Genomic DNA, 115,343 nt, shown 5'->3' with positions numbered 1-115,343 from the left:
GGTTTGCGATGACGGAATATCTCGACCGGCGGGTGGGGGGATTCTCGAAGGGAATGCGGCAGAAAACGGTGATCGCCCGTTCGTTGATCCACCAGCCCGAGGTGGTGCTGCTGGACGAGCCCACTTCGGGGCTAGACATCACCTCCGCTGCTGCGATTCGGCAGCTGATCCGGGATTTTCAGAAAGAGGGCCGGACCGTGATTTTCTCCAGCCACATTTCGGGCGAAGTGGAGCGGCTGTGCGACCGCGTGTTGATTTTGCGCCGGGGTGGGCTGGAATTCGCTGGATCTATCGCCGAATTGTACCGTCGCACGGGGACGGAAGATCTGGATGCGGCTTTCGTCCGGGCGGCTGAAGGGGGGCTTGGTCGATGATCGGCGTGATCCTGCGAAAAGAGCTGCTCGATCTGTTCCGGGACCGCAAGACATGGATGGCCGCGGTGATTCTCCCCATCGTCCTGTGGCCGGCGCTGATCCTTTTGATGGTGAATCTTCAGGTCCAATCGGAGAATCAGGCCCGGCAGAACGTCCCCATCGCGATCCAGGGGCATCAGAGCCGGGTGGAGGAGGCCCTGTGGGCGGATGGCCACATCCAGATTGTGCAGCCTGCAGATCCTCTCGGGGCGTTGCGGGCCGGGGATGTGCGGGCGATTGTGCGGATCGACGATCAGTTTGACAACAAAATCGCCCACCGGCAAACGGCGACGGTGACGGTGGTGTATAACGCTTCGAACTCGAATTCCCAGGCGGCCTACGATCTGGTCAACCAGCGGCTTCAGGCTCTCAGGAAGCACCTGGAAGCGGAGCGGTTGTGGAGTTTGGGGTTGACCGAGCAGGCGGTGACACCCTTGGCGATCACCGGTGAGGACGCTTCGACTCAGGGACAGAAGGCCGGAAGTTTGCTGGGGTTTATCATCCCCCTCATGCTCATTCTGTCGACGGCCACCGGGGCGATGCCGGCGGCCACCGATTTTATGGCGGGGGAAAAAGAGCGGGGAACGTTGGAGGCGCTTCTCACCACGCCGGCGTCCGCCCGGTCGATTCTGCTGGGGAAAATGGCGGCCACGGCGGTGATGGGGGCATTTTCCGGGGTGATTTCGGTGGTCGTGATGATGGTGACGTTCTCCCGGCTTCCCGCCGCTGCGGGAGCGGCTGCGGGAACGGCGGGGGAGTTTGCCCGGTCGATTCTCACCGTGCTGACCCCGGGATTGGCGGTGGTGATGCTGATGATGATTCTGCTGGTGGCCCTGCTTTTTGCCGCGCTGATGTTGACGGTGAGTTCGTATGCCAAATCTTTTAAAGAGTCCCAGACTTATATGACGCCCTTTGTGCTCGTGGCGGCGGTGGCGGGGTATATGGTGATGTTTGCCGCGCCGGATGCATTGCCTGGCTGGTATTTTGTTGTGCCCTTCGTGAATGTGGCGGCTCTCATGAAGGAGTTGCTGTACGGGATTATGAACGCCGGGCACGCCGCTCTGGTGATCGGGAGCCTGGCGGTGTACACCGCCGGGGCGGTGGCCTTGTCGGCAGCGGCCTTCGGCCGGGAATCGTTGGTGGTGCGGGGGTGAGCCCGGGGTGGGGCCAGTGGGCCCGCCCCGGCCTCTTGTGGTGCGGCTCGGGAAGATCCAATCTTCGACACACGGCCATGGTATAATGGGCTCCGAACCGTCGATGATTCGAGGAGAGGGTGGTATGCCTGAGGGTACGCGATTCCGAAATACGGCTCTGGAGAGCCTCGTTCTCGGATTGATCTTATTGGCTGCCCTGGTGGTCCGGGCGTACTACATTCATACGGTGCCACAACCGCCCCTGTTTACCGATGCGAAGAATTATGACGAGACGGCGCTCCGCCTGCTTCATACCGGGGTCTTCAGTTACTGGGGGAATGGCCCCGATGCCTACGTCACCCCCGGATATCCGTTGTTTTTGGCCTTGGTGTACACGATCGCCGATTGGATCGGCGGGAATCGGCTCATGGATGCCCGGTATGCCCAGGCCCTGTTGTCGGTGGTCACGCTCCTTTGGATGTACCTGACTGTGCGCCGGCTCCAGGGGAGGGTGGCCGCTTTGCTCGCCGTCGTGCTCGGCGCGGTATATGTCAGCATGATTTGGGCGCCGGCGGCCATTCTCACCGAGACATTGTTCAACTTCTTTTTCGTTCTCTACCTGTACGTATTTTTGATCGCCATGCAGAAAGACGATTGGCGGTGGAGCGGCCTTGGCGGCGCCGTCCTCGGGTTGACGGCGCTGGTGCGGCCGACGCCGGCTCCCCTTGTGGTTCTGCTGCCGCTTTTGTATCATGGGCTGGTGGAGCGGAGGAGGCACATGTGGCGCCATCTCGGCGTTGCACTGGTGGCCTTTGCCATGGTGATGGCGCCGTGGTGGCTGAGAAATTTGCATACGTTTGGCCATCTGATCCTGTTCGCCACCGAGAGCGGCGATCCGATGTTCGCCGGCACCGATCCGTATTTTCGATTGGGGGACAAGCTGTACCAGACCGTCCCTCCCGGGGCGGATTTGACCCAGATGGCCAAGCAGCGCATCGTGGAGGGATTCACCCACGAACCCGTCTTGTACCTCCAATGGTTTACAACAGGAAAATGGTGGTATCTCTTTCGTCGACCCTGGGGATGGAATGAAAGTGAGGCGCTGATTACCGGGCATTTTTGGGAAGGCATGGATTCGCTGCACCTGCCCATCGTTTACGCCGGGTGGGCTTCGGTACTGCTCACGCCCTGGTGGCGGAACTTGCGGGTTCTTTCGTTCGTCCTGCTTATTCTCACCGGGATCCAACTGCTTTTTTTGCCCTTGGCCCGTTACGCGTTTCCCATGATGCCCATTCTAATCATGATGGCCTCGGTGGCGGTGATTCGCCTGCTCGGGCTCGTTTTTCGCCTTCGACGGCGGGGGGAAAAGGGTGACGTGCAAGATGCCGAAAGTCTTGGTGATTATCCCAGCTTATAACGAGGAAAAAACGGTTGGCCAGGTGGTCCGCCGGGCACTCGGTGCCCTGGAAGGCGTGGATGTGCTGGTGGTGGACGACGGTTCTCGGGATGCCACGGCGGATGTGGCGAGGAGGGCCGGGGCCCGGGTGTTGCGCTTGCCCTTTAACCTGGGGATCGGGGGGGCCATGCAGACGGGGTATCGCTACGCTTGGCGCCACGGCTACGACGTCGCGGTTCAGGTGGACGCCGACGGTCAGCACAACCCGGAAGACTTGCCGCAATTGCTCCGGGAGCTGTGGAGGGGGCGGGCGGATCTGATCGTCGGATCCCGGTATGTGGAGGAAACGGGGTATCGTTCCTCCCGGGCCCGGCGGGCGGGGATGATCGTGCTGGCCCGTCTGGTGAGCGGCATTCTCCATCAGGCGGTTTATGACACCACCAGCGGGTATCGGGTGGTGAACCGGGAGGGGATTCGCCTCTTTGCCGAGCAGTATCCCGCCGATTATCCGGAAGTGGAGGCCTTGGTACTGGCCCATTATCACGGGCTTTGTATCCGGGAAGTGGCGGTGAAGATGGAGGAGCGGAAAGCGGGGCGGTCTTCCATCACGCCGCTCCGGTCGGCCTATTATATGATCAAAGTGATTCTCGCCCTCATGATGAACGTTCTCCGCCGGCCCCGCCTGTCCCGGGAAAATCACGGTTGATCGAGGGGGCTGCGGGGATGGATGTCTATCAATTGGCCATTTTGTTTTCCGTCGGGTTTATCTTGATTGTGCTGGATTTGGTCCGTCGCCGGCGACTGAAGGAGAAATATTCGCTCCTTTGGATTTTTGTCGGGCTGTTGATGCTCGTGCTCTCGACCTTTCGATCCGCCATCGAACATATGGCGGCGTTTTTCCACGTGTATTACGCGCCTTCACTGTTATTCTTGGTCGGCCTCGTGTTTTGTTTTTCCCTGATCCTTCATGTGACGGTGGTTTTGTCCCGGCTGGAGGACCGGGTGGTGCGCCTGGCCCAGGAGGCGGCCATCCTGAGGGAGGAAATTGAACAGAAAGCCGTTGCCGAACGGGGGAACAAAGGGTGATCTACCTGCTGTTACTCTTCAATATCGTTTTATTGGTGGCCGGGCAGGTGTGTTTTAAAATCGGCCTGGGCCAGGTGGGCGGCCTTCATTTGAACAATGTGGCGGAGACGTTTTTCTCCCCCTGGATCCTCCTCGGTTTACTTCTCTATGTGGCGGCCACGGTGGCCTGGTTCGCCGTCCTCTCCCGGTTGTCCCTGAGCATCGCCTATCCCCTCCAGAGTTTGTCCTATGTCCTCGGGGTCCTGGCGGCGGCGTGGATTTTTCACGAGGCCGTGTCGCCGGTTCGCTGGCTCGGGGTGTTGGTGATTCTCGTGGGCGTGGCTCTGATCGCTCAGTCGTAGGGGGCAGGGCCCCGTGCGGCCCTGCGCCTCAGCCTCAGGTCTCCAGGGCCGCCCGCAGAAGATCCAGGGCTGCCTGGAGGTCGGTCAACTGCAGGAATCCCAGGCTTCCCCGGGTCTTGTAAACGGGGATGTCGATGCCGCCCACGAGAAGCCCGGATTCGCTCATCGCCAGGATTCCTCCGTCGGACGTGGCCTCGGGTGTGACGCCCGCTTGGTGGGGAATCCCCCGGGTTTCGGCCAGGTCCCACAGGCGCTGTTTCATCTCCGGCCGCACCACCAAAGACCGGTCCATGGCCCGGATCACCGGACCACCGCCGACCCGGAGGCCGCCCTTTGAGCTTCCTGGCGCCGCGTTGACGGCGGCCGTGCCGATGTCCAGAGCCCAGTCGAAAGCTTCCTCAAAGGCTGCGAGCCGCCCGGCCCGGGCTCCCACCGAGCGCTGGGCGCTGAACAGCAGGGTCACATCGTAGCGACCGCCCGCGAGCTGGTCCGCCAAAGCCGCGAGGACGATGGTTCCGGCCCGCCACGGAAGATTTGCGCCTACGGCGATCTCCCCGAGGATCTCTACCCGGGGGTCGATCACCCCCGGTTCACCAATGCCCACCGTTCCGGAAATGGGCACGACGAACAACGAGTGCCAATCGACGGCCTCGCCCTCGCCCTTGACCTCGGCGTCCACCAAGCCCGTGGCTCCGCTTTGAAAGCGGATTTTTTGGCCGGGCAGGTCCCGGGGCTGAATCGGCCCGATGGGTGCGATGCGCACCCGGCCATCGCCGTCGACGTGGGTGGCCAGGATGCCCGGTTGATCGAGGCCGGCGACGAGAAGGACCCGGCCTTTGGCCCCCGGGGTCCAAGTCCGGGCCAGGACATTGCCAAAAGGGTCCGTTTCACAGCGGTCGAGTTTTCCTCCCACCGCGCCCGTGACCCAGCGGCGAATCCCTTCTTCGAATCCGGCGGGGCCAAAGGCAGATGACGCTTCGGCGGTCATGCGGTTCCAGTCGGTCATGGTTCTTTCTCTCCTTCCTCCTCGGCGGCGGTGTTGTTTCCCTCTCGGCCCTCTCCAGAGGTCTGAGGGGGTTCTGGGCCCGGGCGGCCCGGGTGCGGGGGTACACCTGGGGACGGCCCGTTGCCCGGTGCAACCGGCGGATAAACCCGGTTTGCGAGTCGCAGCCCATCCAGCCGGTCCGGGTGGTTTTCCAGATCCCGAAGCAGGGCCTCGGTCAGGGCGATGGTGTTGGCGTAATCCGACAGGTCCACAATCTGCGCCGGACTGTGGATGTAGCGCACCGGCACCGAGATGGCTCCGGTGGGGATGCCCCGGCGGGTCAGGTGGATCGCTCCGGCGTCATTGGCCCCGGCCCCCGAGCGTCGCCACTGGTACGGGATTCCCCGGGCGTCGGCTACTTCCGCCATCCACCGGATGAGAGATTGGGGAGGGATGGTGGCGCGGTCGAGGAGGCTGATGGCCGGCCCTCGTCCCTGGACGGTTACGCTGTCCTCGTCCCGGGCGTCGGGAACATCAAAACAAAGGGTGCCTTCGATCACGAAGGCGAGGTCGGGATTGACGCGATAAGCGGCGGGGCCGGCCCCCCGCAGGCCAATTTCCTCCTGGACGGTGAAGACAAAGGTGGTCGGAAGCTGAAAAGACCGTTTCGCCAGTTCGGCGAGGACCGCACACCCCACCCGGTCATCGAAGGCTTTGCCTTTGGCTTTGCCCTGCCCGATCTGTTCGTACTCTGTGGCGAATACCGCGTAGTCGCCGATGTGCACCCGGCCCGATGCTTGATCGGCGTCCTTGGCGCCGATGTCGATGTACAGATCCTCAATGGCGATGGGTCGTTTGCGTTCTTCGGGTTTTTGCAAATGCACGGCCTTGGAGCCGATCACCCCCGGGAGGCCGGCGGGGCCCACCCGAACGGCTTTGGACACCAGCACCCGCTCGTCGATACCGCCGATGGCCCGGAATCGAAGGGTGCCCTCGTCATCGATGCGGACGATCATCAGGGCGACTTCGTCCATGTGGGCGGCCAACATCACCCGGGGACCTCCCTGTTCGGGACCGGTTTCCACGAATAAATTTCCCAGGGCATCGGTGTACATCCGCCGGGCGTGGGGGCGCAGCTCTTCGATGAGAACGTGTCTCACTTGGTCTTCAAACCCCGAGGGTCCCGGCGTTTCGCTCAAACGTCGAAGAAACACGAAAATCCCTCCACAACATCGCGGTTCAGGCCCTTCAGCCATCCCGCCAAGAGTTGTCCCGTACGGCGGATGTCTTGATACTGCACCGTCTCCACCGAGGTATGCATGTATCGGATCGGGATCCCCAGGGCGGCGGTGGGTATCCCTTCCCGGCACAGCTGCATCACTCGGGCGTCGGTCCCCGTGGCCCCCTGAGCGACGAGAATTTGATGGGGCAAGCCCGCGGCCTGGGTCGCGGCGGTGAGGGACCGGAACAGGGCCGGGTGGATGTTGGGGCCAAATTGAATCGCCGGGCCGTCCCCCATGCCCATCGTGCGCTCCGTCGACACCCCCGGGGACCGGGCGTGGCACACATCCACCGCCACAGCCAGATCCGGCCGGATCTGATAAGCCGCCGTCGCTGCCCCCCGAACTCCGACTTCTTCCTGCACCGTGGCGGCAAAAACCACGTCAACTTGGAGCGGATGAGAAGACAACTGGGCGATGCATTCGAAGACGGCCGCCACCGAGGCTCGATTGTCCACAGATTTTGCGGCGATGCGGTCGTCCAGAAGCCGCTGGGGGTGGCGGCGGATCGTCACCGGGTCCCCGGGCCGGACCCACTCCCGCACCTCCGATTCCGGCAGCCCGAGGTCGATGAACAGCCGATCTATGCCCGCCGCTTCTTTGCGCTCCTCGGGGGTGCTGAGGTGGGGTGGTTTGCTGCCGATGACTCCCGGAAAGGGCCGGCGCCCGTGAACCGTCACCTCGGCGGAGGGCAAGGTCCGCGGGTCCACGCCCCCGACGGGGACGAAGCGGAGGAAGCCCCCAGCTTCGATGTGCGAGACCATGAGGCCGATTTCATCCATGTGGGCGGTGATGAGGACGGTGGGGGGCCCGCCATCGCCGGCAGATGAGGCGGGCCGCCGGGCGAGGAGATTTCCCAGGGCATCTCGCTGCACGGTGAGTCCCGCCGCACTGAACCGCTCGCTGATCCACTCCGCGACGACGTCTTCGTGGCCGGAGGGACCATCGAGGGCCAGCAGCTGCAGAAAAGACTCGATTCCTTGCCAGTTTTTCACGTGCCTGTCCCTCCTTCCGGCATTGGCGTCCCTTCCGGTGGCGATTCTTCTCCATGTGGCGTCCCGGCGGACGACGGAGCCCCGTTCCGGCCCTTGGCGGCGGCCGGTTCGATGCAGCGCGGGTCGTCTACGCCGGCCGAGTTGACCAGGCGGGACACCTCATAGGCCTCGAAATCCTCGCCGGGCGGCCGGCGAAGCTGCCGGAGGAGGGCTTCGGGATCCTTGAGGCCGGGATCCAGCCACGGCTGTTCCAACTCCCGGGGGACGATGACGGGCATGCGGTCGTGGATGGACGCCAGAGAGGGCGCGGCGGCGGTGGTGAGAATCGTACAGGTGTGCAAGATTTTGCCCTCTGTGCCTTTCCAGGTTTCCCATAGGCCGGCAAACGCAAACACTTCCCGGGAGCGAAGGGTGCAGCGCATGGGGATTTTGCCGCCGGCCGTGGATTTCCATTCATAAAATCCGTCGGCGGGGATGAGGCAGCGGCGGTGGCGGATGGCTTCGCGAAAAGCGGGCTTGGTTGCGGCAGTCTCGATCCGGGCGTTGATCATCCGGTTCCCGATGGAGGGGTCTTTCGCCCAAGGGGGCACGAGCCCCCAGCGGAGATATCCGCCCCGGCGGACGCGTCCGTCGGAGATGATCGCCAGCACCGGCTGGGACGGGGCGATGTTATACCGGGGGGTGTACGTAAAATCTCCGGCGGTTTGGAAGCCGAACCGCTCGAACACCACTTGAAAATCGACGGTCAGGGTGTATCGTCCGCACATGAGGGTCACCTCGCTACGACCCATGATAGCAGGTTTGGGGGATGGCTGCATGCGGGGCTCACCCGTTCATCGGCGGCGGTCGCGTCACCGCCCTGACCCCGGAACCCGTCATGTCCGGGCAGGTCCGGAGGTTGCGGTGTCAGCGGGGGTGCTGAAGGACATTTTGATCCGGCTGCCGAATCTGTAAAGTAAGCTGTAAAAACCGACCCAGCTCCTCCGGGCGGTGCTGAGACAAACGGATTTCTTTATTTACTCAATGGCAGGAATGAATGAGGTGGGGGAGATCTTCCCGGGAAGAGTCGATTTTTTGCGTTTTCTCACCGATGTCCATTTTGCCTACCAACCCATCGTCCGGATGACCGACCATCGGAAGATAGGCTGCGAACTCCTCGTGCGCGGTCCCCTCGTAAAGGCACTGCGGGATCCGGAACACCTCTTTGCTCATGCACATACGCTGGATATTCTGCTGGAAACCGATTACTTGATCTTTCTCCAGGCCATGGCCCACCGTCCCCGCCGGGACCGCGCTTTCATCAACATCCTCGCACCGACGGTGGAGCGATTCGCCCTTCGCATTTATGAAGAGTTCGAGGATCTTGATCTGGACTACCTCGTTCTGGAACTGACCAACCGCCTGCCGCCCTCGGGGTGGACCGAGCTTGCCGAGATTTTTGAACCGCTGCGGGCCCGGGGTCTGTCTTTGGCTTTGGACGATGTGGGAGTAAGGCCGGCTGACATGGAAGCGGCCGCCCTTCTCCAACCGGATTTTATGAAAATTGACGTATCGTGCGTGGAACGTGTTGGGGCGGGTGAAGCCGGGCGCCACAAAGTGGAGCGCATCTGCCGGATGGCCGAGCGGATCGGGGCCCAGGTTGTGGCCAAGGGCGTGGAAACCGAGGAGCACGCCCGGATCCTGGCGGACCTGGGCGTGAGTCTGGGCCAGGGGTTTTTGTTTGGTAAACCGGAGGAACGGCGCATTGTGTATTATTGAGCGGGGGCCGGTTCGGGCGCTCCATGGAATGAAGGCCGGACACATCCCCGGGAGGACTCGGGGTTTGCCACCGCCAAGGCTTGCTGCAGCCATGGGAATGCGAGAAAAAAGAGGGTTACCCTGGATTTGGGTTTCCCTCTGGCCCTTTCCTCTCACGGCCCGAACGCTTCCGGATTACCTGCGGGTTGGATCGGGAACGGCCATGGCGTCTCGGCAACTGCGCGGCTGTCCCACGGGGCGTGGGAGTACAGCGTCAGTGTGAGCTGGAGTCTCGCCGGGCCGGATCCCGCTCCGACCGCGCCGCCTCCGGACCGAGTCCCCCCCTGGCCAAAATCGAGAGTATACTCGGTGATCCACACCAAACGGGGCATGGCCGTCAGCTCGTTCAGAAATGCCAGCAGGTTGGACCCTGTCCCCTCGGCGTCGACCGCGAGGGTCAGACTGTGGACGCCGGGCAGGGCGGCGGGCGGATTCCCCTCTTTTCCCTTGGTGGCCCCGGCATTTCCCTCCGCAGGAGCGGCCTGCCCCGACGCATTCCCCGAAGTCGTTCCTTTTGCCGCTGAACCTGTGGTGCTTCCGGCGGTCGATCCACTGGGCGTCGAAGGCACACCCGACGGCTGGGTGTTACCGTTTGGAGTTGACGCCGGGCGGTTTGCCGTATTTCCCGAGGCGGATGGAACGGAGGCGCTTCCAGAACCGTTGTTGCCAGAGGGTTGAAATCCCCCCGGATCTGGGGTGGGCGGGTTTGGGGTCACGCTGGTGATATGGACCCCCCAAGTCTTGGCTGCGTTGGTGAGATCGGCAAAAAAGCGCGCCATGTCCCAATTGGTCGGAATCTCCCGGGCGGGCAAAGACAGATCCGGGGCCGGCACGGGCCGGGCAACTTTTTGTTGCAACGCCTGCATCTGATCTTGCGCGTCCTTGAGACGGGCGGCCGCGGTCCGGGCCTCCCGGGTGGCGGAAAACGAGATATAGCCGAGAACCCCAAAGGTCACCAACAGGGCCGCGGAGATTACAATGAGCCAGCGATGAAAGGGATTAAGGGCTTGAAACTTTCTGGTGAATGTCATCGTTCTCCTCCTACCGTCCCAAGGTGACGCTAAAATCAAGAATGTACACCGCTAGTTGCGGTATTGTTTGGCCCGGAACCGACCCGGCCCCCTGAGTGTTCGCCCCATCCCCGGGTTGTGCGGCTCCGGAATCCTGCGGTTCAGGGAGAGGGCCCTCCGAAGCCTTGGCCACCCCGGGGCTCCAGGGCAGAAGGGAGGCCAGCCGCGCCAACCAAGTTTGGGGCGGGTCGCCCGAAGTCGGAAGGCTCGGAACAAAGCTTGTGGACCCGGGAGTGGGCCGCGATCCGCCTGATGATGGGACCGCTGGGGTTGGCCCTCCCGTGGGCGGTGTGGTGGACGGAACTCCCCCGGTCGGCATCGGCGGCACCGTTATCCCGACGGCCGCCGTCTGGCGAGCGACCGATTTGACCGTGACCGTAGCCACTTGAGCGTCGTTCTGGAGCGCCCGCAGATAGGTGGCCACCGATTCCAGATCAGGCAGTGATGCCTTTACCTCGTAGTTCGCTCCTCCCGTGTACTGCACGCTCAACAGTTCACTGCGGCCGGGCAGCAGGCTGGAGAGGAGATGTACCTCGGATTGAAAATCCGGTCGGGACGCGGCCCATTTTTGCAGGGCGTCGATCTGCCGGGTCAGCGTTTCCCTGCGCTGCTGTTCGGCCGCTTGGCGCTGCAGGGCGGGAAGGCGCGCCTCCAAATCCCGGTAACCGGCCTCGGTAGTCCTGGTTTGGACGACGGAACTGATCCACGTTCCGGCGGCCCAGAGATTGGCGATGGCCAACAGGCCGGCGGTTCCGGTGAGGACGGCCGTCCAAAGCGGGTGAACCGGCTCGGGTTTCGGTAAGAGATCAATCTTCATCCGGCACCATCCCCCTCAAGGCCGCCCCGAGGGCCGGCAGGTCGACGGGATTCCCGCTGGAATCCCGGGGTGTTTCTAACACTTCGACGGGCAGCGCCAGATGGGTGGACAGGCCCGCCGAAATTGCTTCGGCGTGGGGCACGTACCCCGCCAGCCACAGCCGGGTGACAGCGAGATCCTCCTGGCGCAAAGTGTACTGCAAAAACGAAAACAGTCGGTCAATCTGATACTGCAGATCGGCGGCGAAGGCGCTCAAGTTCGCTCCGGGCCGGCCCATGGCCATCCACGTGCCGGGGGCGGCAAGGCCGGTCCGCGCCGGGGCCGGTTCGATTCCAGAGCCTGTCGCCGATCCCGTCTCCCGCGCCCCGGGCTCGGCCTCCGGGTTCATGCTGCCTTCCTGCACCCCTGTCCCTCGGGTCTCGGCCGCAGCCCCGGCGGTGCCCACGGCCACTTCGGCTTGGGTCGGGGCCCCGGCGGCAGCGAATGTCGCCAGATCCGGCTGTCCCGGCACTCCCGATCCGCCCTGGAGTTCTTCGATCTCGGCGGGGCTGTATTCCAGGGGGTTGAGGTCCAACCAGCGGCTCAACAGCAACTGCCCTTTCACATAGAAATGCACGTCCACGGCGTCAGGGCCAAAATGCACCAGAAGCGTCCCCTGGTTGACAGTCTTTCCGAGGTTGCGCAGGACCCGCAAACTGGCCAGTCCCTTCACTTCGACAGCCCCCAAGGGAGTCTTCATCCGCCGGAAAACCTGTTCTAGTCGGTGCACCAATTCTCCGGGCGCCGCCGCCAACAGGACCGGCACGCCCTCCTCTAGGCTTTCATGGCCGTCGGGGTTCGGGAAACCCGGGGGATAATAGTCAAAATCAAACACCGGATCTGCGAAAGGCAGGTGGAGCTCATGGGAAAGTTGGAACTGGATCAGATTCCGCGCCTGCTTTCGACCGGTCCGGGGCAGCGTCACCGTGCGGAGCACCACCGCCGATGTCGGCAGGCACAGGGTTGGTCGGCCCGTCGCCAGGCCGGCATCCGTCAGCCGGCTGCGAAACAGATCGGTAAAGGCTATAATGTCCTTCACCCACCCGTTCTCGTACACTTGCGCCGGGAACGGGATGAGCACATGACCCACCACCGGAAACGGCCCTCGCCCGTCCACCCGGACCACCTCGACGACATGTTCGTGAAAACTCACCCCGACCCCCGAAGGGCCCATCAAAGAAAACCGCATCGGAATCCTCTCTTCTCTATGGAATGAGCCTTCTTATCTGGTTATTTGTCTCGTGAAACCGTCCGCCGTTAACCCGGGCCGACGCGACCCTCCCCTACCTTTACTCGGTGTGACGCTCCACGATCACCGGTTGGGGGATGTAGAGCTCCGGCCGCCGGCTTGGGTCGAAGTCGGCCATGAGGTCTGTGTCCTGGTAGTTGATCTTGATAGCGTTCAGGAAATGGAATTTGATTTGTTTCGCGGCGACACCGCCGTGTAATCCCATGAAAGCGCCACCGAACGTCACAGTTCCGTTGGGTGCGTAGATGTAACCGGTCACGCGATCCGGAGGAATGACATTCTGTAGAAGCCGCAGAATCCATTGCAATATGTACGAAATCTGGCTCAAGAGATCAATATCGATATGGATCCCCAAAAGGCCTAAAACGACGGACAGAATCCCATTGAGGATGTCTTCAATGATACGAAGTAACCAACCGATTATCTTGGAAAGATCACCCAGGACATTCTTCAAGACGTTGGGGATTTGATCCACGCCGATTAATACGTCCTTTTTGGCGACATAAATGGTGCGCTGAGCACTGTCCCCTTGTAAACCGATCAGATGAAGGTTGCCCTCCGAGATTATCGTTTTGGCACGCGGATTCCCGATCACGAACAGGTCAAGATTGGGATCTGTAAAATAAACGGTATCGGAAGCGATCCAAATGGGCCGCCACGACAGCAACTTCAAAATGGCTTGAACCCAGTCGAGGCCCGAAAGATCGGCCAAGAAACTTGGGAGATACACCGACCATGGGCCGATGCTCAGAAGAATACCGCGGATCTGCGCGTTGATCGTTTGTACATCCCCTGCTGCTCTTTTCTTCAGGCTCGCCACCATCTGCTCGTAAGTCGGATAAGCCAGTGGTGCCTCTAGCCGCGTAACTGGAACCCGGGAAGGGACATTTTGGAGATCCTGCCGGCCCTGAATCGGCGAGTTCGGACCCAATTCCACGGCCAAGGAGTTGGTCTGCAGTATCGGTGGAAGGGCCCGGCTATTACCCCAGCGAATGTCTGAGTTTGAATAGATACGTCCGTTGATGGTCAAATCCGGGTACAGGTTGACGAGATCCCGATCAAATTGAATTCCCCATCCGTCTTTCGACAACGCCGCCAATGCGTACCCAAAGAGCCCGCCCAAAAACTGCAAATCCACCGTGGCCACGATGGTCTTGCTGACATGGTCCGCGATCCCGGTAGACCGCACCTGGATCAGATGGGGATACGGCGGCACCTGGTTCGCCGACACCGGTTGCCCGTCCTCCCGCATATAGGTGGCCGTGACGGAGACACCCGGCTCGTTGACGGCATGCCGGTCGATCCAACCGCCGAGACTTCCCGGGTCATACGGGAAATCCGAGGACCTGTCGGCCGCCTGTTGCAATGCCGCCATGAATCGTTCGAGACCCGCCTCGGCCAGGCTGTAGGCCTGCTGCTGTCGTGCGGTGAGGCCGGTCTGCCGGGATTCGGCCAGCACCATCGTGCTCACCGCGGCGAGCAAGGTGAGCAGGATGACTGCCACCAACAGCACTGCCACCAAGGTAAACCCCGCCTGTTGGCGGCTCGTCCGCTGCCGGGTGTTTCGTTCTCCGATGCGTTTTGCAACCATGGCGACTCACCTCACGATCCATTGCAGCCGGGGCAAAGCGTGTGACCAAAGTCGAACTGTCCTGATTCCGGGTGCGCTGAACGGAATCCCTCGAACCCACCGATTGATCGCTGCGGGGTCGTACCGACTCGCAGACCGCGACCGTGTTCCGACCCGGACCGCTCCGATTACTCCGTGTGCCTTTCAATAACCACCGGCCGGGGGACGTACCACGGGATTTTTTGATCCAAGCCGTCCGTACTTTGTTGCAAGGAAGCCGACAGCCATCCCAAACCCAGAAAATGTATAGAGTCAAATACAATACGTTGCCCGATGATGGCCCCGATCAGCTGAAAAGAATGATCTCCACGGGCCGTCACAGTGCCGTTTGGTGCAAAGATATAACCAGGAATGATGCCCCCGGGGACCAACTTCGGCAGTCGAATGTCATTTCCATGGTGCAGAAGGTCCAGCAGACTCTGGATGAAGACATCGAAGGCAACCCCCAGGCTCTCCAAAAAGTCTGTGTCGAGTAGAACGTCCTTTTTTGCCACGTATAACGGCGGCGACGTCCCGTCGATAAACGCGTACACCGTGAGCTCCCCGTTCACCACCACCGTCTTGTGGGAAGGATTCCCGAGTACGATCACATCGGCATCGGGATCACTGAACATGAGAACCGGTTTACCCGGGTCGATGGGCGATATCTGGACGGACCCTCCGGTTTGGCAGAGATCCCACCACCCGCCCCACAGATCTTGAAACAAATAATGCGTTCCGCTGGATGCAAAGGTTTGGATGTTCCCGTTCCCATTTCCAGTCTGAAGGGCTGTCACTACGTCATCGAAGGATGGTAGGGCGAGCGGCGTGGTGAGCTTGCGAACCGTTATGCGATTGGGAAACCATCGTTCCGTACCCTTCAACGGCGAGTCCGGCCCAAGATCCAGGGTGCCGTTTTGGATCGTCAGAGCCGAAGGGATTTTCTGATTCGAATTGGTAACGGCCAGATCGGCATCCGTATAAATGGATCCGTACAGACTCAGCGACATATTTGCATCGAACTGAATCCCCGTGCCCGTTTGTGCCGTGGCAGCCAGCACATATCGAAAAATGTTACCGAGGTACTGAAGGTCCACGGTGGCGACGATGGTTTTCTGAACCCCTTGCGCGGTCCCGGTTGACCGGACCCGAATCAAGTGCGGGTACGGCGGGGTGGTCGACATAACGACCGCTCCGTTCTCGTCGACGTACACGGCTTGTACAGTAACCCCGGGGCCCTGAATCCCCCGAGCTTGAACCCACCCCGCCAGTGTCCCTGAATCATACGGGAACTGGCTCAGATCCCCCTGAGCAGCCGTCTGCAGGGCTGCCATAAACCGCTCAAGTCCCGTCTCGGCCAGGTTGTACGCCTGTTGCTGGCGCGCTGTGAGTCCGGTCTGCTTTGATTCGGCCAGCACGAGGGTGCTCACTGCGGAGAGAAGCGTGAGCAGAATCACCGCCACCAGGAGTACCGCCACCAGGGTAAACCCATCGTGTCGACGCTGGCCCGGGTGTTTGCCGTTTCCGTGCTTGCCGCGTTTCGGTCCCATGTAGCTGTAGCGCACGGTGACTCACCTCACTGCCCGGGAGACGACGGGATTCGGGGCAGGACGGAGATGGAATCTCTAAACGTTTGTTTCCCTTGGCCCGCGCTCATGGTGATCGTGAACACCCGGCCGTTCGCTCCCGGAGCTTGGGACACCTGAAACTGGGTAATCGGCTGAAACGTGTAGGTTGCCGTTCCACTGCCGGTGGCCTTTACTACCGTTACCGTCAGCGTTTGCACCCCATCCCATGCGGCCGTCATCCTGTCCCCCGAGCCCTGGGTAGCGGTAAGTGAACGGCCGTCCTGGGTGCGACTGACATCGCGGCTGTCCCGAATAAACCCGAGGATCACCGTCTCCGCATTGCGCACCGTCTGTTGCAGATGTCCCTGGATCTCGATCGCCCGTTCAGTCGTCGTTGCGTACTGGCGAACCGCGAACATGACACTGAGGACCAGCAGAGCAACCACGATGGCTGCGGTGATCTCGACCAACGTGAAACCCTCGCGTCCTCGAATCCTACTGACTTGCCCGTGATTTGGCATGGTCGTACTTCCCGAAAAATGACGTGATCTGATAGGTCTGCAACTGTCCCCGGCTTTGCCACGTGGTGGTCACCGTGATCTCCCACCCTGGCGGGCCACTTTGCGCGTACCCGTACGTGACTGTGGTGTTCATATTGGGGGATGCGGCGAAACCATTCGATGCCAAGTCGCCGGGCTGGACCTGCTTGGATTGGGCGGAGGTGTCCAACTTGCCCTGGGCATACTGGTCCATCAGCCACGCCCGGGTGGCCTCTATGGCTCGTTCCGACTGGGAAACGGCCTGGCTTCGGGTTCCGTCCTGCCGAACCCCCACATAAGCTGTCGTAAAATACCCCATGATTCCGACAAGCAGCGCCGCGGCGATGGCGAGCGAGGCCAAGGCTTCCACGAGCGAGAATCCCAGGTCTCGTTCCGACGGTTGGTTGAAACACCGAGATCGTTTCACCGTCATCGCCCCCGATTTCACAAAAACAGGCCGAAGTATGCTTTCATCAAAGTATCGCCGTACAGCCACGACAACAATGCCCCTCCGGCCAAAAACGGGCCGAATGGAATCCGGCGTTGCTCCCCGAGGCGATCCATTCGTTGCAAGACCAGTCCAACCGCAAGACCCGCGAGCGAGGCCGCGAACAAAGTCAGGACTGTGCCTGTGAGGCCGCTGAACGCCCCCAGGCCAACCATGAGCTTCACATCCCCGAGCCCCATGCCTTCTTTGCCGAAGAGAAGCGGACTCAACCAGTAGAGAGCAAAAAGCATCCCCGCCCCCAGGGCTGCCCCGCCCAGATACCACCACCACGGTTCCGGTCCCATCCACAGTCTGGCTCCGATCACCATGATCGCCAACGGATAAGTCAGTTCATCAGGGAGAATCTGCCACTCCAGATCAATGGCCGACAATGCGATCAAAAAGCTTATGACCACCAGCCCCAACGCCGTCTCCAGCGACCAACCGTACCGCCACGCGGCCAACCCCCATAACCCACCGGTCAAGGCTTCGACCAGCGGATATCGCAGGGAAACCGGCGCCCCGCAGTCCCGGCACCGCCCCCGCAGCCACACCCAACTCACCACCGGGATCAGATCCCGTGGGCGAATCCGGGCACCGCAGCGGGGACAGCGGGACGGCGGAAACATCACCGACTCCCCCCGGGGAAACCGGTAGGCCACCACGTTGAGAAAGGAGCCGACAATAAGGCCCAGAATCGTAACGACTACGGCTAGCCAATCTCCCCGCGCTTCCATGCCTCGTATTATGGGACGAGTGAATGTTCATTACTGCGTCGATGACTACGGTAGCACATTGGACAAAGTGAGACTATCGCCCGGTTTTGGGCCACTTATGGTAACGTTTTTGTCGGTTGTTGAGATCGAATAGGCATCAGTTTTCGTTGAATCCCAAGGATCAACTGGAGCTTTTGCCAGATATCCGTTAGTCACGAGGTCACCAACGTCCGTTGGAGCCGCACCTTTGTCCATAATGTAGCGCTGTGTCGCATCCGCAATGGTTCGCACATTTGCTTTGTCCGTGTTCACCCTAGCATTCTCAATCTGATTATTCACCACCACAAACCCCACGCCTGCCACGATAGCCAGAATCACGACCACCGCCAGCATTTCGATGAGGGTGAACCCGGCTTGACGCCGTCGCCGGATGGCCTGCGGCCGAGCCGGCTCCTTCTCTTCACGACGCACCGGTGCGATGTCCTGTGTCACCATGTGCTTCTCCTCCTCCCTTACCCCAAAAATGATTGTGAGATGAACCCGCCCTTCGGGATCGCACCTCGGGCGGGGCGCATGTTCTCATTCCGGTCGGACACGGGGCTCTTTGTCTGTCCCCGCTCCGCAGCTGTCCCGCCGCGGACCTCCGGGTGCCGCCGAATGTCCGTCCAGCCACCCCGTGACTCCATCCCGCTCCTGCACTCTACGAACCGACAAAATTCATCATCTGGAACATGGGCAGATAAACCGAAAGAATGATGAGTCCCACAATCACGGCCAAAAAAAGAATCATCATCGGTTCGAGTAAGGCCCCCAGCCGGGCCGCCATCTCCTGCACATCCGTCTCGTAAAAATCCGCCAGTTTATCCAACAGATCGTCCAATGTCCCGGTCTCTTCGCCCACGGCGATCATCTGCACCACCATCGGCGGGAACAGCCGGGGATACCGGCCGAGCACCTCAGCCACCGTCCGGCCGGACCGCAACCCTTCCTGGGCTTCGGTCAGCGCCTCTTGGTAAAGGACATTGCCCATCACCTTTTTTGCCAAATCCAACGCGTCCAAGATCGGCACCGCCGCCCGCACCAGGGTGGCGAAGGTGCGGCTGAACTGGGCCACGGCGTGCTTGCGGTTCAACCGGCCAAACACGGGCACCGCCAACGAGATTCGCCCCAGCCACCGCCTCCCGGCCGGAGTCCGCGCCCCGGCGATCCCGCCGCTCACCACCGCCGCCACCAGAGCCAGGGCCAGGTACCATCGCTCGGTCAGAAACCGGCTGAGCCCCAGAGTGATCCGGGTGGGCAAGGGCAGGGCCACCCCTTGCTGGGCGAAGGTTTGGGCGAAGGTCGGGATCACCGAGGTCAGCAGGAACACCGATACCCCCAGGGCGATCACCAACACTACCGTCGGATACGTCATCGCAGACATGATTTTCTGCGAGGTGGCCCGCTCCCGTTCGTAAAATTGAGCCGCCCGCTCCAGCATCAGGTCGAGCTGCCCGGAGAATTCTCCGGCGCCCACCATATTGATGAACAGGGGCGGAAATACCGCCTGGTGATTGGCGAACGCTTGCCGCAGGGCCGTGCCCTGGCGCACCTCCTCAGCCACCGCTTCGAGCGTTCGTTTCAATGTCCGGCTCTCGCTCTGGGCCGCCAGGATCTCCACCGACCGGGCCGCCGGGACACCGGCTCGCACCAAGGTGGCGAACTGGCGGCAGAACACCGCCAACGCCTGCACCTTGACCCGTCCTTCACCAAGACGCAGACCAAAGAACGCCGGCCGGTCACCTTTTGCGGCCCGTTCCGTCCCCGCCGGGCTCCGGACCTCCGGATCGGGGACCGCCCGGCTTCGGGGCGTCCCCGATCGCACGGCCTGTTCCGGACCCCGCCCACCAAGGCCCAGAGTCCGTGCCCGGCCCTCCGCCGCCGGGTCGATCCGCATGGGGAAGAGCCCCTGCCGTCGGAGATCGGCGGTGGCCGCCGCCGCATCCGCGGCCTCGATCTGCCCGCGCACCGCTTTTCCCGCTCGGTTGACCGCTTGGTACCGGAACAGCGCCATGCTCTTCCCCTCCCCCTTCATTGCAGGTAATAGGTTATCGCATTCTTTGGACCGTGAAATGAGCAAAACATAACATTTCACCATGCTTTTCGCCCGGCCGAATGTACCGGTTCAATCGGCCTCAGGCTGTCCAATCCGCCGGGATGCGCGGCCCGCCGGACGCCGCTGCTTCCCGGGGACGCAGCCACCCGGATGCCGCCGCTTCACGCACGCGGTCCACCGCTCCCACGGCATGCGTCCGGCCTGCCCCCGCTCCCTCTAGCCCTCATCCACAATCACCTGTAGCACTTCCTGGACCGTGGTCAGCCCCTTCACCGCTTTTTCCAATCCGTCCTGCATCAGCGGCACAAAGCCCTGCTGCTCGGCCGCCCGGCGGTACTCCGCCGCGGGCCGGCGGTCGGCGATCAGGGCGCGCACCTCCTCATTCACCGGCAACAGCTCGTGAACCGCCATCCGCCCCCGGTAGCCGGTGCGGTGACACGCCGTACATCCCCGCCCACGCTGGAGCGTCTCCACCGAAAACCCGTGGTCCGCCAGGAGCTCCGCCTCATCCGCCGCAGGCCGGTACGCTTCCCGGCATTCCGGGCAAATCCGCCGCACTAGCCGCTGGGCCACGACCCCCCGCAAGGTCGACGCGATCAGATAGGGCTCGACCCCCATATCGATCAGACGGGTGATACTCCCCGGCGCATCGTTGGTGTGCAACGTGGAAAGCACCAGGTGGCCGGTCAAGGCCGCCCGCACCGCGATTTCCGCCGTCTCTTCATCCCGGATCTCCCCAACCATGATGATGTTCGGGTCCTCCCGCAGAATTGAGCGCAATCCCACGGCGAAAGTGAGCCCCACCGTCTGGTTGACCTGCACCTGATTGACCCCGTCGATCTGGTACTCCACCGGATCCTCCACCGTGATGATGTTTTGCGATTCGGTGTTCAACTGGTGAAGGGCGGCGTACAACGTCGAGGTTTTGCCGCTTCCGGTGGGGCCCGTCACCAGGACGATCCCGTGGGGGGCTTGGATCATCGAGAGAAACGCCTCCCGGTTCCGCTCGGCAAATCCCAGATCCTCGATCCGGTTCACCGCATTGCGGACATCCAGCAGCCGCAGCACGATTTTCTCCCCAAAAATCGTCGGCAGGGTCGCCACCCGCACGTCCACGGGCCGCCCCCGCACCTTCAATTGGATGCGGCCGTCCTGGGGCAGCCGGTGTTCCGCGATGTTGAGATTGGCCATGATTTTCACCCGGGCGGTGAGCACCGGCTGAAGATGTTTCGGCAGCCGCATCTGGGTGTGCAGGACGCCGTCGATGCGAAAGCGCACCACCATCGCCTGCTGTTGCGGATCAAAATGGATGTCGCTGGCCCGCCCGTCCGCCGCTTGTTCGATCAATTGGTTGACCAGCCGCACGATGGGCGCATCCTCGGCCCGAACCTGCTCTTCGTCGATCTGCTCGGGCCGGACGTCCTTGAGGACCTCGGTCACCGATTGCTTCAGGCCGTAATACTGCTCCAACGCCCGATCCACGTCGTCGCGGGTGGCGATGACCGGGTCCACGTGCAGCCCGGTGGTCATCCGAATGTCGTCGATGGCAAAATAGTCCAACGGGTCCACCATGGCCACGGTCAGGCGGTTGCCCGACCGCTTCAGGGGAATGACCTTGTACCGCCGGGCCAACGTTTCGGGCACCAGCTCCAACGCCGCCGGATCCGCCTGAAACCGGTCTAGGTCCACATGGGGAATGCCCAGTTGGAACTCCATCACTTCGATCAATTGGTCCTCGGTGAGCACCCCGCTCTGGGTGAGCACCTCTCCCAGCCGGCGGCCGGTGATTTTCTGATCCTTGAGGGCTTGTTCGAGTTGCTCGGGAGTGATCAGGCCTGCTTCGATGAGCAGGTCCCCCAGTCGTTTCCGCGTCACGGGCGGTACCCCTCTTCCGCATACATGGGTCAATAGGTTTCGCGCCCGAGACTAGTGCGGCCGGTCATCGGCCGTTTACCCAATCCCGTCAAGGCGAAAGTGGCTGCCCGAAGGCGCGAAACTTGGATTATTAAACCGTATTCGCTCCGGGGATTCGGAAATCCTTCACGTCCGCTTTCCTTTAGGCAAATTTTCAAGATCCGGCCATATCGTTATAGAGAAGTCCTTTTTTCGCAGGGGAGAGAAGCGGTCGGTTCCGGTCCAAGATCCGTACCGGGGTGTATGGGGGGAGAATATCATGAGGGGACCGGCGCCGGAGGAGGATGGGAACACCGGAACATCGACAGCCTCGGTGGAAGCGGGGAAGGCGATCCATCCTCTTCCGGGACCTGTTTTTCTGCGCCGGTGGCTCACTTGACTCGAAAGAAGAGCCACTCGGTCCATCCATAGAGACTCAACAAACTGATGATCAGTCCGATGGGTATGACAAATGAGGTAATTTTCAGATATTCACCCCACGACACGGCAATGCCGTTTTTCTTCAAAATGAACATCCAGATTAGAGTTGCCAGTGTTCCCATCGGCGTGATCAGTGCCCCGACGTCGCTGCCGATAATGTTGGCCAGGTACGCGATCTGGAGGGTGTGGGTGTCCAATCCCATTTGTGTCAGGGCCAATGTCCCGATCATAACGGACGGCAAGTTATTGCACACATTTGACAATAAAGTTAAAAAACCTCCCATGACCAAACTGGCAGACAGATGATTCGAGGCCACCGGGCTGAGCAAATGTTCGACGATGATCATCACCAAGCCGGAATTGCGGAGGCCGTACACGATGACGTACATCGTGAAAGCAAACACCAGAATGTGCCAAGGGGTTTTCTTAATGATGTCCAATGCCCCGATTTTTTTGCGATACCATCTGACGGCGATCAAGAGCAAGGCTCCGACGATGGCAATCCATTCAATGGGAATTCCCAAACCTGAAAACAGAAAAAATCCCGCTCTGACGAAGATGACAATCGTAATGCAGATCCGGAACATCCACCAGTCGACCGGTTCACCGGCCTGTAGTTCGAGCTGATGAGGAGGATCCGGTGGCTGGACGGGATGATGGTGTTTCGGTTTTCGAGGGGGCGGCGGGGGCGGGGTGGGGTCGGGAGCAATTGAGATTTTATTTGGAATCTCTTTTCTGAAATACAGGTAAAGAAGCAGCGCGATCACCGCGATGCCGATCATGGAGGGGACGAACATCATGGCGGCATAGGTGTTCAAATCCAGACCTACAATTTTCAACGCGATCAGATTGGCCAGATTGCTGACGCCAATCGGTGCACTGGCGGCGGTGGCAACCAGTGCACCGGACAACAGATAGGGCATCTTCTGCTCTCGTTTGAGATGCAGAAGTGTCGTTATTTGTATGATGATGGGCGTGGTGATCAGAATACTGCCGTCGTTGTTAAAGAACATGGTCATCAAGAAACAGAGAAGATTGACATACCAGTACAACAGAACCCCCGAACCTCTCGCCCTCTCGACCAGGTTGAAAGCCACCCAGCGAAAAAAACCAATGCTTTGCAGGACAATCGACATGACAATCGTGGAGAGGATGGTGATCGAAGCTCCGTTGACAATCCCCAATATCCGGGTGATGTCTGTGAACGGAACCACACCCAGCAGAGAGATGAACACCGCTCCGACCGTTGTGGGGATTGCCTCGTTGATCCCATGGGGCCTCCACATAACGAACAGGACTGTCAGCAAGAATATCAAAAGGGTGAAGACTGCCGTCATGTCAAGCATCCGGATTCGCCTCATAACCATAAGAAACTGGAGCATCCATTTCCTGAGGCCTGATTGGTTCGGGTTGACGCGCAATGTTTGGCGGTTTCATCAGCCAATAGAGGATGCAGCCGGCCAGCACAATCACTATGGCGAACACCATCGAATCCTCCTCTCCTCCCTGGAATCAAACAGGCTTGTCATGGACCGGCTTTTTCTGAGGCGAGGAGAAGGGCTTCAAGCTTTTCAGCACCCTGTCGTCCTTTTTGCGGGCCTTCTTTTTTTGCCGTGAACCTTTGGCCTTAATGGGGGGAGTTTTTCTTCCTCAATGCTCTTGATATGATGGATTTGATAGAATATAAACGGCGGTTTGTCCTCCAACCTGGGGTGCTTTCTGTCGACGGGTTCCACGACCACATAATTCGACCGGATAGCCACCAGTTTACCTAAAATAGACTCCGGTCCTTTATTGATGCGCACCACTTTCCCAATCAACGAATGGAGAATGTGCAGGAGGCTTGGCGCGGAAATCTGGTGTTCCACTTGAATTGGTCCCCTTTCGTGTTTCGTTGCCCGTGATAGTGCATGAATACGCAGGTTGAACCGAGGTTGTACCACGCATTTGCCTTAATTTTGACAAGTTCCGCTGGTGTGGACGGGAGAATACAACAGTCGGCGGGTTGACAATCCCATTTGGGCGGGCCATGCTCGCAGCGATATGTTCACGGTGTGTTCGCAGAAAAGGAAGGGGGAACGAAACTTTCTTGAGGGCCGTGGGGATACGATGCTCGTGGTATTGAGGGCATGAGCGGGATGATTCCTGTGAACAGGTGGTGTTTCCGGTTCATTCCCCCAGCCGCCGGTGCAGGATCTCGATGGTGCGCCTGGCCGTCTCCAGGGCCAAATGCCGCATCTCGTCGGTCCCCGGCATCATGGCCGCCCGGGCTTCATCAAGGTGTTCACTGCAGGAAAGCAAAGTATGAATGAAGGTTTCTTCATCGGCGGCCTGGGTGGAACCGGCGCAAGGAATGCCGACCCGCCGGGAAAACCGCTCGATCTTCTGGTCATAAGAAAAAGCCACGGCGGGCACGGACAGGAGCGCCGCGAGAATGAGGGAGTGCAGGCGCATCCCCACCACCATATCGGCGGCTTTGATCACGTTGAGGATATCGAAAACCGTCAGGGGCGTCTCGATCACCGTGGAGCCGTGGCCCAAGCACCGGGCGATCTCTCTCGAAGGCCGGAGGTCCTTGGGGTGTTGCATGGGGAGAAACACCACGTGCCATCCCTTTTCGATGAGCCGCTTCAGCCCTTCGGCAAAGATCCTTTTATACGGAACTTTGGCGGTTGGCCACTCCCGCACGGAAACCACCGCCACCCGGGAGGTCGGCACCCGGTGTCGCTCCAGAATCGCCCGGCCCATCTCCGCGTCCACCAGGCTTGTATCGATGGCCATGGCCGGGTCGGCGGTCACCAAAAGGGGCGGCCGGGTGACGCCGGTACGCAGAAAATCGTCCCGGGATCCTTCATCCCGGACGGTGATCAGGTCGATATCGTTGAGGGTTCGCCGGATGAGCCATTTTGAGAGGGGGCGACGAACCGGGCCGAATCCCTGGGCGTAAAAAACGACCGGTTTGTCCAGCCATTTGGCCATCTGGACCACGCCGAGATAATAGAGAATACTTCGGGGGCTGGTCACGTCCTGCAGGAGGCCGCCCCCGCCCATGACCAGCATATCGGCCTTTTTGAGTTGCCGGATAATCGTCCACGGGTTCCACCGGTCGTAAGCCGGGATCCGAAACAGGGCCCGGGTGTGGCGGGGCTGATTGGAGAGCACCCGGCAGTGCACCGTCGGGTCATAGCGGCGCAGGGAGGTGATGATGCCGTGAAGGACGGCGTCATCACCGGCATTATGAAACCCGTAGTACCCGGCAATCAAAATGGTCGCCACAATCATGACCCTTCCTTCGAATTGTCCAATAAACAAGGACAAGTATACCAGCAATAGGTATCCGTGCAAAGGTTAGAGATAAGCTTTGGGCCGGCGGTCTTTGAGCACCGTCATCTTTTGCCGCACGTCCGCCACAATGCTTAAATCGAGATCCGCATACACAATCCCCGGCTTGGTCCCAGCCTCGGTCACCACCCGGCCCCAGGGGTCCACCGCCAGGGACCCGCCGGTGAACCGATCCCGGTCATTGCGCCCGACGATGTTCACGCCGATCACGAAGGCCTGATTCTCGATGGCCCGGGCGATGAGGAGAGTCCGCCAGTGATCGGCTCGCTGAACCGGCCACTCCGCGGGAAGGAAGAGGACCTCAGCGCCCTCCAGCACGTGGGCCCGGGCCAACTCGGGAAAGCGAAGATCGTAGCAAATCATCACCCCGGCCCGGGTCGAGTCCGGCGTGCCCGTTTCCCCCAAGGCGAAGGTGGCCCGGGTCTCCCCGGGGACCAGATAGCGGTCCTCGTCCATCAAGCCGATGAGGTGGATTTTGCGATAGAGGTTGACCAGCGTTCCGTCCGGCGCAAAGGTCAGCGCCGTATTCGACACCCCATCGGCGAATTCTATAGGAAACGATCCGCCGACCAGCCAAATCCCGTATTGCCGGGCCCACCGGCCGAGCAAGGTCGCTGTTTCACCGTCGATCTCCTCGGTGTGTTCGGAAAGATGGGCAAAATCATACCCGCACGTCCACATTTCCGGCAGGACGACGACATCGGCCCGGCGTCCCGCCGACTCCCGGACCATCGCTTCGGCCCGGGACCGGTTTCCGGCGCGGTCGCCTTGAACCACTTCCATTTGACAGAGCGCTACTCGCATGGTTACCCCTCGCTTCCTCCGTTCTGTTTCCATGATAACGATTCTTCGCCCGCTCTTCCACACGGGTGCGGGGTTTCAGATCGATCTCCCCCACAGCGCGAGGTTTCCGGTTTTGAGCGTCTGGCGGTCGCCTCAGTTCTCGCCGATGGTCGCGGTCGTCTGGCTTGCGGTATGATAGGAAGTGAAACGGCAGTTCGGCCAAAAGGCAGCGGAAAGGCGGAAGCGGCGCGTGTTCGATCGGTTTTGGGATGCCATTGATGCGGTGTATAGGTCGTACAACCGGGCCTCCTGGGCCCGAGCGGGTTTTCCCGGGGACAATAGCCGGGCGCCGGCGCCCGGGCGCTGGACTGGACCGGATGCCGAGCGGCGCCGGCCGGACTTGACGCGGAGGTTGTTGGATCGGCTGGGAGGGCCGGATCGCGGCACTCCGTCCGTCGTGGTGGCGGGCAGTAAGGGCAAGGGCTCCACGGCGCGGATGATTGCCGGCATTCTTCAGGCCCACGGTTTCCGAGTGGGGCTATTCACGGGTCCTCACCTCCTTCACCCGATGGAGCGGATCTCCATCAACGGAGTCCCCCTTCCCGAGGAAGATTTTGTCCACTGGATGGACGAGATTGACCCATTGGTCCAGGAGGTTGTCCAAGGAATTCGGCCCGACGAGTACATCGCCCCGGTGGGGATCTACCTGGCTGTGGCGCTGTGCGCTTTTCGGAAGGCGGGAACAGACATCGACGTACTCGAATGCGGTCGGGGGGCCCGGTTTGACGATGTGGCCCAGGTCCGCGCCCGGTGGGCGGCGGTGACCCCGGTGATGGAGGAACATTTGAAAGAACTCGGGCCGACCTTGGCGGATGTGGCCTGGCATAAAGCGGGGGCGATCCGGTCGGGCATGATGGCGGCTTTTGCCGGGCGCCAAGACCCTGAAGTTGCGGCACTGCTTCGCGGTGAAGCGAAAGCCCGGGGCGTGCCCCTTCGGATATTGGGGCAGGATTTTTTCGTGGAAGAGGTTCATCTCACTTCGAAGGGGTTGTGGGCGGCGCTCACAACCCCGGGGGGACGTCGAGTTGAAACCACCCTTCAAGCGGTGGGCGCGTTTCAGGCGGATAACGCGGCCCTCGCCGCAGCGGTGGCGGAGGGGATTCTGCAGGACCAAAGCCGGCGCGGCCGCAGGGGAGCGCTCTGGTCGGAGGTTCTGGCGGCAGAGGGCTTGCGGAAGGTGGTGCACCCCGGTCGGTGCCAGATCCTCTCCCGGAATCCTATGATCCTGGTGGACGGGGCGGTGACGGCCGCCAGCGCGGCCCAGATTCGGAAGTTGATTGAACGGTGGGGCAGCCGGGTGATCACCATCGCGGCGGTGCCATCGGACAAGGATTATCCGGGGGTGTACCGGGAGCTGGCGCCGGTGAGCGATGGCCTGGTTCTCACCCGGGCGGGCAACGGGTATTTCACGTATCCCCGGGAAGGGGCGGCGGTGGCCAGGAATTGGTACGCCCGGGTGGAAACGGCGCAGGATTTGGGGGAAGCGTGGCGAGTGGCGGAGAGGTGGTTGACGCAGAGCGGAAAGTGGCCGGCCAGAGCCGGGGTGGGCAGGCTGGCCGGGGGTGCCGGGGAGGCCGGGAGTGCGGGAGAGGCCGGGGTTGCTGGGCAGGCCGGGGCTGCTGGAGAACTCGGCGTGGCCAGGCATGCCGGGGAGCCCAGGGTTGGCACGCGTGCCCCGACGGCCGTCGGGCCACATTCGCTGGAGATAGAGCCCCCGGTTGAATGGGTGCTATCGGGTGAGAAGGGACACGAGGGTGAACGGGGGATCCTTTTAGTGGGAGCGCAGCCCTTTGTGGCGGAGGTGTTGTCGTTCTTGACAGGACGCTCACAACATGGTTCTATGATAAATGATTCGTACGCGAATGATAGCCCTGGCGGGGGAGGACCTGGGGATGCGAGATGAGCAAATCAGTGAACTGATCGATTTGATGCGGCGCACCATGCGGGAATTCAAACAGCGGGTGCATCAGGAGCTCCGGGAGTACGACCTCACGGTTCCGCAGATGTGGGTTCTGCGAACTCTTCACAAGGAAGGCACCCATTCCTTGGCGGAACTCAGCCGCCGGGTGGGCATGTCCACCAGTACAGCCAGCGGGATCGTTGATCGCCTGGTCCGCATGGGCCTGGTGAATCGGGTCCGGGACGAGCACGACCGGCGGGTGGTCTGGGTGAGCCTGAGTGAACAGGGCCGGGATTTGGTCGCAAAGGTCCCGGTTTTGCACATGGATTATTTTCGGACATTGTTGGAAAAAATGCCGTCGGAGGAAGCAGAGGGGCTGATTCGCCATCTCAAAACGTTGTTGACGATTATCGAGGAATCCCAAAAGGACGGACTCCGTTAAATTCATCGTATGCAAAGGATTTTGCACGTGGGGCAGACTAACGAGCGGAGATTCGGATGTGGGGAAGGAGTCCGACCGCCGATGAGACGACTCGTGCTGCTCAACCTGATCCTTTGGCTGGCTGTGGCCGCTGCGGCGGGGGCAGCCGGCTTCTTTTTCTGGGACAAAGCGCAATACATCCGCACGAATCAGGCCCAGGTGGGGGCGGACCTGGTGGTTATCAGCGCTCCGGAGGTGGGCAGGCTGACCCAGTGGTCGGCAAAGACAGGTGACCGGATTTCCGCAGGAGCGGTGCTGGGGACCCTCCAGCCCCTGGCCTCTATCCCGTCTTCGATGGCGGGGGCGGGATCCGCGTCGGGGGCGGGGGCCCCGTCGGGATCCGGGTCTGCCGGAATTGCCCCGGGAGCGGGTCAGGGGGCTGCAGGCAGGACGGCTGGGACAGCGCCGACGGCGCCGGCTGCCCCCGGCGGAAGAGCAACCGCCTTCGGGGCCGTGTCCGGCGCCTCGGCGGCTCGTGCGAACGCCACTTCGTCACCGGCCCTACAGGCCCTCGCCTCTCAAGTTGGCACCACGCATAATAGGGAGACCACGCGAAACCGATCTACCGTCCGCTCCCGGTCGGCGCCCGGCTCTCAGCCAGCTGCACGCCGCTCTCGGGTTCACACCGGCCTCCCGCCTGCCTCACCGCGCCCGGCTTCACCCAACACTGCGCCGCCGTCTGCGGCACCCGTGCCCGCTCTTCCTACGCCGGTGAACCTCACGAGTCCCATTGATGGCGTGGTGCTCTACACGGCCGCCATCCCCGGGGCGATATGGGTCCCGGGGTGGACCTTGGCCGTCGTGGCCGACCTCTCCAAACCCTTTGTGACCGCCTACATCGACGACAACATCCTAAAGAATCTGTCCGTGGGGAAAGACGTGGACGTGTTCCTGGACGCTTATCCCGGCACATCCTTTCCAGGGAAAGTGGTCCGCATCGCCGACGCCGCCGGATCCTTCGCCGCCCCGGAGCTGCCTTCCGCAGCCGGCACGAATCAAACCCGGCCGACTGAGCGGGTGCCGGTACGGATCGCCGTGGACGATTTTTCCGGAAAATATGTCGTACCGGGGATGAACGCGTCGGTTCGGATTCATCGGTAGAGAGATCAACCATTGGAAGGGGGACCAGCACCGGTGAAAGCTTCCCGCATTATCCTTTTCAACTTGATTGCCCTGGTGATCCTCGCCGCTTTGGTGCTCGGCGGTTACTACTATCTTTATCAGCGCTGGAACTATATCGCCACCGACGACGCCCGGGTGTGGGCGGATTTGGTGCCGGTCAGCCCCGCGGCTCCGGGCCGGTTGAGCGGTTGGAAGGGGACGGTGGGCCAGACCTTTAATCAAGGTGATACCATCGGTCAAATCGACGGTGCGGGGGACGCCGGCCGCATCACCGCCCCCATCAGCGGATCGATCATCCAGAGCAACGCCACGGACGGCCAAATCGTGTCCATCGGCCAGCCCCTGGCGACGATGGCGGACATGAAAAAGCTCTACATTCTCGCCAATATCGAAGAAACCCGCATTGCCGATGTCAATGTCGGGGCGGACGTGGATGTCACAGTTGATGCGGACCCCGGAGCCACCATCAAGGGCCGGGTGGATCAGGTCGGGCTCGCCGCCAACTCCGTCTTTTCATTGTTCCCTCAGCAAAATACCACGGGGAATTATACCCGGGTGGTGCAGCGGATCCCGGTGCGGATTTCCATGACGGCCTATGACCAGGATATTGTTCCGGGGATGAACGCCACCGTCCGGATTCACAAAAGTTGAGGGGGTGAGGGAGATGGACAATCCGTCCGAAAACGGCGGGACACGCGATTCCCGGCTCCCCACCGGCGAACCGAACACTGAGGCGGGGGCGGGTGCGGTATCGGGCCCCGGGGGCGCGGGGTTGGGGGCCCGGTTGCCCGAGGGGATGCGTTTTGGTCCCCTGATGGCGGTGCTCATGCTCGGGGTTTTTCTGGCCATTCTCAACCAAACGCTGTTGAATGTGGCGATCCCCCACATGATGAACGAGTTCAACGTGTCGGCGGACACGATCCAGTGGCTGATGACCGCCTACATGCTTGTCACCGGCGTACTGATCCCCATCTCCGCCTTTTTAATGGAAACCTTCGGGAGCAAAACGCTGTTCGTGGCGGCGATGGCCTTTTTTTCTGTGGGTTCCCTCATCTGCGGGGTCGCTACGGATTTTCCCCTGATGCTCATCGGGCGGATCGTTCAGGCCGTGGGCGGCGGAATTCTCATGCCCTTGGTGATGAACATTTTTCTCGCTCTCTTCCCCCCTGAAGCCCGGGGGCGGGCCATGGGATTTCTCGGGCTGGGGATGATTTTCGCACCGGCGGTGGGTCCCACCCTGTCCGGGTGGGTGGTGGAATACTACACGTGGAGGCTTTTGTTTTACGGGATGATTCCTCTAGGCATTCTGGTGATCCTGATGGGCATGGTGTACCTTCGGGACATCCCTCGCAAACACAGGCCCCCTTTAGATCTGTACGGCATGGTGATGTCGATCCTGGGTTTTGGCGCCCTCCTGTACGGGTTCAGTGAGGCCGGGTCCGGGGGGTGGGGGCAGACCCAAGTGATCGCCGGACTCGTCATCGGGGCGATCGGAGTGTTTCTCTTTGTGATGAGGGAGCTTTCCGTTGCCGAACCGATGCTCGACTTTCGGATCTTTCGCTATGACATGTTCGCCCTGAGCAGCCTGATCAACGCGATTATTACCATGGCTCTGTTCGCCGGCATGTTTCTTTTGCCGATCTATTTGCAGAATCTCCGGGGCTTTACCCCTCTCCAGGCCGGATTGCTGTTGCTTCCCGGGGCTCTGATCATGGGGGTCATGTCCCCGGTTTCCGGGGCTTTATTCGACCGGATTGGTCCCAGACCCCTGGCGGTGGTGGGGCTGATCATAACGGCGGTGACGACCTTCGAGTTCACCAAACTGACGACGCTAACCAGTTATAACCATATTCTGGCGCTCTACGTCATCCGGTCTTTTGGGATGTCCCTTCTCATGATGCCCATCATGACCGCCGGGCTGAACCAGTTGCCGATGGTGAAAAATAGCCACGGCACGGCCTTATCCAATACGGTTCGGCAGGTGGCCGGGGCCATTGGGACGGCGTTTCTGACGACCATGTTCACTACCCGGAACGATTTTCATCTTCGGATGTACCTCGACCCGATAAACCGATATGATCCCTTTGTGCAGCAGTCCTTGCAACAGATGGTTGGTGCGGCATCCTCGGCAGGTTTGCCGCCGGCCCAGGCCCAGGGGCCAGGGGTTGCAGGTTTGTACGGCAGTTTGGCCCAGCAGGCGGCGGTCCAAGGTATCGACGATGCCTTTTGGTGGGCGACGGGATTCACGGTGTTGGGGCTGCTGTTTAGCTTTTTCTTGCGGGATGTGCGCCGGGACCGTAAACGGGACGCCCGGGGCCCCGCGCCCGAAGGATCCCGTCCGGGGGAGGCGGGATTGGGAACTGAACCCGTTCCCTCCGGGCCGGCCCCATCGACTCCATCGGGATCCGGGGGACCGTCGCCCTCCGGATCCGGGTTGCAACCCGAGGGCGGGCAGGCGTAAGGCCATCACACTTTGCGACGGGCGACTCCCTTCCCCAGTCCCCGCTTCACCGTCGCCCATGCCCCTGTCGGGGTGGGTAGTTCTCCGGCGACCGGTCTTCCAGGGGCGACTGGGAGATCATTCCGGACCGCTGGAGGTTGATTTGCAGATCGTATTCCGCCCGGCATTTGGAGAACAGCTCCGGCCACCGCCGGGCCACGGAGCGCCAGAGTTCCGGATTTCTCCGGAACAGCCGGTTGCCGAACTGGGCGGCGTCCACATGTTTGGCCTTGAGGCGCTGGAGAGTCCGGTCCATCTCCGTCTCCATGTACTGGGCGACCTGCTGCCCCCATTCCCGCATCCGCTCCGGGGTCGGCGTTTCTCCTTCGCACACGGCGTCCACCTCCCCTTGGCCATAGCCCCGCACGCGAAACACCACTCCCGAAGGAGTCATGACGGGGTCGACATGCAGTTTGGTGTTGATCAGCCGGACCGAAAGGCGCTGGCTCGTCGACGAGGGACTGCCTCCAGGACATGGAATATGGATGAACGCTTGACCCGAGCGACCAAGGAGCCACATCAGACCTTGGCTCTCCCGGGCGGGCAAGAGGTCCACCAATTTTCCCCCTTGAAATAAACCGACACCCATGACCCTCGGCTCGTTATTGACCGGGTCGATCCAGGCCATGACCGGGGATTGGGACGGGCTGAGAAGGTCGTTCACGACCCGCAATTCGACGCTGGGCTCGGTGATCGAAGTGCGCAATTGTTGGTCTACTAGCTTGCGCAAGCCCCGGGCGTTGACCCGCTCGGGGCTCGTCTGGACGTCGAGCAGTTCCCGGGCGGTGCCGCTCGTGACCACAAACATTTGTGACCGGCGGAAGTTGCGCTCCCGCTCGATGTAATCCAAGGCCTGGTCGAAGCCCTTCTCGGCGTAACGGCGCCCGAAGACCACCACTGTATTGTGGGCCACGAAGGGCCGGCGCGGCAGTACGCGGTACAGCCGGTCTAAAGCTTCTTGAACCGTTTTTCCTCGTTGTTGATAATTGATAAACGCGCGTTTTCCGCTCGAATCGCTGCCGCCCATGGTTCCCTGGCCTTGCTCGCCCCCGATGGTTTGCCCGGTGGGGGAGAGGAGTTGGACGGTGACATCGACCCCGTTTTGCCCGGCATCGTCGATCCCCATGCCGATGACCAGGGCGAGGTCTGTCACTTCCACCCGATCCCAGCAGCCCGTGAGCACAATGGCGAAAAGAACGACGATGAGCCATCCACTCTTTTTTGGCCAGCCTCCTCCTGTCCTTTTCACAGCGGGTCCTCCTCGGCTGTCCCCGGCAGAGGACGAGGGATGTCCGCGCTGCGGGTGGGGTCCACCGTTTCGTACATCTTTGGGCGCTTTTTCATGTACCACCAAGGCGGTCGGCTAAAGGTGTCCTTGAGATCCTCCCACACCAGGGGGGCGATGGGAGTCATGTAAGGCACGCCAAAGGACCGCAGGGAAACCAAGTGGATCCACAGGATGAGCAGAGAAATGATGATGCCGTACAGTCCGAACAGCCCGGCCATGATCATCATGGGAAAACGCAGGAGCCGGAACGTGATGGCGATGTTGTAACTGGGGACCGTAAAGGACGCGATTCCCGTCAACGCTACGATGATGACCATGGCAGGCGATACGATGCCGGCGTTGACGGCCGCTTCGCCGATCACCAGGGCGCCGACGATGCTCACCGACTGGCCGACGGCCTTGGGCAGGCGGATACCGGCTTCCCGCAGGGCTTCGAAAGTCACTTCCATGATCAACGCCTCGACGACGGCGGGAAAGGGCACGCCTTCGTGGGAGGCGGTCAGGGTCATCAACAGGGTGGTCGGGATCATCTCTTGGTGATACGACAACAGTGCCACATAAGTGGCGGGCAAAAGCAAGGCGATCCAGAAATACATGTGCCGCAACAGGCGAACGGCCAGGGCCATACTGTACCGTTCAAAATAATCTTCCGGGGACTGCAGGAAGTTGACGAACAGAGCCGGGATGAGCAAGGCGTTGGGGCTGCCGTCCACGACGATCCCCACCCGCCCCTGCAAAGCCTCGGCGGCGAGGCGGTCCGGGCGCTCGGTGTATTCGATGGTGGGGAAAGGGGACAGGGGCGCATCGTCGATCAGCTCCTCGACGTATCCGGAGTCGAGGATGGAATCTACGTCGATCCGATTCAGGCGCTCCTGGCACTCTTTGACATGACCTGGTTTCACGATGCCCTGGATGTAGACCAGGGCGACCATAGTTTTCGACACCCGGCCCAGGGCCATATATTCCACTTTGACCCGGGGGCTTTTGAGCCTGCGGCGGATGAGTCCGAGGTTCATTTCCAGACTTTCGGTGAAAGCCTCCTGGGGGCCCCGGACTACCGCCTCCAACGTCGAACGTTCCACTGAGCGCCCCTGGAACTGCATGACATCCAGGACGATCGCCTGGGTGAATCCGTCCAGGCACAGAACCGCCGCCCCCTCCCCCACGGCGATATTGATTTCTTCCACACTGCTTACAAGCCGAAGAGAAGGGCTGCGCAAAGCCTGTTGGACATCTGTTACAGTTTCCGCCTTTTCCAGGGTGGTCAAGGGTTCAAGAATACTTTCTTGGGCCAGTTCTTTGCCGATCAACGTATAGATCCAGACGATGAATCCCCGCCGCCCGGCTGTCTGCACCCAGCGGAATTGGACGTCATCGCACTTTGTCCACATCTCTTGAATCTGTTGATAAAGCTGGTCGATCTCTGGGGATAAGCCCGCGGCCCCCTCCCCGCTGCCCTGGGGATCCGACCAGGAAACTTGTTTGTTTTTGCGATTCTTTCCGCGTCCCTCTCCGTTGCGTCGCACCATAGGATTTCCAACCTCGTTTGGGGGAATTTCCCGAGGAATATTGTTCCATGGGTTCAAGCAATTATGCGCCGCACAAAAAAGTGGACTTTCATTCCACCCTTCCGAATCCTTTGATCCCTATGTATAATGAAGACGAGCCGGTTGGCAGGCCATTTCCGTCGATTCCGGTGACGGTCTGTGGAGTTCGCGGTGCGGCTGGGTCCGGCCGGATGTCCGATCCCGTATCAAGGGAGGTTTACAGCTCATGAACGGCACCATGATGAACACTCCATTGGTGTTGCCCTCACTGCTCGAACGGGCGGGGACGTTTTATGGCAAGGTTGAAGTGGTCTCCCGATTGCCGGACCGCTCGTTGCACCGGTATCGGTATACGGATTTTTATCGCCGGGCCAAGCGGTTGGCCGAAGCCCTGCAAAAGGCCGGACTCCGCCGAGGAGACCGCGTTGCCACCCTGATGTGGAACCACTACGCCCACCTGGAAGCGTATTTTGGGATCCCGGCGGCGGGAGGGGTTCTGCACACGGTGAACCTCCGGCTTCACCCCGATGACATCGCCTTCATCATGAACCATGCCGAAGACCGGTTTTTGATCATCGATGACGTGCTGGTGCCGCTTTACGAACAGGTGAAGGGACGGGTCAATCTGGAGCGCGTTTTTGTCGTCTCCCTCACCGACGCCCCGGTTTCGTCGGAGTACGAAAAGTATGAGGACCTGTTGGCCACGGCCACGGGGGATTTTCATTATCCCCAATTGGAGGAGAACGAAGCGGCGGGGATGTGCTACACTTCGGGAACCACGGGCAGGCCGAAGGGCGTTCTTTATTCCCACCGGGCCATCGTGCTTCACTCCCTGGCCAGCGCCATGGCGGACACCTTGGCGATCTCCTGGCGAGACACGGCCACTCCGGTGGTCCCCATGTTTCACGCCAACGCTTGGGGCGTTCCTTTTGCAGCGGTCATGGTGGGAGCGAAGTTGGCGTTTCCCGGGCCTCACTTGGATCCGGTCAGCCTGTTGGACCTGTTTGCGGAGGAGCGGGTGACCTTTACCGCGGGGGTACCGACCATTTGGTTGGGGATTGTTCAGACCCTGGAAAAGGAGCCCGAACGGTGGAAACTGCAGCCCATGCGGATGGTGGTGGGCGGTTCGGCGGCGCCGGAAGGTCTGATCCGGGCTTTTGACCGGTTCGGCCTGCGGATTGTGCACGCCTGGGGGATGACGGAGACGACGCCCCTGGCGACGGTGAGCCACATCAAGCCGACCCTGGAAGGCCTGTCCGAGGACGAGCAGTACGCCCTCCGCGCCAAACAAGGGGTGCCGGTTCCCTTGATCGAAGCTCGGATCGTGGGGGATGCGGGGGAGGCCCCGTGGGATGGGCAAACCATGGGCGAACTCCAAGTGCGGGGCCCCTGGGTGGCGTCCAGCTACTACAAAATGCCCGAGAACGACAGTTTTACTCCGGACGGCTGGTTCCGGACCGGAGACGTGGCGACCATCGACCCGGAAGGCTACATGAAGATCACCGACCGGACGAAGGATTTGATCAAGTCCGGCGGCGAGTGGATCAGCTCGGTGGATCTTGAGAATGCCCTGATGGGCCACCCGGCGGTGGCGGAGGCGGCGGTGTTCGCGGTCCCCCATCCAAAATGGCAGGAGCGGCCTCTGGCGGCGGTGGTGCCAAAAGCCGGGATCCAGGTGACGGAGGAGGAGTTGCGGGCGTATCTGGAGCCCAAGTTTGCCAAATGGTGGCTGCCAGATGCCATCGTGTTTTTGGAGGAGATTCCCCGCACCTCGGCGGGCAAGTTTATGAAGGCGAAGTTGCGGGAGCAGTTTAAGCATTGGAACGATGAACGGGACCCGGGATCGCCGCATTCTTAATTGTGCCGGGTATAGATCGGTCGGGTGGTGCAGGTTCCTCCGCCTTGGGAAGTATGTCTCGTAACGGAAACATGGAAGGGGAGTCGATAAGATGGATGTCAAAGGATACAGTGCCATCGTGACGGGGGGAGCCTCGGGGCTCGGCGAGGCCACGGCGCGTAAACTGCACGAGCTCGGGGCCAAGGTGGTCATCGCGGATGTCAGTGACCGGGGCCAGGAGGTGGCCGAGTCCCTCGGGGAAGGCGCCCGGTTTGTCCGCACGGACGTCACGGATCCGGAATCGGTGCGCGCCACCGTGGCGGCGGCGAAGGAACTCGGTCCCCTGGGGGTTGCGGTGAACTGCGCGGGGATCGCCATCGCCGAGAAAGTGCTCGGCAAACAGGGGTCCCACGATCTCGATGCTTTCGCCCGGGTGATTCAGGTTAACCTGATTGGTACGTTCAATGTGTTGCGCTTGGCCGCCGAGGCCATGTCCCAGGGGGAGCCCAACGAGGACGGAGAACGCGGGGTGATCATCAACACCGCTTCGGTGGCCGCTTTTGAGGGGCAGATCGGTCAGGTGGCCTACAGCGCGTCCAAAGGCGGCGTGGTGGGGCTGACCCTGCCGGCGGCCCGGGATTTGGCCCGCTATGGCATTCGCGTCGTCAGCATCGCCCCGGGGATTTTTGATACCCGCATGCTGGCGGGTCTGCCGGAGCCGGCCCGAAAATCCCTCGGTCAGCAGGTGCCCTTCCCCAGCCGCCTGGGCCGTCCCGAAGAGTACGCGATGCTCGTGGCGTCCATTGTGGGCAATGCCATGATCAACGGCACCACCATCCGGCTGGACGGCGCGATTCGCATGGCGCCGCGATAATCGTTCGGCCCATTTCCCCCCGGTGGGCGGGGAGATGCGATCTGCGCCCGGCAACCAGTATCCGGTGGCAAGACTCTGCAAGAGCGGATGAAACCGCAGGTCCAGCACCGCAACCACGTCCGGGTCCGTCTTCACTCGGCAGGCAAGTGTCGTGACATCTTCATCCATGAACAAGTCACTCCCCTCGCCTTGTGGCGGGGAAGGAGAAAAAAACGGACTCTGTTGACATCGACGCCAGAATCCGGCTTATAAAAAAACTCAGCCCCCTTGGAAAATCCAAGGGGGCATAGCTTCGTGCTCCAGTTCGGAGAAAAAAGTCAAATTGTTCAAAAATCTCATGCCCAACGACATGCGTAAATAACTGCAGTTCCTGCCGTTAATATATCGCTCAACCGATGGTTCGTCAAACCCCTTTGGGCTCAATTTTTCATCGCCCCGTTTCTGTTTCGGCGAGGATTATCCTGACGTATTGAAAAGTTAACTCACATGTTACACGCTTTTTTCGGTTCGTTAACGACGGATACTTGTCAACAAGTTAGCATAAGGGTGCATCGGACAGCTGTTCAAAAGCGCGCCGTAGAACAGGATGCAAAATCAATCTGGGCAGGGAGGTTTACACAGTGCGCCAGGGCTTCAAAGAAGTGCGAAAACGGATACTCGCCTCAGGTATCGCGGTTCTTTTGTTGGCTTCCCTCACGGCTTGCGGTTCGCAGCAGGCGACATCGGACACCGGTTCCGCAGCTTCTGCGGGGAGCGCCGGACAGGCCGGCGGCAAACAGAACTGGCCGAAGGAACTGAATTATGGCTTGATTCCGGCGGAGGTCGCCGGCAACCTCGGAGATGTGGAGAGAAAATTTGCCGAAGACATGGGCAAAGCGTTGGGTATCAAAGTGAACGTCTACGTCGGTGACGACTACACATCGGTCATTGAAGCGATGCGTGCGAAGAAGGTGGATCTCGGGTATTTCGGTCCCTTCTCGTACATCATCGCCCACCAGGAGGCCGGCGCGGAACCCATCGCCTGTAAGGCCACGAGCAAAGAAAACGCCTTTTATCACAGCGAAATCGTCGTGCCCGCCGATTCCCCGGCGAAAACCATCGCCGACCTGAAGGGGAAAACTTTCCTGTACGCCGATCCGGCCTCCACGTCGGGACATCTGTTTCCCCAAGCCATGATCAGTGAGGAACTGAACATCCCGCCCGAGAAGGTGGACAGCTTTTTCTCGAACGTGTCCTACTCGGGCGGCCATGACAAGTCCATTATCGCCATCGCCCACCACCAGGCGGACGGAGCGGGGGTGTGCGACGTGTGTATCCAGCGCTTCATTGATGCGGGGATGGTGAAAGCATCCGATTTCCGCGTGATCAAAACCTCCGCACCGATCCCCCTCGATCCGTTGACCTACCGGAACGACCTGCCGCCGGACCTCGTGGCCAAAATCAAAGAGTTCGTGTTGAATTACGACAAACAGAATCCCGACTACTTCAAGAAGACCGGCACCAAGGCCTTCTACCCGATGACCGACGCCGATTACAAAATCGTTTACGACACGGCCAAGATTTTGCACATGACGCCCCAGGACATTCTGAAAAAGAAATAGGAAAGAGCGGTGTGAACCCATGGAACCCATTTTGCGGGTGGAGCACCTGAAAAAAGTGTATCCCGACGGCACCGAAGCTCTGCGGGAAGTGGATTTCACCGTCCATCCCGGCGAGTTTGTGGCGGTCATCGGCCCCAGCGGTTCGGGCAAAAGCACGTTGCTTCGTTGTGTGAATCGCCTCGTCGAACCGACCCAGGGCGCGGTGATCTTCAAAGGTGAAAACATCACCCGGGCCGGCGGCCGCCGGGTGAGGCGTCTCCGGCGAGAAATCGGGATGGTTTTCCAAAGCCACAATTTGATCCCGCGAGTCAGTGTCCTTCAAAACGTCCTGCACGGGAGACTGGGCTACAAGGACAGCCTCCGGGGAGCGCTGGGGATGTTCAGCGCCCAGGAAAAGGAGGACGCGCTGCGGATTTTGGAGCGCATGGGCTTATTGGAACAGGCGCACAAACGGGCGGACGAACTGTCCGGGGGGCAACAACAGCGGGTGGGCATCGCCCGGGCCTTGGCCCAAAAGCCCATCCTCATCCTGGCCGACGAGCCCATTGCCAACCTCGATCCGGCTACGTCGGAGAGCATCATGGATCATTTGCACACGATCTGCCGGGCGGATGGCATCACGTGCCTCGTCAATTTGCACCAGGTGGCTATGGCAAAAAAATACGCCACACGGATCATCGGGATTCACCGGGGCACCAAAGTCTTCGATGGTCCGCCCTCCAAACTGGACGACAGGATCATCGGGCAGATTTATTACCAGGAGAAAGCCGTGGTATGAACAAAGGCGGAGATGCCATTCGGATTGTCAAGCGCATGAAGCGAAACCAGGAATGGTTGATCGTGGCGGCCATCGCCTTCCTCACCGTGTGGTCGGCTGTCCAAACCGATTGGTCCGTCGTCCATTTGGTGCAGGGGTTCGGGGATATCTACGAACTGATTGCACACCATTTTCTCCCGCCCGACCTGTCGGTGCTGCCGAAGTTGATCAGGCCCACGCTGGAGACGGTGTACATGAGTTTTGTCGGCACCGTGACGGGGGCGCTGGTGGCGGTGGTCGGAGGGTTTATGGCGGCCCGGACCACGAACCCGTGGACGCCGCTGCGCCTGGCGGTGCGGGGATTGGCCTCGGTCCTGCGCAATCTTCCCACCCTGATCTGGGCGGTTTTCCTGGTGGCCGCCTTTGGTCTTGGCAACATGGTCGGGACCATGGCCATCGTTTTCTCTTCCATCGGGATTCTGGTTCGGGCCTACGCCGAGATCCTGGAGGAGATTGACGAGCGGCAGGTCGAAGCCCTGCGGGCCACCGGTGCGGGTTATGTGCAGACCCTGGGTCAGGCCGTGTGGCCCCAGGTTCTGCCGGGGTTTGCCGCATGGACGCTGTATATGATGGAGCTCAACATTCGCGCTTCCACCATCGTCGGGATGGTGGGAGGAGGCGGCATCGGGTTCGCCATCCAGAACGGCATGAAACTGTTTCAGTTTCAACAGGTCAGCGTGGCCATCGCGATCGTCCTGGTGTTGATCTGGGCCACGGAGTGGCTGACGGGGAAGATCAGGAGGAGAATCCTATGAGCGTCCAGGCCGAACGGCGGGAACAGATCTCCGCCCAAGTGGAGATGGCGAGGATTCCCGAGCAACCGCGGAAACGCCGGTCGTGGCTGTGGGTTGCTCTGGCGGTGAGCGGGTTCTACGTTTTTGCGCTGGTGCAGTTGCAGTTCGACTATGGCCGGATCGGAAAAGGGATCATGGAATTTTTCAAAAACTGGGGGAGAATGTTTCCCCCGGACCTGTCCGGGTGGCGGGATGTCGCTTCCGCCGCCATGGTGACGATCGAGACCGCCGTCGTCGGGACCGTGTTTTCGATCATTCTCTCCTTTTTCCTGGCGTTTCTCGCGGCGGACAACCTGACTCCGCATCCGGTCATCGGACGAAGTATCAAGGCCTTCGCGTCGTTTTTGCGCGCCGTGCCGATGCTCGTGTGGGCGCTGATCTTCATTGTGGCCGTGGGTATGGGGCCCTTTCCCGGCACCCTGGCCATCATGACCCACAGCGTGGGGATGCTGGTGAAGGTTTACGCTCAATCGGTGGAAGAGGTGGACAAGGGCATCCTGGAGGCGATGCGTTCCACCGGGGCGAATTGGGTGCAGATCGTTTGCCAGGGGGTGCTGCCCACGGTGCGGGGCTCGTTTCTGTCCTGGTCGGCTCTTCGCTTCGAATTGGACCTCGGCGACTCGGTGATTCTCGGGACGGTGGGAGCCGGCGGCATCGGCTGGGTCATCGAAGACAACATGCGGATGTATCTGTTCCAGCCCTCCTGTTTTGCGATGCTGGTTGTTTTCGCCCTGGTGTTCAGTGTGGAAGTCCTGACGAACCGACTCAAACTCCGGGTGAACCGGTTGGAGGGTTGAGGTCGCCGACCTGTCGCACGGCTAAAACGACGGCTGCGGCTGGGGAGGGAGGTGCGAAGATGGGTGAAGCGTTTCTGGCCAATCCCCGGGCGCCGATTTTGGGGGAGACTCCCCATGTCCATGAAACGGCGCAAATCATTCAAAGCGATCTGGGGCCGTGGACCAGCATCGGGCCGCGTTCGGTGATTGAACAGTCCACCATCGGCGACTATACCTACACGGCCGGGGATGTGCAGATTATTTACGCCAACGTGGGCAAATTCTGCTCGATCGCGTCCCACGTCCGATTAAATCCCAGCAACCACCCCATGTGGCGGGTCACTCAACACCACTGCACCTACCGCCGGGTGCAGTATGGGTTCGGCGAAGAGGATGACCGGGAGATTTTCGCCTGGCGCCAGGCTCATCCTGTGACGATCGGGCACGATGTCTGGATTGGACACAACGCCGTGGTGATGCCCGGCGTCACCATCGGAACCGGGGCGGTGGTGGGAGCCGGGGCGGTGGTGACCCAAGATGTCGAGCCCTACATGATCGTTGTCGGGGTGCCCGCCAAGCCGTTGCGGCCGCGGTTCCCCCGGGAGATTGCCGAGAAGCTCCTGGCGGTGGCCTGGTGGGATTGGACCCGGGAGCAGTTGGTGGAACGAATGCCGGATTTTAACGACCTGCAGGTTTTTTTGGAAAAATACGCCTGACAACGGACCGAAAATGGGGGAGCGGCTGTGCGATCGCGGCAGATTATTGCGGGGGGGACTGTTGTCACCCCATCGGAAATCATCGAAAACGGGACCGTCGTGATTGAAGACGGAAAAATCGTCGAAGTGGATGATGCGCCCCGGTCGCGCGGCGCGAACGCGGAATGGCATGATGCCCGGGGAGCCTGGGTGTTGCCCGGTCTGGTCGACACCCACAGCGACGCCATTGAACTGGAGCTGGAGCCCCGGCCGAACTGCACGCTTCCGCTGTCCATCTCCTTTGCCGAGTTGGAGCGGAAGCTCGCCGGCCAAGGCATCACCACCATCCACCACGCGCTGTGTTTGCTGGGCGACGAAGGGGAGAGTGTGCGCTCCAACGACCGGGTGGGTTCTCTGATCCGGGCGATTCGGCAACTGACCCGGGGGCGCCGGCTGATCCGGCATTACATCCATCTGCGATTTGAAATCACCAACCGATCGGCGGTGCCCCTGGTGGAACAACTGATCGAGGGAAAGGTCATCGACCTTCTGTCTTTTACGGATCACACGCCCGGCCAAGGCCAGTTTCGGGATTTTGAAGTCCAGGTGCGCCTGACCCGGGCCCGCGACGGGTTGAGCGATGAACAGGCGAGACAGCAGTTGAAGGCTCGGATGAACCTCCCAAAGATCGATCCATCGACCTTGGAGGACATTGCGGCGAAAGCCAGGAAACGGGGGATACCCATCGCGTCTCACGATGACGACAGCATCGAAAAGCTGGACATGGCGGAGAGTTGGCACGCGTCGATTTGTGAGTTTCCGGTTTCGCTTCCCGTCGCCATTGAGGCCAAGAGACGCGGTTTGCTTGTGGCCATGGGCGCCCCGAATGTCCTGTTGGGGCGGTCACACAGCAACAACGTGTCCGCTCTCGAAGCCCTGCGCCACGGCGCCGTGGACATCCTGTGTTCCGACTACTATCCGCCCTCGCTGATTCAGTCGGTGTTTGCGCTTTTCCGAAAGGGTTTTGATATGCGGCAGGCCGTCAACCTCGTGAGCTACCATCCGGCCCGGGCCCTGGGAATGGCCGAAGCGGTCGGTTCGATCTCCCCGGGAAAAGTGGCCGATGTGCTCATTGTGCGCGAGGACGAAGGGACTCCCGTCATTGAAAAAGTCTTTGTGGGCGGGGTGTTGGCTTGTCAGATGACCTACCAGGCCCGGGGTGTCCTGGAGGCGCTGTGAGCCGCCGCGTTGCTCGAACTTGTCTAGACATCTAGACCGAGGAGGTGCCGTGCGGTGATTCAGAAGCAGAATCGAATCCCTTACTACCTGCAGCTCGCGGATCATCTGATCGGTATGATTCAGCGGGGAGAACTGTCGGTCGGAGACAAAATTCCCTCGGAAATGACCTTGAGCAGGCGGTACCAGGTGAACCGCCACACGGTCCGCCAAGCGGTGGCTAAATTGACAAGCCTGGGATGGGTCACCACGGTCAAAGGTGTCGGTTCTTTCGTCAAGCAGCGGCCCATTGTTCCGTACGCCTTATCCCAGCATACCCGGTTCAGCGATGAAATCGACCGGCTGGGCAGGTCCCATCGGGGCCAGTTGATCTCCTGCGAACTGGATGTGGCCACCGAGTCGGAACGGAGACAATTGCTCTTGTCGGACAGCGCCAGGGTGTACCGATTGGAGATCGTTCGCTATGTCGATGACGAGCCCTTTTCGGTGGCCACCTCGACTTTGCCCGAAAACGCTGTTCCTAACTTGGGGAACCACCTGGACGATTTCCATTCTCTGTACGACATTCTTCAGACCCATTATCACTTTCGGCCGATTCGGGTTCGGTCCGTGATCCGCGCCATGTTCTGCACCGTTAAGGAGGCGATGTTCTTGCCCAAGGATAGCCCCATTCTGCAGATTGAAAGCTTGATGATCCATCCGGACGGATTCCCGGTGGAAGCGGCCAACACCCGGGTTCGCGGCGACATGAACGAGCTGACGGTGGAATTCCATCACGGGGTTGACGTGTTATGAATTCCGAACGGCGTACTCGTATTTTGCAAACGGTACCGATGGAGCGGCTGTCCGCGTGGGTGGACGAGGTTGGCCGACTCGGGGATGTCCGGTGGATCAAACCGGCCCGACCCGGGCTGGTGATGATGCGCGCCCGGGAAACGGTCCGGCAGGAAGAGTTTTATGTGGGAGAAATCCACGTCTGTGAAAGTACGGTATCGGTGGACGGCGAATGGGGATATGGAGTGGCCATGGGGAACCAGCCGGAACGGGCTGACGGTCTCGCGGTGTTGGACGCCGTTTTCCATTCATCCCAGGAAAAATGGAAATCTCTGGTCCGTGAAATAGAGGACTGGCTTGTCGCCGAGGAGGCCCGGCAGGAAGAGGCCTGGCGCAAAGAGTTCGCCCTCGTCCGTCGAAGTCGCGTGGATTTTGAAATGATGGATGAGGAGGACGGTGGACTAGATGGCCGAAGTACAATTTGACGAGGTTCGGTACACCCAGGTGCTGTTTCGCCAACTGTTGGATGCGATGGCGAGGCCGGGGAAACCGGTGGCCGTGGAACCCGCGCCCGGTGAACCGGGGCCTTGGGGGATCCCGAAATCTCGGGGGGACAGGTGCGTTTTGGGAATCGGCCTCACCCTGTTGGATCCGGAGACGACCTTTTGGCTCCCGGAGTCGGATCGGGGATTCGGAACCCTGCTGCAACGGCATACCCGGTCCCAAACGGCGTCGGTCGACCGGTGCGACTTTGCGTTTGTCCACGGGGAGCAGCGGTTTCCCATCGAGCGCCTTCCCCGGGGGACGTTCACATATCCCGACCGGAGCGCCACGGTGGTCTGCCGGGTCCGTCGCTTTGCCCGGGAGCCGTTTCCGGCTGATCGGCTCATTCACATCACCCTGCGCGGGCCGGGCATCCCCGGGGAGCGGCGGCTGTACATCGACACCGTCCACGCTGACACTTTGGTGGCTTGGCGGGAGATCAACCGGGAGTTTCCGCTCGGGTTGGATTGGATCCTCGTGGACGAGTTCGGATTTGTTTGCGGCGTGCCCCGGAGCACATCATTGGAATGGGAGGTCCTGTAAATGGCATACGCGGCGGTGCGCGGCGGACGAAAGGCCATCCAGGAAGCGAATCGCCTGTTGGATTACTACCGCTTGAAAGGGGGCAGCGTTCCCATTGAGGTCCGCCAAATCCGCGACCAAATGAGGCTGGCCGTGGACCAGGTGATGGGGGAAGGCTCCCTCTATGATCCCGATCTCGCCGCCCTGGCCTTGAAACAGGCCGAGGGCGACACCCTGGAGGCCGCTTTTCTTCTGCGGGCGTTTCGTTCCACCGTTCCGCGGAACCAGTACTCCCTGGCGGTGGATACCTCCAGGATGCGGGTGATCCGCCGTATTTCCGCGGCGTTCAAAGATGTGCCGGGCGGGCAGTTTCTGGGCCCGACCCGGGATTACACCCAGAGGCTCCTTCGATTTGAATTGATGGAGGAAACCGAGGAGCGCGCCCGGGAGTTTCTCAAGAAATACGTGGAAGGCGATGAGTGGAAGGAACTCGAGGCCCAGGGGACGTTGGATTTCCCCAAAATGATCGATTGGCTCCGGGCGAAGGGCCTGTTGGAAAATCCGGATGCCGCCGAGGGGCAACGGGAGCCGGGGCCCATCGACGACATCACCCGGCGGTCCATCCGCTTTCCGGCGAGTCGGTCGATGCGGATGCAGGCATTGGCCCGGGGAGAAACCGGGGCGTTGTTGGCCTTCGCCTATTCCGTCGCCCGGGGGTACGGGGCCATTCACCCCACCCTCGGTGAACTGAGGGTCGGGTACGTGCCTGTGTTGGTCCCCCATCCGCTGCACAGCGGGGAAGTGGTCACCATTGGCGAGGTGTTGGTGACCGAGGCGGAGGTGGTGGCCAGGATGAGAGAACGAACGGACCGGTTGCAGGCCAAGTTTTCCTTGGGATATGGGCTGTGCTTTGGGCATAACGAAATCAAGGCCATCGCCATGGCCGCTCTGGACCGGGCCATGGTGTCCGAGAATCCCCAGGCTCCGGCCGAAGATGAGGAGTTTGTCTTGTACCACATCGACGGCATCGAATCGTCGGGATTTGTTGCCCATTGGAAACTCCCTCATTATGTCGATTTCCAAGCCGAGATGATTCGGGTGCGATCAATCCAACGGCAGAGGGGGCCCCGGGCGTGAACGGTGTATACAATTATGCGTTTATCGATGAGAACACAAAACGAGAGGTGCGCCGCAGCCTTCTGAAGGCGGTGGCCATTCCCGGATATCAGGTGCCCTTCGGTTCCCGGGAGCTTCCCATCGCCCGGGGGTGGGGCACCGGAGGTTTGCAAATCACCCTGGCCATCGTTGGGCCGTCCGACATCGTGAAGGTGATCGACCAGGGGGACGACGACAGCGTGAACGCCTGCAATCTGCGGGAACTCATCCACGACACCACCGGGGTGACCACCACCACCGATACCCGACGGGCCACCTTGATCCAAACCCGACACCGGATTCCCGAGGAAAAGCTGACCGATCGGCAAATCCTCGTTCTTCAAGTTCCCTATCCCGAGCCGCTGCGCTGGGTGGAACCCAGCGAACGGGAGACCCGCCGGATGCACGCGGAACGCGATTACAGCAAACTCTGGGTGTTTTTGTATGAGGATATCGTCCGATGGGGAGAGATCACTCTTTCGCATCGGTATCCGGTCATGGTCAACGGCCGGTATGTGATGGATCCGACGCCGATCCCCCGATTTGATGTGCCAAAACTGCACCGGGCCGAGACCCTGTTCCTGTTCGGAGCCGGCCGGGAGAAGCGGATCTACGCGATCCCGCCCCACACCGACGTCGTTCCTCTCCAATTCGAGGATTATGAATTTCGGGTCGAGGATTTTGACGGCCGCGTGTGTGCCCGGTGCGGCCAGGGGGGCACGTATTTGACCGAAGTCTTTGATCGGGAGACCGGGGAAGTCAGCTATTATTGTTCAGATACCAGTTACTGCTTAAAAAGGCAGAAGCGGAATCTGGGTCAATCGGTGGAGATCGGGGGGTCATGGTATGCATGAAGAGGAGCCGCTGCTCCGGGTGAGGGGGATGAGCAAAATCTATGGGCCGGGTTGTGAGAACTGTTTGCTTTTGACCGGCCCGGAAGTCGAGAGCAACCGCTGTCCGCGGTGCGGCTCGATCGTATCGTGCGGCGGCGTGAGTTTGGATGTGTACCCAGGAGAAATCCTCGGCGTCGTCGGGGAAAGCGGATCGGGGAAAAGCACCCTGATCAAAACCCTGTGCTTTGATGAGGAACCCACGGGCGGGGAGATGTTTCTTCGTGGCGTGGATGGGGGAAAGACCAATCTGTGGACGGTCAGCAAACAGAAGAAACGGTGGATCCGCAACCACCAGATGGGGGTGGTGTACCAGAATCCTCATCTGGGGCTGAGGCTCGATTTTTCCAGCGGGGGCAACATCGCCGAGAAACTGATTGCCGCGGATTGGTACCATGTGGGACGGATCCGGGAACGAGCCCGGGATCTGCTTGCAAAAACGGAAATTCCCATTGAGCGGATGGATGAGCCCCCCAAACGTTTCAGCGGCGGCATGCAGCAGCGGGTGCAAATCTCAAAAGCGTTGGCCAATGATCCCCCGCTGCTCCTGTTGGACGAGGTGACCACGGGGCTGGACGTGTCGGTGCAGGCGCAGATTTTGGATGTGATCCGGCAGCTTCAGCGGGATCTCGGCATCACGATGATCGTCGTGTCCCACGATTTTGGGGTCATTCGCATGTTGGCCGACCGGACCGTGGTCATGAAAAACGGCAGAATCGTGGAAGAGGGTTTGACAGATCAAATCATGGAAGACCCCCAACACGCGTATACCCAACTGTTGGTGAACTCCATGATTTGGTGAGGAGATGGAAAAATGGCTGTGATTCTCGACGTGAAGGGGCTCCACAAGATCTTTCGGATCCATCATACCGGGAAGACCATCGTCGGCGTGGGTGGAGTGCATTTTTCCCTTGAGGAAGGGGAATTCCTCGGCATCACCGGGAAGAGCGGATCGGGAAAATCCAGTTTGCTCAAGTGCATTTTTCGCACCTATCTACCCACCCGGGGGACCATGGTGTATTGCTCGGAACGTTATGGCGCCATTGATCTGGCCCAGGCGACCGAGCAACAGGTGATCGCCCTGCGCCGCCGGGAGATCGGCTATGCCTCGCAATTCTTGAATGTGCTGCCCAGGTTGACGGCCATGGAGGTGGTCGTGGGGAAGGCCCTGGAGGCCGGCGTCTCCCGGGATGCGGCGGAACGGGAGGCCCGGGAGATCCTGCGGCGTTTTCAATTGCCCGAGAAACTGTGGGATACGTATCCCCACACCTTCAGCGGCGGGGAGAAGCTCCGGCTGAATCTGGCCAAGGAAATGGTGAAACGTCCTCGGCTGTTTCTCCTGGATGAACCGACTGCGTCCCTGGACGAATCTTCGAAGCGGATTGTTCGCGATTTGCTCGGGGAGTTCAAACGGGCGGGCACCAGCATGATCGGGATTTTTCACGATCTCGATTTTATGGAACAAGTGGTGGATCGGGAGATCCGGATGAACGACGGGGTGATCGCCGGCGACATCCCCGCCTGACACAGGTTGTTTGACTCTCATCGGATTCGGCGGTGGGGGTTGGCCGTCGGCCATAATCGAGTCGGACGGGGGTGAGCAGGACGAATTTGTGGATGGAAGGCGGTGCCGTGGTGTTGGTGGACCGGGTCGTCGAGGCCGGACACAACCAGACCCGACGACCCAAAACGTGCACGTGTCGAACGGGCGGATCGTCGGTCTGTGCGCACCCGGGTTCCATCGAAGTCGGAAAACGGGCCGACCTCATTCTCGTGGAGCCTGCCGGGAATCATCCGGTGGTGCGGCGGACCATCGTCGGGGGATCCGTGGTCTACCGGGCCGATTATGCATAGAGGAGGGAGATCAGTCCATGGGCATCGTGGATTTGCACTGCCATACCCGGATGTCCGACAGTTCTCGGTCCATCGAAGAGGTGATCGCCCGGGCCAGGGAAGTCGGTGTCGACCATCTGGCGATCACCGATCATGACACCACTGCGGGCCTGCACCGGGCGATCGAAATCGGAAGAGCGCAGGGCGTCAACATCGTGCCGGGAATCGAGATTTCTGCGTATGATTTCGCCAGGGGCAGGCGGGCGCATCTTTTGGGCCTGTACGTCGAGCCGGGACACCCGGCCCTGGAAGCCTTTTGTCGCCCCATGCGGGAGCGCCGACATCGGGCCTCTTTTGAGATGGTCGGCAAACTGCAGCGGGCGGGGTATGAAATCACGTGGGAAGAGGTGCAGCGGTATGCCCGAGGGGGGACCGGCGTGTACAAGCAGCACATCATGCACGCCCTGATCGACCGCGGTTATGCGGAGTCGATCTACGGTCCGCTTTATAAGCGGTTGTTTTCCCGGGGAGAGAACGGTCAGGCGGGGATTGCATATACGCCGGTTGTGTATCTCGACGCCCGGGAGGCCATTGCGGCGATTCGGGCGGCGGGCGGGGTTCCCGTTCTGGCCCACCCGGGGCAGTTTGACAATTTTGCCGCGGTGGAGGAATGGGTTGAGGCCGGCCTGGCGGGGATCGAAGTTTATCATCCCTTGCACGGACCGGAGGAAGAGCGGCGGGCGAAGGAGCTCGCCCGGAGATTCGACCTCGTCATCACGGGAGGCTCGGATGATCACGGGTTTTACGGGGATCCGAGCCATACCCTCGGATGCAGGGATGCCGGGAAGGCGTGTATCGACGCTTTGCAAAAACGCCTTCGGGCGATTCGCGGCTGATGAATGTTGTATAGCCGGTAGCGGCCCTCGGCAACGCCTACTGGCAGGCCCAAGGTTTGATGGGTTTAACCGAACGTTACCGAAGGCTTTGTCAAAATTGGTGAATCGCCGGATGCGGACCTGCATGTTCGGCAGTGTGAGAGGACGGGGGCTAGCCGCCCCCTCCTACTCGATTCTCAGAGCTGGGCCGCTTGGGTCGGCTCCCGATCTCTCCCTGGAAGCGTTAGCGGTCTTCCTTCCGGTTGTCCACCCGCCCTTCCGGGGACATCGTCTGTGTACCGCGGCCCAGCGGTTGTTCCGGGGGCAGTGGGTGGTTTGCGCCGCCTGCCAGGCCGGGTTGGCCATCGGCGAGGGGAACACCTTTTTCTTGGCGACCGGGATGTCTTCCTCCGGAATTCGCCCGCCACTCCCGTCTGAATGTGCGAAGATCACCGTAGGTTTGTTCCAGTTCCCGGAGAATTTCCCGCTGGGTGGCCTCGATGCGGTCGAGGCGGCGATCCGCTTCCGCCCCCGCCCGCCGGATCACCCGATCCATTTCTTTTTCTAAATCTCCAAAACGGCCGAGGGTCTGTTCCCCGAGTCTGCGGGAGGTTTCCACGGTCTGTTCCACCGATCGCTGCCGCCCGTTATAACGCTCCTGTTCCTGTTGCAAAGTGTGCAGTTGCATCTGGATGTGATCCAGTCGTTCCTCTAAATGATCAAATCGATGATGAATGTCCCTTTTTGCGTCCTGGATGGTCCGCTGCAACTCCCAGATCAAAGTCGCCATCCGTTGCAAACTAACGGGTTCTTCCCCTTCCAACGCCGGGTTTCCTCCTTCCGTTCTAGAAATAAGGAAACGCTTCTTCCATTCTCATGTCAATGGTCAAATACCGTCTCGTAGCGCGGGGCCAGCGCTTGGAAGTCACCGAAGTGTCCAATGAAGAGGCTCAATTCTCATACACTTTGTCTGACGAAAAGATCGCGCCATTCTGATACGCTGATTCCAGAGGATCGGCAAAGAGGTGAGAGGCGTGGGAACGACGGTTCAGGAGATGCGGCTCAAAAATTTTATTGGCGGGATGTGGCAGGCATCTCAAACTGATCAAGTCTTGCCGGTGCCCAATCCGGCCACCGGGGAGCTTTTGGCAGAGGTGCCCCTGTCCACAGCTGCGGATGTGGACAGGGCGGTTCGGGCCGCCCGGGAGGCGTTTGAATCCTGGCGGGAAGTACCTGTGGTGGAGCGGGCCCGGGTGATGTTCCGGTGGCGGGAGCTTTTGGTCCAGCGGCTGGAGGAGCTGGCCCGCCTGGTGACCACCGAAAACGGCAAGACCCTGGGCGACGCCCGGGGCGAGGTGTGGCGCGGCATTGAAGTGGTGGAATTCGCGGCCGGGATGCCCACCCTCATGCAAGGGTACGTAAGTCCCCAGGTGTCCCGGGGGATCGACATGGAGATGGTCCGCTACCCCGTGGGTGTCGTGGCGGGCATCGTGCCCTTTAATTTTCCCATGATGGTGCCCATGTGGATGATGCCCATCGCCCTGGCGGCGGGGAATGCCTTCGTGTTGAAACCTTCGGAGCGGACCCCCTTGACTTCCATGCGATTGGTGGAGTTGGCCATGGAAGCCGGGATTCCCGAAGGGGTGCTCAATCTGGTTCACGGGGGCAAAGAGGTGGTGGACGCCCTCCTGACGCACCCCGGGGTGGATGCCGTTTCTTTTGTTGGCTCCCAGCCTGTAGCCGAGCACGTGTACCGGACGGCTGCGGCCGCGGGGAAACGGGTACAGGCTTTGGCCGGGGCGAAAAATCACCACATCGTGATGCCGGACGCGAATCTCGAAGGGGCGGTGCACGCCATCCGGAACTCTGGTTTCGGGTCGGCGGGTCAGCGCTGTATGGCCTGTAGTGTGGTGGTGGCGGTGGGATCGGTGGGTGATCCCTTGGTGGAGGCCTTGGTGGAAGCCGGGGACAGGATGCGGATCGGCAACGGCCTGGAGGAGGGGGTGGAGCTGGGGCCCTTGATTCGCGTCGAACACCGGGCCCGGGTGGTGGAGCGAATTCATCAGGGGCTGGCGGAAGGGGCGGTCATGGCCCGGGACGGCCGGGACGCCATGGAGCGGCTGCCCCAGGGGTTCTTCCTTGGGCCGACGATTCTGGACCGGGTGAATCCGGAGATGACGGTGGCTCGGGAAGAATTGTTCGCCCCGGTGCTGAGCGTCATTCGCGCGGACAGCTTGGAAGAGGCGATCGGGGTGGTGAATCGGTCCCGGTTCGGGAACTCGGCGGTGATCTACACCGAGAGCGGCGCGGCGGCCCGGATGTTCCGGGAGACGGTGCAAGCGGGGATGCTCGGCGTCAACGTCGGGGTGCCCGTGCCGATGGCCTTCTTCCCTTTCAGCGGCTGGAAAAATTCGTTTTATGGCGATCTGCACGCCACGGGGCGGGATGGGGTGGAATTTTACACAAGGAAGAAAATGGTGACTTCCCGCTGGTTCGGAGGCGGTCGGTGATGCGGGTAGGGGTGCCGAAGGAGATCAAGGAACGGGAGTTTCGGGTGGGGCTGACGCCGGCGGGGGTACGGGATCTGGTGGACGCCGGGCACGAGGTGGTGGTGGAATCCGGGGCCGGGGTCGGCAGCGGCATTGACGATGCGGAATACGTGCGGGCCGGTGGCCGCCTGGGCACGGCGGAAGAAGCGTGGGCCGCCGATCTGGTGGTCAAGGTCAAAGAGCCGCGGCCCGAAGAATACCGGTATTTTCGAGAAAATCTGATTCTGTTTACCTATCTGCACCTGGCCGCCGACCGGGAGCTGACCGAAGCGCTGCGGGATGCGGGCATGACGGCGGTGGCCTACGAAACGATCCAGGTGGATGGCGGCGGATTGCCCCTGCTCGCTCCCATGAGCGAGGTGGCTGGACGGATGGCGGTCCAGGTCGGGGCGAGGTTTTTGGAGAAGCCAAACGGCGGTGCCGGGGTGCTGCTCGGCGGCGTGCCGGGAGTGTTGCCGGCCCGGGTGGTGGTTGTGGGAGGGGGAACTGTAGGCACCCAGGCGGCGAAGATGGCGGCGGGGCTGGGGGCGGATGTGACGATTTTTGACATTGACGGCGGTCGGCTTCGGGCTCTGGATGATCTGTTCGGGGGCCGGGTGAAGACGGTGATGTCCAGCGCCTATGCCCTGGCCGAGGCGGTCAGGACGGCGGATCTGGTGATCGGGGCGGTTCTTATCCCCGGAGCCCGGGCGCCAAAATTGGTCACCCGGGAGATGGTGGCCCAGATGCGCCCGGGGGCGGTGATCGTCGACGTGGCGGTGGACCAGGGAGGTTGTGTGGAGACGGCGGACCGGGTGACCACCCATGATGATCCGGTGTATTCGGTGCACGGGGTGGTGCACTATGCGGTGGCCAACATGCCCGGGGCGGTGCCCCGGACGTCGACCTTTGCCCTGACGGGGGCGACGTTGCCTTATGTGTTAAAGCTGGCCAGAGGCGGGGTGAAGGCGGCCCTAGGCGATCGGCCGCTCCTTTGCGGAGTGAACGTGGCCCGGGGACGGGTGACCTGTCGGGGCGTGGCGGAAGCTTTTGGATTTCCCTGGACGGACCCCCGAAGGGTGCTGGAAGGCGCTGTGGCGGTGTAGTGTGCCGTCCGTCCAGCGGGCGGTGACGGCGCCTACTGTGGAGAATATGTGGATAAGGGTGCGGGTTGTCCACAAGATGAGGGCAGTTGTCCACAGCCGAAATGTGGATATGTGGATGAGCTGTGCATAACACCCGGGACGGATGACGCCGGGAAGAAGGAGTGGGAATGTTGGAACAAGAAACCCTGAGGGAGACGTCGGGACGTCCGAACCTTCCCGAAGGAAGGGAGACCCGGGAGTGGATCGAGAAAGATCGGCGGTATGTGTGGCATCATATTCAGCCTTATGTGGCCAGCCGGGATCCGATGGTGGTGGTCAAAGGAGACGGGGCATGGGTGGAGGATCTGGAGGGGAATCGGTATCTCGATGCCATGTCCGGGCTGTGGTGCGTCAACCTCGGGTATTCCCAGAAGGCGTTGGCCGAAGCGGCCTATCAGCAGCTTCTAGAGATGCCGTATTTTCCATTGACCCAGAGTCACTTGCCGGCCATTCGGTTGAGTGAAAAATTAAACGAGTGGTTGGGCGGGGATTATCGGGTATTTTACTCGAACAGCGGGTCTGAAGCCAATGAGGTGGCTTTTAAAATCGCCAGGCAGTATCACGCCCAGCGGGGGGAGCCCACCCGGTGGAAAATCCTCTCCCGATACCGGGCGTACCATGGGAATTCGGCGGGGGCCCTGGCGGCCACGGGCCAGGCGCAGCGCAAATATCGTTATGAGCCTTTGGCTCCGGGGTTCGTGCACGTTCCGCCGCCGTATTGTTACCGGTGTCCCTTTGGGCAGACCCACGGGTCCTGCGGAATTGAGTGCGCGTCCGCCATCGAGCAGGTGATCAACTGGGAGGAGCCGAAAACAGTGGCCGCGGTGATCATGGAACCGACCATCACCGGGGGTGGGGTCATCGCGCCGCCGCCCGAGTATCTCGGCCGGGTGCGGGAGATTTGTGACAAGTACGGGGTTTTGCTCATTATCGACGAGGTGATCTGTGGATTCGGCCGGTCCGGGCGGCGGTTCGGCCACCAGAACTACGGGGTGCAGCCGGACATCGTCACCATGGCGAAAGGCATCACCAGCGCATATCTGCCCCTTTCGGCCACGGCGGTGCGGGAGGAGCTCTTCGAGGCGTTTAAGGAGGATGAGCCCTATGCCCATTTCCGCCATGTGAACACCTTCGGCGGCAACGCCACCGCCTGCGCCTTGGCTGTACGAACGTTGGAACTGATGGATGAGCAGGGATATGTCAAACGGGCGGAGGAGTTGGGCGAGAGGCTGCGGGAGGCGCTCGAACCCTTGGCGGCGCACCCGAACGTCGGCGACCTGCGGTTCTTCGGTTTCATGGCGGGCATTGAGCTGGTGGCCGATAAAGCGACCAAAGAGCCGGCGCCCTCGGACTTTGTCGGCAAGGTTATCGCCGGCTGCAAGCGCCGGGGCGTGATCATCGGCAAGAACAGCGACACGGTTCCCCAGTTTAACAACGTTCTCACCATCGCGCCGCCCTTCGTGGTGACCGACGAGGAGGTGAGGTTGATCGCCACGGTGCTGGGTGAGGCGCTGGAGGAGGCGAGGGAGGGGTGAAGCCCCCACGATCTTATCGAGGAATATGTGTGTCATATAAAGTAACATAAAGACGTTATGTGTAGAATGATTGATTTTGTTTGTGATATAAAGTATCATAAATACGGGCAATTAAGTGCCAAGCCTCGTAATTGACTCACCGAAAGGGGCGGTCAGATGGCGATTTTAGTTACAGGCGGGTTTGGCTTTATCGGACAGACAGTTGTTCGGATGTTGCGAGACTACGGTAAAAAAGTGATCAGTGTCGACAGAAGGTTTATTGATCAGGATATATCTACGCCTTTGTTTCGATATTACCAAGCAGATATCAACGACGTAGGCCGTCTGATAGAGATTTGTCGGGAGGAGAACGTTGTTTCGGTCATTCATACGGCTGCTATCAGCCACCCCGTTGTATCGCGCGAAGTTCCGTATCAAACAGTCGTCACGAATGCCTTAGGAACCGCATCTGTTTTTGAAGCAGCACGGATTTGTGGCATCAAACGTGTGGTAAACTTCAGTTCCGAGTGTGTCTATGGTCATAACAGAGAGGTTGGAAAGGTATCCGAGATGGCTCCATTAGAGCCGACTACGCCCTATGGTGTCACCAAGATGTTTACAGAACATCTTGGGCGCGTGTATTCACAGTTGTATGGTATGGAGATCCCGTCGCTTCGACCGGGATGGGTCTACGGACCAGGGCAATTTATGCAATGCTATTTGAAGACATTGTTGCGCAATGCCATAGATGGGGTTCCAACACATGAACCAAGCGGCCGTGATTACCGGTTCCACTATGTCCATGTGGAAGATGTTGCCGAGGCAGCCATTCTTGCAGCCACTATTGATAGTGTGGGATCTGAAGCGTTCAATATTACTGCCGGCTTCCAAGTCAGCTTTGGGGAAGTGGTACAGGAAGTCAAGCGACTGTTTCCAGAAGCTGATATCGACATTGGACCGGGTACAATCGATTATCTGGATCAGAACGGCGAATTCGATATCACCAAGGCAAAGTCCATACTAGGCTATAGCCCAAAGTATGATTTGCGAACCGGTATTGAGACCTATGCAGCGTGGCTAAAGGAGCATGCTTTTTGATTCGTTCAGGCTCAACAACAACGTTATATCTCTTGCATAGTCGGTATAGAAAGGGGTGGTTATTGTGGCGACGTTCCAGAACAAATGGGTCATGATTACCGGTGCCGGGAGTGGGATCGGAAAGTCTGTGGCACTGACGTTTGCAGAAAAGGGTGCCAATGTGATTCTCAATGATCTACCGTCTCAGGCATCAGTTTATCAAGTGAAAGAACGGGTTGAGCGACATGGCGTCCAATGCCTAGTGAAACTCGGAGACGTGTCCAGTTCAGGAGAAGTTAACAAGCTGTTTGTGGGTATTGAACGCCTTGACATTCTAGTGAACAATGCTGGGTTCCTCAAAGAAAGTGTGTTTACTGAACTGTCGGACGATGAGTGGGATAAAATGGTTAAAGTTCATCTGTATGGCGCGTTTTATTGTGCCCGAGCAGCTGTAAAGTTGATGATGAAACAGAGAGCGGGACGCATTGTCAACATAGCATCAGACTTGGGGCAATTGGGATGTGAGCGACTGGCTCATTATTCAGCTGCAAAAGGCGGTGTGATAGCCTTGACAAAAAGTTTGGCTCGTGAACTAGCTCCTTACGGTATCCTTGTCAACGCTGTGGCGCCTGGAGGGACCCTGACACCACTGGTTGAGCGCCTTGGACCGGAATATGTCGCTGAAGAGTCCGCTAGATACCCGCTTAAGCGTTTGGGACGACCAGAAGAAATTGCGAACGTCGTTGCGTTCCTTGCATCTGATGATTCAAGTTTTATGACTGGGCAGGTTGTTGGCGTCAATGGCGGAGGCGTGATGTACGGTTAACTATGTCGTGCAGATCAAGCCGATCAGTCTTTAACATAAGCATCCTACTTACTTGAAATCTGCAGATTGCTTCAGGGAAGAGAGGTGTGTGATAGATGAGGTTCTCGGATTTTATCGGATATGATAAACACGGCGAAATCAAGGAGCTACCCACCACATTGCAGAAAGATAAACTCGGGACAACGGGAGTGTCTTTGGCTGCACTTGGATTTAATGCTCCAGCATGGGTTGCGGCCTCTTCCATGTCATTACTGTATGCAATCAATGGCACCGGCTCCCCACTCGCAATTCTAGTTGCATATATTTTCCCAATGCTGGTGCTAGCATTATCCCTGGTCTATCTAACTCGAAAAGCTCCAAGTGCTGGAGGGATATTTGCGTTCGCGACGAAATTTCTTCACCCAAAAATCGGGACTGTTCTCGGTTGGGCGTATGTCGTTATGTGTGCCACGGTAACACCTATGACGGCTGTCATTGGTGCTGAATATATACAGGCGTTGGTTCCTGCTTTGCAAGGCGTTCTTCAAGCTAAAATCATAGGGACGATTCTCGTCATCGTGTTTCTAGGAGTGTGTCTGCGGGGCATAGAAATGACGGCGCGCGCCGCTGGTACGTTCTTGGTGTTTGAAGTTGCCGTTGTGGTAGGCCTGGGGATCCTCGGTATTAGTCGACCACACGTCAATGTATCATTTCACGATTTATATTCAGTAACCGGGGCCGGCGGCTGGGCGGCATTAGCGAGTGGAGTCTTGTTTGGCCTATGGATGTTAGCGAATTTCGATTCCGCAATTAACCTAATTGAGGAGGCCAAGGTTCCTGTTCGTACCGTTCAACGCTCGTTAATCATCGTTCTGACAAGTGCTTTTGTAATCTATAGTGTTGCCGCGATTGGTTGGCAGATGGCTGTCCCTGTTGAGCGATTGGCCAAAATTGTGGAAAACGGAAACGGAGGCCCGATCGCAGCCGTTGCCCAGACCTATCTACCTAACTGGTTGAGTTGGATTGCTGTATTTGTGGTGATTACTTCTTCGTGTGCCGGTTTACAAATCTCGCTGACATCTGGGTCTCGAGCTGCCTATCGGATGAGTCGAGATAGGCATTTGCCTCCGGTTCTACACCGAACCAATAAGCATAAAGCTCCTTGGGTGGCGATGATGCTCGTCTCTGCCTATGCCATCGTTTTAGTGTGGCTTAAACCTTTGGCCGAACTCCAGTGGTACTATGACGTGGTTACAATTACTCTGGTGCTATCATATCTAACAGCATTAACGGCTTTTATCGTAGTTCAGTTTAGAGAAAGAAGACTCGGAACTGCTTTCACCTCTAGTATTCTTCCGGCGCTGTCTATCATTGTACTAGCGGACATTGGATATACCGCCGGGGCGAACCCATCGTCGCCTTCCGACCTCTATAATGCATGGTACATGGGGGCTCTGGTGATTGTTACAGGGTTGATGTGGGTCTGGTACGGTTCTCGGAAACGAAAAATAGACAAAGTTCCCGTCGAAGCGCCAGAATTAGAATTTCAGGAGGACTAGAATAGTGGGTGTTGATTGGATTCAAGGTTATCAGGCGACAGTTTCGTTCTGTTTCGATGTGGATGCGGAAGCCAGTTGGATTGGAAACCCGGAGAACCAGAGACGGCTGTCGTTGTTATCTGCCTCGGCGTTTGGTCGGCGTATAGGCGTACCAAGAATTCTACGCGTCCTGGATAACTACAACATCAAAGCTACATTCTTCATACCTGGATATACAGCTGAAATAGATCCAAATCTAGTCAAGACCATAGCTGAGTCCGGGCATGCGATCGGCTGTCATGGCTACTATCACGAGAGAACCGATGAACTTAGCTATGAACAAGAGGACGATATCCTAGCACGATCTAAAATGCAAATCAAATCCATAACTGGTATAACACCCCTCGGCTTTCGGGCACCGCTATGGGAGATCACGCCTCAAACGTTAAGCCTACTAGATAAACATAACTTCGGTTACGATTCCAGCTTAATGGGCCTGGATTATCCCTACGAAGTTAGAGTGCCTGATTCGAATAGGAATATTCTGGAGATACCTGTGACGTGGCTATTGGATGACTGGGAACAATTCGCTTATAGCGCGAAGCCAGCTGATGGCTACGTAATCGAAGAACCTGAGAAAGTGCTTCGTTTATGGCTGGCGGAGTTTGACGCCTTGTACACAGAAGGGGGAGCGTTCACTCTGACCATGCACCCTGAGATAATCGGTCGGGCCTCGCGCATTTCGATCTTAGATCGGTTAATTCAGCATATCAAGCAATATGACGGAGTGTTGATTTGCACATTAGATGATTTATACACCAATTGGAAGGCCGGTAACCTTTCGATCCCGACTTTTAACTACTGAACCTACTGAATACATCTTGGAGGGAATGCTCATGTCTCAGGATTGGAAGAGTGATGTCACCAAATTTCCGAGGTTTGAAGGTGTCCGGACCTTCATGCGTCTACCTTACGATCCAGAACCTAAAGGGGTAGATGTGGTAATTCTCGGGGCTCCGTTTGATACAACGGCTACTTTCCGAACTGGAGCGCGTTTCGGACCTGAAGCGGTTCGGCGGATATCTTCTCTTCTAAGACCCGCGCATGCCTACCATGCAGTTCGTCCGACAGATGTCCTTAAGATAGTGGATGGTGGGGATATCCCGGTTATTCCTGGAAACACTTTGAGAAGTTATGGATACATCACTGATGTAATACATTCTTGGGTCAACGAGGGGGCTATACCAATTACATTGGGTGGTGACCACGGTATTGCGTTAGCTGAACTGCGTGCTTTAGCTCAAGTGCACGGCCCCTTGGCTTTAATCCAATTCGATGCTCACCTAGATACCTGGGATGAGTATTGGGAAGAGAAATATACCCATGGTACCCCATTCCGCAGGGCTCTAGAAGAAGGGCTTCTAGACCCATTACGGTCTACCCAAATTGGCATAAGAGGAACTGTATACGATCCAACAGACATCGAAGAGGGGCGTTCGTTGGGTTTTGAGGTTCTTACCGCTGAGAAGGTTCGCGAAATCGGCCTTGAGCAAACAATACGCACGGCTATCGAGCGGGCCGGATCGGCCAAAACCTTTGTCTCGTTTGATGTCGATTTTCTAGACCCAGCATATGCGCCAGGAACTGGAACTCCGGAAATTGGCGGATTTACAACTTTTGAAGCTCAACAATTGCTTCGAAAACTTTACCCGCTCGATTTTGTTGGGTTTGATATTGTAGAGGTACTTCCTGCATTTGACCCTACAGAGACGACGGCACTTGCTGGCGCAACGGTTGCATTCGAGTTTCTATCCCTGGTAGCTTCCGGCAGGAAAGGGGCCTAATCGTCCTAAACGCTGCGCTGAATAATCATGAAGTGTTTGGAGGGAATGCATGGTGGCCTTGGATCTGATGGTGATAGTACTGTACTTTCTGGTCATGATACTTATAGGTATTAGGAGTGTGAGGATTTACCGGCATGAACGGGTGCTCCAGGAATGTGTCTGTTGCCCGAGCCGGCGGCTTCTTTCGGACATACTTCGGTGGATCGTTCCCCCCGTAAGGCACGACGCACAGTGTTGCGCGAAATTCCCGGTTGCCGGGCAGTCGCCTTAATCCTGACACCACGGGCTTGGAGTGCTCGAATCGCAGTCCAATCCTCGATAGAGATGAACCCTTTCTCCCCAGCTCCCACTCAAATTAGTAGGAGCGTACCAGTCTATCTGGTGGGGGTCAATTTTCACTGACGATCTGGGGTCCATTTTCAGTGTATATCAACAACTTGATCGAGGTCTTGACATCGTTCTGCGCGCGGCCCTGCGGCCGATCGGGAGCACGGAATTGGGCTTTGCGGGCTGCTGACCGCCGCAAAAAAGGATGGGAAGGAATCATGAAGGCGCTTCAGGCGTACCGCTTTGCGCTCGACCCTTCGCTGCATGATGACCACGGCGCTCTTGGAGCGGGTGCAAAGTGACCGGGCGCGGATTCTGTCGGCGACCGTCTCCCGGGAAGTCGGGCGGTGGTTTGTGAGTTTCACCTGCGAAGTGGAGCGGGACGCTGGGCAGCCGAAGCGCCCCCGGGACGTGGTGGGAGTGGACGCCGGGCTGAAACACCTGGCGGTCCTGTCCACGGGGGAGAAGGTGCCGAACCCGCGACCCTTGCGCAAGGCATTGCGAAAGATCGCGCGGTTGAACCGGGAGTTGGCCCGGCGAAAACGCAGAAGCCGACACTGGGAGGATACCCGTCGGCGTCTGAACCGGGCCCACGCGAGGGTGGCGAGAATTCGCTTGGACGCCATGCACAAGCTGACTCACCGGCTGGCGACCACGTTCGGCACCGTCGTGGTGGAAGACCTGAATGTGGCGGGGATGGGGCGGAACCGGCGATTGTCCCGGGCGATCTACGACGCGGGGCTGGCGGAGTTGAGACGGCAGTTGCAGTATAAATGCGAGTGGTACGGGTCCCGTCTCGTCCAGGCCCCCAGGATGTATCCCAGTTCCAAGACCTGCTCCAGGTGCGGGGCGATCAAGGAAATCCTTCCGCTTTGGGAACGGGTGTACCGGTGTGACGTATGCGGGACGGTGATGGACCGGGACGAGAATGCGGCGGGAATCTGGCGGCTCTTGCGGCCGCCGTCGCCGGGAGTGGACCGGAGACGAAAAACGCCCGTCGAGAGGATGTAACCGATTTTTCGCATATCGAAGAATGTCGAAACATGATGTTGATTATCTACCTATTTCGACAAGGTTCGACGTTATATCCACAAACCAAGGACCTCTCGGAGGATTCAGTTGTCGCTTGATGTCGAAAACCCGCCCGCCGAGAGGTCGATTACCCGCTTTCCGCCGGTGGCAAGGAAGCTTCCATCAAGAGGTTATCCGTCCGGATCCGAATCCACCGAAGAATCTGGATCCCCTTCTCGGTGAGTCCTTGAAGTTAATGGGTGACCGTCCCATCCGGCAGACCGCTCGATCACATGGGGTTAACCCGTCAAACTCTTTCAGTAATGTACGGGTGGTCGGAGAGCGAACTTCGCACCCGCGATCGCCAGTGCCGTTTGTTGATCCTCCCGCATCCCTTGGCGCACCCGGTGTTGAATGATCGCGTACACCAGCAGCCCCAACAGGAAGACGTAAGCTAAGGCCAACACGCGTTTGAGGGTCTTGACGAAGATCCCGTGCACAAAATAGGGCTGCTTCAAGGCCCGAAACAGGTTCTCGACCTCGATCTGGCCTTTGTAATCCCGCAGCAGATCGGCATCGTCGGCCCGACGCGTCCGTGGGACGTTACTGATCAGGACAAAGGTCCTCTCCCGCCGCCGTCGCTGTTTAATGGCCTCCGTGTCGGGTTCCACCGTGAAGTTCACCCGCCACCGAACCACCTCGACGCTCCCTGAGTCAGGATCGTGTTTTCGCGGGCGTCCCACCCGCCGTTTCACGGTCCTTTCCTGCACCACCTGGCCGGTGACATGATGAAATCCCCAGCGATTATGACGCCGCCACCAATCTTCCAAAGCCACCTTGGCGTCGGCTTCGCAGTGGTAGCTCAGCCGCTCCTGCTGGGCCACCGCCTTCTCAATCGCCTGAGCCTCCTCCGCCACAAGTTTCTCCAGTCGCCTGGCTTTGCGCTGATCGAGCGCCGAGGACTCCACCACCACAAACCGATAGGTCCTCCCGTACAACTCGTCTTCGAACCCCTGAATCCGGTAGCTCGCCGCCTCTTTCCCCGAGTGAGCCACCGAACCGACCTTGATCCACCGGCTCTCATCGGCAAACGCCTGGTCCTTGAGCGCCTCACACAGACGATACGTTTCCGGCATGCGGCTAATAAATCACCGCTTCTCGTAGGTGTTCAGGTTCTCCTGGGTAACAAAGGCCGAATCGGCTACGACAATCAGGGTATTCCAGACTTCCGGCGACAACAGTTCCGTGATGCGCTCTGTCCATGGCCCGTACCACGTCTTGTCACTCTGATTCCCGCTCATGACATCCGCGAATAAGGGAAGCCCTCTGTAGCTCCCGAGCCCAAAGAGAAACTGCTTGAGATCCGGACGCTAGTCTTTGCTGTGGGTCGTCCATCAGCGGTTCGGAACACAAACAGGCCCCGAAGGCGACGGTCTCGACCTTTCGGGGCTTATTTTCTTTCAGTGGAATCATTGTTGAGCCAAACGATATACAACGTGGAGCAAGACATTCGTACCTTTTTCAATATCTTCCCACGATGCCAGCTCATCTTCACAGTGACTCTTGCCTTCAACACACGGGATGAAAATCATAGCCGACGGGCATATCTCGTTCATGTATTTTGCATCATGTCCGATTCCGCCTCGGATTTTTCGGACGGGATAGCCTAGGAAGCTCGAGACTTCACATATTAATTCAACAAGACTCTTAGAAAAAACGGTGGGCTCCATATTCCACAGATCGACCACCGATACATCGACGCCCTTTTCTCTCCCGATGCTCATCAACAAATCTTTAACGGCTTGGACACCACGTTTTCGTATCAGGGAATCATAGTGGCGGATATCTACAGAAAACGTCACTTCGTCGGGAATCACATTGGGAGCCGATGAACGGGGCACAAATTTTCCAACCGTCAATAACAAGTCCTTGTCGGCCTGTGTGGCGACTTCCGCAATTGCTGATACCATGACGGAAGCGGCGATTAAAGCATCGCGTCGCATCGCCATCGGGGTTGACCCTGCGTGTCCGCGAACCCCGCGAACTGTAACCTCCAACCACGAAACACCGACGATTCCTTCTACTGCGCCGATGGGAACACGTTCCGTATCGAGGATCGGCCCCTGTTCGATGTGCAGTTCTACAAAATGTTGTACATTCTTTGCCCGATGAGGACTCTCTCCCCGGTAGCCGATACGGATCAATTCATCTTCAAACCGAACTCCATCAGCATCAACCCGGTCATAAATAAAAGATGAGCTAAACATTTGAGTGATACCGCCACTCCCCAACATGGGAGGACTGAAACGGGCACCTTCTTCTCCTGTAAAATTAACCATTTCCACTGGTCTCTTTGTCTGAATTCCAAGATCTTTAAATGTCCGCAAGACTTCCAGACTGGCCAAAACTCCCACGACGCCGTCAAAGCGTCCGCCTGCCGGCACCGAGTCCAAGTGAGAACCGATCAGAATAGCTCCGGCTTCAGGATCTGTTCCGGGCCGCCTTCCGTACAGATTCCCAAAATCGTCGATGCGGATTTCCAGTCCCGTTTCGATCATCCAGCGTTTGAGGAGATCCCGCGCGTCCTTATCCTCATCGGACAAGGCCAGTCTTGTTACCCCGCCGTTCGGCGTAGCCCCGATTTGAGCCATGTCTGTAATCGTTTTTTTCAACCGTTCACCATTAATTCTCATAACCCGGTTAGTCCCTCCGTCTTGTCTTGTACGCATAGGATTCGTGCGTTCCCATGGGAGTACAACTGGTAAAGTTTAACCCGTTATCCGAGGTAAGCTTTGGCAATCAGTTCATCCGTCAAGAGCTCGTGGGATGTACCCTGGTGAACAATTGAGCCGGTTTCTAGGACATATCCACGGTCGGCAATCATGAGAGCCATTCTGGCATTTTGCTCGACCATCAGGATCGTAACTCCCAACTTCCGAATCTCCGTGATGACATCGAAGACGCTGTCCACAACGGCCGGTGCGAGTCCCAAGGATGGTTCGTCCAATAACAAAAGCTTCGGCTTAGCCAACAAAGCCCGGGCTATAGCCAGCATTTGCTGTTCGCCGCCACTGAGCGTCCCGGCGTACTGCGATCTGCGGTCGCGAAGGACGGGAAATAAACTAAATATCCGTTCTAGATCATGAACAATCGCCTTTTTATCCCGTCTGATGTATGATCCGAGCCGCAAATTTTCCATCACGGTCAAGCGCCCAAAAATCCTGCGCCCTTCGGGGACATGGGCAATCCCTAACCGGACGATCCGGTCCGGGGAAAGTTCAAGGATATTTCGTCCCTCAAATTCGATGGATCCCGCGGACACCTTCTCCAGTCCCGAGATGGCTCTCAACAATGTTGACTTTCCTGCTCCGTTGGCCCCGATCAACGTAACAATTTCGCCGGGCCGAACCTCTATTGTTAGACCTCGGAGTGCACATGTCTTATGGTAGTAGACGTCAATCTCGTTAATTTTAAGCATGCTCCTTCTGCCTCCCGAGGTAGGCTTGAATCACCAATGGATCGGAGCGAATGGTATCAAAAGTTCCCGATCGCAACAGTTGACCGTAGTGGAGTACAGCGATTTCCTCACAGACCTCTTTCACAAGTTTCATATCATGTTCGATGAGAATGATCGTCTTGCCCTCGCGATTCAACCGCTTGATGACCTCAATCAGTTCTTTCGTCTCAATGGCGTTGAGCCCGGCAGCGGGTTCATCGAGAAAAATGAGGTCGGCGCCAGTTGCGACAGCTCGCACAATCTCAATCCGCCGCTGGATTCCTTGAGGTAATTCTTCCACAAGGGTGTCCGCTGTGGAGGCTAGTCCAAAGGAATCCAAGAGTTGCAAAGCTCGCTCCTTTACCTGCCTTTCCGCCTGCTTGAACGTACGTGTTATGAAAAAAGTTTGAACCAGACTGTATTGACATTGCCGATGGAAGGCAACGAGGATGTTTTCAAACACTGTACGGTCCATCAATAGACGAATATTTTGGAACGTCCTCGAGATCCCGAGTGCCGTAATTTTATGTGGTTTTTCGCCCGTGATATCCCGGCCTTTGAAAAAAATTCTCCCTTCACTCGGCTTATACAGACCTGTGATGATATTGAACAACGTGCTCTTTCCTGCACCGTTCGGACCGATCAATCCCAATATTTGGCCTGGATACACATTTAGGCTGACCTTGTTGACCGCCTTGACCCCTCCGAAGGACAGACTGACTCTGTCAATCCGCAAGATGGGTTCCACGTTTCAACCCCCTTCCTGCCGCTACATACCGTTGAAACAGGCCTCCCAGTCCTTTCGGCACAAACAGAACAATGAGGAGAATCAGGATCCCAAACATAAACATTTGATAAATGTCTAAAGACTGCAATGATTCATTCATCAAGGTGATGACTAGCGCGCTAACGACACATCCCCAAATACTGTTAACCCCTCCAATCAGCAGCATCACCAATACGTCAATGGACTTGTTGAGGGTGAACATTTCGGGACTCAAAAATCGGATGTAATGGGCATATAGGGCGCCTGACAGTCCGGCCACCATACAGCTCAACATGTATGCGAGAATCTTGTATGAAGCGGTGTTAATCCCCATTGCTCCCGCAGTGATTTCATCGAGGCGGATAGCGATAAAACCCCGTCCGAACTTGGAATCACGGAGCGTAACCAACAGGTAAATCGTGCCGATCACAAAAAGCAGCACCAGGTAGTAATAAGTCTGCTTGCTAGAGAGGTCGAGTCCGAACAGTCCCTCCGGCGCCTGAATGTTCGTGATGCCCATGGGCCCTCCTGTAATATCGACCCAATTGTTGATCAGCAAACGTACGATTTCTCCAAAGCCAAGCGTCGCGATGGCGAAGAAGTGGCCCTTTAACCGCAAAACCGGATATCCGATTGCCAAGCCGACCACCAAGCTGACCAGGCTTGCAACGAGGAAACCCAACCAGACCGGGACATGATGCAGGGACACCAGGGCAGACACATAAGCTCCTATGCCAAAGAAGGCGGCGTGTCCCATGGAGATCTGCCCCACAAACCCGGAGATCAGAAAAAGACTCAAAACCAACATGATATTGAACCCGGCCATGATCAGTGTGTGGATGAGATATTCATCTGGGACCGCGACCGGGAGAACCAAAGCGCCTCCCAACAACAACAGGACCAACATCCTCATCACACCTTTTCCTGAACATATGTTCCAAATATTCCATTCGGCTTAAACAACAGGACAAGGATCATCAGGATAAAGGACATGACATCTTTGTATTCGGATGAGATATAGCCCGCCGTGTAGGTTTCCATCAAACCCAATAGAAACCCGCCCGCAATGGCGCCTGCCACGTTACCTATGCCTCCCAATAACACGACCACGAACGCTTTTAGAGTGGCCGAAACTCCCATTGTCGGATAGACATTGAACATAGGCCCCAGCAAGACACCGGCGACAGCGGCGAGTCCGGCACCTAAAGCAAACGTTGCGGCAAGAATGCGGTTCAACCTGACCCCCATCAGAGCTGCAACTTCCGAATCAAGAGCTACCGCTCTCATTGCGATTCCAAGATTTGTTTTTTGGATGAGCAGGTACACCAAAACAATCAAACCGAGAGCAACCCCGACGACTAAGATCCGTTGGGCGTTCAGAGTAATACCGAACGCCCCGAACACAGTATTGGCTAAAGGAGACGGAAGAGGTCTCGGGTCGGGTCCCCACAGCAGTTGTACACCGTTTTGGAGAATGATCGAAATCCCGATGGAACTTACCAGTAGGTTGACACGACTGGATTTCTCTAAGGGACGAAAAGCGATTCGTTCCAAAAGCACCCCCAACAGCGCCACCACAATCATGGCGACAAGGATGGACAAGTAATACGGGACACCCAAGGTACCAACGCAGGCGACAGCGATAAATGCCCCGACCATATACAGGTCCCCGTGGGCAAAATTCACCATGTCCAACATGCCGAAGATCAGGGTTAATCCTAGGGCGATCAGTGTATAGCAGCTTCCCATAACTAAACCGTTTACTGTCTGTTGAAGGAACTCGTTCAAACCGCTTCCCCCTTTTCCAACCGGGAATTATTTCTTGGCGTTGTCGACGTCCGAGCCGATAACGACCCGTTTTCCTCCTGACCATTTGACAAAGAGCAGATGCTTGGAGGCTTGCCCTTTATCGTCAAAGGTTGTTGGTCCTTGAACACCAGGTAGATCTTTGATTTGTTTCATTCCCTTTTGAATGCCTTCTCGGTCAAATCCGCCTGTCTTCATGGCTGCAGCTAGAATGTAGACAGCTTCATAGCCACCGGCCGCGTACATGTCGGGGTCAACACCGTACTTCTTTTTGTAGGCTTCGACGAATGACTTCGAATCAGGGAAATACTGATAGGCGTCGGGTTCGAAGTAACTGCTGTGAATCATTCCTTCCTCTGCCCCTCCCGCCAATTCATGGAACTTGTTGTTTGTAAAGCCCCCCATTCCTAGGAACTGGGTTTTGACGCCGAGATCCCTGGCTTGTTTTACAATTTGGGCACCTTCAGTAATGAGACCGGCTATGAACGTTCCCTCTGCTCCGGAATTCTTTAATTTTGTCAGTTGGACGTAAAAGTCGGTGTCTCCCTGATTATAATATTCCTTCACAATGACACTTCCGCCCTTGGCCTTAACCTCATTTTCGAAGACCGTAGCCCCGGACCTCCCATAATCAGTGTTTTCCGCCAGAATTGCGAATTTGTGAAGGCCAAGGTTGGTCACAGCATAATCGGCGATAGCTTTCCCTTGCACTTTGTTAGGCAGAATGTTCCTGTACATGTAAGGGTTTCCTTGTTCAGTAACGGCATCGGCAGTGGATCCGGGAGTAATCTGGACAACCTTTTCACGTTTACTTACATCTTCGATAGCGAGAGTTACACTACTGTTGAAAGCCCCCAAGAGAGCGACGACTTTATCTTGGGTAATGAGTTTTTGCGCCGCACTCACCCCTTCAGCCGGTTTGCTTTTGTCATCTTGGAAAATAATGTCTAATTTGACGCCGTTGACTCCACCGTTTGCGTTAATTTCATCCCGAGCGAGTTCAATGGCATTTTTGAAACTTTGACCTTCGTAAGCGGAGCCGCCCGTTAGGGGAAAAATTGCCCCGATTTTGACCGACTTCTGAGCAGTTGCTCCCGTTCCGCATCCGGCCAAAAGACTTCCAATACACAGGGTGGCAACAATTTTAGACAACCAACGTTTTCGCACCATAAATCCTCCTTTACCAGATGTCTTACGTTCCAATTACTCAGATGCATTCGTGATGTTCTTTATCACGGGCACCCTCTTCTTGGATAAGAAATTTGGAACTGCTTTTTGAAGCAAGCAAATTCCGTGCCATATGGTGCGGGCGGTTCTTGAACTTGATCTGGCTAAACAATCAGGTGATGTTCTATGTGATACGTAGTGAAACGAAACTGGATCGAACCGAAAGTGATTCTTTGCACCGAGCGAAAAAACTATCTTTTCTCTGGTTGAAGGGGAAAAAGAACTGAAATTGAATCGAGGTGATGCAATTGCGGTTCGATTTTCATTTGACGTAGGTTTACATTTTAGATATAAGAATCCTTGTATCTCTTTTCAGGAGGCTCATCAAACATGCAGTGGACAGGACTGTACGACCACACCTGGTTTTTGAGAATCTTGGACTCTCTTACGGACGGGATCTTCATCGCAAATGGACAAGGAATCACGTTGTGGGTCAATCAGGCCAGTGCTAAAATCTGTGGTCTGTCTCGAGAAGAATTAATTGGAAAGTCGGTGTACGAGTTAGAGGAGAAGGGAATATTCAGTCCGTCCGTCACCCGTAAGGTGTTGCAAGAAAATCGTCCCATGAGTGTCGTTCAGACTATGAGGGACGGGCGGAAATATCTGGTGACCGGAACCGCTCTTTATAATGAATCTGGCGAGATCCAGTTGGTGATTGCCAACTCGCGTGATATTACAGAAGCCATAAATTTCCATCAACAGCTGGATGAATTGGAGGATTTGGTGAGGCACTACAGTCAAGAACTCAGAAAGATTCGTCTGGAGAAGCAACACGAAGAACGAGACCTCGTTGTGGGTAAAAGCAAAACCTTTCGAGATCTTACGGAACTTGTAGAGCGGGTTGCAGACATGGATGTCACGATCTTGATCACGGGCGAATCGGGTGTGGGTAAAAACGTCATCGCCAGAAGAATTCACGAATTGAGCCCCCGCTATAATCAACCTTTTCTGCAGTTGAACTGCAGCTCAATCCCTGAAGCACTGTTTGAATCGGAGCTGTTCGGATACAAAAAAGGAGCATTTACCGGCGCAAATCCCAATGGGAAAATCGGACTGGTCCAATTGGCCGATAAAGGAACCCTCTTTTTGGATGAAATTGGAGAGCTGCCGCTTCATGTGCAAGCCAAACTTTTGCATCTTCTTCAAGATAAACGATTTTTACCGATTGGAGCCGAAAAGCCCGTTACTGTGGACGTCCGAATCATTGCGGCAACCAACCGAGACCTTCAACAAATGGTTCAAGATGGAACTTTTCGGAAGGATCTATACTACCGCTTAAGCATCATCCCGATCCAAGTTCCCAGTCTGAGGGAACGCAAAGAGGATATTCTTCCATTGATCGATCATTTTACAGAAAAATTTAATAAAAAATATGGGGTCAAAAAACATTTTGAAGCAGGGGCCCTTGAAATCTTGCTGGATTACGAGTGGCCCGGCAACATACGTGAATTGGAGAATTGTATTGAACGATTGATTGCCATTTCAAAACATAACACCATACGTCCTGACGACCTACCGCCCGACCTCAGAGAAAGGTCTTCTCGAATCACATTCCCTCACCTCTCTGGCATGTCCCTGAGAGAGGCATTGGAGCAAGTCGAAAAGACATATCTGATCCACGCCTACCGCGAATATCAAAGTACGAGGAAAGCGGCGAAAGTATTGGGGATGAGTCAATCGTCCCTGGTTCGACGGTTGAAGAAATACGGAATTCGATAGTTGGCACATTTTTTGCTTTATAAAGCGTTGAGACCTGGGAGGTGAACAGCGTGGAAAGCACACTCATCAAACGAATTTCGTCTTGGATTGACGAGCATGGATCATCAGAGCTTACTTTTTTGGCGTCCCTGATACAAGAACCTAGTGTTCAGGGAAATGAGGCAGGTGCACAAAAGTCTATTGCAAAAAAATTTACGGAAATGGGGCTTACCGTTGATACCTGGTACCCGGATGCTGAAATTCTCGCCAAGCATCCGGTATTTCATTCTAACCGAACTTCATTTGACAGCAGTCCCAATGTAGTGGGAGTTTGGCAGGGGACCGGCGGCGGACGTTCTATCATTCTGAATGGTCATATAGACGTGGTGCCCGAGGGTGATCCTTCACAGTGGTCCGACGATCCCTTTTCCGGGTACATTGTTGACGGCAGGGTGTTTGGACGCGGGTCGTCCGATATGAAGGGGGGGATCTTTTCGGCGATATTGGCTGTCCGCAGCCTCCAGGCTCTGAACATTCGTCTTCGCGGGGATGTCATTCTTCAGAGTGTCGTGGAAGAAGAAAGCGGCGGTGCCGGTACTCTTTCCGCATTATTGCGGGGTTACCGAGCAGATGCCTGTTTGATTCCTGAACCCACCGACATGAGAATTTTTGTCTCCCAACAGGGGTCCATGTGGTTTCGCATCCGCGTTCCCGGGGTGTCCGCTCATGGCGGAACCCGTTATGAAGGCGTGAATGCCATTGAGAAAGGGATGTACCTGATACAAGGACTACAATTTTTGGAAAAGCAACGTAATGATAGGATGGACAATCCTCTTTACCGTCATTTCCAAATTCCTATACCGATTAACGTCGGGGTCTTTCATGCCGGCAAATGGCCTTCTTCAGTTCCGGACCATGCTGTCATCGAAGGACGTATCGGCGTAGGCCCTCATGAAACGTGGGATAGCGTTTGTCAAGAAATGGAAAGCTTCGTGCACGATTGGACGCAGCGAGACCCTTGGCTTCGGGAACATCCGCCCGCTATCGAATGGTTTGGCGCCCGCTGGATGCCCTCAGAAATCGATGTGTCCCATGAACTGACGACCTCGTTGGTCAACGGATTTAGACATGTGTTGGGTAGAGACCCAATAGTGGAGGGAGCCCCTTGGGCAACGGATGCGGGGTTGTTTACTCATGTTGGAAAGATTCCGTCAATCGTCTTTGGCCCGGGCACTACCCGATTGGCCCATTATCCGAATGAATCGGTGGCCATCCGAGACCTGTTCGACGCCGCCAAGGTCATGGCTGCGACCCTCATCGAGTGGTGCGGTGTGTCATCACCTCGATGAATCGAGGAGAGGGGGCGGCTAGCCCAGCCCCCTCCTCACATTCATGTAACGGGATTCGATTTAGGTATCTACTCTAGATGATATTTTAGTCATTACGAAACGGGGCCAGCCTCGTTCGACTATGTGCCAGGATAACCTGATGTAAGTCTTTAGTCCGAGGCAGCCCTTTTGATGGAGGTACGACATGTGGTAGGCAACCCCCGTATATCAGACTGCCGACCGTCGACGATGGACGGGCCTTCGGGCCCTGCTCTTTACTGAAAAACAAAAATTAGGGGCCGGATACTTGACAGTCTCGTTCAAATCAGATTTGGCAGAGAAGCTTCCCGTTCAAATGCATATGCAAACCGATAAAGATTGGCCTCATCCCAGGGACGACCGATCAGCTGTAACCCAATCGGCAATCCCGATTCCGAAAATCCGCACGGAATCGATAGACTCGGGAAGCCATTAAAATTCGTCGGACTTGTTAGACGAACAAGCGTGCTGAGGACAGGCTCTGTATTGTCTTTCATCTTTATTTCTCTCTGTTCGATATTCGGCGGCAAAATGGGAAGAGTGGGCGTTACGATGACATCGACATCGCTCAGAGCCCGGAGGAATGCGTGTTTGGCCTTATGCCTTTGTTGTTGGGCTAGTACATATTCATGTGCCTTGATCCGCTCGGCCCTCAAGAGACGTTCTTTTACTTCCCGGTCATATTGCTCAGGAAACTTTTCAAGTGTATCTTTGTGGACCGCAAACGCTTCACTGCTTAACGTCAGTCGTTGAGCCATGAATATGGTTTCGAGATTGGTGACGTCGATGACACGCACACGGGCACCTAAAGACTTGAAAATCTCTACAGCGTTTCTAACCTTCGAGTCTACTTCAGGATCCAGGTTGTCATAATAATAGGACGAGGGTACTCCGATCACGGTTCCCTGAATGCTTTGTCCTATCAGTCTGGTAAAATCTTCGTCTTTTGTCCTTTCGGAATACGGATCCCGTTCATCATATCCCGATAGAACATTTAACAAAACCGCATTATCAAGAACCGTTCGCGTCATGGGGCCTACATGGTCCATTGTCCAGCTCAGTGGGTACACACCATATTTGCTGACTCTCCCAAAGGTTGGCTTCATGCCCACAATCCCACAGCATGTGGCTGGTATGCGAATGGATCCCCCCGTATCTGTCCCCAGGGCTCCATAGCATAGAGCCGCAGCAACGGCTGCACCTGAACCGCTACTGGATCCGCCGGTTATTTTCGTAAGATCATATGGGTTCTTCACTGCACCAAAGTACGAACGGTCTCCAGTCGAACCGTACGCAAACTGATGGGTATTCAGTTTACCAATGATAATAGCGCCTGCTTGCTTCAGCTTCTCCACGACGCCAGCATCGTAATCAGGAATAAAATCTTTATAGATTTCAGATCCCATGGTGGTTCGAGCATTTTTTGTATAAATTACATCTTTTAAAGCAATTGGAATCCCATGCAGCGGGCCTTTCCAATGTCCTACAGCTATTTCTTTTTCTGTTTGCACGGCTGCTTGAAGTGCATCTTCGTAAAAGACGGTAATATAGGCATTTAGTTTTGCATTGATTGCATCGATTCGCTGCAGGAGTTGTTGAGTTACTTCTACGGGCGATAGTTCTTTTCTTTTTATCGCCGCTGATAAAGTTAGCAGATCCCATTGCAAAAAATGCTCGTGATTTGTCTTGCCCACTAGCATTGACTCCTTTCTGGTTGTTTTCTCGATTGTTTCTGATGCGGCCGAATGTTGAATAAGCAAATTCTGTGCCATTGGCTGGAGCTCGGTTGATGAGAATTTGGAGGTTCTATAATCTGGCATGAAATTTGCTTGTGGTGTGATGGACGGTACCAAAGTCCGGCGAGACGAGTTTGTGAGCACTCGAACCGTTGTTCTTGTAGCGTTTTTCGGGAGGGAACAGGATGTATATTCCAGAAGAATTTCACATGCGAAACAAAGATGTCATGATTCAATTCATACGCAAAAACAGTTTTGGAATTCTTTTCTCCCAGGTCAAAGGTCGTCCTTTTGCGACCCATTTACCGTTGTTGTTGGATCCGGATCGAAAAAAACTTTTCGGGCATCTCGCAAAGGCGAACCCGCATTGGCGCGAACTCGACAACACGGAAGTTCTAATCGTTTTTCAAGGACCTCATGCTTACATCTCACCTTCTTGGTACGTCGAGAAGCAGGCCGTTCCCACTTGGAACTATGTGGCCGTACACGTCTTCGGTAACTGCCAAATCGTCAGAGACGAGAAAAAACTGCATTGTCTTTTAAGGGAGATGGTCCGATTTTACGAACCGGACTCCCCACTTCTGGAGCGATTAGACGAGGAGTTCTATGTCAAATTGGAGAAGACTGTTGTTGGGATCGAAATCGAAATCACGGCGGTGGAGGGGAAGGCAAAGCTCAGTCAAAACAAGTCTCCAGAAACGGTCCGAGGCGTGATTGAGGGGCTGAACAACTCAAAGGATTACCAGGCTTGTGAAGTGGCCAACCTGATGCAGGTTCTTCTCGACACGATGGATAAGAAGTGACTCACGATCGGTAGCTCTGAGGGGGCTCTTTACGGTTTTGTCTGCAGAAGATTTTTTGGGATTATGATGTGTCCGTGAATCACAAAGAAGAGACTTTATGCAGATTCGTTGGATTTGCGGCTGGAACTGGTTTCGAAGGAAGCGGGAAGGGAGCTTTCGGCGGCTTTGGCGGGGTGTGACAAGGGGGCACCCCCGTCTTTTTTCTCCGTATTGGTGATGGAGTTGGTGGCCGGGCGGTGCACCGATACGTGGACTGGAGCGATCTGAATTTGGAGTACAAAATCGTCGCCCGGATCGACCAGCAAAGGCGCATCCAGTGCAACAAGTGCTATATCTCCTGCGAAGATGCGGCGCATCAGTGCATCGACCGGGTGCAGACGGCATCGGGTAACATGATGCTCGTCGTGGATGAATCCGAGTGTGTGGGATGCAACCTCTTCTTCGCCGTGCAGCAAATCCGCGGCATCGCTGACCTCCAGAACGTGCACCCATCGTACCGGGCGCCGTATGCCGCGTCCCCCCGGCTACCACTTTGGCCTCTTGAAAAATCGGACGACGAAGCACGTCTTTGGTGCGAAAGGGCTCTCCGACGGTCATGGGCTCTCCCCCTTCTCTGAACATATCAAACCGGGACCGATGCGTTCACGGATGCGGCGATTTTTCTCGGAATTCGAGTTGTGGTGTAGAATGAGAGGAAACGTAGGGTCGTCGCAGAACCGGGACGCGTCGCTGAGAAAGGGGAGCGGTGCATGGATATCGGAATTGTCTGCCGATCGAAAGCGGAACGGAAGCGAATCGAGAAAGCGCTGCAGGAAGCGGGGGAGGAAGCGTTCGTGGCGGTCTGTAAAGGCGACCGTTCTCCTCCGGGCGAGGAGGGGCCGGCAGAATCCTCGGCCACCCTTTGGCTGGTGCCCGAAGGCCGGACCGCCCCCGGGCCCGGAATGCCCGTCATCCTCGACCCTGGTTTATGGGAACGATCCGAATATTTGGCCGCCCTGTGCGGAGCGGTCCGGCGGATGGACTCCCTGTACCCGATGCTTGAGCAACAGCTGCAATTTTACCGGACAATCGTGGATCTGTCCCACGACGGCATTATCGGTGTGAACAACGAAGGCCGGGTGGTGGTGTTCAATCCGGCGGCCGGAGAGATCCTGGGAATACCCGTTCAAGAGGCCCTGGGAAAAATCATCACGGAATTCAACCCGGGTGCCGGACTTCCGCGGGTGCTGGAACGAAAGACCCCGGAAAAAGATGAGCTGCGTCAGGTCGGCGGCCGGACGGTGGTGGCGAACCGGGCTCCGATCATCCGGCGGGGAGAGCTGATCGGGGCTGTGTCCACGTTCCGTGATGTCACCCAGCTGCAGCAATACGAACAGTCGATTCGCCGCAAGCTGCATCACCGGGGGCTCGCGGCGAAATGGACTTTGGAAGATATGGTGGCGGAGTCTCCGGCCATGCGGGAGTTGGTGGAATTGGCCCGAAGGTACGCAGGAGTCGATTCCACGGTGCTTTTGATGGGAGAATCAGGAACGGGGAAAGAGATTTTGGCCCAGGGGATCCATTCCGCCAGCCGTCGCAGGGGCGGCCCCTTTGTGGCTCTCAATTGTGCGGCGGTACCGGAGACGCTGTTGGAAAGTGAGTTGTTCGGTTATGAAGAAGGGTCGTTCACCGGGGCGCGAAAAGGAGGCAAGCAGGGTCTGTTCGAACTGGCGCACGGAGGAACGCTGTTTCTCGATGAAATCGGGGAGCTGCCCATCGCTCTTCAGGCCCGGCTCCTGCGGGTGTTGCAGGAACGGGAGGTGATGCGCTTAGGCGGTACCCGGGTGATTCCCGTGGATGTGCGCATCATTGCCGCGACAAACCAGGATTTGACATCTCTCATGGAACGGGGCATGTTTCGCCGGGATCTCTTTTTTCGGCTGGCCGTGCTGGTATTGTCCGTTCCGCCGTTGCGGGAACGAACCGAGGACATTCCGCACCTGGTGCGGGCGTTCGTGCGGGAATGGATAGATGGGGGAGGCAAGCACATCCTCCCTCCGCCGGAGGAAGATTTGGAGCGCATGAAGGACTACCCGTGGCCCGGAAATGTGCGGGAATTGCGAAATCTGGTGGAACGGGCCATCGTCCTTTGTCACGCGGGACAGGCCCTTCGCCTGTTTCAGCCCGGGGTGTGGTTGCCGTTTCGGATGGAGGGGGCTCCGGCAAGGGACGCGGGTGACGTCGGCGGGGCTCCGGCCGCGAATGGTCCCGCCTGGGCCGAGACAATGCGTCCTAAGGTGGACAGCGGGAGTTCGGAGATTGTTCCGGGGGTATCGCGAGACCCCGGCGGGGAACAGCCGCCCAGCAATGCGATGCCGCCCATCTTCCCGGATCGCTACCGGGGAGGTCGGGACAGTGAGCGGGAGTGGGCCCACATTTGTCGGGTGCTGGAGGAAGAAGGGTGGCGCATCGGACGGGCCGCCAAGCGTTTGGGGATGCACCGGACAACGTTGTGGCGGAAGATTCGCCGGCATGGGGACGCGAACGGGCGGCCGGCGGAGCGGCGGGCAGACGGCCGCTAGCGCGCTGGGACACAGGGCCCCCTTCCAAGCCATGAAAGACAAGAGCGATGTATAATTCCGGTGCAATACTCCGATGCGTCATTCAGATTCGCCGACTGGCCTGAACCCGGGTATCTCCACGCTTTTCGGGGGGACTACTTGATCATCTGCAACCGGATGAAACAAGATGCAACATTCAGATGCCGGAACGGTCGGATATGCTGTTGCGGTAGGTTGCAATTTTTCCAGATTTGAATCGTGAATGACGGAAATCCGGCGTCCGTCCGGTGGTCCACGACTTTCCACCATTGGCATTGTTCTTGCTTGAGATGGGGCGTATCCATCGGTCGCATTCGATCCGGGTGCGGCCGTAGCGAAAGGGGGACTCTTGTGCGGACCCACCGCATCGCTGTGATCCCGGGGGACGGGATCGGACCGGAAGTCGTCCGGGAAGGCGTGAAAGTTCTGGAAGCGGCCACCACGCGTGCCGGGACGTTCCGCCTGGAATTCGACTGGCTTCCCTGGAATTGCTCGTATTATCGACGTCACGGCCGGATGATGCCGGAGGACGGCATTGAACAGTTGCGCGCCTATGACGGCATCTATCTCGGAGCCGTCGGGGACCCCTCGGTGCCCGATCACGTGTCGGTTTGGCAGCTGATTCTGCCCATCCGGAAAGCTTTCCAACAATATGTCAACCTGCGACCGGCCAAGCTCCTGGCCGGGTTGGAGAGCCCCCTTCGCCACAAGGAGGCCCGGGACCTCGATTTTGTCATCGTCCGGGAAAACACCGAAGGGGAATACTCGGATATCGGCGGACGGCTTCATCCCGGCACGCCGGTGGAGATGGCGGTGCAGACCAGTGTTTTCACCCGATACGGGATCGAACGGGTGGCCCGGTACGCCCTGTCTCTGGCCCGGAGGCGCCGGGGCCGTGTGGCCGTGGCCACCAAATCGAACGGGTTGGCGCACACGATGCCCTACTGGGACGAGGTGATCCGGAGTTGCCGGGTGGAGTTTCCCGATGTCGATGTGTCCTTTTATCACGTCGACGCCCTGAGTACGCTTTTTGTGCTGCGGCCGGAGACTCTGGACGTGGTTCTGGCCACCAATCTGTTCGGCGACATCCTCTCCGACCTCGGGGCGGCGGTGGTCGGGGGGCTGGGCGTGGCTCCGGCGGGGAACATCAACCCGGAAAAACGCTTCCCTTCGATGTTCGAGCCGGTGCACGGCTCGGCTCCGGACATCGCCGGCAAAGGCATCGCCAATCCGATTGCCGCCATCTGGAGCGGAGCCATGATGTTGGAGCATTTGGGATACCCGGAGCCGGCGGCGGAGGTGGTGCGGGCGATCGAACAGGTCTTGGCGGAGGGCCGGGTGCGGACCCGGGATTTGGGCGGTACGGCGAGCACCGAAGAGGTGGGGGACGCCGTCGTCCGCGCTCTGGAGCACCCGAGACCGGTTGGGGCGAGACCGCGGTGAAAGGAGGGAAGCAACCGGTGATTGCAGAACGCATGACCATCGCCGGCCGAGACGGTCTGCCGGTGTACGGGTTGTGGATCGACGGCAAAGCGGTGGAAGGGGCGGAGCCGGTTCTGGTGCGCAACAAATTCACCGGCGAGCCCATGGCCTGGGTGTGCACGGCTTCCCGGGAAGACGTGGACCGGGCGGTGGCGGCGGCGGAACGATCTTTCCGCAGCCGGCCGTTGTCGCCCTTCGAGCGGTACGAATGGCTCAGCGCCGCTGCGACGTGGATCCGGGCCCGCCGGGAGGAACTGGTGACCCTGTTGGTGGACGAGGTGGGCAAGCCCCACAAGGACACCGTGGTGGAGGTGGACCGGGCTTACCACGCCATGCTCCTGGCGGCCGAGGAGGCCAAGCGCATCGGGGGCGAGGTGCTTCCCGTGGACAGCATCCCGGGATCCGAACGCAAAATGGGTTTTGCAATCCGGGTGCCCCTGGGTGTCGTGGCGGGGATCACCCCCTTCAACTATCCGTTTTTGCTGGCGGTCCACAAAATCGCCCCGGCCCTGGCGGCGGGCAACGCCATCGTCATCAAACCCGCACCTCAAACTCCCATTTCCACCCTGGTGTTGGTCCAAGGGCTTGTGGAGTGCGGCGGGCCTCCCGGCCACATGGTGGGATTTGTGGGTTTCCGTTCTAGTCCTAAGCATTTTGTTCGGAAAACTGGTCGGCAACGAAAAAATCCTCGTTTTTGGGTTGGTATTACCAACACTTTCTGTGATTTGGATGGTCGCTTCCTCCTTAAAACACAAAATTAAGGAAAAAATCAAGGCATAGCCCGCCTTTGTGCGGGCTTTTTTCTTGTGCGCCCGGCATGGGCGTTGACTGGGTGGTGAAAGTCCACTGCAGGCGAGGCAGCACGAGTCTGCTAGCCAAAGGCAAGGGTGTCCATCGTGAGGTGGGATCCGAAGGAAGCTGGAGGCAAACCCACGGCCCGATGAACAAGAACCTCATACGAGGCTACGCCGTTCGGATGAGCTGGCAAGACACAGCGAAATCCAAAGGCTGCCAAAGGGCGGCGGAGTATATGAGGCGGGCGCGGGGGGAAGGTCAACGCTCTTACCCGGGGAGGCCTGCCGGATACGCCAGGGGACTGGCAACCCGGATCGAGAGGTTCGGTTGAACCGGCAGGAGTCAGCAGAGGGCATAGTACCCAGGAGGTCATGAACTCCGGGGGAAGGCCCGAACATCAAGACAGAGGTGAAACCGGTGCGTTCGCGAGAAGGACGAAGACAGCCGAAAACCCTGAACAGGGACTACCCACGGGAGGAAGTGGTGAAGCCACGGGGGACCGTGGGAGAGCCGAGCCCTTCTCCGGCACAAAGCGGAGCTTCACCTCGCGGAGAACAAGGTGACGGCCTGATGGAGAAGGTGGTGGCCAGGCAGAACATGCTGGCCGCCCTGAAGCGGGTGGAGCAGAACAAGGGTGCCCCCGGCGTGGACGGCATTCCCACGGAAAACCTCCGGGAACAGATCCGAGCCGAGTGGCCGCGCATCCGGGAAGAGCTGCTCACGGGGATCTACCGACCGCAGCCCGTGCGCCGGGTCGAAATCCCGAAACCCGGGGGAGGCAAGCGGATGCTGGGGATCCCCACCGTGATGGACCGCCTGATCCAGCAGGCACTTCTGCAGGTGCTGACGCCCATCTTTGACCCGCAATTTTCGGAGGCCAGCTACGGGTTCCGACCCGGAAGAAGGGCACACGAGGCGGTCAAGAAGGCGAGGCAGTATGTGGAAGAAGGATACGAATGGGCCGTGGACATGGACCTGGAAAAGTTCTTTGACCGAGTGAATCATGACATCCTGATGGCCCGGGTAGCCCGGAGGGTCACGGACAAACGAGTGCTCAAGGTCATTCGCCGGTACCTCCAGGCAGGGATCATGGTGAACGGAGTGGTCATGGAAAGAGAGGAAGGGACACCACAGGGCGGGCCGCTGAGTCCCCTGTTGGCGAATATCCTTCTGGATGACCTGGACAAAGAACTGGAAAAGAGAGGTCACAAGTTCGTCCGGTATGCGGATGATGCTAACATCTACGTTCGAAGCAAACGGGCGGGGGAGAGAGTCCTGGCCAGTGTCCGGACATTCCTGCAGGAGCGGCTAAGACTCAAACTCAACGAGCAGAAGAGCACGGTGGACCGACCGTGGAAACTGAAGTTTCTGGGATTCAGCATGTACAAACGCAAAGCCGGGGAAATCCGCATTCGCTTGGCCAGACAGTCGATCGAGCGGGTCAAGGCCAAGATCCGAACCCTCACGGCGAGGAACACACCGATCGCCATGGAGGAACGCATCCGGCGGCTGAACACGTATCTGGGCGGATGGATGGGATACTTTGCCCTGGCGGAGACGCCGAGCACCTTCGAAGAAATCGAAGGATGGATCCGGCGGAGGCTGCGGATGTGTCTCTGGAAACAGTGGAAACGGGTACGGACGCGATACCGTGAACTGCGCGCGCTAGGGCTGCCGGAGTGGGTCGTTCATCAATTTGCCAATGCCCGCAAAGGACCGTGGCGGATGGCCCATGGGCCGATGAATCGAGCCTTGGGGAACGCCTATTGGCAGGCCCAAGGACTCATGAGCTTAACCGAACGTTACCGAAGGCTTCGTCAATCTTGGTGAACCGCCGGATGCGGACCCGCATGTCCGGTGGTGTGAGAGGACGGGGGCTAGCCGCCCCCTCCTACTCGATGTGCGCCCGGCATGGGCGTTGACTGGGTGGTGAAAGTCCACTGCAGGCGAGGCAGCACGAGTCTGCTAGCCAAAGGCAAGGGTGTCCATCGTGAGGTGGGATCCGAAGGAAGCTGGAGGCAAACCCACGGCCCGATGAACAAGAACCTCATACGAGGCTACGCCGTTCGGATGAGCTGGCAAGACACAGCGAAATCCAAAGGCTGCCAAAGGGCGGCGGAGTATATGAGGCGGGCGCGGGGGGAAGGTCAACGCTCTTACCCGGGGAGGCCTGCCGGATACGCCAGGGGACTGGCAATCCGGATCGAGAGGTTCGGTTGAACCGGCAGGAGTCAGCAGAGGGCATAGTACCCAGGAGGTCATGAACTCCGGGGGAAGGCCCGAACATCAAGACAGAGGTGAAACCGGTGCGTTCGCGAGAAGGACGAAGACAGCCGAAAACCCTGAACAGGGACTACCCACGGGAGGAAGTGGTGAAGCCACGGGGGACCGTGGGAGAGCCGAGCCCTTCTCCGGCACAAAGCGGAGCTTCACCTCGCGGAGAACAAGGTGACGGCCTGATGGAGAAGGTGGTGGCCAGGCAGAACATGCTGGCCGCCCTGAAGCGGGTGGAGCAGAACAAGGGGGCTCCCGGCGTGGACGGCATTCCCACGGAAAACCTCCGGGAACAGATCCGAGCCGAGTGGTCGCGCATCCGGGAAGAGCTGCTCACGGGGATCTACCGACCGCAGCCCGTGCGCCGGGTCGAAATCCCGAAACCCGGGGGAGGCAAGCGGATGCTGGGGATCCCCACCGTGATGGACCGCCTGATCCAGCAGGCACTTCTGCAGGTGCTGACGCCCATCTTTGACCCGCAATTTTCGGAGGCCAGCTACGGGTTCCGACCCGGAAGAAGGGCACACGAGGCGGTCAAGAAGGCGAGGCAGTATGTGGAAGAAGGATACGAATGGGCCGTGGACATGGACCTGGAAAAGTTCTTTGACCGGGTGAATCATGACATCCTTATGGCCCGGGTAGCCCGGAAGGTCACGGACAAACGAGTGCTCAAGGTCATTCGCCGGTATCTCCAGGCAGGGATCATGGTGAATGGGGTGAAAAGAGGGGCCACAAGTTCGTCCGGTATGCGGATGACTGTGCGCCACGAATGCGACGAGCTAGGTGATGGCTCGAAGGCCATGCCGAATCGAAGATGAGGGCAGGCCCCTCGAAGTCGCCATGCAGGTGGAGGCTTCAAACCACCGTAAGCTGCTGTGGTCAAAAGCCATGGTAGTGAGCGTTACGGAAAAGGCGAGGCCAGACCTCGTCAGGTGCGTGCCGATGGAGACGAACACCAGTGAACCGCTGATAACGTGTCGAAAGCGTAGGGACGTCATCAAAACCGGGAGGTAGTCGTTAGCCCGGGATCAGTCTGGAGGAAACCTGCTTACTGTCCAGGCGGTGACCGGCATGAAGGCGGCGTGAACGCGGCACAGGCTTCGATTCGGAACGTGGGAACCTGCACTTCGATGCGAAGGGAAAACTCCAAGCGGAGGACCCGCAAGGACGAAAGTACCGATGCGAGGTGCAGGGGCGGAACAACCCGTAGTAGCGACGAAGCTTCGTAATGGAAGTGGAGTGAAGGGGTTGTGTTATCCAGTTTTGTGCAGAGGTCAACCGCAAGGGAGGAGCCAATGGACAAAACAAAGCCGTACAAAATCTCTAAACATGTGGTGCTTGAGGCGTTCCGACGAGTCAAGGCGAACCGGGGAGCGGCTGGGGTAGACGAGGAAAGCCTAGGGCAGTTTGAGGCCAATTTGAAAAACAACCTCTACAAGATTTGGAACCGGATGTCCTCCGGCAGCTATTTTCCTCCACCAGTCAAGGCAGTGGAAATACCCAAGAAAAACGGAGGAACAAGGATTCTTGGAGTACCCACGGTGGCGGACCGCGTCGCACAAATGGTCGTGAAGATGTACTTCGAGCCCAAAGTGGAGCCATACTTCCATGAGGACTCTTATGGCTACCGGCCAGGGAAGTCGGCAGCGGACGCGCTTGCGGTCACCCGGCAAAGATGTTGGCGATACGACTGGGTACTGGAGTTTGACATCAAGGGGCTGTTTGACAACATCGACCACGAGCTGCTGATGAAGGCTGTTCGTAAACACACGGATAACCCATGGGTGATTCTGTACATTGAAAGATGGCTGAAGGCACCGTTTCAGTTGTCGGATGGGACCGTGGTGGAGCGAACGAAGGGTACGCCGCAAGGCGGTGTAATCAGCCCGGTGCTGGCTAATCTGTTTCTTCATTACGCGTTTGACAAATGGATGGACAAGAACCATCCGGACAAACCGTTTGCCCGGTATGCTGATGACGCGGTAGCACACTGTAATAGCCTGGAAGGTGCGCAGAAGCTACGAGCCAGCTTGGAAAAGCGGTTCAAAGAATGCGGGCTTGAACTCCATCCGACCAAAACGCGTATCGTCTATTGCAAAGATGACGATCGACGTGGGGAGCACCCGGAAACGAAATTTGATTTTCTGGGGTACACGTTTCGACCGCGAAGGTCCAAGAACAGATATGGCAAGCATTTCATCAACTTCACCCCAGCGGTAAGCAACAAGGCGAAGAAGGCCATGCGGCAGACGATTCACGATTGGCGCATGCATCTGAAGCCGGACAAGACCCTTGAGGATCTGTCCAGGATGTTCAATCCCGTCATTAGGGGCTGGATCCAATACTATGGGCGCTTCTACAAATCGGAACTGTACTCTGTGCTCCGGCACATGAACCGAGCTTTGGTTCGCTGGGTACGACGCAAATACAAGAAGTTTGCTAGCCACCAGCGGCGGGCGACACACTGGCTCGGGAAAATCGCCAGGCGTGAACCGAAACTGTTCGTGCATTGGCAAATGGGGATTTTACCTTAGGCTAGATAACGGGAGCCGGATGAGCCGAGAGGTTCACGTCCGGTTCTGAGAGGGCCTCGGGGTGAAACTCCCCGGGGCTACTCACCGCAACATCTACGTCTGAAGCAAACGGGCGGGGGAGAGAGTCCTGGCGAGTGTCCGGAAATTCCTGCAGGAGCGGCTAAAAACTCAAACTCAACGAGCAGAAGAGCACGGTGGACCCACCGTGGAAACTCAAGTTTCTGGGATTCAGCATGTACAAACGCAAAGCCGGGGAAATCCGGATTCGCCTGGCCAGGCAGTCGATCGACCGGGTCAAGGCCAAGATCCGAGCCCTCACGGCGAGGACACACCGATCGCCATGGAGGAACGAATCCGACGGCTGAACACATATCTGGGCGGATGGATCGGATACTTTGCCCTGGCGGAAACGCCGAGCACCTTCGAAGAAATCGAAGGATGGATACGGCGGAGGCTGCGAATGTGTCTCTGGAGACAGTGGAAACGGGTACGGACGCGATATCGTGAACTGCGCGCACCGGGATTGCCGGAGTGGGTGGTGCACCAATTCGCCAACGCCCGCAAAGGGCCATGGCGAATGGCCCATGGGCCGATGAATCGAGTCCTGGGCAACGCCTACTGGCAGGCCCAAGGGTTGATGAGTTTAAGCGAACGTTACCGAAGGCTTCGTCAATCTTGGTGAACCGCCGGATGCGGACCCGCATGTCCGGTGGTGTGAGAGGACGGGGGCTAGCCGCTCCCTCCTACTCGATTTGCACGACCAAAACTCGAAAAAGGAGATGACGGGCATGGAAAAGAATGCTGTTCAAATCGAGGGAGAGTTGGCGAAACTCTTTCTGGAAGCAGTTCAGAACGGCCACGAAGGACAAGTCACCACACTTCATTGCGTCAGCTTATCGCCGGGAAGACAATTCGATCACCAGCCAGAAAACGAAGAAGCAAGTCCAAAGAAAGGGGACTTTTAAAGTGGCAAACTGGAAGGCGGTACCGTTCGATCTTGGCAACGGCGTACTTGAAGCGGAAGAAGCCTTCAAGCACACGTTGGTAGTCGGTGGTGCTGGAACAAGGAAAACCCACTTGCTCACATCTATCGCCAGCCAGCTCGTGAACGAACGGGCGGCCTGGAACGAGATCGGGTTCACGGTCATCGGCCTGGACCTGCCCAGCTACGTCGCCAAAATTTGCGAGGAAAACAAGATTCCCTTCTTGCATCTCGGGCGGTCGGTCGGGTTTAACCCACTTGCCGGATCGGCCGAGGTCTGGCGGCGAAAGCCCAACGGCAGGCCGCCCTATGTTCTTGTCGATACGGGATCGCCATATCGTTTCGATTTCTTGGCGCTCGAAATGGGCCGGCCGCACCGCTGCGGATTCCTTTTCCCGGCACAAACATTGCGCGATCAAAAAAAGATCTAATGCCCCTTCAGAGAACCTTGATCTTCTTTTGCTCACGTAGAAGTCTGGCATGCGGCTGTGCTTGTTTCGCCAACGCAGGTACGACCGAATCGCTGTGGCCAACGCCTCGTGATTGGGATAGTGACTCCCACGCAACACAAACGATCGCAACGGCGCAAAATGGCATTCGATTCGGTTCAACCATGAGGCCTGGGTCGGTGTAAAAACCAGTTCTACATTGTTTTCTGCAGCCCACTCAGTCACAGTACGATGCTTGTGAGGTGAAAAATTGTCCAAGACTACGTACAGCCGTTCAGAGCGGTGATACCGCCGGCGGAGCACCTTGAGAAAACGCAGAATATCCTGGTGCTTCTTGCTGGATGAGACGTGCCCATACAGCTTATCCGCTTTCAGATCCAGAGCTGCAAACAAGTGCCTCACCCCGTGGGTGCGACGGTACGTCGCCGGCAATCGATCGGGCCGGCTCTTCGGGTACCATCCGCAACCAGGAAACGGCTGAATGGACAACGGTCCAAACTCGTCAATGCAGATGACCCGTCCGTCTTTGGGCGGATTCCGGTAGGGTAGTGTCCCCGCAAGAGGTGTAATTTTGCCGAGTGCCCCTACCGTGACACCAGTCATTTCTGTAGCACGGACGTTGGTGCCAACAGAGTCGAGTTACCGGTGAGCTTGGCCATCGATTCCAGGCTGAAATACCGCCGTGCGACGATCCATTCCTCGTGTTGTTCCTGAAGGATCGCCCCTCCCAATCGAATCACGGCGTCTCGGTTCGGGAAAATACCTACAACATCCATTCGCCGGCCCAACTCTCGATTGAGCCGTTCCAACGGGTTCGTTGAACAGATTTGTCGCCAATACTCTCGTGGAAAGGCCATGTAGGCCAGCACGTCCTCCTCGGCTTCCTTGCAAGATCTCCATCGCCTTGGGAAATCGGCTCCGTAATTGGCTGACCACAAGCCGCAACTGTTCTCTGGCCGCCTCCTGGGTTGGTTGCGCAAAAACCGTGCGGACAATCGATGACACCATCCTTTGGGAAGACTTCGGGACCTGGCTCAGGACATTTCTCATCACATGGACCCTGCAGCGTTGCCATGTGGCTCCGACAAGGACTTGCTCGATGGCACAGCCCTGGATGCGCGTCACTGATGGCGAGCTTCACGCCTTTGAGTCCCCGTGTCACCAGACCACGCAGGAACATGAGCCAAAACGCTCCATCTTCCGTCGTTCCCAGGTCAAAGCCGAGCACTTCCCGTTCTCCGGTGCTCTTCACGCCGATGGCGATCACAAAGGCCATGCTCTGAACGCGTCCGTCTTCCCGCACCTTGGGGAACGTGGCATCCAGCCACACATAGGGGTACTCACCTTCCAATGGACGATTCTTAAAAGCGTGCACGACTTCGTCGAGTTGTTTGCAGATGCGGGAGACCTCGCTCTTGCTCATGCCGTTCAGGCCCAACGACTCCACCAACTCATCGACCTTGCGCGTACTGACACCATGGACGTATGCCTCTTGAACAACACTCAGAAGTGCCTTCTCAGCGCGCCGCCGCGACTCGAGGAGGGAGGGGAAATAGCTCCCCTTACGCAACTTGGGAATGTTGAGCTCAATCGTCCCCGGCCGGTTGTCCCACTCCCGAGTTCGGTAGCCGTTCCGATAGTTCTTGCTCTCCGGGGTTCTCTCAAATCGTCCTGCACCAATCAGTTGGCTCACTTCAGCATCCATGACGGCCTCGGCCAGGACCTTTAGACCCTCACGCAGAAAATCGACATCACCTTCTTCGACACAGATCTTGCGAAACCAGTTCAAAAGTGCGATCTTGTCCATAGAAGCCACCAGTGCCTCCTCTACGAAAGTTGTTCGGTGTCCACTTTAGTAGATGGCACTCGGTGGCTTTCTCGTCAATTCAGGCAGTGAATTTTACACCACCACTTGAGACTTTAACAAATAAAATGTCGAGAATTGTCGATATAATAGCCCCTTCTTACTATTGTCTAGATCCGGGGTTGGTGATAGGTTACATTATGTGCCAAACATCGACGGGGGGTGGGGACCTGAGAGGCTGAGAATAGATCGTTTGAGGCAGCAGTAGGCGCTTTGATGAAAATTTACCATTCTGAAAGCCCAGTGGTGAAATGTCAAGCGGGTTGATCGAAAAAAATGGATATAGGGAATAGTCGCATATCAGAAGGTGAGTGACTTTAACTAAACCCATGATGTTCGTCGAATTTTCAAGCAATATTTTTGGGCACAAAAATGGAAAATCCTGCCGGATGGAGGTGATTGAACATGAGTAAAAAGTTTGCTATCCTTGCCCTGGCAATTGTTTTAACCTTTACGGCGATTTCACCGGCCTTTGCAGCTGCGAATCAATATTCTCAGGTCAATAATCAAATCGCTACTGTTATTCCAGGTGTTGACAAGAATACTTCTGTTACGCCTCCTACTGAAGGAGTAACGCCGCAAGGGAAAGTAACCTGGACCATTAAAGCGATTAAAGAAGCCCTCAAAGCAAAAGCAAGCCAAGTTGATAGTGCGATTAAAAAAGCAATTGACTGGCTCCCAGTAAGCCAAAAAGTGAAAGATAACCTCGTTAAGATCATAAAAGTTGATGCAATTATCAAGGCTTTGGATGTGATCACCAATTTTAGTGGACAAGTAGAAGATGCACTTTCACAAGCGATTCAATATCTTGGAATACCAGGATGGATTGCGAATATTATAGCAAGGGCAATCAGTGCGATATTGTTTTAATCTTTCAATTGTGTTAACGTCTTACTTAAAAATCCATGAACAGCTTAACAGAGAAGCTCTACAGGCGTGATACGCTAGGGCCGATCACGCCTGTTTTTGGTTTGATCGGCTTTCCCGATGCGGCTCTTGTCACTCCTCAGGATATTTAAGGAGGGAGAATCCATGGAAAAAAACATAAAAAAAAAGTGGTATTTGCGGCCAATGGTGATATTGGCTCTCATCGTGATTACGCCTCCGATCGGATACCTGAATGTATTAGTAAATAGAAAGCATTTTGAGCCAGAAGAGTGGCTAGGATATTTGACCGTAGCAACTGTGTTCACCGCTTTGTGGTTAACCAAATTTCTCCCCAAGGAATGGACTATTCCGACAATAATACTTATGGTAATTTGGGCGATCCATTTATTCTCAAAGGATTGAGTCTTTTGTCGAGCGTCTCTGAAGTCTATGAATCAGTTATGTAAACGACTAGCTAGTGCCCCTTCAGACAACCTTGATCTTCTTTTGCTCACGTAGAAGTCTGGCATGGCGGCTGTGCTTGTTTCGCCAACGCAGGTACGACCGAATCGCTGTGGCCAATGCCTCGTGATTAGGATAGTTACTCCCACGCAACACAAAGGATCGCAAGGGTGCAAAGTGGCTTTTGATGCGGTTCAACCATGATGCCTGGGTCGGTGTGAAAACCAGTTCTACATTGTTTTCTGCAGCCCATTCAGTCACAGTACGATGCTTGTGAGGTGAAAAATTGTCCAAGACCACGTACAGCCGTTCAGAGCGGTGATACCGCCGGCGGAGCACCTTGAGAAAACGCAGTATGTCCTGGTGCTTCTTGCTGGATGAGACGTGCCCATACAGTTTATCCGCTTTCAGATCCAGAGCCGCAAACAAGTGCCTCACCCCGTGGGTGCCGCGGTACGTTGCCGGCAATCGATCGGGCCGACTTTTCGGGTACCATCCGCAACCGGAAAACGGCTGAATGGACAACGGTCCAAACTCGTCAACGCAGATGACCCGTCCGTCTTTGGGCGGATTCCGGTAGAGCGACTGGACTCGTTTTTTTTACCTCAAAGTCAGGATCATTCGAGGCTTTCCATGTCTTGGTGTGTTGGTAGGTGATGTCGGCTTCCTCCAGAATGACACGGATAGTCTCAATGCTAATGGAGGTCACGATGCCCCGCCTTTCGGCCTCCTCTTTGAGCTTGGACAGTGACCAATGGGTAAAGGGCAAACCCAGGGTGTTTGGCGGGATCTGGGCCAACTCAATGATCGCGGCTCGTTGTTCTTCGGTAAAGGTCCGCGGTCGTCCGCCCTTGTACCGAGGCTTTAAGGCCTCGAATCCATGCTGATTGAAGGCATGAATCACGTGACGAATGTGCTCTTGAGACAGATGATACAACTCGGAGATCTCCGGCACCTTCATCTTTTGAGCGGAAGCCAACACGACCAAAGCACGTCGCACTTCAACGGGGTTGGATCCTTTGCGAGCAATCTTTACAAGTTTATTGCCCTCTTCAGGTGTCAGGTCTCGGACAAAGATGCACATGATGATCACCACCTGGGATGATCATTCGACAGACAACTGGCCATTCCTTCCGATTTGTCCAACTACATTGCCTGAAAGGGCACTAGCAATGCAGTGCAAGAACAAAGTCGTATTTCACACAATTTTGGATGACGCAGAATTCCTGGCCAAGGAACTCGGAACAACCGTCAAGGAACTTTGGGAACTGCCGTATTTCCATTTTAAGTCAAACATCGGCCAAGGAACGCCCGCCCGGTAAGTTAAATCGGGCCGGGATTGCGCCCGGCCCTTCCTATGAGAAAGACGGCGAGTTTTGGTAGAATAAAAATGGCGGATAAGAAAAACGCTCGCCTCCGCCGGGAATCTTCCCGAAAGGAGGCGATGCGGATGGGTCCACGAGAATATCGCGTGGCGATGATCTTGCTCACGCTCATCTCGGTTCTGGTCGGCATCGTCAGCTTGGCAACGCGCCATTAGATGGCTAGTCCCTGACGAGCCGTCACCTCGTCAGGGACCGTAATTCGTGCCCGGCGAGGCGGGCGACCCAGTTTCTTATCCGCCACCATTATAGCATATCCGCATTTTGGCGAATAGATGCCGCGTCAGAAAAAGTTGTTGTTCGAGCCCGGGATTTCTCCCGGGCCTCTTTTTGTTTGAAGGGGGTGACGGGCGTTGCGTTTTGGCACAATCGTCCTGATCGCAGATGTTGTGCTGGCGTTTGTCGCGGCAGGATACGCGGGCGTGCTGAAAAGCGAACTGAAAAAACTGATTCCAAAGGGCGAACAGGTTTCGGGAGGCGGGAAAAATGGCGGACGCATTTTTTAACCTTTCGGATTTTGCGCTTCTGTTCATTGGTGTCGTGTTTGCCTATATTCTGGAAGCCTCGTAGGGCGGTCTAAAACACTGGTGGGTACAAAACCACTGCCACGAGCAAAAACACCGCTGAGAAGCCGATTTCCGGCGTTCTCGGCGGTGTTTTTTTAACGAGCAGATGGTAAAAAATCAAAGGCGGGTATCAAACCCTTGCCCATGCAGGAAACGGCTCTCAGCGGCCAATTCTGCGCGTCTGGCGAGGTGTTTTGGAAGGTTTGAAACAGCTACAAAATATGTGTGTGAATCATGGTGAAAATGGTAGTATAAAACCATGAGATACTACTCGATTGGTCAAGTAGCGAAATTGCTTGGTGTGTCGGTAGACCGTGTTCGAGTGTGGGAAAAGCAGGGCAAGATCCGCTGTATTCGTTTGCCGTCCGGGCACCGAAGGTATCCCGAAGAAGAGGTGAGACGAATTCTGGGGCAACCCTCGGTGACAGAAGGCGGGAAGCGGGTGGCAATCTACGCCCGGGTTTCCACGCGTAAGCAGGAAGAAGCGGGCAATCTCCAGCGGCAGAAAGAGCGGCTGTTGGCTCATGCGGCGCTTAAAGGCTACCACGTGGTTCACGTGTTTGAGGATGTGGCGTCGGGATTGAACGCAAAGCGCCGGGGCCTGAAACGGCTGGTGAAAGCCCTGGAGAACCGTGAAATCGACCGGGTGCTGATTGAATATCCCGACCGGCTGGCGCGGTTTGGGTTCGAGTACCTGGAGTGGATCACGAAGATGTGCGGGGCAGAGATCGAAATCATGGCCGAGAAGGAGCCGGAAGACGCTCATGGCGAGTTGGTTCGGGATCTTCTTGCCATTGTCACGTCATTTTCCGCCCGGTTGTACGGGTCCCGGGGTGGACGCGCGGTTCGCAAACGGTTTCAGGAGTGGATGAAGGATGCCGAGACCGAAGGAAGAGGACCTGAGTCTCACGATCTGCGGGGAGTGGTTTCCGGAAACGGAGGGTCTTCCCCGGTCTGAGGCGTGGACTCGGGGAGAGGAGACCGCTCTGGAGACGGAGATGCGCCTGTTTGGGGCTTGCACCCGATGGACCTTCAACCGGTTACAGGAGAGCATGTCGAAAGACGAGATCAAGAAACAGGGACAGGCGCTCTTTGGCCTCAACTCCCGGTACGTAGACGACGCCCGGCTGAAGGCCCAGGCGATGCGGGATTCCCAAAAAGAGCTTCTAGGCATCGAGATCGACGAAACCGAAACGAAACGGCGCCGGGCGCGGAAGAAACTCGGCTGGGCCATGAGCAAGCTGGAGAAGGCTCGGGCCAAGGGAGATACGACTGCCGCCGACCGACTGTTTCTGACCGTTCGGGGCCGGCAGGCCCGGGTGCGGAAACTTGAAACCAAGCTCGCCGAACTTCAGGCTCACAAAGCATCGGGGACGATCCCGAAGGTGGTATTTGGCGGCCGGCGACTGTGGCGGCAGGTGTGCCGGGGCAAGGTCGGCAAAGGGACCTGGCGGGCGGCCCGGAGGAACCGCCTGTACGCCCGAGGGGACGAGACCAAGGGCGGGAACCCGAACATTCGAGTGGTGGTGCGCGGTGAGGGGTTCGGGCTGTCTGTGGCTCTGTCCCACTTGGCGGAGGCGAAGGGCACCGACGCCTTGGGCCGGCCGCGGACAGGGAAAGCGCCCCGGGTGGAGGGGAAACTGTGGGTTCCGGAGAAACACCGTGGCTTTGTGCGACTGGTGTTGGCGATGGGCCTGCCCTACACGGCCGAGGTGGTGCGAGGACTGGACGGCCGGTACCGGGTGATGCTGACCTGGCGTTTGGCGGGGATGCCCAAGGCGAACACGGGGAACGGGTGTCTGGCGCTGGACATCAACCCGGACGGTGTGGCGTTGTGCCACGTGGGACCGGATGGGCAACCGAAGCCGTGGCCGGACCATCTGGTGTGGATCCCGGAGGGACTTGGCAAGGATCCCGGGGAGTGGCAGGCGAAGGTTCACCCGAACGGGTTTGCCTACCTGCAGATTCCCGAGCTGGCTTACGCCCGGGGGAATCGCCGGGAGTCCTGATCGGGGTGCTGGCGAAGGTCGTGGTGGACGTGGCCAAACTCCTGGGGAAACCGCTGGTGATGGAAGACTTGGCGTTTGGGAAAGACCGGCTGGACACGAATCGGCGGTTCAACCGGATGGCGAGCCAGTTTCCGTATGCGAAAGTGTCGGAAGCCTTGCTTCGGCGGGCGTGGAAGGAACGGGTGGGGGTAGTGACGGTCAATCCCCGGCACACGTCCACCATTGGGCATTGGAAATACCAACAGCGATATGGAGTGACGATCCATGAATCGGCGGCGCTGGTGATCGGACGCCGGGCGTTGGGGTATCGAGAGCGGATCACAAGGGAACTGAGAGAGAGGATCTTCAAACTGAAGGGCCGGAAAGGGCAACCCTTGCCGAAGGAAGGACAAGGGATGACCCTGGGTGTCGGAGCCCTCTTGGAACGGCTGGGGAACACAATGCCTGCACACAATGGGTTGGCCGCATGGCAACAGGAGCGGCTGAATGGGATCTGGCTGGATTTCATGAGGTTAGCTTTGGCGCTTCGGTGACCCCGTTTAGCCGGTGTCGGGAAAACCGGCAGGCGTCCTGACAGGACGCAGGAGGCGGAACCGGAAGGTATCCAGGGCGCGGTGCCGCTTTCGTTGCGGGACGCGAGTTCCCGAGAGGCCGTGCAACGGACGTCCGTGCTCTGCCGATCTCCTGTCCGGGTGGGACTCCCGGGCCGAGGTCTCCTGTCGCGTGTCCGAAGGGACAAATCCAACATCCGGAAGGAGGCGAACGCCTGGTCTGGAGGCCGGTCTGCTTGAATCCCGGATTCAAGCAGATTTTTTGAACCAGGGGATCACTCATCATCGCATTTTTTGTTGCCGCAGCCTTGTCTGTGTTAGTCCACGAACTGGGTCACGCCACCACCCAACGGCTATGCGGGTTGCCCGTCGAACGCATCGTGTGGGGGGTCGGGCCGCGTCTGTTGCGAATTGGCGCGTTCGAGCTTCGGCTGATCCCGTTTGCCGGGTACATCACACCGGTTGGGGCAGTGATGGCCCGGCGCAAATGGCAGGGTGCCCTGATCGCCCTGTCCGGGATTTTGGCCACCTGGCTGGTGGTTTTCTTCTTGGCATTTGCTGGCGCGATTCACGTCGGGTGGCTCAAGGATTTCGCGATATGGTGGCTGTTCTGGGCACTGGTCGGGCTTTTGCAGATGATCCCCATCGGACAGAGAGACGGCCGGTGGGCTCTGGCGGCCCTGGGTGTGCTCCCTGTCCCGGGCAAGGCCGTAGAGAAACGCAAGCCGTCCAAGTTATAATAAACCCAGAACCCCCGGGGAGTGAACCGGATGGAACTGCTCAGTCCCAAAGTCGATTTTGTCTTTAAGCGGATTTTTGGCACCGAGGAAAACAAGGACATCCTGGTTAGTTTTCTCAATGCGGTATTCGAAGATTCCGGCCAGCCGCTGATCGCCGATGTGGAAATTCTGGATCCGTTCTTGCACAAGGACGCCCTGCTGGACAAGGAATCGGTGTTGGATGTCAAGGCACGGACGGAGTCGGGCATGCTTGTCGATGTGGAAGTGCAACTGTGGAACCGGCAGGACATCGAGAGACGCACCTTGTACTATTGGGCCAAACTGTTCGAGAGTCAATTGGGCGAAGGTCACGGGTACTGGGAACTGCACAAAGCCGTGACGATCAATGTGGTGGATTTCAACTGTATTCCCACAGACCAGTACCATTCGACGTTTCACCTGCGCGAAGACCGGACGGGAATTCAGTTTTCGGATCTGGAAGAGATTCATTTTGTCGAACTGCGAAAGCTGAAAGAACAGTCGGTGGGCCTGGAACGGCGGTTGGTGCGCTGGATGCTGTTCTTCATGGCGAAATCTAGAGAGCAACTGGAGGCATTGGCGGAGATGGATCCGGCGATCAAAAAGGCGAAAACGACGCTGGAGTTTCTCAGTCAGGACGAGGAAGCGCGGCGGCTGTACGAGCAACGGCTGAAGTGGAAAATGACCTACGAGGCGGAGATTCATGGGGCGAAGGAAGAAGGAAGGTTTGAAGAACGAAAGAAAGTAGCAAGCAATCTTCTTCGCATGGGACTTCCGGTCGAACAAGTGGCGGAAGGAACAGGACTTAGCCGTGAAGAGGTCGAAGCGATCCAAAAAGAACTGGTGCAATAGGAAAAAGTTCAGCAAACCCGGTCACATGCGGCCGGGTTCTTTTTTTGTGAACACAACGGCGGGCAACCGCCGAACATCCAAAAGGGAGTGGTTAGGAATGGCCGACATCATTTCGCTCATGAGCGCGGAAGGTTACAGGGGGCGGCACAAAGGTTATTCGTGGTCGGAGATTTTCGCGGCGATGCAGTATCGGACGGTGCTGGAACTGGAGGTTATGGGGATCGAGGAACACGAACTGAACGGCGAAAACATCCGGTGCTGGGTGCTCGATTTCGGTGAAGGAGTAAAGGAGATTGTTCCACGAATGGAATCCGGCGTGGAAGGAAACCAGATGTTGGATTTTGTTGGGAAGCAAATCGGTTCATGGTGTTGAGAGCAGATCGGGAAACTGGGAATGTGGTTTGCTCGCGGGCCAAGGCGATGGCAATCATGCAGGAGCGAACGCTCAGAACCCTCAAGGAAGGTGACCGTCACAACGCTGTGGTGCGCACGGTCACACCCAGGACGAGGAAGTACCGGTAGAAATCGTGTCGATCAACAAAGAGAGCGGAAACGTTAAGGTCCGAATCCTGCATTCTGCAAGGGGCTGATTTGTTGCGCATGCCGTATAGCCTCGTGCATCAGGACAGTCACCCTTCTGCCGCGGGCGCAGCCGTGCGTAGGCTTGGTATGCGACTTGAAGCCTTGCAGGAGACCTGCAGTTGTCCCGTTTGTTACAATAGTGGCAAAGGAACAACGGCGGACGGGAGGCCGGGGAGATCATGAACCTGTTCGATGTGGTGCCGGAACGCTTTTTTGCGTTGTTAACGGGGCTGAACAAACATCTTTATGCGGAAGCGGCGCTTCTGATCTACGAACATTCGCGAAACGAGCGATTCGGGATCCGGGTGGACGTGATGCGCGACCTGTTCCAAGAGCTGGTTGAGACCCGGATGGAACAGGGCTGGGACATCTCCCTCGACGAAGAAGAGGGGGAGACCGAGGGCGGTGCGGTCCAAGGCCACGGCCAAATCACCCTGGAAGAATGGTCCCGGGCCCAGGCGGGCGCCCTGATCCGGCGGTTGGCGGCCTTGAAGTGGATCGACATCGAAGTGCGCGACCAATTTCAGGAATACATCGTCTTGCCCCATTACACCAACCGCATCCTGGCGCTGTTCAAAGACCTGTGCGAGCAGCGGGCGGTGGAATACCAGCGTTTTGCCTTTGTCACCTACGGCATTCTCACCGGCGAAGAAGCCAAACTCCGGCCCTGTTTCGCCGTGCGGGAGGCTCGGGAGTACACCCTTCAGTTCGAGCAGGAGTTGATAACCCTTTACCAAAACATGAAACACCACATGGAACAAGTGGTGCGGCAAGAAACCATCCAGGATGTGCTGGACCACCATTTTGACGTTTACAAATCCCAGATCGTCGACAAAAACTACCACCGCCTGAAAACCTCCGACCACGTTTCGCGCTATCGGTTCTACATTCTGCAGACGGTGCAAGAGTGGTTACTGGACCGGGAACGGATGGAGGAAACGGTTGACGACGGGATCCGCAACGATTTTTACAGGACCCGGGAGGAGGCGGAAGCGGATATTCGCGCCGCCTTGTATTTGATTGAAGAAACGTACGACCGGCTGGAAGAGATTTTGTACCAAATCGATCTGCGGCACAACCAGTATCTGCGGGCTTCCTACGATCGCGCCCGGTACCTGAGCCAGCAGCAGCCGGGGCTGGACCGGGAGCTGGCCAGGACTATCGTGGGGCTCGCCAGGTGGGGGGACCGGTGGCCGGGGGACGGCGGGATCGGGTCGGGGTTGTTTCGCCTCGTCCGTGTGGAAGGGGTGGCGGAAGGCTCGCTGTATACCCCCCGGAGCAAGCGGCGGGTTCATCAGCCCGCCGTCCACGTGGTCCAGCCGGTGCCGGAGGAGGTGCGGGAACGGATTCGCCGGGAAAGTCTGGCGCGCCTCCAGGCGGCCGTCACCAGGCAAAAAGTGGACCAATACGTCTTGGCCCGGCTGGGCGAGCGGAACGAAATGGAGCTTGCGGAACTGGCGCCGACCGGCCTGGAAGAGTTTGTACTGCTGGCCTACACGTACCTGTACGGCCAAGACGGCGCCTCTTCCTTCGAACTGAAGCGGTCCCCGACGCGGCAGATTCTGGAGATCGGGCCTTTTCGCTTCCAAAACCACCGCATCGTCCGCAAAGTCGCCGGGCGGGGCGGTTCCAGGGGGATGTGACCCATGTGGCAACCGGATGTGAGCGAACAGGAGCAGGAACGGCTGCGCTCCCTGATCAACCGCCTCATCGCCGTCAATTTTCTGGTGAAGGAGAAGGAGCGGGAAGCGTATCTGCTGGTGCGCCGCCACCGGGAATGGCTGGAGCGATTTTTTCGTTTTCTCGGCTGGGATTTGGTGGTGGACGAGCGGCACGAGTGCGTGTTTGTACACGCCCCCGACGCCGGCCTGCGCCGCAGGCTGAACCGGGAACAGACCATTGGGTTTTTGGTGCTGCGCCTGATCTACGAGGAAAAGCGGCGAAGTTTGTCCCTCAGCGCTACGCCGGTGACCACCGTGTATGAAATCCGCAGCAAATACGAGACATTCCGCTTGCCCTGGCTGAACCGCACCCAACTGGACCAATTGGTCCAACTGTGCACCCGGTACCAGTTGTTGGAGGTCCTTGACGACAACATCCGGTCGGACGAGTGCCGTCTGCGGTTGTACCACACGTGGATGTACGTCGTCGACACCCGGGAGCTTTCGGTGATTGGGGATAAAATTGAACGGTTTGCCGGGGCGACGGAGGGAGGGTTCCTCGATGAAATGGATGAAACGTCTGCGGCTGATTAACTGGCACTATTTTTACGACGAAACGGTGGAGTTCGGCAAACAGACCCTGATCACGGGGAAAAACGCGGCGGGAAAATCCACCATCATCGACGCCCTCCAGGTGCTGTTCGTGGCCGACCAGCGGCAGATCAAGTTCAACGCGGCCGCCCACGATGAGGCGAAGCGGACGATGATCAACTACCTGCGGGGGAAGATCGGCACGGACCGGCAGACCTTCGTGCGCCACGGGGATTTCACCACTTACATCGTCGCGGAGTTCTATGATGCACACAAGCGGGAGCCCTTCGTGGTGGGCGCGGTGATCGACGTTTTCGGCGACCAGGATTTCGAGCCGGAATATTTTATCCTCTCCGGCGTGCGCCTGGAGGAGCTGGAGTTCGTCGGGCCCTCCGGCGAGCTGCTCAACCGGGAGGCGTTCCGCAGACGCTACGGGGGGAGCGGGCGGAACCGGGCGATTTTTGAGCGGAACAAGTCCACCTATCAGCGGGCGCTTTTGGCGCGGATGGGGCAGGTGCACGAAAGATTTTTCCGGGTGTTCGTCAAGGCGCTGTCGTTCCAGCCGATCCAGGACGTGCGGACCTTTGTGTACGATCACATCCTCGACGAGCAAAAGCTGCGGCTTGATCTGTTGAAACAAAATTTCGAGATTTACGAGCGGTACAAGCAGGAGCTGGCGGAGCTGGAACGGCGGCGGGACAAGCTGCTCGCCGTCCGCGAACGTTACCAGGAGTACGCCAAATGGCGGGATATCGTGCTGGAGCAGGATTACGTGATCCGCCGCCTCAAATGGGAGCGGGTCCGGGAGGTGCTGGCGGGACTCGAACAGGAACTGCGCAGATTGGACGAGAAGCTGGAGGAGGCCGAGGGCGAGATCGCCCTGGCGAAGGCGAAGCAGGAGGAAGCCCGGGAGGATGCCGAGGCGGCGCTCCAGCGCTGGCAAACCCATGAGGCGGAGCGGCGGAAGAAAGAGTTGGACGCGATCATCCGGGAGCGGGCGAACAGCTTGGCGGAGTTGAGGCGGCGGCTGTCCTCGGCGGTGGACAGGCTGGGGCGGGAGCTGGAGTTGCTCGGCGGGCTGGCCGGCTGGTCCGCTTGCGACGGCTGGCAGTGGCGGGAGGGCGAGCGGGAGGTCCTGGAACGGGTGCGGGAGAGCCTGGCGGCGGTGCACGGGCGCCTGGCCCGGGAAGAGCGGGTGGAGGGCGCGGTGGGCGCCGCGCTGGCGGAAGCGGGGGAACGGCTGGCGGATTTGTACCAGCGGGCGGTGATCGCCGCCGACCGGGTGGCCGAACAGGTGCGGGAGGCGGAGGAGAGAATCGCCGATCTGGAGCGGGTCATCCGCAATCTGGAGCAGAAAAAGCGCCCGTATCCCGAGTCGGTCGAGCGCCTCAAGGCGATGTTGGAAGCGCGATTGGGGCAGCGGTCGCCGGTATGGATCTTTTGTGAGGAGATGGAACTCAAAGACGAGGCGTGGCGGGACGCCGTCGAAGGGTACCTGAACACCCAGCGGTTTGACCTGCTGGTGGAGCCGCGCGCCTTTGTCGAGGCGCTTTCCGTCTACGAGTGGGAAAAATGGGCCCATCGCCTGGAGGGGGTTGGGCTGGTGGACACGGACAAGGAGAGGAAATACCTGGGCACGGCCGAGCCCGGTTCCCTGGCCGGGGAGCTGGAGGCGCCCCACCCGGTGATCCGTGCCCACGTGGAACATCTCCTGGGCAGGGTGATGAAGGCAGCCGACGAACAGGACCTGCGCCGGTACCGGACGGCGGTCACGAATACGTGCATGGTGTATCACAACCTGGTGGCCCGCCAGATTCCGAAACGCCATTACGAAGTGCCGTACATCGGGGCGAAGGCGATCGCCAGGCAATTGGAGATGCGCCGTCGGGAACTGGAGGACCTCCGGGCCCGGCGGGAGAGGCTGGCGGCTGCCCGCCGGGAACTGGACCGGTGGGCCGAGCGCCTCCGGGACAAGCCGTCCCTGTACGCCGCCCTGGCGGAGCAGACTGCTCTGCCGGCCGAACTGGACGCGGTCAAGGGCGAGCTGGAGGCGGCGGAACGCGAGCGGGAGGCCCTTTTGGCGTCCGATCTGTTCGGCCAGGTCGAGCGGTTGAAGCGGGAGTACGAGGCGTGGCGGCAGGCGGAAAAGGAATGGGGCGCGCGGTACGACCAGTGGGTCCGCCGGCAGGCCGGCCTGGAGGCGGACCGGCGGCACATAGAAGAGCAGGCCGGGCGGCAGCGGCAGGCCGCCCAGGAGGCCGAAGCGGAATTTCAGGCGTGGCGGCTGGAATATGGCCCCGAGGCGGAGAACCGGGCCCTCGCGAGGTGGGAGGATGCGGTCCGCCAGGGCCTGCCCCTCGCCCGCAAGCTGGAAAACTGGGAAAACAACCGGAAGGGCAACGAGACGCGCCGTAACCAGGAGTGGGACGCGCTCCGGGAGCTGAGGCGGCAGTACAACATGGAGTACGGCTTCGACGGGCCGGTGGACAGCGAGGACAACGGGGCCTACGAAAGCCTGCTGCACGACATCGAGCACCTCAACTTGCCGCAATACCGGGAAAAAGTGGAACAGTCCCTCCGGGAGTCGGAGGAAGAGTTCAAATCCCATTTTGTGTTCAAATTGCGGGAAGCGATCCATTTGGCCCGCCGGGAGTTCGACGAACTGAACTACGCCCTGCGCCACTTCCCGTTTTCGGAGGACCGCTACCATTTTGAGGTCACTCCGAGCGAGCGGTACAAAAAATTTTACGACGCGGTGATGGATCCCTTGTTACTAGAGCGGGGGTCGCTGTTCGATCACCTCCAGGAGGAGAGGGTCCAGGCTCTCCACGAACTTTTTGAAACCCTGGTGCGCGGAGAGGCGGGCGATGTGGAAGAGTTTACCGATTACCGGCGCTATCTCGATTTTGACATCGTCATCACCTCCCGGGACAGGCGCACCCGATTCTCCCATGTGTTAAGGGAAAAATCGGGCGGGGAGACGCAAACGCCGTTTTATATCGCCATCCTGGCGTCGTTTTATCATCTGTACCGTTCGGGGAAGACGGTGCGGTTGGTGGTGTTCGACGAGGCGTTCAACAAGATGGACGAACAGCGGATCCGGTCGAGCCTGCGACTGATCAAACAGATGGACCTGCAACTGATCGCCGCCGTGCCGGACGAGAAAATGCAGCACATGGTGTCGGAGGTAACCACCACCCTGATTGTGACCAAACAGGATGACCGGTGTTTCGTCGACCTGATCGAGCGCGGAGAGGAAGGGGCCGTTGTCGACCCTGCGGCGGGTGTCGGGGCGGAGGAGGATGTGGAGCGGGAACTTTCGTCGGGGAGGGGAAACGGGGGGCGGGAGGAACCGGTGCCACTCCAGGAGACGCTGTTTTGACGGGAGGCAAACGGGTGCAGGTGAGGTGAGGGCATGGGGCCGCTGGATCACGAACAGCCGTTCAAAACCCGCTTTCAGAAGCGGCTGCTTTCCTATCTGCTGGACAAGTACGAGCGCAGCCGGTCCTTTCAAAGCGGCGGGGCGTCGGGGCTGCGGCCCCAGTTCGCGATGAAGGAGAGCCCGTTTTGGGCGGAGTACAGCGACGAGATGGATTTCCGCAAGCGGGACTGGATGAACGAGGTGCTCCTAGACCTGGAGCGGCAAGGGGTCGTGTCCCTCGTATGGGATCGGTTCCGGGAAGGGGAGCTGCTGGCCAAGGTCTACTTGGAGTGGGACGGTCTGGACGATGCCTACCGCCTGGCGGGGCGGGAGCCGAAGCTGGCGAAGCTGAAGCGGCTGCGGGAGATTTTGCGGCCGCTTCAGTCCCACCCGTGGGAATGGGTGCGCCGGTTCTGGCGGGAGACGGACGACCGGCTGGCGAAACGGCAAAATCCCGGTCTGGCGCTGGACGATCCGGAGGGGTATGCTGATCTGGTGCGGGTGCTACAGGCGCTGCCCGGCCTGGACGAGACGGGGGTTCCGAAGCGGCAGTTCAGTCAAGCGCTGTTCCGGGACAGCAAACATTTCGAGCGGCGCGTCGAGCGGCGGCTTGTGGGCCTACTCCGCGCCTGGGGCGAGTTCGAGATGGAGACGGAGGAAGCGTATCTCGACAGCGTGGGGGTTGTCGAGAATCCCAGCAGCGTCTGGCTGAACGGGCCGCTGACGTTGGTCCTTGGGGACCGTCGGCTGGAGACGGCCGGTTTTGTCGGCGGGGTGGGTTTGTCCGCCGCCACCGTTCAGAAGATGGAGGTGGAGGCGGTGGGGGCCCAACGGATCGTGACCATCGAAAATCTCACCAGCTATCACCAGTGGGTGCAGGAGCGGGTCGGCCGTTCCGAGCTGGTGGTGTACACCGGCGGGTTTCCCCACCACACCTTGCAGTTGTTTCTGAAGAAATTGGCTGCCGCAGTGGCCCGGCAGTCCCCCGAGCTTCCGGTAGGCCACTGGGGCGACGTGGACCTTGGCGGGATCAGGATCTTCCAGTTTCTCAAGACCCAGTTTTTCCCGCGGCTGCAGCCAATCATGATGGATATTCCGACCCTGGAGGCCCACAGGGAACGGGCGGTTCGCGCCGACGACAAGTATGTGGAGAAAGCTCTCGCAATGCGGGACGACCCCGGTTTTGCCCAGTGGGGCGAGGTGCTGGACTGGATTGCAAAGAGCCGGCTGCGGCTGGAGCAGGAGAGCATCGTCGACATCCCGGCGGACGTGTGAAACGGCCGGAAGGGGATCCGGATTTTTCGGCTTCCTTCCAGGTGCTTGATGATCGGCCGTGCACCGAGACCGACCCCGGGGACCCCGTGGTGCGCGCCGTGGCGGAGGCGTACCGGGCGGTGACGGGACGGGAACCGGTCTACAACGGCGTGCCCGGGGCCACGGACGGGACATTTCTGCACGCCTGGGCGGGGATTCCCGTGGTCACCACCGGAGCCGGCAGCCGGACGCTGCCCCATCAGGTGGACGAGTATGTCGACGTGGAGGAACTTGTGATCACGGCCAGGATGTACGCCGAAGCGGCACGGCGCTTCCTGGCCGGATCAGGGGCGGGGGAATCGTGAACGAACCGTTGATTCGCGTGGAAGACGTATATTTTTCCTACGCCGACCGGGAGGATCGACCGAAGGCGGTGGGTTCCCCGGACGGTGCCGAACCGGGGGAGGGTGCCGGATTGACGACGGGCGGCGAAGATCGTCAGTCGACCGATCGACAGCCGGGCCGCCGGCAGCCCGCGGAAATCCAGCCCGAGACGGATACCGCGGACACGGACGGTCTGGTCCTGCGCGGAGCCTCCCTTGAGGTGTTCCCCGGGGAATTCGTCGCGATCCTCGGCCATAACGGGTCGGGAAAATCGACGCTTGCCAAGCACCTGAACGGCCTGTTGGTACCCCGGAGGGGCGCCGTGCGGGTGGCGGGGCTGGATACCTCGGACCATCGGAATATTGGACAGATCCGCCGCATGGTGGGCATGGTCTTTCAACACCCGGACAATCAGATCATCGCCGCGACGGTGGAAGAGGATGTGGCTTTCGGTCTGGAGAATCTCGCTCTTCCCCGGGAGGAGATGCGTCGGCGGGTCGAGGACGCCCTGCGCCGGGTGGGAATGTGGGAATACCGGCACCGCTCCCCGCATCACCTGTCCGGGGGGCAAAAACAGCGGGTGGCCATCGCCGGGGTCCTTGCCATGCGCCCGGCGTGCATCGTTCTGGATGAAGCCACCAGCATGCTGGATACCCCCGGCCGGGAGGAGGTCATGGCGGCCGTTCGCGAGCTTCGGGCGGCGGGAGTGACGGTGGTGGCCGTCACCCACCACATGGAAGAGGCGGCCTTGGCCGACCGCATCGTCGTGATCCACGAGGGCCGGGTGGTGATGCAGGGGCTTCCGGAGGAAGTGTTCGGTCGGCGTCAGGAGGTTTTGGCCGCGCTCCACTTGGACGTGCCGGCGGCGGCCGCCGTGTCCCGCCGGATCGCCGAGGTGCTCCCGGGGTTTCCGATGTGCATTCGAACCGAGGAACTCGTCCGGGAGGTGGAGCGGCGGGTGAAGTCCGGCAGCACCGCTATCCGCCAATGGGATCTACCCGGTGAAGGGCGATCTTTCCGATCCGGACCCTCCATCCTCCACGCAGCCGGCTTCCCCGAGGGCCGGCCGACCACGCCCCGATCGGATGTGCCGTCGGGGGGCGGTGCGGACCGGAGTGCGGGAGCCGGGATGGACCGAGGACCAGACGCCGGGATGGACCGGGGTGCGGCGGACGGGGCGGGCCCAGGGACGGAGGACGGGAGGAACCGGGGGGCTGGACACCGGGCGGACGAGCGCCCCGGCAAATCGGCTGACCCGATCATCGCCGCCCGGGGCCTCGGCTATGTCTACATGAAAAAGACGCCCTTGGAACACCGGGCACTTCGGGACGTGACCCTCTCGATCCCCCGGGGTGGCGTCACCGCCCTGGTTGGACACACCGGATCCGGAAAATCCACCTTGGTGCAGCATTTTAACGGTCTAATCCCCGTCCAAGAAGGGCACCTGACGGTGGATGTATCCGGATACGCCGACCCGCGGCGGGATTGGAAAATCCTCCGCACCCGGGTGGGCCTGGTGTTTCAACATGCCGAAGACCAACTGTTCGAGCGGCTGATCGGGGATGATGTGGCGTTCGGGCCCTGGCAGCTGGGACTGGCCATCGATGAGGTCAGAGAGCGGGTTCGCCGGGCCATGGAGATGGTGGGGATTCCTTTTGAATGGAAAGATCGGCCGGTATATGCCCTGAGCGGCGGCCAGCGGCGGAAAGTGGCCATCGCCGGGGTCTTGGCCCTGCGCCCGGAAGTGCTTGTGCTCGACGAACCCACGGCGGGCCTCGACCCACGTTCCCGGGACGAACTGCTCGAGCATTTGCTGCGGTTGAACCGGGAGGATGGGGTGACCCTGGTGTTCATCACCCACAATTTGACCGAGGTGGCCCGGTTCGCCGACCAGGTCATCCTTATGGAGGGAGGGACAGCGGTGTGGTCCGGTTCGCCGGATGAGCTGTTTGACGACCCGCAGCGCTGTGCGCGGTGGAATGTGGGTGTCCCTCCTCACGTCGAGGTGGTGCACCGTCTCCGGGAGCGGGGTGTTGCCGTTGAGGCTGAGGGCTACTCTCCCGATGCGGTGGCCGAGGCGTTAATCAGACGGTTGCTGTCGGAACCGGGCGTCGAGGTGGGGGGATGAGCGGTGAGCAGTTTTGAGTTGACCCGGTATGTCACCATTGGACAGTATATTCCCGCAGATTCGGTGGTCCATCGCCTGGATCCCCGGGTGAAAATCATCCTTTTCGCTATGCTGGTTTTGACGGCGGCATTTGCGTCGACGTACACCGGAAATGTCGTCATGGCAGCGGCGTGTCTGCTGGTTCTGATCGTGTCCCGGGTGCCGGTGGGCTACGGCCTGTCGGGATTGCGTCCGGCCCTGCCTTTTGTGGTGGTGCTGTTCATTCTGCAGGTGCTGTTCTTGGGCAAGGGCCCAGGAACGGTGGTGCTTTGGCAGGCGGGATGGTTCAGTGTCACCGCCGACGGACTCAAAATCGCCGTGGTGGCGGTGATGCGATTTTTGGAAATCCTATGTTTGGTCAGTGTTCTCACCCTGACCACCACGGTGAACGATCTGGCCCGGGGCACCGAGGCCCTGCTCCGGCCGCTGGCCCGGATTCGGTTTCCCGTTCATGAAGTGACCTTGATCCTGACCATCACCGTGCGCTTTGTCCCGACATTTGCCATGGAAATGGAGAAACTGATGAAAGCCCAGGCCAGTCGGGGGGCGGATTTCGGGCATTTTCGCTGGTGGCAGGTGGTTCGGCGCACGAAACAGACGTTTCCGGTCATCATTCCATTGTTTGTAAGTGCGATGCACCGCGCCGAGGATCTCATCACCGCCATGGAAGCCAGGGGCTATGTTCCGGGCGCCCGGCGAACCACCTATACCGAGTATCGGATGCAGGCCCGGGACGGGGCGGCGGCGGTCTTGGTGGTCGCCTTCTGTGCGGCCATGTGGTTGATCCGGTTTCCCGTGTAGCAGGCTCCATCATTTCACGAGAGGAAGGTAATGGGCATGAAACAGAAAAGTGTGTTCACGGTCCGCCAAATCGTGGTCAGCGGCGTTCTGGGGGCCATTGCGGTGCTTCTGGGTGTGACGCAGTTGGGATTCATTCCGGTGCCCACCGCGGCCGGACACGCCACCATTATGCACGTGCCGGCCATTATCGGGGGGATTTTGGAAGGCTGGGTGGTCGGCGGCATTATTGGATTGATTTTTGGGATTTCGTCGTTCTTGAATGCCACGGTGCCCCTGTTCAAAGATCCGTTGGTGGCGATCCTGCCGAGGTTGTTCATCGGTGTGGCGGCCTATTTTGTCTATCGGGGGCTGCGTCGGTGGAATGATCCGCTGGCGGTGGGGGTGGCCGCTTTTGTGGGCTCCGCGACCAACACGGTGTTGGTTTTGGGCATGGCCGTAGTGAGAAACTACATGTCCCTCGGGGTGGCCGCGTCGGTGGCGGTGTTGAACGGCCTGCCGGAAGCGGTGGTCTCGGTGATCGTGACCCTGGCGGTGGTGCTGGCCTGGAAGCGGGTGGACCGGCGATCGTCCAAGGCGCGGATCTAGGTCGGCCGGTGCCTGCGTGCGGGCACAAAAGCGCGGCGAATCGGCCGACGCAATCCCCATTTCGGTGTGAACGGTGTGGGTTTTAGGCACATGCTGACACGGTGGGGGCGATGAACATTTTAAGGGCCGGACCGGCCCGGTTCGCCTGTTCCGCGGTCTAAGTGCCTGGGAGTCGGTCAAAATGACCGACCCAAGGGGTGCACCAAGGCTCCTGGTGGCAGGAAGGAATCTCCCGCCTTCAGGCGGAGAGGAGATCAACGGTGTGGGGGTGACACGAAGGTGAGGGAGAACGGAGACGGTCCGGGAGCGACGTCGGACGGGGTGCAGCGGGCGGCATGGTTTCCCCTGCCCGGTGTACGGATCGGACACGCCCACGATCTGAGGGCGAGGACCGGCTGTACGGTGATCCTCACTCCGGAGGGGGCGGCTGCCGGTGTGGATGTGCGCGGGTCTGCGCCGGGCACCCGGGAAACGGATTTGCTCGACCCGGTGAATCTGGTGCAGGAGGTGCACGGGGTGCTTCTCGCCGGGGGCAGCGCCTTCGGTTTGGCGGCGGCGGACGGGGTGATGCGTTACCTGGAGGAGCGGGGATACGGCCTGGATGTCGGGGTGGGGCGGGTCCCCATTGTGCCCGGTGCGGTGCTGTTTGATTTGGCCGTGGGAGACGGTTCCCGCCGGCCGGATGCGGTGATGGGTTATGCGGCGTGCGAGGCGGCCCGGGAGGTCCCCGAACGGGGGCGGGTCGGGGCTGGAGCCGGCGCCACGGTGGGGAAGGCGCTGGGCCACCTGCGCGCCATGGACGGCGGGCTGGGGACAGCTGCCGTGCGATTGCCCGGGGGCCTCGTCGTTGCGGCGGTGGTGGCGGTGAATGCCGTGGGACACGTTGTGGACCCCGCCACCGGGGAGATTCTCGCCGGGCCCCTGGGGGAAGACGGGAAGCCCTTGGACACACTGGCGGTGTGGAGCACAGGGCCGGGTTTCGGGGTCCTGCTGCCGGGGACGAACACCACCATCGGGGTTGTGGTGACCAACGCCCGGATGAGCAAAGTCCAGGCGAAGAAGGTGGCGGCCATGGCTCATGACGGCTTGGCCCGGGTGATCCGACCGGCCCACACCATGTATGACGGGGATGCGCTGTTTGCTCTGGCCGTCGGCGGCGTGACCGCACCGCTGGATCTGGTCGGTGCGTGGGCGGCCGAGACGGTGGCGGCGGCCGTCCTCGACGGGGTCCGACAAGCGGCCGCGATCGGCGGAGCGGGCCGGGGCGATTGAATCGCGTTCCGGCCCGCTCGCCTATCCGCTTCCCTATTGCACCGAGGCGAGCCGGACAGAACGGATAGGTGAACCGTTTCTCGGGGACTCCCCCCCGAGGCCACTGCTGACCAAATGGAGCGTTTCACCTCTGATCATGAAGGGATCGCCTGGGTCGACGACCGCGGGTTCCGGGCCGAGCGCGGTCCCCCAGGCGGCACAGATCGGAAAGCCGGGCGCGGGCGAATACACCCGCCGCCCGGCCTCCTACCTCAATTCATCCGGCAGTCATGTGGAGTTCGCCGTGGAGGAACCGAGATCGCCGATTCACCTGCGTAATCGGGCCTTCCGGTTGGGGGTATTTTCTTGCACTCCCCGAACACCAGCTCTGCCTCACTCTCCGGGAACTGGCGAATTTGCCCGACGTGGGCGATACGGTATTTTCCTGTCCGCACCTCAGCGGACAAACAAGTCTGCGTGCCTGTTAGCCGTGCAAGCCCTGGTCAAGTGCGATCTGCTTTTTTAAACCGGCAGCTCCTTATCAATCTCCACCTTTGCCCGTTCCCTCATCATGGCCGTGGCGATGATGGTGATGACGGCATTGACGACGATGTACACGCTGATCGAGTACCCAGTTCCGTATGTGTGGAGCAGCCAGGTGGCGATGAGGGGTGCCGGGCCGCCCGCCACCACCGAAGCCAACTGATAGCCGATGGAGGCTCCGCTGTACCGCAGATTGGTCGGAAAATGTTCCGCGATAAAGGCCGCCTGGGGGCCATACAGGGCGTCGTGGGGGATCATGGACACAATGATGGCCAAGAAGACCAACGCCGGGATTCTCGTGTCGAGCAGGCCAAAGTACGGGAACGCGTACAACAACACCAGCACGGCACCAGCCATATACATATTTTTCCGCCCCACCACATCGGACAAATGACCGAAAAAGGGAATGGTAAACAACGACAAGATCCCCGCGGTCGTGGTCGCCAGGGTGAGAAAACCCTCGCCAAACCCCAGGGTTGTTTTCCCATAACTCAGAACAAAGGAGATAAAAATATAGAAAGGCGCCTGTTCAGCCATGCGGATCAGGGCGGAAAGGACAATCTCCTTGGGATGCCGCCGGATCACTTCCACGACGGGAACCGCAATGACCTTCCGCTCCTCGACGACTTTCTGGAAATACGGGGTTTCCATGACTCGCAGGCGGATAAACAGACCGATGGCCACGAGCACCAAACTCAGCAAAAAGGGAATCCGCCACCCCCAGGTGAGAAATCCCGGGCCAGAAATGGCGATAAACAGAGCCACCGTCCCGGAGGAGAGCACCAGGCCCAAGGGCACCCCCATCTGCGGCCAGGACGCCATCAGTCCCCGGCGCCGCTGGTTGCCCCACTCCATGGACAGCAACACCGACCCGCCCCATTCCCCGCCGACCCCGATGCCCTGCAACATCCGCAGTACCGTGAGCAGGATGGGGGCCCAGAGGCCGATGGACGTGTAGGTCGGCAGGATCCCGATGATGGCGCTGCTCACGCCCATCAGCCCCAAGGTGATGATCAACGTCGCTTTCCGCCCGAGGCGATCCCCGTAATGGCCGAAGATCGCCGCACCGATGGGACGCGCGGCGAAACCCAACGCATAGGTGGTAAATGATTGCAATGTTCCGACGTATACATCTGATTTTGGAAAAAACAGATAAGGAAAGGCCAAAGCGGCCACTGTCCCGTAGAGGAAAAAATCATACCACTCGATGGCCGTGCCAATGGTGCTGGCAATGGCCGCCCGCCGAACTTGGGTGCTGCGGGCGGCATCCGCGATTTGGGACATCGATGACAACCCCCTCTCTCCTTACTTTCTCGCGCTTTCGGCAACCATCTGTTCAATTTCTCTTTCTGAAAATCCCAAGCCTCCGAGGATCTCCCGGGAATGCTCCCCCAGAGCTGGCGGCGGTGCGATCTCGCGCCCTTGCCGGTTCTGATGCAGAAAATGGATCGGCACGCCAATAGTTCGAAACTCACCGATTTTTTTATGATGAAACATTCGGATCATATTTCGCGCCAAAAGCTGTGGGTCGGTGTAGAGCTCGGACAATCGATAAATCGGGCCTGCCGGGATTCGGCGACTCCGAAACAGTCCGACCCATTCCGCCGTAGTTCGCGATTGAAACAAGGGTTGCAGCAGCTCCACCAGCTCTTGCCGGTTCTGGACCCGCCGGGAGTTGGTACAGAAGCGCGGATCTTCCATCCATTCCGGGTGCCCCATCGCCTCGCAAAATCTCCTCCACATCTCATCGTTCCCCACAGCAACATTAAAATAACCGTCTTTAGAGGAAAAACTCTGGTATGGTGCAATATTCGGATGGACGTTGCCGACGGGCGCCGGATCTTCTCCCGTGGCGAAAAAATTCGCCGCCACGTAGGTTTGCCACGAAATCACTGCATCGAGGAGGGACACGTCGATCCATTGCGCCCCCACCTTCTCCCGATTTAACAAGGCTGTCAGAATGCCAATGATCGCCCACATCCCGGCGCCGATGTCCGCGACGGAAAAGCCCACCTTGGTGGGCGGCCCGCCCGGCTGCCCGGTGGCGCTCATGATTCCGCCCATCCCCTGGGCGATGAGATCATACCCCGGATCGTCCCGGTACGGCCCGGTTTGACCGAATCCAGAAATCGAAGCGAGAATGATCCGGGGATTGATTCGCCTCAGGACTTCGAAGCCAAATCCAAGCCGCTCCAGCGTCCCGGGACGGAAATTTTCCACCACGACATCCGCCCGGCGAATCAGCCTTTTGAGCGCTTCCTTACCGAGGGGCGTTTTGATATCAAGCACCACACTCCGCTTGTTCCGGTTGACACTGAGATAATAGGCACTTTCCCCTTTCACGAAGGGCGGGCCCCACCTTCGCGTGTCGTCTCCCCCGGGGGGTTCGACCTTAATCACTTCGGCCCCCATGTCGGCAAAATACATCGTGCAAAACGGGCCGCTCAGGATTCTTGTCAGGTCGACGATGGTCAAACCCGCTAAATCGGTCATCATCCATCCCCCCTCGGTGTATCCGCGCAGGTTTTGACCGCGTCTGGCCTCCTTTCAAAGCGGTGTGCCCGTTTTGCGGCAAAGGCGGAAACGGCCGGGAAAAAATCGGGCCCGTACACCCAGTTGCGGCCGCGGCGGTTTTCTGCTTGTTCCATTTCCTCCATCTGGGCTTCGGCGATGACTTTTCGCACACTTTCTTTCATGGCCAGTACTGAAGCGCGGGATTGACGAAGAATGGTCCGCACCATGCGGATCGTGTGGTCTGTCAGGTGCTCGGGCGGAACCACGTCGTTCAGAATTCCCATGGCCCGGGCCATGTCGGCATCGAGGATGCGTCCGGTGAACACCAGATCTTTTGCTGCAGATGGCCCAAGTTCCCGCAGGATGCGGCGGACAAAGGGCGGCTGCAGGGTGATGCCGAGCTTGCCGACGGGGATCCCGAGCTTGGCGCGGGATGTCCCCAGCCGCAGATCGCAGGCGAGGGTCAGCACAAAGGCGGCCCCATAGGCTCCACCATCGATGGTCGCAAGAGTCGGAATGGGTAACGATTCCACCGCTGCAATGGTATTTTCCATCAGCTCAAAGGCTTGGTTCACCTCCGCTTCCGTGAGGGAGGCGAACTCCTTGAGGTCGCTGCCCGACGAAAAATCTCCCCCGGCTCCGCGAATGACCAGGAGGCGGGTTTTGGCCGGCAAATGTCGCACCCAGTCCCCGAGGGTCGCCCAGGCCGAACGGTTGAGGGCATTCTTTCGGTGGGGCCGCTTGATCGTCAGAACCGCCACCGGCCCGGTGAGCTGCAGCCAAACTGCCGACCCCGGCTCAAACTGGCGAACCGTTACCCTCATCTCTCTCACCTCCTTTTGAATAGGGACAAACGCGAATTGTCGATTGTCGACAATTTCTGTACCCAGTATAAAACAACCAATGCCCGACGTCAATGCAAGAATAGATCGATTCTGACAACGGAATTTTAGACTTATCGCCGTGTCTGTAACCATACGGAGGTCATCACATTTTATGGCGGGGGTGGTCGGTGTAGAACTTTCGAGCAATCAAAAGAAAGCGTATCGCAAAGCGGACCGGTACGGGACTTACGAGGCGAACGTTCGCCAGGATTATAACCACAAGACCAGCCACGCTTTGGTACTTTATTCACCCTAGGGTCAACTGGTGGCCTATACCGCATTAATCTTCAAGGGTTAGACAAGGCGTCATCATGCTGTCCGACATTCCTAAGCACAATGGTGTCGGGCTTCTCATAGTGGAACGTGATGCGAATGTCCATGCTGGCACTTACCTCAAACACACCTTCGTATCCCTTCATCTTAACACCAAGCGTTCAAATTGTCAAACGACTTTCGGGGGGAGAATCGTTTTTCTGCCGGTTGTGGCCGTTTGGAAGGATTAGAAACGCACCCGAAGCACTCGTTCCAATCCGTGTTGCACATTCTGGCTCAATAAAGCCTTTGCCTCGCGAAAATTGTGCTCCCGCATTGCCTCTACGATGGCCCGATGTTCACCGGTCGATCGGAACAGGTCCTCCTTGGTTCGAGTGGACAGCCGCGTCAAGGTGTTGAGGGGATACGTGGTTTGCCGGTACAAATTCCACAGGATGTCACTGCCGGCAAGTCGCATCAACAACCAGTGAAAATCGGCGTTATGGCGGGCGTAGGTTTTCGAATCCCCCGCTTCCGCCGCCTGGGCCATCCGTTCAAGGATCGGGTGAAACTCAGCTTCCCATTCCTCCTGCCAGCGTTCTGCAATCCTGTCCATGGCCAGGTTCTCCAACGCCAGACGGACTTCATAGAGGTCGCGGACCTCCTTTTCCGCGTAGGAGCGAACGATCGCCCCCCGGCGGGGCAGGCGCTCCACCAGTCCGTTGATCTGTAAAAGATACAGCGCTTCCCGCACCGGAGCTCGGCTCGTCTCAAACATGGCGGCGAGTTCTTCTTCTTTGAGCCTCTCCCCAGGCTTATACTGGCCTTGGAAGATCTGGACCACAATGTAGTCGGCGATCCGCATGGGCAAGGATTTTTTAAAATCTTCTTGTTCACGGCCGGGAAAAAGGAAGGGTGATTCGGGCATGGTACCACTCCCAAATAAGATGACAGGGTAAAAAAGGGTGTTGCTTCGATGATATCATACAGATAAATCCCTGTGCGGACAGATCATGGGCGGGGAAAGGAAGGATTTGATGAAAGTGTACGGGTTGGTGGGGCCGAGCGGATCGGGGAAAAGCCATCATGCGGCCCGCATTGCTGCAGAAGTGGGGGCCGATTGCATCATCGACGACGGTCTGCTGATTCGGCGCGGCCGCCCTCTGGCCGGGGCTTCGGCAAAATTTGAGTTCACCAAGCTCGGGGCGGCGCGCCGGGCGATTTTTGCAGACGATCTCCACCGGAAGGAGGTGGCCGAGGCGCTGAAGCAGCTCCAGCCATCGACTTGTCTGGTGCTTGGGACGTCGGAAAAGATGATCCGCCTGATCTGCAGCCGACTTGGCATCCGCGGGGAGATCGAATGGATTCCCATCGAGTCCGTGGTCAGCGTCCAACATCTCACTGAAGCCAGCGACCGGCGGAAACGAGGGATGCACGCCATTCCCGCCGTCGGGGCGAGGCTCTCTCGTGGGGCCGGCCGACGGTTAATCCAGGAGTTGGGAGAGCGGGTGTTGGGCACCGGAATCGCCGATTTGGGCCGAGCCAAGGTCCGGATCAGCCGGTCCCCAGACTCAGATCCGGACCTGACGGTGGTCTTCCCGTTATTTCACAATGGTGGAGTATTCATCCATCCGCGTGCGGTGGAACAGGGCATCCGGGCCGTCGTTCAAGAGGGCCACCCTTCCTTTCGGGTACGCGGGGTGGTTTATGTCAACCGCGAACCCCTCCATCTCGCGCTCCACGTGGTTTACAGAATAGGCCCCGATCTGCCCGCCAAGGCCACCCACCTGCTGCGAGCCCTAAAAACGTATCTTCAGGAACACCTCGGTTTTCCTTATGTCCGGCTCGATCTGGTGGTGGAGGCGGTAGACCCTGTCTGAAGCGTGGCTGCGGGGCGCAGCGCCGTTCGAGGGATGCGGTGGAAGAGAGCGTGTGAGCCGCGGTGGCACTCCCTGGCCGGGCCGTGGTACCATGGAAAAGGTGTGATTTTTCTCAATGGGGGTGATGGGAGAGATGGAACCGCCCTTTGAGCGAGACGTCCCAGTTGCCCTGCTCGGGTTGTAAGACCGGGCGGGGACCCGCCCGGATTTCCGGCGGGGAGGGGACGAGAATGAAAGGTTATGTCTACTTGTCGGTGGCGGCCGCCATTTGGGGCGGCATGTACGTGATCAGTAAAGTTGCGCTCGATGTGATTCCCGCTTTTGTACTGCTGTGGTTGCGATACGCGGTAGCCTTGGTCGTGCTGGCTCTCGTGCTCAAGGTCCGGCACCAGCCCTGGCCCCGGGATGGGCGGACTTGGCTGTGGTACGGGGCCGTGGGCGCGGTCGGCTACGCAGCGTCCATTGGGGCGCAGTTTCTCGGTACGGCGTGGACTTCCGCCCACCTCGGGGCACTTGTGACAACGTCCTCCCCGGTTTTTGCTGCTTTGATGGCCCGGTGGAGCGGCGAGCAAGTGGGGGGACGGGTTTGGACGGCGGTGATCATCGCCCTGGCCGGGGTGGGGCTGGTGGTTGGTGGAGATGTGATCCTTGGCTCTGCTACGCGGGCCGACGGTGGCTCAGCCGGTGCGACGGGGGCGGTAGCTTCATCGGAGTCTCCAGTGTTATTCTGGGCAGGAGTGGGCTGCCTGGTGGTGGCAGCGGCCACCTGGGCGGGAATGTCGGTGTTGGTCCAACGGGCGGAGTCTCGTTTGCCGGCGTCAGAATCCGATCCTCTCGTTTTGACGGCCGGGGCGCTGGTCACCGGGTGGGTGATGGTCACCCCGATTGCTTTCATGCAAGGAATGGCGGTCGGTTGGCCCTCCCTTTGGAGAATATTGACCACGCCAGCGGCTTTGGGCAGCGTTTTGTATCTCGGCCTGATTTCGACAGCCCTGGCTTTCTTTTTGTGGAATGCCGGGGTGCAGGCGGCATCGGCGGCCCGGGCCAACCTGTTCCTTGCCCTGCAGCCCGTGGTGGGCGGCCTGCTCGGCCACTGGATACTTGCCGAGCCTTTGAGGCAAACCTTCTGGATCGGCGGTGCCGCGGTGCTATTGGGGCTGCGGGTGGCGGCGGGAACCCAGCGCCGGGCGGATCGCGAGTTGAATCAGCGGTGAACCGTCTGCCCTGCAACGGACACGATTAGAAGCTTGGTACCTGAAAAAGCCGCCCGCGCTCCGCATGAGGG

The 115,343-nt window shown here is 58.6% G+C and carries 106 protein-coding genes and 5 pseudogenes (1 of these 111 only partly in view); 72 read left to right on the top strand and 39 right to left on the bottom strand.

What is annotated here, in order from left to right:
• From CVV65_RS15555 to CVV65_RS15530, 6 genes are all read left to right on the top strand, one after another.
• Positions 1-374 carry the 3' portion of an ABC transporter ATP-binding protein gene (locus tag CVV65_RS15555; protein WP_100668919.1) on the top strand. The gene continues 358 nt to the left of window position 1, outside the view, so 374 of the gene's 732 nt are visible here — the last part of the coding sequence; its start codon lies off the left edge, out of view; its stop codon occupies positions 372-374.
• Positions 371-1,567, top strand: a complete 1,197-nt coding sequence (locus CVV65_RS15550; protein WP_100668918.1) for an ABC transporter permease — start codon at positions 371-373, stop codon at positions 1,565-1,567. Before CVV65_RS15555 ends, CVV65_RS15550 begins: the two co-directional genes overlap by 4 nt.
• 124 nt (positions 1,568-1,691) lie before the next feature.
• Entirely contained in the window at positions 1,692-2,963 is a 1,272-nt protein-coding gene (locus CVV65_RS15545; RefSeq protein ID WP_157935562.1) for an ArnT family glycosyltransferase, read from the top strand.
• The gene (locus CVV65_RS15540) at positions 2,929-3,648 is read left to right on the top strand and encodes a glycosyltransferase family 2 protein (protein ID WP_232796652.1); all 720 of its coding nucleotides are present in this window, start codon (positions 2,929-2,931) and stop codon (positions 3,646-3,648) included. The genes CVV65_RS15545 and CVV65_RS15540 overlap by 35 nt, the downstream gene beginning before the upstream one ends.
• Positions 3,649-3,665: 17 nt before the next feature.
• Positions 3,666-4,028 carry a DUF2304 domain-containing protein gene (locus tag CVV65_RS15535; protein WP_013077033.1) on the top strand — a complete coding sequence of 121 codons (363 nt, stop codon included), beginning with the start codon at positions 3,666-3,668 and terminating at the stop codon, positions 4,026-4,028.
• Complete coding sequence (locus CVV65_RS15530) at positions 4,025-4,369, top strand: EamA family transporter (protein ID WP_100668915.1); 345 nt, start codon at positions 4,025-4,027, stop codon at positions 4,367-4,369. The genes CVV65_RS15535 and CVV65_RS15530 overlap by 4 nt, the downstream gene beginning before the upstream one ends.
• A 34-nt stretch (positions 4,370-4,403) precedes the next feature.
• Here the strand turns inward: CVV65_RS15530 and CVV65_RS15525 are convergent, their stop codons facing one another.
• Genes CVV65_RS15525 through CVV65_RS15510 form a run of 4 tightly spaced genes read right to left on the bottom strand, consistent with a single transcriptional unit; the run spans position 4,404 to position 8,396 of the window.
• Positions 4,404-5,375, bottom strand: coding sequence for a hypothetical protein (locus CVV65_RS15525; RefSeq protein ID WP_100668914.1), 972 nt, complete (start codon positions 5,373-5,375; stop codon positions 4,404-4,406).
• The gene (locus CVV65_RS15520; RefSeq protein ID WP_100668913.1) at positions 5,372-6,568 is read right to left on the bottom strand and encodes a M42 family metallopeptidase; all 1,197 of its coding nucleotides are present in this window, start codon (positions 6,566-6,568) and stop codon (positions 5,372-5,374) included. Before CVV65_RS15520 ends, CVV65_RS15525 begins: the two co-directional genes overlap by 4 nt.
• Positions 6,550-7,629, bottom strand: coding sequence for a M42 family metallopeptidase (locus CVV65_RS15515; protein ID WP_100668912.1), 1,080 nt, complete (start codon positions 7,627-7,629; stop codon positions 6,550-6,552). Before CVV65_RS15515 ends, CVV65_RS15520 begins: the two co-directional genes overlap by 19 nt.
• Complete coding sequence (locus CVV65_RS15510; protein WP_100668911.1) at positions 7,626-8,396, bottom strand: SOS response-associated peptidase; 771 nt, start codon at positions 8,394-8,396, stop codon at positions 7,626-7,628. The genes CVV65_RS15515 and CVV65_RS15510 overlap by 4 nt, the downstream gene beginning before the upstream one ends.
• Positions 8,397-8,670: 274 nt before the next feature.
• On the opposite strand from CVV65_RS15510, the gene CVV65_RS15505 reads away from it, so the two are divergent.
• On the top strand, positions 8,671-9,387 hold the full coding sequence (locus CVV65_RS15505; protein WP_157935561.1) for an EAL domain-containing protein: 717 nt from the start codon (positions 8,671-8,673) through the stop codon (positions 9,385-9,387).
• A 152-nt stretch (positions 9,388-9,539) separates the two neighbouring features.
• On the opposite strand, the gene CVV65_RS15500 is transcribed toward CVV65_RS15505, so the two are convergent.
• The 16 genes from CVV65_RS15500 to CVV65_RS15430 all read right to left on the bottom strand — a co-directional run bounded on the left by CVV65_RS15500 (position 9,540) and on the right by CVV65_RS15430 (position 26,095).
• Positions 9,540-10,457 carry a dermokine domain-containing protein gene (locus tag CVV65_RS15500; RefSeq protein ID WP_100668909.1) on the bottom strand — a complete coding sequence of 306 codons (918 nt, stop codon included), beginning with the start codon at positions 10,455-10,457 and terminating at the stop codon, positions 9,540-9,542.
• A 10-nt stretch (positions 10,458-10,467) separates the two neighbouring features.
• Positions 10,468-11,313: a PilN domain-containing protein gene (locus CVV65_RS15495; RefSeq protein WP_100668908.1), complete on the bottom strand. Its 846-nt coding sequence runs from the start codon at positions 11,311-11,313 to the stop codon at positions 10,468-10,470.
• Positions 11,303-12,541, bottom strand: a complete 1,239-nt coding sequence (gene pilM / locus CVV65_RS15490) for a type IV pilus biogenesis protein PilM (RefSeq protein ID WP_100668907.1) — start codon at positions 12,539-12,541, stop codon at positions 11,303-11,305. Before pilM ends, CVV65_RS15495 begins: the two co-directional genes overlap by 11 nt.
• Before the next feature lie 100 nt (positions 12,542-12,641).
• The gene (locus CVV65_RS15485) at positions 12,642-14,192 is read right to left on the bottom strand and encodes a hypothetical protein (protein ID WP_100668906.1); all 1,551 of its coding nucleotides are present in this window, start codon (positions 14,190-14,192) and stop codon (positions 12,642-12,644) included.
• A gap of 167 nt (positions 14,193-14,359) precedes the next feature.
• Complete coding sequence (locus CVV65_RS17010) at positions 14,360-15,775, bottom strand: hypothetical protein (protein ID WP_100668905.1); 1,416 nt, start codon at positions 15,773-15,775, stop codon at positions 14,360-14,362.
• A gap of 11 nt (positions 15,776-15,786) precedes the next feature.
• On the bottom strand, positions 15,787-16,248 hold the full coding sequence (locus tag CVV65_RS15475; RefSeq protein WP_100668904.1) for a hypothetical protein: 462 nt from the start codon (positions 16,246-16,248) through the stop codon (positions 15,787-15,789).
• Between the two features lie 25 nt (positions 16,249-16,273).
• Positions 16,274-16,744, bottom strand: coding sequence for a hypothetical protein (locus tag CVV65_RS15470; protein WP_133121332.1), 471 nt, complete (start codon positions 16,742-16,744; stop codon positions 16,274-16,276).
• Positions 16,745-16,761: 17 nt separating this feature from the next.
• Positions 16,762-17,541 (bottom strand): prepilin peptidase, encoded by a 780-nt coding sequence (locus CVV65_RS15465; protein ID WP_100668902.1) that lies wholly within the window; start codon positions 17,539-17,541, stop codon positions 16,762-16,764.
• Positions 17,542-17,586: 45 nt separating this feature from the next.
• On the bottom strand, positions 17,587-18,015 hold the full coding sequence (locus CVV65_RS15460) for a type II secretion system protein (protein WP_100668901.1): 429 nt from the start codon (positions 18,013-18,015) through the stop codon (positions 17,587-17,589).
• A gap of 205 nt (positions 18,016-18,220) precedes the next feature.
• Positions 18,221-19,573: a type II secretion system F family protein gene (locus CVV65_RS15455; RefSeq protein ID WP_100668900.1), complete on the bottom strand. Its 1,353-nt coding sequence runs from the start codon at positions 19,571-19,573 to the stop codon at positions 18,221-18,223.
• A gap of 258 nt (positions 19,574-19,831) precedes the next feature.
• Positions 19,832-21,490 carry a GspE/PulE family protein gene (locus CVV65_RS15450; protein ID WP_100668899.1) on the bottom strand — a complete coding sequence of 553 codons (1,659 nt, stop codon included), beginning with the start codon at positions 21,488-21,490 and terminating at the stop codon, positions 19,832-19,834.
• A 410-nt stretch (positions 21,491-21,900) separates the two neighbouring features.
• Complete coding sequence (locus tag CVV65_RS15445) at positions 21,901-23,295, bottom strand: arsenic transporter (protein WP_100668898.1); 1,395 nt, start codon at positions 23,293-23,295, stop codon at positions 21,901-21,903.
• Complete coding sequence (locus CVV65_RS16835) at positions 23,288-23,434, bottom strand: hypothetical protein (protein WP_157935560.1); 147 nt, start codon at positions 23,432-23,434, stop codon at positions 23,288-23,290. The genes CVV65_RS15445 and CVV65_RS16835 overlap by 8 nt, the downstream gene beginning before the upstream one ends.
• Positions 23,435-23,520: 86 nt before the next feature.
• Positions 23,521-23,817: a hypothetical protein gene (locus tag CVV65_RS15440; protein ID WP_100668897.1), complete on the bottom strand. Its 297-nt coding sequence runs from the start codon at positions 23,815-23,817 to the stop codon at positions 23,521-23,523.
• A gap of 301 nt (positions 23,818-24,118) precedes the next feature.
• Positions 24,119-25,231: a polysaccharide pyruvyl transferase CsaB gene (csaB, locus tag CVV65_RS15435; RefSeq protein ID WP_100668896.1), complete on the bottom strand. Its 1,113-nt coding sequence runs from the start codon at positions 25,229-25,231 to the stop codon at positions 24,119-24,121.
• Positions 25,232-25,297: 66 nt separating this feature from the next.
• Positions 25,298-26,095, bottom strand: a complete 798-nt coding sequence (locus tag CVV65_RS15430) for a carbon-nitrogen family hydrolase (RefSeq protein WP_157935559.1) — start codon at positions 26,093-26,095, stop codon at positions 25,298-25,300.
• A 229-nt stretch (positions 26,096-26,324) separates the two neighbouring features.
• Here CVV65_RS15430 and CVV65_RS15425 point away from each other — a divergent pair, with 229 nt between their 5' ends.
• From CVV65_RS15425 to CVV65_RS15405, 5 genes are all read left to right on the top strand, one after another.
• Positions 26,325-28,037, top strand: coding sequence for a bifunctional folylpolyglutamate synthase/dihydrofolate synthase (locus CVV65_RS15425; protein ID WP_198592063.1), 1,713 nt, complete (start codon positions 26,325-26,327; stop codon positions 28,035-28,037).
• Entirely contained in the window at positions 28,027-28,476 is a 450-nt protein-coding gene (locus CVV65_RS15420; RefSeq protein WP_157935558.1) for a MarR family winged helix-turn-helix transcriptional regulator, read from the top strand. The genes CVV65_RS15425 and CVV65_RS15420 overlap by 11 nt, the downstream gene beginning before the upstream one ends.
• 81 nt (positions 28,477-28,557) lie before the next feature.
• Positions 28,558-29,616: an HlyD family secretion protein gene (locus CVV65_RS15415; protein ID WP_100668892.1), complete on the top strand. Its 1,059-nt coding sequence runs from the start codon at positions 28,558-28,560 to the stop codon at positions 29,614-29,616.
• Positions 29,617-29,649: 33 nt separating this feature from the next.
• Entirely contained in the window at positions 29,650-30,288 is a 639-nt protein-coding gene (locus CVV65_RS15410) for an efflux RND transporter periplasmic adaptor subunit (RefSeq protein WP_100668891.1), read from the top strand.
• A 145-nt stretch (positions 30,289-30,433) separates the two neighbouring features.
• Positions 30,434-32,098: a DHA2 family efflux MFS transporter permease subunit gene (locus tag CVV65_RS15405; RefSeq protein ID WP_331250469.1), complete on the top strand. Its 1,665-nt coding sequence runs from the start codon at positions 30,434-30,436 to the stop codon at positions 32,096-32,098.
• A gap of 46 nt (positions 32,099-32,144) precedes the next feature.
• Here the strand turns inward: CVV65_RS15405 and CVV65_RS15400 are convergent, their stop codons facing one another.
• The gene (locus CVV65_RS15400) at positions 32,145-33,386 is read right to left on the bottom strand and encodes a Ger(x)C family spore germination protein (protein WP_157935557.1); all 1,242 of its coding nucleotides are present in this window, start codon (positions 33,384-33,386) and stop codon (positions 32,145-32,147) included.
• Positions 33,383-34,954, bottom strand: a complete 1,572-nt coding sequence (locus tag CVV65_RS15395; RefSeq protein WP_100668888.1) for a spore germination protein — start codon at positions 34,952-34,954, stop codon at positions 33,383-33,385. Before CVV65_RS15395 ends, CVV65_RS15400 begins: the two co-directional genes overlap by 4 nt.
• Positions 34,955-35,198: 244 nt before the next feature.
• Between CVV65_RS15395 and CVV65_RS15385 the strand changes: the two genes are divergently transcribed.
• The 17 genes from CVV65_RS15385 (at position 35,199) to CVV65_RS15305 (ending at position 50,215) form a co-directional block, all read left to right on the top strand.
• Entirely contained in the window at positions 35,199-36,830 is a 1,632-nt protein-coding gene (locus CVV65_RS15385; RefSeq protein WP_100668886.1) for a long-chain fatty acid--CoA ligase, read from the top strand.
• A gap of 91 nt (positions 36,831-36,921) precedes the next feature.
• Entirely contained in the window at positions 36,922-37,683 is a 762-nt protein-coding gene (locus CVV65_RS15380) for a 3-hydroxyacyl-CoA dehydrogenase (protein ID WP_100668885.1), read from the top strand.
• A gap of 620 nt (positions 37,684-38,303) precedes the next feature.
• Positions 38,304-39,284: a phosphate/phosphite/phosphonate ABC transporter substrate-binding protein gene (locus tag CVV65_RS15375; RefSeq protein ID WP_157935556.1), complete on the top strand. Its 981-nt coding sequence runs from the start codon at positions 38,304-38,306 to the stop codon at positions 39,282-39,284.
• Between the two features lie 19 nt (positions 39,285-39,303).
• Complete coding sequence (phnC, locus tag CVV65_RS15370) at positions 39,304-40,062, top strand: phosphonate ABC transporter ATP-binding protein (RefSeq protein ID WP_100668883.1); 759 nt, start codon at positions 39,304-39,306, stop codon at positions 40,060-40,062.
• On the top strand, positions 40,059-40,856 hold the full coding sequence (gene phnE / locus CVV65_RS15365) for a phosphonate ABC transporter, permease protein PhnE (protein WP_100668882.1): 798 nt from the start codon (positions 40,059-40,061) through the stop codon (positions 40,854-40,856). Before phnC ends, phnE (CVV65_RS15365) begins: the two co-directional genes overlap by 4 nt.
• Entirely contained in the window at positions 40,853-41,692 is an 840-nt protein-coding gene (gene phnE, locus CVV65_RS15360; RefSeq protein WP_100668881.1) for a phosphonate ABC transporter, permease protein PhnE, read from the top strand. Before phnE (CVV65_RS15365) ends, phnE (CVV65_RS15360) begins: the two co-directional genes overlap by 4 nt.
• Positions 41,693-41,751: 59 nt before the next feature.
• Positions 41,752-42,387 (top strand): DapH/DapD/GlmU-related protein, encoded by a 636-nt coding sequence (locus CVV65_RS15355; RefSeq protein WP_100668880.1) that lies wholly within the window; start codon positions 41,752-41,754, stop codon positions 42,385-42,387.
• A 27-nt stretch (positions 42,388-42,414) separates the two neighbouring features.
• Positions 42,415-43,605, top strand: a complete 1,191-nt coding sequence (locus tag CVV65_RS15350; protein WP_100668879.1) for an alpha-D-ribose 1-methylphosphonate 5-triphosphate diphosphatase — start codon at positions 42,415-42,417, stop codon at positions 43,603-43,605.
• 54 nt (positions 43,606-43,659) lie between these two features.
• On the top strand, positions 43,660-44,397 hold the full coding sequence (gene phnF, locus CVV65_RS15345; protein ID WP_100668878.1) for a phosphonate metabolism transcriptional regulator PhnF: 738 nt from the start codon (positions 43,660-43,662) through the stop codon (positions 44,395-44,397).
• A complete protein-coding gene (gene phnG / locus CVV65_RS15340) occupies positions 44,394-44,861 on the top strand; it encodes a phosphonate C-P lyase system protein PhnG (protein WP_100668877.1) in 468 nt (155 codons plus the stop codon). The genes phnF and phnG overlap by 4 nt, the downstream gene beginning before the upstream one ends.
• A complete protein-coding gene (gene phnH / locus CVV65_RS15335; protein WP_100668876.1) occupies positions 44,842-45,462 on the top strand; it encodes a phosphonate C-P lyase system protein PhnH in 621 nt (206 codons plus the stop codon). Before phnG ends, phnH begins: the two co-directional genes overlap by 20 nt.
• A complete protein-coding gene (locus CVV65_RS15330) occupies positions 45,463-46,578 on the top strand; it encodes a carbon-phosphorus lyase complex subunit PhnI (protein ID WP_100668875.1) in 1,116 nt (371 codons plus the stop codon). It abuts the gene before it with no gap.
• On the top strand, positions 46,575-47,450 hold the full coding sequence (locus tag CVV65_RS15325; RefSeq protein WP_100668874.1) for an alpha-D-ribose 1-methylphosphonate 5-phosphate C-P-lyase PhnJ: 876 nt from the start codon (positions 46,575-46,577) through the stop codon (positions 47,448-47,450). The genes CVV65_RS15330 and CVV65_RS15325 overlap by 4 nt, the downstream gene beginning before the upstream one ends.
• Positions 47,443-48,288, top strand: coding sequence for an ATP-binding cassette domain-containing protein (locus tag CVV65_RS15320; protein WP_100668873.1), 846 nt, complete (start codon positions 47,443-47,445; stop codon positions 48,286-48,288). Before CVV65_RS15325 ends, CVV65_RS15320 begins: the two co-directional genes overlap by 8 nt.
• 12 nt (positions 48,289-48,300) lie before the next feature.
• Positions 48,301-49,011 carry a phosphonate C-P lyase system protein PhnL gene (locus CVV65_RS15315; protein WP_100668872.1) on the top strand — a complete coding sequence of 237 codons (711 nt, stop codon included), beginning with the start codon at positions 48,301-48,303 and terminating at the stop codon, positions 49,009-49,011.
• A 71-nt stretch (positions 49,012-49,082) separates the two neighbouring features.
• Positions 49,083-49,340, top strand: coding sequence for a hypothetical protein (locus tag CVV65_RS15310; protein WP_133121331.1), 258 nt, complete (start codon positions 49,083-49,085; stop codon positions 49,338-49,340).
• A 17-nt stretch (positions 49,341-49,357) separates the two neighbouring features.
• Positions 49,358-50,215: a PHP domain-containing protein gene (locus CVV65_RS15305; protein ID WP_100668870.1), complete on the top strand. Its 858-nt coding sequence runs from the start codon at positions 49,358-49,360 to the stop codon at positions 50,213-50,215.
• Positions 50,216-50,438: 223 nt separating this feature from the next.
• Here CVV65_RS15305 and CVV65_RS15295 read toward each other — a convergent pair whose 3' ends face one another.
• Positions 50,439-51,017 carry a hypothetical protein gene (locus CVV65_RS15295; RefSeq protein ID WP_100668869.1) on the bottom strand — a complete coding sequence of 193 codons (579 nt, stop codon included), beginning with the start codon at positions 51,015-51,017 and terminating at the stop codon, positions 50,439-50,441.
• Positions 51,018-51,228: 211 nt separating this feature from the next.
• Between CVV65_RS15295 and CVV65_RS15290 the strand changes: the two genes are divergently transcribed.
• From CVV65_RS15290 to CVV65_RS15250, 9 genes are all read left to right on the top strand, one after another.
• Positions 51,229-52,704, top strand: a complete 1,476-nt coding sequence (locus CVV65_RS15290; RefSeq protein WP_407928363.1) for a CoA-acylating methylmalonate-semialdehyde dehydrogenase — start codon at positions 51,229-51,231, stop codon at positions 52,702-52,704.
• Positions 52,704-53,828 (top strand): alanine dehydrogenase, encoded by a 1,125-nt coding sequence (ald, locus tag CVV65_RS15285; protein ID WP_100668868.1) that lies wholly within the window; start codon positions 52,704-52,706, stop codon positions 53,826-53,828. Before CVV65_RS15290 ends, ald begins: the two co-directional genes overlap by 1 nt.
• Positions 53,829-53,995: 167 nt before the next feature.
• A complete protein-coding gene (locus CVV65_RS15280; protein WP_100668867.1) occupies positions 53,996-55,402 on the top strand; it encodes an aspartate aminotransferase family protein in 1,407 nt (468 codons plus the stop codon).
• A gap of 156 nt (positions 55,403-55,558) precedes the next feature.
• Positions 55,559-56,479, top strand: coding sequence for an NAD-dependent epimerase/dehydratase family protein (locus tag CVV65_RS15275; protein ID WP_100668866.1), 921 nt, complete (start codon positions 55,559-55,561; stop codon positions 56,477-56,479).
• Between the two features lie 64 nt (positions 56,480-56,543).
• The gene (locus CVV65_RS15270; RefSeq protein ID WP_232796651.1) at positions 56,544-57,284 is read left to right on the top strand and encodes an SDR family NAD(P)-dependent oxidoreductase; all 741 of its coding nucleotides are present in this window, start codon (positions 56,544-56,546) and stop codon (positions 57,282-57,284) included.
• Between the two features lie 95 nt (positions 57,285-57,379).
• Complete coding sequence (locus CVV65_RS15265; RefSeq protein ID WP_100668865.1) at positions 57,380-58,822, top strand: APC family permease; 1,443 nt, start codon at positions 57,380-57,382, stop codon at positions 58,820-58,822.
• A 4-nt stretch (positions 58,823-58,826) separates the two neighbouring features.
• On the top strand, positions 58,827-59,666 hold the full coding sequence (locus CVV65_RS15260; protein WP_198592062.1) for a polysaccharide deacetylase family protein: 840 nt from the start codon (positions 58,827-58,829) through the stop codon (positions 59,664-59,666).
• 31 nt (positions 59,667-59,697) lie between these two features.
• Positions 59,698-60,645: an agmatinase gene (speB, locus tag CVV65_RS15255; protein WP_100668863.1), complete on the top strand. Its 948-nt coding sequence runs from the start codon at positions 59,698-59,700 to the stop codon at positions 60,643-60,645.
• 570 nt (positions 60,646-61,215) lie between these two features.
• Positions 61,216-61,983: an RNA-guided endonuclease InsQ/TnpB family protein gene (locus CVV65_RS15250; protein WP_198592061.1), complete on the top strand. Its 768-nt coding sequence runs from the start codon at positions 61,216-61,218 to the stop codon at positions 61,981-61,983.
• A gap of 148 nt (positions 61,984-62,131) precedes the next feature.
• Here the strand turns inward: CVV65_RS15250 and CVV65_RS15240 are convergent.
• The 7 genes and pseudogenes from CVV65_RS15240 to CVV65_RS15210 all read right to left on the bottom strand — a co-directional run.
• A pseudogene (locus tag CVV65_RS15240) lies at positions 62,132-63,353 on the bottom strand (IS1634 family transposase); the annotation flags it as partial.
• A 99-nt stretch (positions 63,354-63,452) separates the two neighbouring features.
• Positions 63,453-64,676: a Zn-dependent hydrolase gene (locus CVV65_RS15235; protein WP_100668861.1), complete on the bottom strand. Its 1,224-nt coding sequence runs from the start codon at positions 64,674-64,676 to the stop codon at positions 63,453-63,455.
• Positions 64,677-64,759: 83 nt separating this feature from the next.
• A complete protein-coding gene (locus CVV65_RS15230) occupies positions 64,760-65,461 on the bottom strand; it encodes an ABC transporter ATP-binding protein (RefSeq protein WP_100668860.1) in 702 nt (233 codons plus the stop codon).
• Complete coding sequence (locus tag CVV65_RS15225) at positions 65,454-66,227, bottom strand: ABC transporter ATP-binding protein (protein ID WP_100668859.1); 774 nt, start codon at positions 66,225-66,227, stop codon at positions 65,454-65,456. Before CVV65_RS15225 ends, CVV65_RS15230 begins: the two co-directional genes overlap by 8 nt.
• Positions 66,205-67,158, bottom strand: a complete 954-nt coding sequence (locus CVV65_RS15220) for a branched-chain amino acid ABC transporter permease (protein ID WP_100668858.1) — start codon at positions 67,156-67,158, stop codon at positions 66,205-66,207. Before CVV65_RS15220 ends, CVV65_RS15225 begins: the two co-directional genes overlap by 23 nt.
• A complete protein-coding gene (locus tag CVV65_RS15215) occupies positions 67,158-68,033 on the bottom strand; it encodes a branched-chain amino acid ABC transporter permease (protein ID WP_100668857.1) in 876 nt (291 codons plus the stop codon). Before CVV65_RS15215 ends, CVV65_RS15220 begins: the two co-directional genes overlap by 1 nt.
• 27 nt (positions 68,034-68,060) lie before the next feature.
• Positions 68,061-69,218, bottom strand: a complete 1,158-nt coding sequence (locus CVV65_RS15210; RefSeq protein ID WP_157935554.1) for an ABC transporter substrate-binding protein — start codon at positions 69,216-69,218, stop codon at positions 68,061-68,063.
• Positions 69,219-69,608: 390 nt separating this feature from the next.
• Here CVV65_RS15210 and CVV65_RS15205 point away from each other — a divergent pair, with 390 nt between their 5' ends.
• Entirely contained in the window at positions 69,609-70,997 is a 1,389-nt protein-coding gene (locus CVV65_RS15205) for a sigma-54 interaction domain-containing protein (protein ID WP_100668855.1), read from the top strand.
• A gap of 50 nt (positions 70,998-71,047) precedes the next feature.
• Entirely contained in the window at positions 71,048-72,325 is a 1,278-nt protein-coding gene (locus tag CVV65_RS15200) for a peptidase (RefSeq protein ID WP_100668854.1), read from the top strand.
• Positions 72,326-72,624: 299 nt separating this feature from the next.
• On the opposite strand, the gene CVV65_RS15195 is transcribed toward CVV65_RS15200, so the two are convergent.
• Complete coding sequence (locus tag CVV65_RS15195) at positions 72,625-74,037, bottom strand: amidase (protein ID WP_232796650.1); 1,413 nt, start codon at positions 74,035-74,037, stop codon at positions 72,625-72,627.
• A 227-nt stretch (positions 74,038-74,264) separates the two neighbouring features.
• Between CVV65_RS15195 and CVV65_RS15190 the strand changes: the two genes are divergently transcribed.
• From CVV65_RS15190 to CVV65_RS17230, 11 genes and pseudogenes are all read left to right on the top strand, one after another.
• A complete protein-coding gene (locus tag CVV65_RS15190; RefSeq protein WP_100668852.1) occupies positions 74,265-74,882 on the top strand; it encodes an FMN-binding negative transcriptional regulator in 618 nt (205 codons plus the stop codon).
• 236 nt (positions 74,883-75,118) lie between these two features.
• Positions 75,119-75,499, top strand: a complete 381-nt coding sequence (locus CVV65_RS15185) for a 4Fe-4S dicluster-binding protein (RefSeq protein ID WP_331250441.1) — start codon at positions 75,119-75,121, stop codon at positions 75,497-75,499.
• 132 nt (positions 75,500-75,631) lie between these two features.
• The gene (locus tag CVV65_RS15180) at positions 75,632-77,443 is read left to right on the top strand and encodes a sigma-54 interaction domain-containing protein (RefSeq protein ID WP_100668850.1); all 1,812 of its coding nucleotides are present in this window, start codon (positions 75,632-75,634) and stop codon (positions 77,441-77,443) included.
• A 369-nt stretch (positions 77,444-77,812) separates the two neighbouring features.
• A complete protein-coding gene (locus CVV65_RS15175) occupies positions 77,813-78,904 on the top strand; it encodes a tartrate dehydrogenase (protein WP_100668849.1) in 1,092 nt (363 codons plus the stop codon).
• Positions 78,905-78,921: 17 nt separating this feature from the next.
• Positions 78,922-79,704 (top strand): aldehyde dehydrogenase family protein, encoded by a 783-nt coding sequence (locus tag CVV65_RS15170; RefSeq protein ID WP_232796649.1) that lies wholly within the window; start codon positions 78,922-78,924, stop codon positions 79,702-79,704.
• 451 nt (positions 79,705-80,155) lie between these two features.
• Complete coding sequence (ltrA, locus tag CVV65_RS15160; protein ID WP_198592060.1) at positions 80,156-81,568, top strand: group II intron reverse transcriptase/maturase; 1,413 nt, start codon at positions 80,156-80,158, stop codon at positions 81,566-81,568.
• Positions 81,569-82,044: 476 nt separating this feature from the next.
• Positions 82,045-82,731, top strand: a pseudogene (locus CVV65_RS15150) (reverse transcriptase domain-containing protein); the annotation flags it as partial.
• A 531-nt stretch (positions 82,732-83,262) separates the two neighbouring features.
• On the top strand, positions 83,263-84,546 hold the full coding sequence (gene ltrA, locus CVV65_RS15140) for a group II intron reverse transcriptase/maturase (RefSeq protein ID WP_232796647.1): 1,284 nt from the start codon (positions 83,263-83,265) through the stop codon (positions 84,544-84,546).
• A 205-nt stretch (positions 84,547-84,751) separates the two neighbouring features.
• Positions 84,752-85,228, top strand: a complete 477-nt coding sequence (locus CVV65_RS15135; protein ID WP_198592058.1) for a group II intron maturase-specific domain-containing protein — start codon at positions 84,752-84,754, stop codon at positions 85,226-85,228.
• 106 nt (positions 85,229-85,334) lie between these two features.
• The gene (locus CVV65_RS17005; protein WP_198592213.1) at positions 85,335-85,511 is read left to right on the top strand and encodes a hypothetical protein; all 177 of its coding nucleotides are present in this window, start codon (positions 85,335-85,337) and stop codon (positions 85,509-85,511) included.
• A gap of 1 nt (position 85,512) precedes the next feature.
• Complete coding sequence (locus CVV65_RS17230; protein WP_232796646.1) at positions 85,513-85,959, top strand: hypothetical protein; 447 nt, start codon at positions 85,513-85,515, stop codon at positions 85,957-85,959.
• Positions 85,960-86,034: 75 nt separating this feature from the next.
• On the opposite strand, the pseudogene CVV65_RS17490 reads toward CVV65_RS17230, so the two are convergent.
• Positions 86,035-86,580, bottom strand: a pseudogene (locus tag CVV65_RS17490) (IS630 family transposase); the annotation flags it as partial.
• A pseudogene (locus CVV65_RS15125) lies at positions 86,577-87,784 on the bottom strand (IS256 family transposase). The pseudogenes CVV65_RS17490 and CVV65_RS15125, both read right to left, overlap by 4 nt.
• Before the next feature lie 462 nt (positions 87,785-88,246).
• Here CVV65_RS15125 and CVV65_RS15120 point away from each other — a divergent pair.
• Both CVV65_RS15120 and CVV65_RS15115 read left to right on the top strand, forming a co-directional pair.
• Positions 88,247-88,711 carry a hypothetical protein gene (locus tag CVV65_RS15120; protein ID WP_100668843.1) on the top strand — a complete coding sequence of 155 codons (465 nt, stop codon included), beginning with the start codon at positions 88,247-88,249 and terminating at the stop codon, positions 88,709-88,711.
• A 162-nt stretch (positions 88,712-88,873) separates the two neighbouring features.
• Positions 88,874-89,131, top strand: a complete 258-nt coding sequence (locus CVV65_RS15115) for a hypothetical protein (RefSeq protein ID WP_232796645.1) — start codon at positions 88,874-88,876, stop codon at positions 89,129-89,131.
• A 63-nt stretch (positions 89,132-89,194) separates the two neighbouring features.
• Here CVV65_RS15115 and CVV65_RS15110 read toward each other — a convergent pair whose 3' ends face one another.
• Positions 89,195-89,719, bottom strand: a complete 525-nt coding sequence (locus CVV65_RS15110; protein ID WP_100668842.1) for a transposase — start codon at positions 89,717-89,719, stop codon at positions 89,195-89,197.
• The gene (locus CVV65_RS15105; protein ID WP_133121330.1) at positions 89,709-90,254 is read right to left on the bottom strand and encodes a helix-turn-helix domain-containing protein; all 546 of its coding nucleotides are present in this window, start codon (positions 90,252-90,254) and stop codon (positions 89,709-89,711) included. Before CVV65_RS15105 ends, CVV65_RS15110 begins: the two co-directional genes overlap by 11 nt.
• A gap of 651 nt (positions 90,255-90,905) precedes the next feature.
• On the opposite strand from CVV65_RS15105, the gene CVV65_RS16825 reads away from it, so the two are divergent.
• The 16 genes and pseudogenes from CVV65_RS16825 to CVV65_RS15020 all read left to right on the top strand — a co-directional run bounded on the left by CVV65_RS16825 (position 90,906) and on the right by CVV65_RS15020 (position 108,006).
• Positions 90,906-91,058 (top strand): hypothetical protein, encoded by a 153-nt coding sequence (locus tag CVV65_RS16825; protein WP_157935553.1) that lies wholly within the window; start codon positions 90,906-90,908, stop codon positions 91,056-91,058.
• Between the two features lie 319 nt (positions 91,059-91,377).
• Complete coding sequence (locus CVV65_RS15095; protein WP_100668839.1) at positions 91,378-92,076, top strand: IS607 family transposase; 699 nt, start codon at positions 91,378-91,380, stop codon at positions 92,074-92,076.
• Entirely contained in the window at positions 91,994-93,127 is a 1,134-nt protein-coding gene (locus tag CVV65_RS15090; protein ID WP_198592057.1) for a hypothetical protein, read from the top strand. The genes CVV65_RS15095 and CVV65_RS15090 overlap by 83 nt, the downstream gene beginning before the upstream one ends.
• A gap of 5 nt (positions 93,128-93,132) precedes the next feature.
• On the top strand, positions 93,133-93,660 hold the full coding sequence (locus CVV65_RS17000) for an IS200/IS605 family accessory protein TnpB-related protein (RefSeq protein ID WP_198592056.1): 528 nt from the start codon (positions 93,133-93,135) through the stop codon (positions 93,658-93,660).
• A 299-nt stretch (positions 93,661-93,959) separates the two neighbouring features.
• The gene (locus tag CVV65_RS15085) at positions 93,960-94,418 is read left to right on the top strand and encodes a site-2 protease family protein (RefSeq protein WP_100668838.1); all 459 of its coding nucleotides are present in this window, start codon (positions 93,960-93,962) and stop codon (positions 94,416-94,418) included.
• 30 nt (positions 94,419-94,448) lie between these two features.
• Positions 94,449-95,288, top strand: coding sequence for an Rpn family recombination-promoting nuclease/putative transposase (locus tag CVV65_RS15080; RefSeq protein WP_100668837.1), 840 nt, complete (start codon positions 94,449-94,451; stop codon positions 95,286-95,288).
• A gap of 97 nt (positions 95,289-95,385) precedes the next feature.
• Positions 95,386-95,661 (top strand): hypothetical protein, encoded by a 276-nt coding sequence (locus tag CVV65_RS15075; protein ID WP_100668836.1) that lies wholly within the window; start codon positions 95,386-95,388, stop codon positions 95,659-95,661.
• 388 nt (positions 95,662-96,049) lie between these two features.
• Positions 96,050-97,513 (top strand): Wadjet anti-phage system protein JetA family protein, encoded by a 1,464-nt coding sequence (locus CVV65_RS15070; protein WP_100668835.1) that lies wholly within the window; start codon positions 96,050-96,052, stop codon positions 97,511-97,513.
• Between the two features lie 3 nt (positions 97,514-97,516).
• Positions 97,517-98,125: a DUF4194 domain-containing protein gene (locus CVV65_RS15065; protein ID WP_100668834.1), complete on the top strand. Its 609-nt coding sequence runs from the start codon at positions 97,517-97,519 to the stop codon at positions 98,123-98,125.
• Complete coding sequence (locus CVV65_RS15060) at positions 98,094-101,504, top strand: ATP-binding protein (RefSeq protein ID WP_100668833.1); 3,411 nt, start codon at positions 98,094-98,096, stop codon at positions 101,502-101,504. Before CVV65_RS15065 ends, CVV65_RS15060 begins: the two co-directional genes overlap by 32 nt.
• A gap of 33 nt (positions 101,505-101,537) precedes the next feature.
• Complete coding sequence (locus tag CVV65_RS15055) at positions 101,538-102,818, top strand: Wadjet anti-phage system protein JetD domain-containing protein (protein ID WP_100668832.1); 1,281 nt, start codon at positions 101,538-101,540, stop codon at positions 102,816-102,818.
• Positions 102,728-103,162: pseudogene (locus CVV65_RS15050) on the top strand (M20/M25/M40 family metallo-hydrolase); the annotation flags it as partial. The gene CVV65_RS15055 and the pseudogene CVV65_RS15050, both read left to right, overlap by 91 nt.
• Positions 103,159-105,309: an energy-coupling factor transporter ATPase gene (locus tag CVV65_RS17225; RefSeq protein ID WP_232796643.1), complete on the top strand. Its 2,151-nt coding sequence runs from the start codon at positions 103,159-103,161 to the stop codon at positions 105,307-105,309. The pseudogene CVV65_RS15050 and the gene CVV65_RS17225, both read left to right, overlap by 4 nt.
• A 3-nt stretch (positions 105,310-105,312) precedes the next feature.
• Complete coding sequence (locus CVV65_RS15035; protein WP_100668831.1) at positions 105,313-106,149, top strand: energy-coupling factor transporter transmembrane component T family protein; 837 nt, start codon at positions 105,313-105,315, stop codon at positions 106,147-106,149.
• Positions 106,150-106,179: 30 nt separating this feature from the next.
• Positions 106,180-106,734, top strand: coding sequence for an ECF transporter S component (locus CVV65_RS15030; RefSeq protein WP_100668830.1), 555 nt, complete (start codon positions 106,180-106,182; stop codon positions 106,732-106,734).
• Positions 106,735-107,013: 279 nt separating this feature from the next.
• A complete protein-coding gene (locus CVV65_RS15020; RefSeq protein WP_198592055.1) occupies positions 107,014-108,006 on the top strand; it encodes a P1 family peptidase in 993 nt (330 codons plus the stop codon).
• A 501-nt stretch (positions 108,007-108,507) separates the two neighbouring features.
• On the opposite strand, the gene CVV65_RS15015 is transcribed toward CVV65_RS15020, so the two are convergent.
• Genes CVV65_RS15015 through CVV65_RS15005 form a run of 3 tightly spaced genes read right to left on the bottom strand, consistent with a single transcriptional unit; the run spans position 108,508 to position 111,866 of the window.
• Positions 108,508-109,812 carry an MFS transporter gene (locus CVV65_RS15015; protein ID WP_100668829.1) on the bottom strand — a complete coding sequence of 435 codons (1,305 nt, stop codon included), beginning with the start codon at positions 109,810-109,812 and terminating at the stop codon, positions 108,508-108,510.
• Between the two features lie 21 nt (positions 109,813-109,833).
• The gene (locus CVV65_RS15010; RefSeq protein WP_100668828.1) at positions 109,834-111,021 is read right to left on the bottom strand and encodes a CaiB/BaiF CoA transferase family protein; all 1,188 of its coding nucleotides are present in this window, start codon (positions 111,019-111,021) and stop codon (positions 109,834-109,836) included.
• Positions 111,021-111,866: an enoyl-CoA hydratase/isomerase family protein gene (locus tag CVV65_RS15005; RefSeq protein WP_157935551.1), complete on the bottom strand. Its 846-nt coding sequence runs from the start codon at positions 111,864-111,866 to the stop codon at positions 111,021-111,023. Before CVV65_RS15005 ends, CVV65_RS15010 begins: the two co-directional genes overlap by 1 nt.
• A 172-nt stretch (positions 111,867-112,038) precedes the next feature.
• On the opposite strand from CVV65_RS15005, the gene CVV65_RS16820 reads away from it, so the two are divergent.
• Positions 112,039-112,182, top strand: coding sequence for a hypothetical protein (locus tag CVV65_RS16820; protein WP_157935550.1), 144 nt, complete (start codon positions 112,039-112,041; stop codon positions 112,180-112,182).
• 243 nt (positions 112,183-112,425) lie between these two features.
• On the opposite strand, the gene CVV65_RS14995 is transcribed toward CVV65_RS16820, so the two are convergent.
• Entirely contained in the window at positions 112,426-113,106 is a 681-nt protein-coding gene (locus CVV65_RS14995) for a GntR family transcriptional regulator (protein ID WP_100668826.1), read from the bottom strand.
• Positions 113,107-113,215: 109 nt separating this feature from the next.
• On the opposite strand from CVV65_RS14995, the gene CVV65_RS14990 reads away from it, so the two are divergent.
• Positions 113,216-114,058, top strand: a complete 843-nt coding sequence (locus tag CVV65_RS14990; RefSeq protein WP_100668825.1) for a P-loop NTPase family protein — start codon at positions 113,216-113,218, stop codon at positions 114,056-114,058.
• A gap of 230 nt (positions 114,059-114,288) precedes the next feature.
• Positions 114,289-115,272, top strand: coding sequence for a DMT family transporter (locus CVV65_RS14985; RefSeq protein WP_100668824.1), 984 nt, complete (start codon positions 114,289-114,291; stop codon positions 115,270-115,272).
• Positions 115,273-115,343: the final 71 nt, after the last annotated feature.

This window comes from Kyrpidia spormannii, assembly GCF_002804065.1.
Classification (GTDB): domain Bacteria; phylum Bacillota; class Bacilli; order Kyrpidiales; family Kyrpidiaceae; genus Kyrpidia; species Kyrpidia spormannii.
The sequence above is the reverse complement of the archived record's forward strand: the minus strand, read 5'-3'. Positions and strand labels throughout refer to the sequence as shown.

Bases quoted from the DNA above. Each gene is read 5' to 3' on its own strand.
- CVV65_RS15005 (WP_157935551.1), bottom strand. From the start codon at position 111,866: ATGAGGGTAACGGTTCGCCAGTTTGAGCCGGGGTCGGCAGTTTGGCTG.
- CVV65_RS15030 (WP_100668830.1), top strand. From the start codon at position 106,180: ATGGGCATGAAACAGAAAAGTGTGTTCACGGTCCGCCAAATCGTGGTC.
- CVV65_RS15460 (WP_100668901.1), bottom strand. From the start codon at position 18,015: ATGGTGACACAGGACATCGCACCGGTGCGTCGTGAAGAGAAGGAGCCG.
- CVV65_RS15355 (WP_100668880.1), top strand. From the start codon at position 41,752: ATGGGTGAAGCGTTTCTGGCCAATCCCCGGGCGCCGATTTTGGGGGAG.
- CVV65_RS15275 (WP_100668866.1), top strand. From the start codon at position 55,559: ATGGCGATTTTAGTTACAGGCGGGTTTGGCTTTATCGGACAGACAGTT.
- CVV65_RS15220 (WP_100668858.1), bottom strand. From the start codon at position 67,158: ATGAGGATGTTGGTCCTGTTGTTGTTGGGAGGCGCTTTGGTTCTCCCG.
- CVV65_RS15115 (WP_232796645.1), top strand. From the start codon at position 88,874: ATGGAAAAAAACATAAAAAAAAAGTGGTATTTGCGGCCAATGGTGATA.
- CVV65_RS15420 (WP_157935558.1), top strand. From the start codon at position 28,027: ATGCGAGATGAGCAAATCAGTGAACTGATCGATTTGATGCGGCGCACC.
- CVV65_RS15080 (WP_100668837.1), top strand. From the start codon at position 94,449: ATGGAACTGCTCAGTCCCAAAGTCGATTTTGTCTTTAAGCGGATTTTT.
- phnC (WP_100668883.1), top strand. From the start codon at position 39,304: ATGGAACCCATTTTGCGGGTGGAGCACCTGAAAAAAGTGTATCCCGAC.
- CVV65_RS15205 (WP_100668855.1), top strand. From the start codon at position 69,609: ATGCAGTGGACAGGACTGTACGACCACACCTGGTTTTTGAGAATCTTG.
- CVV65_RS15280 (WP_100668867.1), top strand. From the start codon at position 53,996: ATGTTGGAACAAGAAACCCTGAGGGAGACGTCGGGACGTCCGAACCTT.
- CVV65_RS15065 (WP_100668834.1), top strand. From the start codon at position 97,517: ATGTGGCAACCGGATGTGAGCGAACAGGAGCAGGAACGGCTGCGCTCC.
- ald (WP_100668868.1), top strand. From the start codon at position 52,704: ATGCGGGTAGGGGTGCCGAAGGAGATCAAGGAACGGGAGTTTCGGGTG.
- CVV65_RS15405 (WP_331250469.1), top strand. From the start codon at position 30,434: ATGCGTTTTGGTCCCCTGATGGCGGTGCTCATGCTCGGGGTTTTTCTG.
- pilM (WP_100668907.1), bottom strand. From the start codon at position 12,541: ATGCGGTTTTCTTTGATGGGCCCTTCGGGGGTCGGGGTGAGTTTTCAC.
- CVV65_RS15385 (WP_100668886.1), top strand. From the start codon at position 35,199: ATGAACGGCACCATGATGAACACTCCATTGGTGTTGCCCTCACTGCTC.
- CVV65_RS15430 (WP_157935559.1), bottom strand. From the start codon at position 26,095: ATGCGAGTAGCGCTCTGTCAAATGGAAGTGGTTCAAGGCGACCGCGCC.
- CVV65_RS15540 (WP_232796652.1), top strand. From the start codon at position 2,929: ATGCCGAAAGTCTTGGTGATTATCCCAGCTTATAACGAGGAAAAAACG.
- CVV65_RS15090 (WP_198592057.1), top strand. From the start codon at position 91,994: ATGCCGAGACCGAAGGAAGAGGACCTGAGTCTCACGATCTGCGGGGAG.
- CVV65_RS15265 (WP_100668865.1), top strand. From the start codon at position 57,380: ATGAGGTTCTCGGATTTTATCGGATATGATAAACACGGCGAAATCAAG.
- phnE (WP_100668882.1), top strand. From the start codon at position 40,059: ATGAACAAAGGCGGAGATGCCATTCGGATTGTCAAGCGCATGAAGCGA.
- CVV65_RS15500 (WP_100668909.1), bottom strand. From the start codon at position 10,457: ATGACATTCACCAGAAAGTTTCAAGCCCTTAATCCCTTTCATCGCTGG.
- CVV65_RS17005 (WP_198592213.1), top strand. From the start codon at position 85,335: ATGGAAAAGAATGCTGTTCAAATCGAGGGAGAGTTGGCGAAACTCTTT.
- CVV65_RS15305 (WP_100668870.1), top strand. From the start codon at position 49,358: ATGGGCATCGTGGATTTGCACTGCCATACCCGGATGTCCGACAGTTCT.
- CVV65_RS15015 (WP_100668829.1), bottom strand. From the start codon at position 109,812: ATGTCCCAAATCGCGGATGCCGCCCGCAGCACCCAAGTTCGGCGGGCG.
- CVV65_RS15395 (WP_100668888.1), bottom strand. From the start codon at position 34,954: ATGGTGCGACGCAACGGAGAGGGACGCGGAAAGAATCGCAAAAACAAA.
- CVV65_RS15235 (WP_100668861.1), bottom strand. From the start codon at position 64,676: ATGAGAATTAATGGTGAACGGTTGAAAAAAACGATTACAGACATGGCT.
- CVV65_RS15055 (WP_100668832.1), top strand. From the start codon at position 101,538: ATGGGGCCGCTGGATCACGAACAGCCGTTCAAAACCCGCTTTCAGAAG.
- CVV65_RS14985 (WP_100668824.1), top strand. From the start codon at position 114,289: ATGAAAGGTTATGTCTACTTGTCGGTGGCGGCCGCCATTTGGGGCGGC.
- CVV65_RS15075 (WP_100668836.1), top strand. From the start codon at position 95,386: ATGGCCGACATCATTTCGCTCATGAGCGCGGAAGGTTACAGGGGGCGG.
- CVV65_RS15180 (WP_100668850.1), top strand. From the start codon at position 75,632: ATGGATATCGGAATTGTCTGCCGATCGAAAGCGGAACGGAAGCGAATC.
- CVV65_RS15415 (WP_100668892.1), top strand. From the start codon at position 28,558: ATGAGACGACTCGTGCTGCTCAACCTGATCCTTTGGCTGGCTGTGGCC.
- CVV65_RS15120 (WP_100668843.1), top strand. From the start codon at position 88,247: ATGAGTAAAAAGTTTGCTATCCTTGCCCTGGCAATTGTTTTAACCTTT.
- CVV65_RS15380 (WP_100668885.1), top strand. From the start codon at position 36,922: ATGGATGTCAAAGGATACAGTGCCATCGTGACGGGGGGAGCCTCGGGG.
- CVV65_RS15550 (WP_100668918.1), top strand. From the start codon at position 371: ATGATCGGCGTGATCCTGCGAAAAGAGCTGCTCGATCTGTTCCGGGAC.
- CVV65_RS14990 (WP_100668825.1), top strand. From the start codon at position 113,216: ATGAAAGTGTACGGGTTGGTGGGGCCGAGCGGATCGGGGAAAAGCCAT.
- CVV65_RS15545 (WP_157935562.1), top strand. From the start codon at position 1,692: ATGCCTGAGGGTACGCGATTCCGAAATACGGCTCTGGAGAGCCTCGTT.
- speB (WP_100668863.1), top strand. From the start codon at position 59,698: ATGTCTCAGGATTGGAAGAGTGATGTCACCAAATTTCCGAGGTTTGAA.
- CVV65_RS15320 (WP_100668873.1), top strand. From the start codon at position 47,443: ATGCATGAAGAGGAGCCGCTGCTCCGGGTGAGGGGGATGAGCAAAATC.
- CVV65_RS14995 (WP_100668826.1), bottom strand. From the start codon at position 113,106: ATGCCCGAATCACCCTTCCTTTTTCCCGGCCGTGAACAAGAAGATTTT.
- CVV65_RS15010 (WP_100668828.1), bottom strand. From the start codon at position 111,021: ATGACCGATTTAGCGGGTTTGACCATCGTCGACCTGACAAGAATCCTG.
- CVV65_RS15455 (WP_100668900.1), bottom strand. From the start codon at position 19,573: ATGGCGCTGTTCCGGTACCAAGCGGTCAACCGAGCGGGAAAAGCGGTG.
- CVV65_RS16820 (WP_157935550.1), top strand. From the start codon at position 112,039: ATGGCGGGGGTGGTCGGTGTAGAACTTTCGAGCAATCAAAAGAAAGCG.
- CVV65_RS15485 (WP_100668906.1), bottom strand. From the start codon at position 14,192: ATGGTTGCAAAACGCATCGGAGAACGAAACACCCGGCAGCGGACGAGC.
- CVV65_RS15190 (WP_100668852.1), top strand. From the start codon at position 74,265: ATGTATATTCCAGAAGAATTTCACATGCGAAACAAAGATGTCATGATT.
- CVV65_RS15535 (WP_013077033.1), top strand. From the start codon at position 3,666: ATGGATGTCTATCAATTGGCCATTTTGTTTTCCGTCGGGTTTATCTTG.
- phnH (WP_100668876.1), top strand. From the start codon at position 44,842: ATGGCCGAAGTACAATTTGACGAGGTTCGGTACACCCAGGTGCTGTTT.
- CVV65_RS15105 (WP_133121330.1), bottom strand. From the start codon at position 90,254: ATGTGCATCTTTGTCCGAGACCTGACACCTGAAGAGGGCAATAAACTT.
- CVV65_RS15095 (WP_100668839.1), top strand. From the start codon at position 91,378: ATGAGATACTACTCGATTGGTCAAGTAGCGAAATTGCTTGGTGTGTCG.
- CVV65_RS15230 (WP_100668860.1), bottom strand. From the start codon at position 65,461: ATGCTTAAAATTAACGAGATTGACGTCTACTACCATAAGACATGTGCA.
- CVV65_RS15510 (WP_100668911.1), bottom strand. From the start codon at position 8,396: ATGTGCGGACGATACACCCTGACCGTCGATTTTCAAGTGGTGTTCGAG.
- CVV65_RS15330 (WP_100668875.1), top strand. From the start codon at position 45,463: ATGGCATACGCGGCGGTGCGCGGCGGACGAAAGGCCATCCAGGAAGCG.
- CVV65_RS15070 (WP_100668835.1), top strand. From the start codon at position 96,050: ATGAACCTGTTCGATGTGGTGCCGGAACGCTTTTTTGCGTTGTTAACG.
- CVV65_RS15060 (WP_100668833.1), top strand. From the start codon at position 98,094: ATGAAATGGATGAAACGTCTGCGGCTGATTAACTGGCACTATTTTTAC.
- phnG (WP_100668877.1), top strand. From the start codon at position 44,394: ATGAATTCCGAACGGCGTACTCGTATTTTGCAAACGGTACCGATGGAG.
- csaB (WP_100668896.1), bottom strand. From the start codon at position 25,231: ATGATTGTGGCGACCATTTTGATTGCCGGGTACTACGGGTTTCATAAT.
- CVV65_RS15465 (WP_100668902.1), bottom strand. From the start codon at position 17,541: ATGGAAGCGCGGGGAGATTGGCTAGCCGTAGTCGTTACGATTCTGGGC.
- CVV65_RS15445 (WP_100668898.1), bottom strand. From the start codon at position 23,295: ATGCTTGACATGACGGCAGTCTTCACCCTTTTGATATTCTTGCTGACA.
- CVV65_RS15525 (WP_100668914.1), bottom strand. From the start codon at position 5,375: ATGACCGACTGGAACCGCATGACCGCCGAAGCGTCATCTGCCTTTGGC.
- CVV65_RS15495 (WP_100668908.1), bottom strand. From the start codon at position 11,313: ATGAAGATTGATCTCTTACCGAAACCCGAGCCGGTTCACCCGCTTTGG.
- phnE (WP_100668881.1), top strand. From the start codon at position 40,853: ATGAGCGTCCAGGCCGAACGGCGGGAACAGATCTCCGCCCAAGTGGAG.
- CVV65_RS15315 (WP_100668872.1), top strand. From the start codon at position 48,301: ATGGCTGTGATTCTCGACGTGAAGGGGCTCCACAAGATCTTTCGGATC.